The sequence below is a fragment of the Janthinobacterium sp. FW305-129 genome, from assembly GCF_020858115.1.
In the GTDB taxonomy this organism is placed as follows: domain Bacteria; phylum Pseudomonadota; class Gammaproteobacteria; order Burkholderiales; family Burkholderiaceae_D; genus Janthinobacterium.
This window is the reverse complement of sequence record NZ_JACYMM010000003.1, coordinates 282,110-393,703: the sequence shown is the minus strand read 5'-3', so window position 1 is coordinate 393,703 and position 111,594 is coordinate 282,110. Positions and strand designations below refer to the sequence as shown.

Here is a 111,594-nt window from a genome sequence, read left to right as displayed (position 1 = left end):
ACAATTGTTCTCGACGCAAAAAGACCTGTCGAAAGCCCGCTACGACACCATCATGAACGGCTTGCGCCTGAAGGCGGCCGCCGGCACGCTGAAGGAAACGGATTTGATGCCCGTCAACGCCTTGCTTGTCAAGTAAGCGCGCTCTTGCTCTACATGAAAACCAGCCCCGGCAACGGCGCTGGTTTTTTTTCGTCTGGCGTTGTTGTCACACGGCGCGGCTGTTGGCCACTTGTGTCAAGACCACGCCTGCCACCACCAGTCCCGCACCCGCCCAGTGCAGCGGAGAAATGTGCTTCACGGCAAAGCCCAGCAAGCCGTAGCGGTCGATGGCCAGCGCGGCCAGCATCTGCCCGCCGATGACGGCCGCCATGAAGGGGCCGGAGCCCATGCGCGGCGCCAGCATCAGCGCGGCCGTAATATAAAACACGCCGGCCGCGCCGCCGAGCCAGGACCAGCCCGGCCCGCGCACGGCGAGGTGGAGATCGGGCGCCGGGATTCTCCAGGCCAGCATCACCAGTGAAGCGAGCGCGGCGCTGACGGCCAGCGAGGCGAGGGTCGCCCACAGCGGGTGGCCCAGGTTGCGGCCCAGCGCGGCATTTGCGCCCGCCTGGAAGGGGACGACGGCGCCGGCCAGCATGGCCAGCGGGGCAAACAAGGTGATCCATCCGTTCATGTATGACTCCCTGCGTGTTGAGTTGATGGCGTCATCGTATTATGCTGTCATGATTAAATCCAATTCGTAGTTTGTCATCCAACTATGCACCAAACGAATAATCTGCGGGCCGTCGATTTGAACTTGCTGGTGATCCTCGATGCGCTGCTCAGCGAGCGCCATTTGTCGCGCGCGGCCGAGCGCTTGCACATGAGCCAGCCCGCCGTCAGCCATGCGCTGGCGCGCTTGCGCCATCTGCTCGACGATCCGTTGCTGCTGCGCGGCAAGGGCGGTTTCCAGCCCACGGCGCGCGCCCTGGAATTGGCGCGGCCGCTGGCCGAAGCCTTGCAAAGCGTGCGCTCCGTGCTGGGCGGCGCCGTCTTCGAGGCGGCCACGGCGCAGCGCGTGTTTCGCTTGGCCATGTCGGATTACGGCGCGGCGCTGATCTTGCCCCGTTTGCTGCGGCGTTTGCGCGTGGAAGCACCGGGCATCGACCTGGCCGTCAGCTATGCCAGCCGCCCGGCCGTGATCGCTGGCGTGCAGGATGGCGACATCGACCTGGCGCTGGGCGTGTTCCCGCAACTGCCTGAACAGTTACACAGAGAAACTTTATTCGAGGAAACCTTCGTGTGCGCGCTCGATCCGGCCAGCCTGGCGGCCGGTGAAATGTTGAGTTTGGACACCTATCTGGCGCGCCCGCACGTGCTGGTGGCATCCGGCGAAGACGGTATGGCGGCTGAAGTCGATGCGGCGCTGGCGCAGCTGGGACAGGCGCGCCGCATTGCCGTGCGCGTGCCGTACTGGACGGTCGCGCCGGAAGTATTGATGGGGACGGATCTGATATTGACGGTGGCGCGGCGCGGCGTGCAGGGGAGCGCGGCGCAGGGGCTGGCGCAGCATTCTGCGCCGTTCGCCATCGCGCCGTTTGCGTTTGAAATGATACGGCACCGCCGCACGGACGGCGATGCGGGCATCGCCTGGCTGCGCGCGGCCATTGCCAGGGCCGCCGAGCCAGGCTGAGGTATTACAGGCCGCCGCCCTGGCCGTCGAACTTGCGCTCGATCAATTCGATCTTGTAGCCATCCGGGTCGGTGATGAAGGCGATCACCGTGTTGCCGCCCTTGACTGGGCCCGGTTCGCGCGTGACGTTGCCGCCATTCGCGCGTGCCGCATCGCACGCGGAGACGATATCGTCGGCCGAGATGGCGATGTGGCCGTATGCCGTGCCCAGCTCGTAGCTGGTGGTGCCATAGTTATACGTCAGTTCCAGTTCCGCGTGGTCGGGGTTCGAACCGTAGCCGACGAAGGCCAGCGTGTACTGGTATTCCGGGTTGTCGCTGGTGCGCAGCAATTTCATGCCCAGGACGTTCGTGTAAAAATCGATGGAGCGCTGCAGGTCGCCGACCCGTAACATGGTGTGCAAAATACGCATCGTAAATCCTTGATCTGAATAGGGGAATGGCAGGATTTTATGCGTTTTACGGCTTTCTTGCCGAGACCGCCCTGGCTGCCCCGGTGCAGGACAGCAGCGGGCGGTGACGTCAATGCCTCCGGATTTACTCCAGATGGGCATCCAGCGTGATTTCCGTGGCCAGCAGCTTCGATACGGGGCAGCCGAGCTTGGCGCGCAGGGCCGCATCCTGGAACGCTGCGTCGGTGGCGCCGGGAATGGTGGCCACCAGGGTCAGGTGGACGGCCGTGATGGCATAGCTGCCATCGATCTTTTCCAGGCTGACCTCGGCCGTGGTTTTCAGGGCCGTGGCGCGCAAGCCCGCCTCGCCCAGCTGGCCCGACAGGGCCATGGTGAAGCAGGCCGCATGGGCCGCGCCGATCAGTTCTTCCGGGTTGCTGCCGGGACCGTCTTCGAAGCGCGTGTTGAAGCCGTACGCCACATTGTCGAGCGCGCCGCTTTCGGTGGAAATGAATCCTTTGCCATCTTTGAGGCCGCCACTCCAGACGGCTGATCCTGTTTTTTTCATGATGTACTCCTTGCGTGGTTCGAAGGTCCATCATGCGCGCCCCACCCTTGCGCTTCCGTTCGTTGCGCCACACAGGGGGCGCATGCGCGGCGTCAATACGCTCACGGCGCCGGCGTCACGCGCCAGATGACATTGCCCACGTCGTCCGCCACCAGCAGCGCGCCCGCCTTGTCGACGGCCACGCCCACGGGGCGCCCCTGCGCCTTGCCATTGCTGTCGAGGAAACCGGCGATGACGTCCTGCGGCGATCCGCTGGGCACGCCATTGGCGAAGGGCACATACAGGACTTTATAGCCGCTGAAAGGCTTGCGGTTCCACGAGCCGTGCTGGCCGATGAAGGCGCCGCCCTGGTAGCGTTCGGGCAGCAGGGTGGCGTCATAAAACGCCAGTCCCAGCGAGGCCGTGTGCGCGCCGAGCGCATAATCGGGCGCAACAGCCGTGGCGACCAGTTCGGGACGGGGTGGCTGGATCCGCGCATCAACGTGCTGGCCAAAATAACTGTAGGGCCAGCCATAGAAGGCACCTTCCTTGACGGAGGTCATGTAGTCGGGCACCAGGTCGTTGCCCAGCTCGTCGCGCTCATTGACGGTCGTCCACAGGGCGCCCGTCCTGGGCTGCCAGGCCAGGCCGACGGGATTGCGCAAGCCCGTCGCATACACGCGCGCCTTGCCCGTGGCGCGCGTGACTTGCCAGATGGCGGCGCGGCCATCTTCGGCTGCCATGCCGTTTTCGCCCACATTGCTGTTGGAACCGACGGCAACATAGAGAAATTTACCGTCGGGGCTGGCGATGACGTTCTTGGTCCAGTGATGATTGATGGGCCCGCCCGGTAAATCCATCACCTTGGTGCCCGGCGCCGTGATGGCCGCTTGCCCGGTGACGTAAGGAAAGCGCAGCAGGGCGTCGGCATTGGCGATGTACAGTTCGTTACCCACCAGGGCCATGCCGAATGGCGAATTCAGTCCCTGCAGGAACACGCTGCGCGTCTGCGCCACGCCATGCGCGTCTGCGCCACGCCATGCGCGTCGACGCCGCGCAGCAGGGTGATGCGGTTGGCGCTGGGCGTGGCGGCGCCCGCTTTTTTCATTTGCATCTGCATGATGGCGCCCTTGATGCCCTTGCTGTCGTCCGGTTTCGGCGGGGCATTCGTTTCCGCCACGAGCACGTCGCCATTCGGCAAGACGTATAGCCAGCGCGGATGGTCGAGATCGCGCGCATACGCATGGATGGCCAGGCCTGCCGCGACAGCGGGGCGCTGCCCGGCCGTCCAGCGCTGCACGGGGGCAACATTGACTGTGGGAATCAGTTGCTTGTCCGGCGCGGGCAGCACGGGCTGCGGGACGAAGCCCACGGGCATGGCGGGCGCCTGGGCGTGCGCGAGATGGGCGCCGCAGGCAGCGGCCAGCAGGAACGAACAGGCGTAACGATGCATGGCGTACTCCGGAACATGAGCAATGCGAGTCGCAGAGCGTGACAGTTGGAGTCAGCGCGCCTTCTTTGGTTCCAGTTGCGGGTCGGGACGGGCTTGCTGCGGCGCGGCCGGCTTGACCTTTTCCGCGCCGGGCTGGGCGTGGCGGTCCGTATCGACCAGGCCTTGTTCCAGGTCGCTGGCCGCCTGTTGCATGATCTTGCGCGGCCGCACGTTCTGCGCGTCGGGCGACTCGTCGCGCTCATGCGGCAGGCGGTCGACGCCGTCATTCTGGACCTTTGCATCGGTATTGATCTTGCGTTCGCTATGCTGGCTAACCATATGGCCTCCTGACAGTAAAGTGTAAGCAGTGTCCCGCCGCGGCAAGCCGCCTGCAAGCGGATTTGTCCATGTTCGGAGCGCTGGCGCACGCATGGACGATTCTTTTTCTGCGCTACACTGCGTGCAACACCAGGAACGCCCCTTGCGGGCACACGGCAGTCGCACTATACTGTGCATATATACAGTATCATGCGATGCCGGCGTGCGATGCGACAGCCAGGGGCGGTTTGCCACCGAATTCACTACCGAGATTTTTATGCCCGTCGATAACTACGCCGACCAGCGAGCCGAACAGCCAGCCGCGACCTTGCCAGCCCCGGGCGAGCGCTTCAACCTGGGCGCCAAGACCATCGCCCTGGTCGTGCGCCAGAATACGGATGGCATTGCCGAACCCGTGAAAAGCATCGTCGATTTCCTGCAAGTGCTGGGCCACACGGTGGTCTTCGAGGCGGAGACGGCTGCGCACCTGAACCTGGCGTTTCCCGGCGTGCGCGCCATGTCGGCGGCCGAGATCGGCGCCGCCGCCGATTGCGCCATCGTCATGGGCGGCGATGGCACCATGCTCGGCATTGCGCGCCAGCTGGCGCCATTCGACGTCCCTTTGATCGGTATCAATCAGGGGCGCCTGGGTTTCATGACGGATATTCCGCTTGAGCGTATGCTGCCTGTATTGGCGCAAATCCTCGGCGGGCGCTTCAAGGCCGAGCGCCGTACCTTGCTTGAAGGCAGCGTGCTGCGCGACGGCGTATCGATCCACGTGGGCATGGCCGTCAACGACGTCGTCGTTTCGCGCGGCGGCGGCGCCGGCATGGCCGAATTGCGTGTCGAGGTCGACGGCCACTTCATGTACAACCAGCGGTCGGATGGCTTGATCATTTCCACGCCCACGGGCTCGACCGCATATTCGCTGTCGGCCGGCGGCCCCTTGCTGCACCCGACCCTGGGCGGCATCGTGCTCGTGCCGATCGCCCCGCACGCGCTGTCGAACCGCCCCATCGTCTTGCCCGATTCCAGCCAGATCGTCGTGGAAATCGTCCGCGGACGCGATATCAGCGTCAATTTCGACATGCAGACCTTTGCCAGCCTGGTGCAGCAAGACCGCATCCTCATCCGCCGTTCGCCGCACACGATTACCTTCCTGCATCCGGAAGGGTGGAGCTACTACAACACCCTGCGTGAAAAACTGCACTGGAACGAGTACCCGTCGGGCGAGGGCAAGCTCAGCTAATAAGTTTCCCTACCTCAACCCGCGGTGCGCCGCCTAACCACAGAAGCCATGCTCCATACACTGTCCATTCGCGATTTTGTCATTGTCGATACCATTGAACTGGAATTTTCCGCCGGCTTCAGCGTGCTGACGGGCGAGACGGGCGCCGGCAAGTCCATCCTCATCGATGCGCTGACCCTGGCGCTGGGCGGGCGCGGCGACGCCAGCGTGGTGCGCGAAGGCGCGGCCAAGGCCGACATCACGGCCGATTTTTCCGTCAGCGAGGTGGCGCAGGCCTGGCTGGTGGCCAATGAATTCGCCAACGACGATGGCGGCGCCCTGCTGCGCCGCGTGATCGACAATGCGGGCCGCTCGAAAGCGTATATCAACGGCATCCCCGCCACGGCGGCGCAACTGCGCGAACTGGGCGACATGCTGGTCGACATCCACGGCCAGCACGCGCACCAGTCCTTGCTGAAAAGCGAAGCGCAGCGCGCCTTGCTCGACGGCCAGGCGACGGCGCGCGAAGCGGGCGCGGAGCAGGATGCGCGCCAAGTGGCGGCGCTGCACAAGCGCTGGCGCGCACTCGTGCGTCAGCGCGAGGAATTCGAAACGAATGCCGCCAACGTGCTGTATGAACGCGAACGGCTGGAATGGCAAGTGGGAGAACTGGAAAAACTGGCCGCCAAGCCCGGCGAATGGACGGAGATCACGAACGAGCACAGCCGCCTGTCGCACGCGGCCAGCCTGCTCGAAGGGGCGCAGGAAGCCCTGGCGATCATTTCCGAACAGGAAGATCATCCGATCGTGTCGCAACTGTCGGCCCTGAACCAGAAGCTGGGCAAGCTGGTGTCCGTCGATGCGGAATTGCAGCCGATCGTCGACCTGATCGAATCGTCGCGCATCCAGCTGCAGGAATCCGTGTATGCGTTGAACAATTACCTGGACCGGGTGGAACTGGACCCGGAGCGCCTGCACCAGCTCGACGCGCGCATGGAGGCCATGCACAGCACGGCCCGCAAATTCCGCGTCACGCCCGAAGAGTTGCCTGAGGAACATTCTAAACTGTCGGAAAAGCTGCAGCACCTGGCCGACGCTTCCGATATCGAAGGTTTGCTGCGCCAGGAAGCGAAGATCGAGGCCGAGTACCGCGGCGTCGCCGAGCGATTGTCCGCCACGCGCCGCGCCGCCGCCCTGGAACTGGGGCAAGCCGTCACGCGCGCCATGCAGGAACTGAGCATGACGGGCGGCAGCTTTGAAATTGCGCTGCACCCGTGCGAACCGGCCGCGCATGGCCTCGAGCAAGTGGAATTCCTCGTCGCCGGCCACGCGGGCACGGCGCCACGTTCGCTGGCCAAGGTGGCGTCTGGCGGCGAACTGGCGCGCATCGCGCTGGCCATTTCCGTCATCACCTCGCACGCCACCACCACGCCCACGCTGATCTTCGACGAGGTCGACAGCGGCATCGGCGGCGCCGTCGCCGAAGTCGTGGGGCGCTTGCTGAAACGCCTGGGACAAGGGCGGCAAGTGCTGTGCGTGACCCACTTGCCGCAAGTGGCGAGCCAGGCGAATCAGCATTTCCAGGTGGCAAAAAGTACCCTGGACAACGGCAAGACGGCCTCGCGCATCGACATGCTCGACGCCAAGGCCCGCGTGGAAGAAGTGGCGCGCATGCTGGGCGGCCTGGAAATCACGGCCACCACGCGCAAGCATGCACGTGAATTGCTCGCGATTTGACCTGGGATGTGGCAGGCGTGCTGCCATCGTCTGGCAGTACTCCCGATGTTGACGCAATGTAACTATAATGGGCGGCTAATCCATCCAACGCCTTTGAAGAGCCTTCATGTCATTTCAAACTGAACCGCCGTACACGCATGGCAGCATCGACCGCAGCGCCGTGGTGCTGGTCAACCTGGGCACGCCCGATGCGCCGACCTCGTCGGCCGTGCGGCGCTATCTGAAACAATTCCTGTCGGATCCGCGCGTGGTGGAAATTCCCCGCATCGTCTGGTGGTTCATCTTGAACCTGATCATCTTGCCCTTCCGTTCGGGCCAGTCGGCCAAGAAATACGCGTCGATCTGGACGCGCGACGGCTCGCCCCTGAAAGTACATACGCAAAAGCAGGCCAAATTGCTGGCTGGCGCCCTGGCCGAGCGGGGCCATGACGGGGTGACGGTGGCCATGGCCATGCGCTACGGTTCGCCTTCCTTGCCCGACGTGCTGGCCAGGCTGAAAAGCGAAGGCTGCGAGCGCATCGCCATTTTGCCGGCCTATCCGCAATATTCGGGGACGACGACGGGTTCCATCTACGACGCCGTATTCGCCCATTACGCCACCGTGCGCAATGTGCCGGAATTGCGTTTTATCAAGCAATATCACGAGCACGACACGTATATCGACGCCTTGCGCGATTCCGTGCTGAACCACTGGGAAGCGCATGGCCGTCCGGAAAAACTGGTGATGAGTTTTCATGGCGTGCCCAAGCGCACCTTGCTGCTGGGCGATCCGTATCACTGCCAATGCCTGAAAACGGCGCGATTGCTGGCGGAAAAACTGAAATTAACTAAAGAGCAATATGTGGTGACTTTCCAGTCGCGCTTTGGCAAGGCCGAATGGCTGCAGCCATACACGGCGCCGACCCTGGTGGCGCTGGCGCAACAGGGCGTCAAGCGTGTCGATTTGCTGTGCCCGGGCTTTACCAGCGATTGCCTGGAAACCCTGGAAGAGATCGCCATGGAAGCCAAGCATGATTTCGAAACGTCCGGCGGTCAGCAGTTTCATTACATTGCTTGCCTGAACGAAACGCCGGCCTGGATCGCCGGCATGGCGGAAATTGCCGAGCAACACATGATCGGCTGGCCGACGATGAAGACGGCGCCGCAGCGCGAGGCGGACAAGAAAGCGGGCGAGCAGGCGCGCGCGGCGGCTCTGGCCCTGGGCGCAGCGAATTAGAAGCAAGAGGCATGTTTTTCTACCATGTAAAGCCGCGCTTGCGCGGCTTTGTCATTTTTCGCATCCACCGAGGTTTTCCAAATAGCAACACCGTCAGTGGCAATGGCTTGGTCGGGACTGGTAGAATGCCGGCTTCGCTGGGGATGACGGCTGTATCAGACGGCGCGCACGGCTCGCGGCCCGAAATGGGAAACGAAATGTAATAAGCTGTAACATTAGCTGACGTAAACCTTGGCGCTCGCGCCGATACCCCTTGAAACAGTAGGATATAGCCCCATCTGCCGGTTAGTGTTGTAAAGATGTATAGCCTAACCCATTTAAGTCATTGATTGTAGGAGCTTTCTAGATGCAAGATCAGGAAAACCAAGCTGTACCTAATCCGCAAGCGGACGCCGCGACGACTGCGCCATCGACTCCCGCAGAGCCTACTTTGGAAGAGCAGCTGGCCAGTACCGAAGCGCGTCTGGCAGAGATGCACGATGCCTTCATGCGTGCCAAGGCCGATGGCGAAAATATCCGCCGCCGCGCGCAGGAAGATGTTGCTAAAGCGCATAAATTCGCAGTGGAAAGCTTTGCCGAAGCCATGGTGCCGGTCAAAGACAGCCTGGAAACGGCGCTGACGGTGGAAGCACCGACCATCGAATCGCTGAAAGAAGGCGTCGAGATGACACTGAAGCAACTGAACGCCGCGTTCGAGCGCAACCGCCTGGTGGAAGTGTTGCCAGTGCAAGGTGAAAAGCTCGATCCGATGAAACACCAGGCTGTTGCCGTGGTGCCAGCGGAGCAGGAAGCCAATACCATCGTATCAGTCTTGCAAAAGGGCTATATGATTGCGGACCGCCTGCTGCGTCCAGCCATTGTAACGACCGCGCAAGCAAAATAATCAGAGGGCGGCATCAAGCAAGCCTTGAAACCATGCCGCTTTGCCACATATAAGAACCATCTGAAATCTAGCAAATAAAAGGAAAAAAATCATGGGTAGAATTATCGGTATCGATCTGGGAACCACGAATTCCTGCGTTTCCATCATGGAAAACGGTCAACCAAAGGTAATCGAAAACGCTGAAGGCGCACGCACGACGCCGTCGATTATTGCTTATCAAGAAGATGGCGAAATTCTCGTCGGCGCGCCAGCGAAACGCCAGGCCGTGACCAATCCGAAAAACACGCTGTACGCAGTCAAGCGTTTGATCGGTCGCAAGTTCGACGAAAAAGAAGTTCAAAAAGACATCGCGCTGATGCCGTACCAAATCATGAAAGCCGACAACGGCGATGCATGGATCGGCGTACGCGACAAAAAACTGGCGCCGCCGCAAATTTCGGCTGAAGTCCTGCGCAAGATGAAAAAAACGGCAGAAGACTACCTCGGTGAAGAAGTCACCGAAGCCGTCATCACCGTGCCTGCGTACTTCAACGACTCGCAGCGTCAAGCCACCAAGGATGCCGGCCGTATCGCTGGTCTGGACGTCAAGCGCATCATCAACGAGCCAACCGCGGCAGCGCTGGCGTTCGGCCTGGACAAGACCGAAAAAGGCGACCGTAAAATCGCCGTGTATGACTTGGGTGGCGGTACGTTCGACGTGTCGATCATCGAAATCGCAGATGTTGATGGCGAGAAACAATTTGAAGTGCTGTCGACCAACGGCGACACCTTCCTGGGCGGCGAAGACTTCGACCAGCGCGTCATCGATTACATCATCGACGAGTTCAAAAAGATCAACGGCATCGACCTGAAAAAAGATCCGATCGCCCTGCAGCGCATCAAGGCTTCGGCCGAGCGCGCGAAGATCGAGTTGTCGTCGTCGCAACAAACCGAGATCAACGAGCCGTACATCGCCATGGCGAACGGCGCACCGGTCCACTTGAACCTGAAGATGACCCGCGCCAAGCTGGAATCGCTGGTGGAAGAGCTGATCACGGCGACGATGGAACCATGCCGTACCGCCATCAAAGATGCTGGCGTGAAAGTGTCGGACATCGATGACATCATCCTGGTCGGCGGTATGACCCGTATGCCGAAGGTGCAGGAAAAAGTGAAGGAATTCTTCGGCAAGGATCCACGCAAGGACGTGAACCCGGACGAAGCCGTTGCCGTGGGCGCAGCGATTCAAGGTTCGGTCCTGTCGGGCGAACGCAAAGACTTGCTGTTGCTGGACGTCACTCCTCTGTCCCTGGGTATCGAAACCCTGGGCGGCGTGATGACCAAGATGATCCACAAAAACACGACGATTCCGACCAAGTTCAGCCAGGTCTTCTCGACGGCCGACGACAACCAGCCTGCGGTGACCATCAAGGTCTTCCAGGGTGAGCGCGAAATCGCCGCCGGCAACAAGGGTCTGGGCGAATTCAATCTGGAAGGCATCCCGCCAGCATCGCGTGGTACGCCACAGATCGAAGTGACCTTCGACATCGACGCCAACGGCATCTTGCACGTCGGCGCGAAAGACAAGGCCACCGGCAAGGAAAACAAGATCACGATCAAGGCCAATTCCGGCTTGACCGAGGCTGAAATCCAGAAGATGGTCAAAGACGCCGAGTTGAACGCGGAAGAAGACAAAAAGGTCAAAGAATTGGCCGAGTCGCGCAACCAGGCCGATGCTCTGGTACACTCGACCCGGAAATCCTTGACCGAATACGGCGACAAGCTGGATGCGGGCGAGAAAGAGAAGATCGAAGCGGCGATCACCGACCTGGAAGCAAGCATCAAGGCGGGCGACAAGGCTGAGATCGACGCCAAGGTGGAAGCACTGTCGAGCGCATCGCAGAAACTGGGCGAAAAAATGTATGCCGACATGCAAGCGCAGCAAGCTGCCGGCGGCGCGGAAGGTGCACAGCAAGCTGCTGGCGCATCGGACGCAGGTGCCAAGCAAGACGACGTTGTTGACGCTGACTTCAAAGAAGTCAAAGACAGCAAGTAATTGTCTTGCGCCCCCTTCACCGGGGGCAGCCGGGCTGAACGCTACATCGCGGGATTAGCCGCGAAGACCGGCCGAGCCGAGTCGTTGCCCAGTGCAGCACTCGACTCGGCTTTTTCGTGTAATTTTTACATCAGTAGATAGACTGCAAGGTGCCGACAACATGGCAAAGCGTGATTTTTACGAGACACTCGGTGTCGCAAAAAATGCTTCGGAAGAAGAGATCAAAAAGTCTTACCGTAAACTGGCGATGAAATACCATCCGGACCGCAATCCGGATAGCAAGGAATCGGAAGAAAAGTTTAAGGAAGTCAAAGAAGCTTACGAGATGCTGACCAATCCGGAAAAGCGCGATGCGTATGACCGTTACGGTCACGCCGGCGTGGACCCGAACATGGGCGGCGGTGGCGGCTTCGGCGGCGGTGCTGGCGGCTTTGCCGACAGCTTCGGCGATATCTTCGGCGACATCTTTGGCGGTGGCGGTGGACGCAGCCGCAATGCGGGGCCGCAGGTGTACCGTGGCGCCGACTTGCGCTACAACCTGGAAATTACACTGGAGCAAGCTGCTCACGGCTTCGACACGACCATCCGCGTGCCGAGCTGGGACAAGTGCGACACTTGCCACGGCAGCGGCGCCAAGCCGGGTACGTCGCCGACCACTTGCGGTACCTGCGGCGGTCACGGCCAGGTGCGCATGCAGCAAGGTTTCTTCAGCATCCAGCAAACCTGCCCGAAATGCCATGGCAGCGGCAAGGTCATCACCGACCCCTGCACGCCGTGCGGCGGCGCCGGTCGCATCAAGCGCAACAAGACGCTGGAAGTCAAGATTCCAGTCGGTATCGACAACGGCATGCGTATCCGTTCGTCCGGCAACGGCGAACCGGGCACGAATGGCGGCCCGTCGGGCGACCTGTATGTGGAAATCCACATCAAGCCGCACGCCGTGTTCCAGCGCGAAGGTGACGACCTGCATTGCGAAATGCCGATCTCGTTCGCCAAGGCGGCCCTGGGTGGCGAAATCGAAGTGCCGACCCTGAACGGCAAAGTGTCGTTCACGATTCCGGAAGGCACCCAGTCGGGCAAGACCTTCCGCCTGAAAGGCAAGGGCATCAAGGGCGTGCGCTCCGGTTACGCGGGCGACCTGTTCTGCCACGTGGCCATCGAAACGCCTGTGAAACTGACGGAAAAACAGAAAGACCTGCTGCGCGACTTTGAAAAGTCGACCACCGAGGGCGGTGCCAAGCACAGTCCGCAAAGCAAGACCTGGAAGGACAAGGTCAAGGATTTTTTTGAGTAAGCACACGTAATACCATGCGCCGGGATGCTCACACATCCCGGCGTTTTTTTCACTGCGACTGATAAATGTGCGCACATCGCCGGCCTATGGGCGCGATCTGCCGTCAATTCAGTCGTATTACACAATGGGAGCGATATGACCGAACAGAAAAATGGCCTGGCCCTGGCGGAACTGCTGCAGCGTAACCGCCGCTGGGCCGACTCGATGGTGGCGAAAGACCCGAACTTCTTCAAGAACCTGGAAGCGCAGACCTCGCCCGAATACCTGTGGATCGGCTGCTCCGACAGCCGCGTGCCCGCCAACGAGCTGCTGGGCATGGCGCCTGGCGACGTGTTTGTGCACCGTAATATTGCCAATGTGGTCGTGCATTCCGACCTCAATTGCCTGTCCGTCCTGCAATTTGCCGTGGACGTGCTGAAAGTCAAACATGTCATCATCGTCGGCCATTACGGCTGCAAAGGCGTGCATGCGGCCATGACGGGCACGCGCATCGGCCTGGTCGACAACTGGCTGCGCCACGTCCAGGACGTGGGCCAGAAGCACGAACGCTACCTGGGCGACGTGCTGACGAGCCGCCAGCGCGGCGACCGCCTGTGCGAACTGAATGTGGTCGAGCAAGTCTTGAACGTGTGCCAGACCACCATCGTGCAAGATGCGTGGGAACGGGGCCAGGAACTCAGCGTCCACGGCTGGGTCTATGGCTTGAAGGATGGCTTGCTGAACGACCTGGAAGTGACCGTCACGGCGGGCCACGAGCTGGCGCCGCGCATGGCAACGCGCCTGGCCCGCTACGAAGCAACGGCGTAGGCAACGCCGGCGCAGCGCCTAGGGCGCGGCGCCTTCCAGGCGGCCCAGGTAATCGGCCGCCTCCCGCACGCCTTCCTGCGCCGCCTGGCGCAGCCAGGTTTTTGCCTGGGGAATATCCCGGGGCGTGCCCCGGCCTTCAGCCAGCGCTACTCCATAGTGATAGCGCGCCAGCCGCGCATAGGCGGCGTCATCGTTGGTATGGGCCCCGCGCCGCATCAGCGCCGTCGCCTGCGCCAGGTCCTTCGGCACGCCGATGCCCGTTTCATACAGCTGGGCCAGCCAAATCATCGAATACACATCGTTCCAGCGCCGGATGCAATCTTCAAAGATGGCCACGGCGGCCGCATGGTCGCCCGTCTTGTCGGCCGCATAGCCATATAAACACTTGATGCGCTTGTCGCTGTGCACATAGGCTTTGTAGCTGAGATCGCCTTCATCCTGGCTATCCTGGGCATGGGAGGGCGCAGCGAGCAACAGAGCAAGCAAGAGGGCGAGAGTGGGCATGGCATTCCTGTCTATGCGTTGAAAATTGTTATATAAGCAAGTTTCGTGCTAGGGCCATTCCCGGGCGAAGCCGTTACTGCTGTGCCATTGCGTGACAGTGCCTGTTGCAGCGTGGCGCAACGCGCCGCGCATATCCATAGCAGAAATGCTTCGTTTGCAGGATCGATGCGCAGGCATACAGTGGGCTTCCCCAGACTCTAGTCGAGTTCCCATGTCGGCCGTCCTGAAACCCGCGCAGTCCACCAGCCATTTCCGTATCGAAACGTTCGACGCGCCGCTGGGCGCGCAAGTGCTGGGGCTGGACCTGGCGCAGCCGCTGTCGCTGGGCGACTTCCAGCGCCTGCACCACGCCCACCTCGACCATCACGTGCTGGTGTTCCGCGACCAGCGCATCACGCCGCAGCAGCAAGTCGATTTCAGCCGCCGCTTCGGCCCCCTGCAAATCCACGTGCTGCGCCAGTTCCAGCTGCCCACGCAGCCGGAGGTGCTGATCATCTCGAACATCGTCGAAGATGGCCAGCCCATCGGTCTGGGTGACGCGGGCCATTTCTGGCACTCCGACCTGTCGTACAAGGAAGTGCCCAGCCTCGGTTCCATGCTGCACGCGCAGGAATTGCCGGACGAGGGCGGCGATACCGTGTTTGCCAATATGCACCTGGCCTGGGAAAGCTTGCCGGCCGCGCTGCGCCATGCCGTGCGCGGCGCCCGCGCCGAGCACAGCTATCTGAGCCAGTATGAGGAGTTGCGCCGCCGCAACCCGTGGCGGCCCGCGCTGACGCAGGCGCAGATCGATGAAGTCACGCCCGTGACGCACCCCGTGGTGCGCGTGCATCCGGAAACGGGACGGCGCGCCCTGTTCGTCAGCGAACATTTCACCACGCGCATCGTCGGCTTGCCCGAGGACGAAAGCCGCGCCCTGCTCGACGAACTGTTTGCGCACAGCGTACGCCCGGAACACCTGTACGTGCACCGCTGGCAGCCGCATGACCTGGTGTTCTGGGACAACCGTTCCCTGATGCATCTGGCGACGGGTTGTCCGCCCGAGCAGCGCCGCAAACTCTACCGTACAACCATCGAAGGCGATGCACCGTACTGATTTCTACTGTTGATCTGACCCAAGGAGTGTCCATGTTGCCGATCTTGACCTTTTCCCGCCGCCTGCTCGCCACCATTGTCGTGCTGTGCATGGCCATGCCCATGGCCCGGGCCGAAGGCCAGATCCGCATCGCGGGCCAGCATGGCATCACCTTCTTGCTGCTCAATATTGCGCAGGAACAAAAGCTGATCGAAAAGCATGGCAAGCAGCAGGGCGTCGATGTCAAAGTCGAGTGGATCACCCTGTCCGGCGGCCCCGCCATCAATGACGCTTTGTTGTCGGGCAATATCGATATCGCGGGGGCCGGCCTGGGGCCGCTGCTGACCATCTGGGACCGCACCAAAGGCCGGCAGAACGTGCGCGGCGTGGCCTCGCTCGGTAATTTTCCCTACTACTTGATCAGCAACAATCCCAAGGTGAAAACCCTGGCCGACTTGACGGACAAGGACCGCATCGCCTTGCCTGCCGTCTCTGTTTCCGTCCAGGCGAGGATATTGCAGATGGCCGTGGCGAAACAGTGGGGCGACAAGGAATTCGCGCGGCTCGACAAGATCACGCAAACCTTGCCGCACCCCGATGCGGCGGCGGCCATCATCGCCGGCGGCACGGAGTTGACGGGTCACTTCGGCAATTCACCGTTCCAGGAGCAGGAGCTGGCGCAAAACCCGAACGCTCACATCATCCTGAACTCGTACGACGTGCAGGGCGGGCCCAGCTCATCGACCCTGCTGTATGCGACGGAAAAGTACCGCAAGGACAATCCGAAGACGTACCGCGCCTTCATCGCCGCCCTGGCCGAAGCGGCGCAGTATGCGAGCAGCAATCCGCAGGGAGCGGCCGACATCTACATCAAGGTGAACAAGAGCAAGGTGGACCGCAATCTGCTGCTGAAAATCTTTGCCAATCCGCAAGTGCAATTCAAGATCGCGCCGCAAAATACCTATGGCCTGGCACAATTCCTGCACCGCGTGAACGCCATCCGCAATCTGCCCGACAACTGGCGCGACTACTTCTTTGACGACCCTGCCATCACGCAAGGAGGCTGACATGAACGCGCCCGCTTTTCACCTGGTACGTCCTCCGGTTGCGCTACAACCATTACTCAGCGTCAAGCATGTCAGCCTGGAATACCGCACGGAGCAGCGCACCGTGCGCGCCACGCACGACGTCAGTTTCGACGTGTTCCGCGGCGACCGTTTTGTGCTGCTGGGTCCATCCGGCTGCGGCAAGTCATCCTTATTGAAAGCCGTGGCCGGCTTCATCGCGCCGCGCGCGGGCAGCATCGCCATGCAGGGCCAGCCCATCCAGAAACCGGGGCCGGACCGTGTCGTCGTATTCCAGGAATTCGACCAGTTGCCGCCATGGAAAACGGTGCTGGAGAACGTCATGTTCCCCTTGCTTGCCAGCAAGCGGCTGGACAAGCAGGCGGCCCGCGAGCGTGCCCATCACTGGATCGCCAAGGTGGGCCTGGCGGGCTTTGAAGACGCTCATCCGCATACTTTGTCGGGCGGCATGAAGCAGCGGGTGGCCATCGCCCGCGCCCTGGCCATGCAGCCGGAAGTGCTGCTGATGGACGAGCCGTTTGCCGCCCTCGACGCCTTGACGCGGCGCAAGATGCAGGAAGAGCTGAGCCGCCTGTGGGAAGAGCTGCGTTTTACCCTCGTCTTCGTCACGCATTCGATCGAGGAAGCGCTGGTCGTGGGCAACCGCATCCTGCTGCTGTCGCCCCACCCTGGCAGGGTGCGCGCCGAACTCAACAGTCATCAGTTCGGCTTGCACAGCGCGGGCAGTGCGGAATTCCAGGCGGCCAGCAGCCGCATCCACGGCTTGCTGTTCGATGAGGAAGTGGTTCCCGTTCAGCAAGCAGAGCCTGTCCACCGGGAGGCCGTATGAACGCGCTGCTGGAGCCACCGATTCGCCAGGAATTCGTCTACGCGGCGCCGCCGCCGGCCGGTGTCGCCGTCGAGCTGCCGCTGTCGCGCTGGCAGCGCTGGAGCCAGCATGCGCTATGGCGCAAGGCCTTGATTTTGCTCAGCCTGGCCCTGCTGTGGGAAGGCGCGGCGCGCTGGACGCACAACGATTTATTGTTGCCCGGTTTTCTGCAGACGGCGCAGGCGTTTATCGGCGGCATCGCCAGCGGTGAATTGCTGACGCGCACGGCCGCGTCCCTCGTCGTCTTGCTGCAGGGCTATGCGGCGGGCGTGCTGGCCGCCTTCGTGCTGACCTTGCTGGCCGTGTCGAGCCGCATCGGGCGTGACGTGCTGGAAACCCTGACGGCCATGTTGAATCCCTTGCCGGCGATTGCCCTGCTGCCGCTGGCCCTGCTGTGGTTTGGCCTGGGACGTGCGAGTTTGATCTTTGTCATCGTCCATTCCGTGATGTGGCCGCTGGCCCTGAACACGTATGCGGGTTTCCAGGGCGTGCCCGAGACCCTGCGCATGGCGGGCCGCAATTATGGCTTGAGCGGCTTGCGCCTGGTGCTGCACATCCTCGTGCCGGGCGCCTTGCCGTCCATCGTCTCGGGTTTGAAGATAGGCTGGGCATTCGCCTGGCGCACCCTGATCGCGGCCGAGCTGGTATTTGGCACCACGTCGGGGCAGGGCGGCCTGGGCTGGTATATCTTCCAGAACCGTAACGAGCTGTACACGGACAAGGTGTTTGCCGGCCTGGCGGCCGTCATCGTCATCGGTTTAATCGTGGAAAACATCGGCTTTCGCACCCTGGAGCGCGTGACCCTGAAACGCTGGGGCATGCAGCGGTAGTTATCTCACCATACTTATTTCAGGATCTTGCGCGCCGCCGCGATGATTTGCCGCGACAGCTGCTCCATGCGCGGCGACTGCACCTTCCACGTGTGCCAGTACAGGGCCACGTCGGCCGGCGTCTTGGGGGTGAGCATTTCCACCAGCTCGCCATCCGTGTTCGCCTTCAGCAGCAATTCCGGCACCATGCCGTAGCCGAGGCCGTAGCGGATGGCGTTGAAGTGCGAGGTGGCGCCCGGCACGTAATGGCAGGGGTAGGCCCCTTCGGGCAGCCCCAGCGCCTCTTGCAGGAACGATGACTGCAGGGTGTCCTTGCGCGTGTAGGCGACGACGGGCGCCGTGCGCGCCGCCTTGCGCGTCAGGCCGTGCGGGAACCACTGCTGGCGGAACGCTTGTGTGGCCACCAGCCAGTAGCGCATCACGCCCAGCGGCTCGGCCGTGCAGCCGCGCATGGCTTTGGCTTCCGTGCTGATGCAGCCGATGGCCATGCCCGTCTCCAGCAAGGTGTAGGTGTGGTCCTGGTCTTCCACGGTCAGGTCCAGCAGCACGCGCTCGCGTATCAACACCTCGGACAGGGCGGGAAAGAACCAGGTGCCCATCGAGTCCGCGTTCAGCGCCAGCACCAGGGTCAGCGGGGCATCCTGCTGCACCGCCAGTTCCGCCTGCAAGTCCGCTTCCAGCAGCTTGGCCCGCTTCAGATACTGCATCAGGCGCTGGCCCATGCGCGTGGCGCGCGCGGGACGGCTGCGCACGATCAGCGCATTGCCCAGCTGGCTTTCCAGCGCCCGCACGCGCTGCGAAATGGCCGGTGACGTCAGATGCAGCCGCAACGCGGCCTGCTCGAAACTGCCCGTTTCGACGACGGCGCGGAACGCTTCCGTGTGCTTGGGATTGAGATCCATGACCACTGCCTAACATAAGAAAAATTTATCAATACTAAATAATACTTACTTTTTATAAGGATGGGTGTGTTGCAGTGCACAATGTCTCTTTGATGGAGCGCCGCGCGCGGCCTCCTGGCAGCAAGGGAATATCACCATGGAAGCACAAGCGAACGACCACACCCCCCGCAAGCCGCAGTCTAAACTGGCGCGCAAGCTGAAATTCGGCCTGGGATTGACCCTGGGCCTGGGCTTGTCCGCAGCCCTGGCGGGCGGCTGGTGGCTGCGCCAGGCGTGGCAGGACTTGCCGGCCGTCGAGCACCTGGCCCAGTACAAGCCCGCGCTGCCGCTGCGTATTTTCTCCAGCGAAGGCGAGCTGCTGGCCGAGTACGGCGAAGAGCGCCGCGAGTTCCTGCCGCTGAAGGAGATCCCGCTGCGCATGCGCCAGGCCTTGCTGGCCATCGAGGATGCCCGCTTCTACGAGCATGGCGCCGTGGACTTTTATGGCTTGACGCGCGCCACCCTGGCCAACGTCGTCACGGGCCACCACGCGCAGGGCGCCAGCACCATCACCATGCAGGTGGCGCGCGACTTTTTCCTGTCGCGCGAAAAGACCGTGCAGCGTAAACTGACGGAGATGCTGCTCGCCTACAAGCTGGAACAGCACTACGGCAAGGACAAGCTGCTGGAACTGTACATGAACCAGATTTACCTGGGCGAACGTTCCTACGGCTTTTCCGCTGCCTCGAACATTTATTTTGACAAGCCGCTGGCCGACGTCAGCATCGCGGAAGCGGCCATGCTGGCCGGCTTGCCGAAAGCACCGTCGGCCTACAACCCCGTCGCCAATCCGCAGCGCGCCACCGTGCGCCAGCATTACATCCTGCAGCGCATGCGCGAACTCGGCTACATCGCGCCGGCCGAATACGACGCCGCCGTGGCGGAAAAGCTGGCCCTGAACAAGGACCGCAACAGCTCCGTGCACGCGGCCGCGTATGCGGTCGAGGAAGCGCGCCAGCTGATATTGCAAAGCTATCCCGAAGGCGCCTACAGCATGGGCCTGGACGTGACCACCACCATCCGCATGGAGCCGCAGCGGGCGGCCGACAAGTCGCTGCGCGATGGGCTATTGAGCGCGCAGGCGCGGCGTGGCTATCGCGGCCCGGAAGCGCGCCTGGGCGCCTCCGCAGACAGCGTGGCGCGCCAGCTGGCCGCCTATCCGGACAGCGGAGAAGTGCGCGCCGCCCTGGTGCGTAAGGTCGAGACGAGCGGCAAGCGCCAGCTGACGGCGCAGCTGCGCAATGGCGACGAGATCGTGCTGACGGCATCGGACGCGCGCCTGGGCGGCAAGCTGCCGCTCGACGGCAAGCGCGCCATCGTCGAGGGCAGCGTGATCCGCGTGGTGCACGACGCGGCGAAAAAGCGCTGGCTCGTGAGCCAGTTGCCCGAGATGGAAGGCGCGCTCATTTCCGTCGAGGCGCACAGCGGCGAAATCGTCGCCATGGCGGGCGGCTTCGATTTTTACCGCAACCACTATAACCACGCCATGCAAGCCTACCGCCAGCCCGGTTCCAGCTTCAAACCCTTCGTGTATTCGGCGGCGCTGGAAAAGGGATATTTTCCCGGGACGGCCGTGGACGATACGCAGCGCCTGCTGCTGCCGCAGGAGACGGGCGCGCAGCCGTGGCGTCCGCGCAATTACGGCAACAACTATGAAGGCTTCATCAGCGTGCGGCGCGGCCTCGTGCGCTCGAAAAACCTGGTCGCCGTCAGCCTGATGCAGGCGGCCGGCCCCGGCTACGTGCAGCACTACGCCACGCGCTTCGGCTTCGAGGGCGCACGCAATCCCGTTTCCCTGCCGCTGGCGCTGGGCGCGGGCGCCGTCACGCCGCTGCAGCTGGCGCAATCGTATGCCGTGTTCGCCAACGGCGGCGTGCAGATGCCGCCCAAATTGATCAAGGAAGTGCGCAGCCGCAGCGGCGCGGTGTTGTTCAGCGACGCGGCGCCGCGCGCCAAAGGCGTGCCGGCAGAGGGCACGCAGGTCATCTCCACGCGCAATGCCTACGTCATGGACAGCATGCTGCGCGACGTCGTCAAGAGCGGCACGGGACGCGGCGCGCTGGCGCTGGGGCGCGGCGACGCGGCAGGCAAGACGGGCACGTCGAACAATGCGTACGACGCCTGGTTCGCCGGCTATTCCTCGGGCCTGGTGTCCGTCGTCTGGCTAGGCTACGACCAGCCGAAAAGCCTGGGCAATGCCACCGGCGGCACCCTGGCGCTGCCCGTCTGGCGCGACTACATGCAGGTGGCCGTGCAGGGCCGCCGCGAGCAGGTGCTGGCCGAACCGCCAGGCCTGGCCCTGCTCGACGGCGACTATGTGTATGCCGAATACCTGGCCGGCGACTGCCTGAAGGATAACTTCGCCTTTATCCATAGCAGCGTCGGCTGCGGCAGCGGCGGTGCCGATACGCGCATGGCGCGCGGTGAAGCGGGCGATGGCGGCTCCAGCACGGGCACGAGCGAGGCGCGCACCCTGAGCGAAGCGCGCGAACGCGAACAAATTCTCAAATCATTTTCGGAAGAGTAAGACCATGCTGCTATATACGATTTACCTGGTGGCGATTGTCGCCGAAGCGATGTCCGGCGCCATCATGGGCATGCGGCGCGGCATGGATTTGTTCGGCATTTGCATGATCGGCACCGTCACGGCGCTGGGCGGCGGCACCGTGCGCGACGTGCTGCTGGGGCACTATCCGCTGGGCTGGATCGCGCATCCCGAATACCTGCTGTTTACCATCGGCGCGGCCATTGTGACGGCCTTTGTCGCACGCTACCTGCACCATCTGCGCGCCATCTTTTTGCTGGTCGACGGCCTGGGCCTGGTGGCGTTTTGCGTGATTGGCTGCGACATCGCCATGTCGGCCAAGATGCATCCAGCCATCGTCGTGCTGGCGGGGATGATCACGGGCGTCTTCGGCGGCCTGCTGCGCGATATCCTGTGCAACCAGATTCCCCTCGTGCTGCAGCGCGAAGTGTATGCCACCGTGGCCCTGTTCACGGGTGCCCTGTATGTTGGCCTGCTGCACTTCAAGGTCGACAGCTCGGTGGCGCAGCTGGCATCCATCGGCGCGGGCTTTTTGTTCCGTTTCCTGGCCTTGCATTTCGAGTGGCGGCTGCCGAATTTCAACGGCGACCGCATACGGGGTTTTGAGTAAGACGGCAGCCACGTGCATATTTTTGCGCAAATTTAACCCCTTTTTCTGCGCCGCTGCGTTTCATGTTGCACACCCCAGTCAACCGGAGAAGAAGCGATGTCCAGTGCTCTCAAGATCACATTGATACTGTCCCTGCTGCTGTCGGCAGGCAGCCACGCCGCCGGCACGGCGCCGCGCAAGACCCTGGCGCCGTTCGCCAGCGAGCAAGCCTTGAGCGCCTACCTGCAGCAGCTGCAGGCGCGCCAGGCGGCGCTGCAAAGGGAGCAGCAGAAACTGCAGCGCGCCACGGCGCAGTACATGTCGGCGCCACCGGCCCCTCCCGCGCCGATGGCGGCGAAAGCGGCGCCGGCGGCATCGGCAGAAGCGGCGGAATCCGTCACCAATGTGCAGACGGCGGGCGTGGACGAAGGCGGCATCGTCAAGCTGCATGGCAGGCACCTGGTGATGCTCCGGCGCGGCAAGCTGTTTACCGTGCAGGTGGGCGGCAATGCCCTGCAGCCCGTCGCCTCGCTCGACGCGTACGCGCCGGGCAGCGACCCATCGGGCAGCTGGTATGACGAGATGCTGCTCGACGGCGATACGGTGGTGGTGATCGGCTACAGCTACAGCCGGGGCGGCACGGAAATCGGCCTGTTCGACATCGACGCGGACGGCAAGCTGGCCTACCGCTCGACTTACCATTTGCGCTCCAACGATTACTATTCGTCGCGCAATTACGCCAGCCGCCTGATCGGCAGCAAACTGGTGTTCTATTCGCCCCTGTCGCTGAACTTGCGCCGGGGCGACCCGTTCGGCGGCTTCCCCGCGCTGCGCCGCTGGCGCCCCGATGCCGTGCCGTCCGATTTCAAGCGCATCGCCCCTGCCACGCGCATCTACCGCACCGATGAAGAGCCCGAACCAGGCTTTGGTCTGACCCTGCATACGGTCACCGTGTGCGACCTGGCACAGCGCGACATGCGTTGCGAAGCGACCGCCGTGATGGGGCCGCAGGGGCGCGTGTTTTACGTGTCGGGCGAATCCGTCTTCGTGTGGACCACGCGCCGCGGCAGCGACTCGGGCGTGTTCCGCATTCCCCTCGATGGCACGGCGCCCAGCGCCCTGAAGGTGGCGGGCGCGCCCATCGACCAGTTCTCGTTCCTGGAAAGCGCTGATGGCCACCTGAACGTCCTGCTGCGCGCCGAGGGCCAGGGCGACGCCATGTGGGATGGCGCGCGGGGGCGGGGCGACATGGCCCTGCTGCGCGTGCCATTGGCGTCGTTTTCCGATGGCCGCGACAGCGCGCCCGCCGGCAGCTACAAGCCGCTGCCCGGTGGTGGCGGCTACGGCCTGCAGAACCGTTATGTCGGGTCATATCTGTTGTACGGCAATCCGGGCAATGCGGGACGCCGCAAGGCCGATCAGGCCTGGCCGCGCCAGCCCCTGTACGCCGTGCGCTGGGCCGACGCGGGCGGCGTGCAAGCCTTGTCCCTGCCGCACGGCGTGGAGCGCATCGAGGCGCTGGGCAATGATGCGGTGGTGATTGGCGCACAGGGCAGGGATTTGCACTTCAGCACCATCGGCCTGGGGGCGCAGGCGGCGGTCGCCACGCGCTACATCCGCGCCGACGCGGCGCAGGGCGAGTCGCGCAGCCACGGCTTTTTCTACAAGCCGCAAGCTCAAAATGAGGGCCTGATCGGCTTGCCCATCCTGGGCGCGGACGAGCGGCCTGGCCTCAACAAGTCAGCCGCCTCCGTCCTGTATCTGCGCAACAGCGGTTTGACATTGACGGAACTGGGCGCGCTTGCCGCGCGGCCGGGCCAGGCGCCGGACGACGGCTGCCGCGCATCGTGCGTGGACTGGTATGGCAATGCGCGGCCCCTGTTCCTGCAGGGCCGGGTCTTCGCCTTGCTCGGTTATGAACTGGTGGAAGGGGCGCTCAGGGATGGACAGATCCGCGAAGTGCGCCGCATCAGCTATGCGCCCATCGTACCCACTGTACGCTGACGGCGTCGGGAAATTGCCGCTGCCGCGCAGTTCGGCTACACTGATTCGCATGCCCGACACTTTATTGACCGCGACGGATGAAGACCTGATGCTGCGCTACAGCGCCGGCGACCTGCCGTCGTTTCGCGAGCTGTACCGGCGCCACAGCCAGGGGCTGTACCGCTTCGTGGCCTGGCGTTCGCCGCGCCGCGCGTGGGTGGACGAGATCGTGCAGGATGCGTGGGCCAGCCTGCATGCGGCGCGCGCCGGCTACCAGCCGCAGGCGGCGTTTCGCACCTATCTGTACCAGATCGCGCGCAACCGCCTGATCGACCTCCTGCGCCAGCGGGAAGGACAGGAACACGACGGCGTGGGCGAACTGGCGGACGAGGGCGCCTCGCCGCCGCAGTCGCTGGAGCAGAAACAGCAGCATGCACGGCTGCATGCGGCCATCGCCGCGCTGCCGGCGGAACAGAAGGAAGCGCTGGTGCTGCAGCAGTTCAGCGGCATGAGCATCCTCGAGATCGCCGTGGTGACGGGGGCGGAAGCGGAAACCGTCAAGAGCCGGCTGCGCTACGCCATGCAGAAATTGCGCGCGGGCTTGGACAGCGCCGCTGGCGCGGGAGGACAGGCATGAATACGCACAATCACGACGAACCGAATGACGAGGAATTGAACGCGTTGCTGGCCAGCCTGCCGCAGCCCGCGCCTTCCAGCGCGCTCGATGCGGCCATCCTGGCCGACGCTGAAAAAGCATTGGCAAAACCCGTTGCCGCGAACGACAGCGCCGATGGCGTGCGGCGCACCTTACCGGCCAAGAAATCGCCCGATTACCTGCAGCGCTGGCGCGTGCCGCTGGGACTGGCCGCCGCCGTGCTGTTGACGGTAAACCTGATCGGTGTGGACTGGTTCGGGTCGAAACCGGCGCAATTTCCCGTCGTAGGGGAACCGCTCACGCAGGAGGTGATGTCCGCACCGGCCGCTGCACCTGCCACTGAGTCTGCGCCACCGCGGCCAGCACCGCGCGCCATGACCAAGGCGGCACCGAGGCCGCCGGCGCAGGCCGAGCCGGTGCCAGCGCACGTGTCAGTACCCGTTGCTCCCCCTGCGCCGCCGCCACCGCCGCCACCGCCGGCGCCTGCTGCGGCAATGGAGCAGCAAGCCGCCATTCAGGCTGAAGCCGGCCTGCAACGCCCGGCGCTCGTGCAGCGCGCGCTGGCCATGCCCGCTCCCGTGGCGGCCCGCTCCGCGCCGCTGCCGCCGCCGGTAAAGCTCGACGCCTCCGTATGGCTGGTGAAGATCGACGCCCTGCTCAAGGCGGGCGAGGATACCCTGGCGCACGAGGAGTGGACGGCGTTCCGGCAGGCATATCCCGACTATCCCGTGGCCGAGGAGCTGCGGCAGCGGCTGGAAAAAAAGTAGCGCGTTACACGATCCCCTTCCTGCGTTCCCACACGGCGCTGCCGACGAAAATGGCGCAGCACACCCACATCACGGCAGGCAGGGCGTTCACGCCGACTGATTGCATCAGCACGCCCGTCAGCAAGGGGCCGCCGCCGCTGGTGACGCCCCAGGTGGCGTTGACGATGGCGCTGGCGCTGGTCAGCGACAGGCCCGTAAAGCGCTCGCCGCAGGCCACCAGCGCCAGCATGTAGATGCCGCCCGCCGCCGCGCCCAGCAACAGCAGCAAGGTCCACCACAGCCACGGCGTGCCGACGGCGAAGGGCAGCAGCGGCAGCAGCAGGCAGACGGCCACGCCGCAGCCCGCGTGTACCCTGGCGCGGCCAAAGCGGTCGGCCATCCATCCCAGCGCGAATTGCAGGCCCGTGTCGCCCACCAGCACCACGGTGGCCGATAGCAGGGCCAGGTCCGTGCCGATGCCGTGCTCCATCGCGTACAGGGGCAGGAGGCTCAATGCCAGGGTGTCGAACAGGGCGAAGAAGGCGGCGCCCAGCACGATCATCGGCATGCGCGGCAGGATCAAGATCCACTTCACGCCCTGTTCCTCCGGTTCGCGTTCCGGGCCGCCGTTCGAGATCAGCATCAGGCCCGGCACGGCCAGCAAAAACAGCAGGCCGCAGGCGGCGAAGCTCCAGCTGATCTTGTCGTTGAAGAGGGCCACGAGGGCAGGGCCGATCAGCTGGAAGAAGGTAAAACTGGTGGTGTACATGGCCACCACGCGTCCGCGCGAATTGTCGGGCGCCAGGCGGTTCACCCACGCTTCGCCGATGGTGAACAGCACGCCCATGGCGCCGCCGAACAGGAAACGCAGCACGCTCCACGCCAGCAGATGATCGGTGAACTGCATGGCGATCGTCGCCAGCGACGCCACCCAGACGGCGCCCAGCATGGTGGCGCGCGCGCCGAAGCGCCCCACCCAGCGCGAGACGAATGGCGAGGCGGCCAGGATGCCGAGCGCGCTGACGGCCGTGATCATGCCGATGATGTCCGTGCCCACGCCGCGCTGGTGCAGGGTCAGCGCCGTCAACGGCATGGTCGCGCCCAGGCCCAGGCCGACCACGCCGATGCTGACCACGAGGGCAAAGAAGTCGCGCCATGGCATGTGCTTCATGGCTGTCCCCGCAGGGTGAAAAAGGAGTTTCGGAAGGCTGGAAAGCGGTGTGGATGCATGGGAAAGTAAGGGACTTTGCCGGTGGCGCTGGTGTTTGGCGCCGGACGGGCATATGATGATTTTAATAAAGCAAGGCCGTAGTGTAGGCGATGTGTGCCGCCGTTGGCCACGTGTGGCCGTTTCTACCGGCTCTGCTGTACAGTGTAGCGAGCGGCAGCGCTGTCATGGCGCTGTCATTGGATCGTCACGCCAGCGAGGTAGCACCATGCGCCGTCCCATCGTTCTCGTTCCCGCCTGCCAGCGCCAGCTGGGCAGCCACGCCTGGCACATGGCGCAGGACAAATACCTGCACGCCGTGCTGCGCGGCGCCGGCTGCATGCCGCTGCTGCTGCCCGCCCTGGGCGCCGACGCCGACCTGGAAGCGGCGCTGCAGGTCGCCGACGGCGTGATGCTGACCGGCTCGGCCTCGAACGTCGACGCGCGCCTGTACGGCGAAGATATCCTCCATCCCGACCTGCCGCAAGACCCCGCGCGCGACGCCACCACCTTGCCCCTGATCCGCGCCGCGCTGGCGCGCCAGTTGCCGTTGCTCGCCATCTGCCGCGGCTTCCAGGAAGTCAACGTGGCCCTGGGCGGCAGCCTGCACCAGGCCGTGCATGCGATGCCGGGCATGATGGACCACCGCGAGAACGTGCTCGATACCCTGGCGCGCCAGTACGCATCCGCGCACCGCATCAAGCTGATGCCCGACGGCGTGCTGTCGCGGCTGCTGGGCGGCGAGAGCGAAATGATGGTCAATTCCCTGCATGGCCAGGGCATCGCGCGGCTGGCCGACGGCTTGCTGGTGGAAGCGCTGGCCGACGACGGCCTGGTGGAAGCGTATACGGTGGCCAGCGCCGCCGGCTTTGCGCTGGCCGTGCAATGGCACCCGGAATGGCAGGTGGAAGACAATCCGCAGTCCATGCGGCTGTTCGGCGCCTTCGGCCAGGCGTGCCGCGATTACCAGGAGCAGCACAGAAAGACAGAATGACAGGCGCGCCGCCCGCAGCACGCGGCGTTTGATCAAGACCAGCGAGAGGGAAACATGGCAATACGCGAAAATTTCACCTATACGGATATGGATTTGTGGCTCAATGAAAAGCGCGTCACGGAAATCGAATGCCTGGTGCCCGACTTGACGGGCGTGGCGCGCGGGAAGATCCTGCCGCGCGGGAAATTCACCCAGGAGCGCGGCATGCGCATCCCGGAAGCGGTGCTGGGCATGACCGTGACGGGCAATTATCCGGTCGATGATGGCGGCTACGACCGCGCCATTTCCAGCACCGACCGCGACATGATCTTGAAGGCCGATCCCACCACCATCACCATGGTGCCGTGGGCTACCGATCCTACCGCGCAGGTCATCCACGACTGCTATTTTTCCGATGGTGCGCTGGTCGATTTTGCGCCAAGATCCGTGTTGCGGCGCGTGCTGAAACTGTATGCGGACAAGGGCTGGAAACCCGTGGTGGCGCCGGAGCTGGAGTTCTACCTGACGGCGAAAAACACGGACCCCGACTTGCCCTTGAAGCCGCCCATCGGCCGCAGCGGCCGGGCGGAAACCAGCCGCCAGGTGTACAGCATCGACGCCGTCAATGAATTCGACCCGCTGTTCGAGGATATCTACGATTACTGCGAACTGATGAACCTTGACGTCGATACGCTGATCCACGAAATCGGCGCGGGTCAGATGGAAATCAACTTCTTGCACGGCGATCCATTAGGCCTGGCCGACAAGGTCTTCTTCTTCAAGCGCACCCTGCGCGAAGCAGCGTTAAAACACGATATGTACGCCACCTTCATGGCCAAGCCCATGGCGGGCGAGCCGGGTTCCGCCATGCATGTGCACCAGAGCGTCGTCGACGCGAAGACGGGCTTGAATATCTTCAGCAACGAGGACGGTTCGGCCGCGCCCATCTTCAAGCATTACATCGCGGGCCTGCAGCGCTACATGCCGTCGGCCATGGCCATCGTCGCGCCCTACGTGAACTCCTACCGCCGCATCGTGCGCCACACGGCCGCGCCGATCAACATCCAGTGGGGCCTGGACAACCGCACGGTGGGTTTCCGCGTGCCCGAGTCGGGCGTGCAGGACCGCCGCGTGGAAAACCGCATCATCGGCGCCGACGCGAATCCCTACCTGGCCCTGGCCGTCACCCTGGCCTGCGGCTATCTCGGCATGACGGAACAGCTGGAAGCGACGCCGATGATGGTGGGCAGCGCCTACGACATGAAATTCGAGCTGCCGCAAGGCTTGCCCGAGGCCCTGCAGCTGCTGCGCGCGGAAGACAAGCTGCGCACGGTGCTGGGCGAGCGCTTCATCGACGTGTATGCGGCCATCAAGGACCTGGAGCACCAGGAATTCATGACCGTCATCAGTCCGTGGGAGCGCGAGCATCTCTTACTGCACGTATAAAGGATCACCTATGAGCACAACAAACAATCCGCTGGCGCCGAGCGCCGCTTTTGTATCGTCCGTGGCGCAAAAGAACGCGGCGCCGCAGGTGTACGACACGGCCGCCATCCAGCAGATGGATTCGGCCCACTACCTGCATCCGTTCACCGACTTCCAGGACCTGGCAAGCAAGGGCGCGCGCGTGATCGTGCGCGGCGACGGCGTCTACCTGTGGGATAGCCAGGGCAAGAAGATCGTCGACGGCATGTCGGGCCTGTGGTGCGTCAACGTGGGCTACGGCCGCACGTCGATTTCGCAAGCCGTGTACAAACAGATGGAGACGCTGCCCTTCTATAACAGCTTCTTTGGCACGACGAACGTGCCGGCCGCGCAGCTGGCGGCCAAGCTGGCGCAGATATCGCCGCCGCAGTTCCAGCACGTGTTCTTCACCAGTTCCGGCTCGGAAGGCAACGACACGAATTTGCGCATGGTGCGCCGCTACTGGGATATCCTCGGCTACAAGGAGCGCCACACCATCATCAGCCGCCACAACGCGTATCACGGCAGCACGGTGGCGGGGGCATCGCTGGGCGGCATGGACGGCATGCATGCGCAGGGCGGCTTGCCGATACCGGGCATCGCGCATATCGGCCAGCCCAATTACCTGGAGTCGGGCCACGGTTTGTCTCCGGAAGCCTTCGGCTTGAAGGCGGCCGGCTGGCTGGAAGACAAGATCCTCGAGATCGGCGCCGACAAGGTGGCCGCTTTCATCGGCGAACCGGTACAGGGCGCGGGCGGCGTCATTATCCCGCCATCGACGTACTGGCCCGAAATCGGCCGCATCTGCGACAAGTACGGCATCTTGCTGATCGCCGATGAAGTCATCTGCGGCTTCGGCCGCCTGGGGCGCTGGTTCGGCTCCGAGCTGTTCGGCATCAAGCCCGACCTGATCACGTTTGCCAAGGGCGTCACCTCGGGCTACGTGCCCCTGGGCGGCGTGCTGGTGGGCGACAGGGTGGCCAAGGTATTGATCGAGCGGGGCGGCGAATTCACGCACGGTTTCACGTATTCGGGCCACCCCGTGGCCTGCGCGGCCGCGCTGGAAAACATCCGCATCATCGAGGAAGAGCAGCTGGTGGCCAAGGTGGCCGAGGACACGGGACCGTACCTGAAGCAGTGCTTCGCCAGCCTGGGTGAGCATCCGCTGGTCGGCTATGCGGACAGCTGCGGCCTCGTCGCGGGGCTGAACCTGGTGCGCCGCAAGGGCGCCACCGTGCACGACAACGAGCTGTTCGACGAGGGCCAGGGCGTGGGCATGATCTGCCGCGGCCACATGTTCGACAACGGCGTCATCATGCGCGCCGTGGGCGAACGCATGATCGTCGCCCCGCCGCTGGTGATGACGCGCGCGCAGATCGATGAGATGGTGGCGCTGATACGGCTGTGCCTGGACAAGACGTATGACGAGGTGAAGGCGAAGGGCTGGGTGTAGGTTTTTGCCCAATTTTGCCGCCATCTGCGTATTTTTTGGACCGCAATGGCGGCAGTTCCGCTAAACTTCCATCTTGGCCGCTACTACAGCGGCCAGTTTTTCATTTTGACACCCTCTTACCCAGAAGCTACCCACACATGACGATAGCAACACCTGCCGCGTCGGCCAGCGACGCCCAAGCGCCTTTCTTGCTGATTGATCAGCTGGTCAAGGAATTCGATGGCGTGCGCGCCGTCGATGGCATTTCCGTGACGATCAACAAGGGCGAGATTTTCGCCCTGCTGGGCAGCTCAGGTTGCGGCAAGTCGACCCTGCTGCGCATGCTGGCCGGTTTCGAGACGCCGACCTCGGGGCGTATCGCCCTGGCGGGCAACAGCATCGTCGACGTGCCGCCGCACCAGCGGCCCATCAACATGATGTTCCAGTCGTACGCGCTGTTCCCCCATTTGTCCGTGTGGGACAACATCGCCTTCGGCCTGCGTCGCGACGGCTTGCCGAAAGCGGAAGTGGCGGCGCGGGTCGAACAGATGCTGGCGCTGGTGCAGTTGGGGCAGTACGCGAAGCGCAAGCCGCACCAGCTGTCGGGCGGCCAGCAGCAGCGCGTGGCGCTGGCGCGCAGCCTGGCCAAGCGTCCGCAATTGCTGCTGCTCGATGAGCCGCTGGGCGCGCTGGATAAAAAACTGCGCGAGCGCACGCAGATGGAACTGGTCAACATCATCGAACAGGTGGGCGTCACCTGCGTGATGGTCACGCATGACCAGGACGAGGCCATGAGCATGGCCACGCGCATCGCCGTCATGAGCGAGGGGCGCATCCTGCAGGTGGGCGCGCCGGGTGAAATCTACGAGACGCCGAACTGCCGCTTCGTCGCCGACTTCATCGGCAGCGTCAACCTGTTCGATGGCCGCATCACGGAAGACGAACCCGATCACGTGGTCATCGACACGTCCGACGGCCGCCACTATGTCGCGCATGGCATCACGGGCAACCTGGGCATGGATGTCTCGGTGGCAGTGCGCCCCGAAAAGATCGGCATCCAGACAGAACCGCCCGCCTTGGAAGAACGCGCTTCGCCAGCGGAACACGGCTACAACTGCGCCCAGGGCGTGATCGTCGCCATGGCGTATTTTGGCAATGAAACCAGCTACCACGTACGCCTCGACAGCGGCACAGTGGTGAAAGTCTCGCGCACCAACGCGGCCCGCCACGACGCCGCACGCCTCGAGCGCGAACAGCGCGTGTGGGTGTGGTGGGATGGCGCCGACATCGTCGTGCTGACCAGCTGAGGCCATCATGACGTCCATTCTGCAATCGCTGCGCAAGCTCGTCACCCTGCGTTGGGTCACTGGGCGCAACGCCGTCATCGCCGTGCCCGCGCTGTTCCTGACGGCCGCCTTTTTGGTACCGTTCCTGATCGTGCTGCGTATCAGCCTGTCCGACATGGACACGGCGGGCAGCCCGTTCGGCGGCCTGCTATCGTATGTCGACGGCATCGTCGTGCTGAAGGTGAAAATCGCCAACTACCTGTTCATCGCCGCCGACGAACTGTATCTGCTCACCTACCTCAGTTCCATCAAATACGCGGCCATCACCACGGCCATCTGCCTCTTCATCGGCTACCCGTTCGCCTACTTCATGGCGCGCGCCAGGCCATCGATCCGGCCCGTGCTGATGATGCTGGTGATGCTGCCGTTCTGGACTTCCTTCCTGCTGCGCGTGTATGCGTGGAAGGGCATCCTGGCCAACCACGGCTTGCTCAACGACCTGTTGCTCGCGCTGGGCGTGGTGAGCGAACCGCTGCACATGATGAACACCTCGTTTTCGCTGGTGGTCGGCATGGTGTATGCCTATCTGCCGTTCATGATCCTGCCCCTGTACGCCAACCTGGTGAAAATGGACGTGCGTTATCTGGAAGCGGCGGCCGACCTGGGCGCCACGCCCCTGCAGGCGTTCTGGCGCATCACCGTGCCCCTGTCGAAGTCGGGCATCATCGCCGGCGCCATGCTGGTGTTCATTCCGTCCGTCGGCGAATACGTGATTCCCGAGTTGCTGGGCGGTCCGGAAACCCTGATGATCGGCAGAGTGCTGTGGGATGAATATTTCACCAATAACGACTGGGCCATGGCCTCGTCCGTGACGGTGCTGGTGATCCTGCTGATCCTCGTGCCGATGGCCATTTTTAACAAATACAAGACCGACCAGGACGCGGAGGAGCGCACATGAACGGACGTACCTTCCTGCAGCGCTGGTTCGGGCGCGGCTGGCTCTCGCTGGGCTACTTGTTCCTGTACCTGCCCATCATCGTGCTGATCGTCTTCTCGTTCAACAGCTCGCGCCAGGATATGGTGTGGAGCGGCTTTTCGCTGCGCTGGTACAGCGAGTTGATGAACGATGCGGAAATCATCTCGGGCTTCGGTTTATCCCTGAAGATCGCCTTTATGTCGGCGACGTCTTCCGTCATCCTCGGCACCTTTGCCGCCTTTGCCCTGACCAGCTACCAGCGCTTCCGTGGCCGCACGGTGTTTTCCGCAATGGTCAGCGCGCCTTTGGTGATGCCGGAAGTGATCATCGGCCTGTCCCTGCTGCTGATGCTGGTATCCATGCAAAAGGTCTTTGGTTTCCCCGAGCGGGGCGTGCTGACCATCTGGCTCGGTCACACCCTGCTGGGCATGGCGTATGCGGCCGTGGTGGTGCAGTCGCGCCTGCAGGAAATGAGCAAATCGCTGGCGGAAGCGGCCATGGATCTGGGCTGCCGCGCGCACCAGGTGTTTTTCCTCGTAACCCTGCCGAACATCACGCAGGCATTGGCCTCGGCCTGGCTGCTGACGTTCACCCTGTCGCTCGACGACGTGGTGCTGTCCGCTTTCCTGTCCGGTCCCGGTTCGACGACGATGCCGCTGGTGATCTTTTCGCGCGCGCGCCTGGGGCTCGATCCGCGCGTCAATGCCATCGCCGCGCTGACCATCCTCGTCGTGACCATCGCCGTCATCGCGTATGCCGTGATGCTGGCGCGCGCCGACCGCAGACGCCGCAAACAGATGTCCGCGGCGTATTCGCTGGACCAGGAGTAAGCTGCTTGTAAACTGACACAGGAGACGACCATGACGGAAAACACCAGCTGGCACGCACGGGCCGCAGCGATCAAGATCGATGGGCGCGCCGTCATCAACGGCGAACGGGTCGCGGCCAGGGCCGGCCAGACTTTCGACAATCTGTCGCCCATCGACGGGCGCTCGCTGGGGCAGGTGGCCCGCTGCGACGGCGCCGACGTGGAGGCGGCCGTGCAGGCCGCGCGCGCCGCCTTTGACGACCGCCGCTGGGCCGGTAAGTCGCCGGCGCAGCGCAAGCGGATATTGATCAAGTTCGCCGACCTGGTGCAGAAATACGGTCCCGAGCTGGCCCTGCTGGAAACCCTGGACATGGGTAAGCCGATCAAGTACAGCCAGAGCGTGGACGTGGGCGCCACGGCCAACTGCCTGCGCTGGTATGGCGAGGCGATCGACAAGGTCTACGATGAAATCGCGCCGACACCCGCCAACAGCCTGGCCCTGATCACGCGCGAACCGGTGGGCGTCGTCGCCGCCATCGTGCCGTGGAATTACCCGATGATCATGGCCGCCTGGAAGATCGCGCCGGCCCTCGCGGCCGGCAACAGCGTGATATTGAAACCGTCGGAAAAATCGCCATTGACGGCGCTGCGCCTGGCCGACATCGCGCTGGAAGCGGGCGTGCCGGCGGGCATATTCAACGTGCTGCCAGGCTACGGCAACGAGGCCGGCGCCGCGCTGGCGCTGCACATGGACGTCGATTGCATCGGCTTTACGGGTTCCACGCGCACAGGGAAATTGATCGTGCAGATGGCGGGCCAGTCGAATCTGAAACGGGCGTGGACGGAACTGGGCGGCAAGTCTGCCAACATCGTGTGCGCCGATTGCCCGGACCTGGACAAGGCCGTGGCGGCCGCCGTCGGCTCGATCTTCTTCAACCAGGGCGAAAGCTGCAACGCGCCCTCGCGCCTGTTCGTGGAAGAATCGATCAAGGATGCATTTATCGCCAAGGCGCTGGCCATGCTGCCCCGCTTCCAGCCAGGCGATCCGCTCGACGAAGCCACCGTCATGGGCGCCATCGTCGACGCCACGCAGATGCAAACGGTGATGGGCTATATCGCGGCCGGCAAGAGCGAAGGCGCGCAGCTGCTGGGCGGCGGCGAGGCCGTGCGCCTTGATACGGGCGGCCACTACGTGCAGCCGACCATCTTCGGCGTGGACGCCGGCATGACGATCGCGCGCGAAGAGATTTTCGGGCCGGTCTTGTCCGTGCTGGGCTTTACGAATATCGCGGAAGCCATCCAACAGGCCAATGCCACGCCCTACGGCTTGCAGGCGGCCGTGTGGACCTCGGACATCACCAAGGCCATCCAGACGGCGCGCGCCCTGCGCGCGGGCACCGTGCACGTCAACCAGTACGACGGCGACGATATCACCGTGCCGTTCGGCGGTTATAAACAGTCGGGCAACGGGCGCGACAAGTCGCTGCACGCGCTGGACAAGTACACGGAGCTGAAGACGACGTGGATACAGGTGGGGTAGGCGTATTGTTGGCCTAAAAGCCAGGGTCAGACCCGACGGGTCTGACCCTGGATTTCATCTGCGGACTAAAGCGCCAATCAGTGGCTCGCTAAGTGCAATCAGAAGCAGTGTTCCAGCGCCGGGAAGCTGCCGTCCTTGACGGCTTTGACGTAGCCGGTGACGGCTTCGTCGATGCTGGCCGCGCCTTCCATGAAGTTGCGCACGAAGCGCGCCTTGCGGCCTGGGAAGACACCCAGCATGTCGTGCATGACGAGGACCTGGCCCGAGCAGTCGGGACCGGCGCCGATGCCGATGGTGGGAATCGTCAGCATGTCGGTCACTTCCTTGCCCAGTTGCGACGGCATGGCTTCCATCAGCACGATGGCGGCGCCCGCGTTTTGCAGCACCAGTGCGTCGTTTTTCAGCTCGGCGGCGCTTTCCGTGCTCTTGCCCTGCACCTTATAGCCGCCCAGCTGATGCACGAATTGCGGCGTCAGGCCGATGTGGGCGCAGATGGGGATGCCGCGCTCGGTGAGGAAACGGACGGTCTCGGCCAGCCAGGCGCCGCCTTCGATCTTGATCATGTGCGCGCCCGCCTGCATCAGGATGACGGCGTTGGCGTAAGCCGTTTCAGGCGTGCCGTACGCGCCGAACGGCAGGTCGGACAGGATCATGGCCGACTTGCTGCCGCGCGCGACGGAAGCCGTGTGGTAGGCCAGTTCGGCCACGGTGACGGGCAGGGTGGAGTTCAGGCCGTTGCAGACCATGCCGAGCGAATCGCCGATCAACAGGATCTCCACGCCGCAACGGTCCATCAGGGACGCGAAGCTGGCGTCATAGCAGGTCAGCATGGAGATCTTTTCACCGGCGGCGCGCAACGTGGCCAGGGTATGGATGGTCACGGCCTTGTTGGCGACAGGCTTGGATGGCGCCGGCGCCGGTGTGGCGGCCTTGTCTTTTGCGGCCAGATCTGTTCCTTGCAAATAAGCGGACATAGGTATTCTCTAGAGTGAAAGGGGTGTGATGCTATTGCGACGCCGCTAGTGTAGTACTTTATAGGGCGGCGTGCAGGGGCGGCATTGTAGAGCAATGCCGCGTGGCGCTCAGAGTTGGCTGATGGCCTGGTCCGACACGCCCGCCAGATAGTCTTGCGCGGGGCCGCGTCCTGGCACGGCGATGTCGGGCGCCAGGGCCAGCAGCGGCACCAGCACGAAGGCGCGCTCCGTCAGGCGCGGATGGGGCACCGTCAGTGTGGCGCTGGCGATCTGTTCATCGCCGTACAGCAGCAAGTCCAGGTCCAGGGTGCGCGGGGCGTTGCGGTAAGGCCGTTCGCGCCCGTGCGCCGCCTCGATGGCGTGCAGGGCCAGCAGCAGTTCCTCCGCCGGCAGGGTGGTCGTGATGCGCGCCACGGCGTTGATGTAGTCGTCGCCGCTGGAATCGATGGGCGCCGTGCGGTAGCTGGCCGAGGCGTCCAGCAAGCTGGCGCCGGGCAGACGCGCCAGACGCGCGATCGCATCCTGCACATTCGCGCGCGCGTCGCCCAGGTTCGCCCCGATGCCGATGTAAGCAATCACTGACATTATTCGCCGCTGGTGCCGCCGGTGGTGGTGCCGCCACCCGTTTTGCTGCGCGTGCTGCGGCGTGGCGGACGCTTCTTCTTGACGGCGCCCGGTGCTGCATTCGCGCTGACGAGCAGCGCTTCGCGCGTTTCCTCGTCGCCTTCATAGAACGCGGTCCACCATTCGCCGATATCCATGTCGATCTCGCCCGAGGCGCAGCGCAGCAGCAGGAAGTCGTAGCCGGCGCGGAAGCGCAGGTGTTCGAGCAATTTGTACGGCGCTTTGCCGACGCGGCGCTCGAAGCGCGGCTGCATCGACCAGATGTCGCGCATGTCGGAGCCGATCTTGCGCTGCAGGGCCAGTTTTTCCGTTTGCGAGTCGAGCACGTCGTCGGCCGCCAGGTGCAGCGCGGGGATGGTCGACTCGCCGGCGGCGCGGTAGGCCGTCCATTTTTCCAGCACCTGGTGCCACAGCAGCGAGGCAAACAAAAAGCCCGGCGAGACGGTCTTGCCGGCGGCGATGCGCTGGTCGGTCGCGTCCAGCGCCAGGGTGACGAATTTCGCGCCCAGCGGCTGTTCCAGCACCACGTCGAGCAGCGGCAGCAGGCCGTGATGCAAGCCTTCCTTGCGCAGCTGCTGCAGGCAGGCCAGCGCATGGCCGCTCATCAGCAGTTTCAGCATCTCGTCGAACACGCGCGGCGCCGGCACGTTGTTGATCAGCGGCGCCATGATGGGAATCGGCGCGGCCGTGTGCGGCTCGATGGTGAATTTCAGCTTGGCGGCAAAGCGCACCACGCGCAGCATGCGCACGGGGTCTTCGCGGTAGCGCTCTTCCGGCTTGCCGATCATGCGCAAGGTCTTGGCGCGGATGTCTTCCACGCCGCCGTGGTAATCGAGCACCTCCTGCGTGGCCGGGTTGTAGTACATGGCGTTGATGGTGAAGTCGCGGCGCAGCGCGTCTTCGTGCTGCAAACCGAAGGTGTTGTCGCGCAGGACGCGGCCATGTTCATCCTTGGGCGCGGAATCGGCGCCGGCACCGCGGAAGGTCGTCACTTCCAGCAAATCCTGGCCGAACATCACGTGTACGATCTGGAAGCGCTTGCCGATGATGAAGGCGCGGCGGAACAAGCGCTTGACCTGTTCCGGCGTGGCGTCGGTGGCGATGTCGAAGTCCTTGGGTTTCACGCCCAGCAGCAGGTCGCGCACGGCGCCGCCGACGACAAAGGCCTCGAAGCCCGCTTCCTGCAGGCTGCTGGTGACGCGGATGGCATTCGACGACACCAGTTTCGGGTCGATTCCGTGTTGCGCAGGACCGAGCACGATGGGAGCCGTGGTGTCGCGCGCTGCCTCTTTTTTAACGCCGAGGATCTTGCGGATGAATTTTTTAATCATTGAATAAGTGGAGTGATGGCCAGCCGTGGAGGGATGCGTGTGCTGTCAACGCGGCATTGGGATTGGTTGCGACCGGGTGGGTCACGACCGACAGCAGGGGAATGTCGTTGTGCGAATCGCTGTAAAAATAGCTGCGCTCGAACTGTCCCAGTTCCTTGCCCATCTTTTCCAGCCAGGCGTGGGTGTGGGTCAGCTTGCCCGCGCCCAGAGTCGGCGTGCCCAGCAGCTTGCCCGTGACATTGCCTTGCTCGTCATATTCGGGCATGGCGGCCAGCAGGTGTTCGACGCCCAGTGCATCGGCGATGGGTTTGGTGATGAAATGGTTGGTGGCCGTGACGATGGCCAGCAGGTCGCCCGCGTCCTGGTGTTGTTTCAGCAGGGCAACGACTTCCGGGCGGATCGCCGGCAAGACCACTTCGGCCATGAATTGGCGGTGCAGCGCTTCCAGGCGTTCGCGCGGGAATTGCGCCAGGGTGCCGAGGGAAAATTCCAGGTATTCCACCGGATCGAGCGTGCCGGCCTGGTATTGCGCGAAAAATTCGTCGTTGCGGCGGGTGAATTCGGCGGCGTCCACGGCACCGATGCGTACCAGGAATTCGCCCCACTCGTGATCCGAGTCGATGGGCAGCAGGGTGTGGTCGAGGTCAAACAGGGCCAGATTCATCATTCTTTCGCTTCCGCCTGCAGCAACTCGCGCAACAATGGCAAGGTGATCGGGCGTTGGGTTTCAAGGGAGTAAAGGTCGAGAGAGTCCAGCATCGTCGACAGCGAACGCATGTCGCGCCGGAAATGGGACAGCAGATAGGGTAACACGCCCGGCGACAAGGTCAAGCCGCGGGTGGTGGCCGCCTGGGTCAGGGCGGCGATTTTTTCATCGTCGGTCAAGCCGTGGATCTGGTAGATCAGGCCCCAGCCCATGCGCGTGCGCAAGTCTTCGCGCACGGGCAGCACGGCGGGCGGGACGGCGCCGCTGCACACCATGAACGCCTGGTTGGCACGGATTTCATTGAACAGGGCAAAGGCGTCGATCTGCGCCAGCGGCGACAGCTTTTCGCAGTCGTCGAGCAGGTACAAATCCACGTCGGGCGAATACACGAATTCGGACTCGATCGAGAATGGCGAAATGTAGCGCGCGCGCTCAGTGCTGGCCAGGGCCTTGAGCAGGTGGCTCTTGCCGGCGGCCAGTTCGCCCCACAGGTAGGCAAAATGTTCGCGCGACGTGCGCGCGGCGAACTGGCGCATCAGCTGCGCCACTTCGGCATTCTGTCCCACCTCGAAGGTATCGAGGCTGTGCGCCTGGTCTGTGCCTAAATCGAGCACCAGTTGTTTCATGGCGTACGCCTTGTCCTGTTTTTCATTACTGCATGTGCATCGTGGTATTGCTAGGTTGATATGATATCCGCTTTTACTAGGTATTATAGAAGCTGCTGGAGAGGTAGTGGCGTCTTAGATGCTTAAAAGCGACCATCAGGACGGCAGAAGCGGGTAAGGCGAGCAAAACGCCGACGAAACCGAACAGTTGTCCGAAGGCCAATAAGGCGAAGATCACGGCCAGCGGGTTCAGGCCGATGCGCTCGCCGACCAGGCGCGGCGTGAGGAAAAAGCCTTCGATGACCTGGCCGCAACCATAGATGACGGCCACGGCGATGACGCCGCTCCAGTCGGCAAACTGCAGCAGGGCGGCGATCAGCGCCAGCATCAACCCCAGGCCGAAGCCCAGGTAGGGGATGAACACGAGCAAGCCCGTGATGATGCCCACAGGCAATGCGACTTCAAAACCGGCGATGGCCAGCGCCACCGAGTAATACGTGGCCAGCACCAGCATGACGAGCAACTGGCCGCGCAGGTATTGCGCCAGCAGCGTGTCGACTTCCTGCGCCATGCCCACGGTGCGGCCGACCCAGCGGCGCGGCACGGCGCCGGCGATGCGCGCCAGCATCGGATGCCAGTCCAGCAACAGGTAGAACAGCACCACGGGAATCAGCACCACGGTGGCCAGCCAGCCCAGCACGGCCGTGCCGCCGATGCGCGCCGAGGCCAGCACGGTGCTCCAGATTTCATCGCCGCTGGTGGCCATCTGCTGGCTCAGCATGCGTTTGATGCCCGTGCCGTCCAGGCGCACGCGGATGCCCAGGTCGCGCAGTTTCGGCGCGAGGAACTCGTTCGCCTTGCTCAGAAATTGCGGGATTTGCGCCTGCAGCAGGGGAATTTCCTTTTGCAGCACGGGCACGACGATGAGCACCAGCGCCGTAATGGCGAGGAAAAACAACGCTACGACGACCAGCACGGCAAGCGGGCGGGGCACGTAAAAACGCTTGTAATGGAGGCGCTGCAATCGGTCCACGCCGGGATTGAGCACATAAGCGAGGATGGCGGCGGCCAGGAAGGGCGTCAGGATAGGACCCAGGCTGACGAGCAGCAGCAAGAATGCCAGCCAGACCGCGATCCAAAATGCTGTTTGCTTCTGCTCGGCGGTGATGGCGAATGGCATGTAGTTTGTGCTGTTGCGTTAAAAAAAGGCAGTTAATTACGAAATGGCGGGGCAGTTTGATAAAATAGCGACTTGATCGACCGAATTCACCCGCTGGCGTCCTGCCGCACGATGTTGAAAAACATGCTTGCGCGCGCGTGCCGGCGGGTATCCGCCTTCTATTTTACCGCCTCCGCTGCCACCACACCATGAACCAGACTTCTAATGTTTCCCTTTCCTACCGTGACGCTGGCGTCGATATCGACGCAGGCGACGCTTTAGTCGAAGCAATCAAGCCGTTTGCCAAGCGCACCTTGCGCGAAGGCGTGATGGGCGGCCTGGGCGGTTTTGGCGCCATGTTTGAAATCAGCAAGAAGTACAAGGAACCGGTGCTGGTCTCGGGCACCGACGGCGTCGGCACCAAATTGCGCCTGGCGTTCGAACTGAACCGCCATGACACGGTCGGCATCGACCTGGTCGCCATGAGCGTTAACGACATCCTGGTGCAAGGCGCCGAACCGCTTTTCTTCCTCGACTATTTTGCCTGCGGCAAGCTGGACGTGGCCATCGCCACCGACGTCATCAAGGGCATCGCCCAGGGTTGCGAACAAGCCGGTTGCGCGCTGATCGGCGGCGAAACCGCGGAAATGCCGAGCATGTACCCGGCCGGCGAATACGACCTGGCAGGTTTTGCCGTCGGCGCCGTGGAAAAATCGAAAATCATCGACGGCACCAAGATCGCCCCAGGCGACGTGGTGCTGGGTCTGGCCTCGTCGGGCGTGCACTCGAATGGTTACTCGCTGGTGCGCAAGATTATCGAAGTGGCAAAACCGGACCTGGAAGGCGACTTCCATGGCCGTAAACTCGCTGACGTGCTGATGCAACCGACGCGCATCTACGTCAAGCCACTGCTGGCCCTGATGGATGCCATGGAAGTGAAGGGCATGGTGCACATCACCGGTGGCGGCCTGGTGGAAAATATCCCGCGCGTGCTGCAGCCTGGCCTGGTGGCCGAGCTGGACTCGAAGGCATGGACCATGCCGCCGCTGTTCACATGGCTGCAACAGCACGGCGGCGTGGCTGACGCCGAAATGCACCGCGTCTTCAACTGCGGCATCGGCATGACCGTCATCGTCTCGCAGGAAAACGCGGACGCCGCTATCGCGCAACTGCAAGCAGCCGGCGAAACCGTCTCGCGCATCGGCACCATCCGCGCCCGTAACGGCGACGAGCATCAGACCATCGTCATCTAAGCTGTCGCTTGAATAAACAAGGCAGGCACTCGCGAGAGGCCTGCCTTTTTTTACGCCGTGATATCTTACCGCTTACCTTGCGTGCGCCGGCTTCATGCGCCCATCTGGCTGCGAACCGCCCCTGCCGATCATGGCCACGCTGACGGCCGAGACGAGGGAGGCGAACAGGATGTAGCCGACGATGTGCCATGGCTCGCCATTGCCCGTTTTCAGCAGGTAGGTGGCGATGATGGGCGTCAGGCCGCTGGCGAAGATGCCGGAGAACTGGTACACGAAGGAGATGCCCGTGTAGCGCACCTTGGCGTCGAACAGGTCGCAGAACAGGGCCGCTTCCGGGCCGTACACGGCCGAATACAGCACGCCAAGCGGGATGATCACGGAACACCACAGCAGCAGCGGATTGTCGGCGTGGTGCAGCATGATCCAGAAGGCGGGAATCGACGACACGCCCGTGATCAAGGAGCCCCAGAAAAACACCTTGCTGCGGCCGATGCGGTCCGACAGGCGGCCAAAGAAGGGGATGCAAAAGCACATCACGACGGCCGACGCCATCACGCCCATCAGCGCTTCCGTGCGGTCTATCTTGATGGTGTTGGTCAGATAGGTGATGGAAAACACGCCGAAGATATTGAAGAACACGCCGTCGATGTAGCGCGCGCCCATGCCCTTCAATACATTGCCCGGATAGCGCTTCAGCAGGTCGAAAAATGGGATCTGCGTCTCCGCGTTCTTTTCCTTGACGGCCTGGAACTCGGGCGTTTCCATCACGTTCAGGCGTATCCACATGCCGATGAAGACGAGGGCCGCCGACAGGATGAAGGCCACGCGCCAGCCCCAGGACAGGAATTGCGCGTCCGTCAGGCTGTAGGACAGGATGGCCACCACGCCGGAAGCGAGGCACAGGCCGATGGCCAGGCCGATCTGCGGCAGGCTGGCGTAGAAGCCGCGCTCCTTGGGCGGTGCATATTCATACGCCATCAGCACGGCGCCGCCCCACTCGCCGCCAAGGCCGATGCCTTGCAGCACGCGCAGGAACAGCAGCAATCCCGGCGCCCAGTAGCCGATGTGGTCGTAGGTCGGCAGCACGCCGATCAGGAAAGTGGAGATACCCATGATCATCAGGGTCATCACCAGCATGCTCTTGCGGCCGATCTTGTCGCCGAAGTGGCCGAAGATTACGCCGCCGATGGGACGCGACAGAAAGCCCACGGCAAAGGTGCCGTAGGCCAGCATGGTCGAGACGAGCGGATCGCCGCCCGGGAAATACAGTTTGCTGAACACGATGCCGGCGACGACGCCGTATAAAAAGAAGTCATACCACTCGATGGTGGCGCCGATCACGCTGGCCATCACGACTTTCCGCAGCTCTTTGGCCTTTTTGGGATTGTTCGGATTGTTATCCATAATATCTAGTCTCCAATCGATATCGATTATGTATTTTTTGATGCTCGGCTTGTCGCCGGGTCATTATGTGCGGGGCCGCCTGCCCGCCGCTGGCATCCTCCTTGCCGGAAATGGAATGGGTGGGTCAGGCCGCCTGCGGCAGCCGCACGGCGTCCGCCAGGATCATGTCGGCCGCTTTTTCGGCGATCATGATGGTGGGCGCGTTCGTATTGCCCGAGACAATTTCCGGCATGATCGACGCATCGACCACGCGCAGGTTCTGCATGCCGTGCACGCGCAGGCGGTCGTCGACGACGGCCATGGCGTCGTGGCCCATCTTGCAGGTGCCGCTCGGGTGGTAGATCGACTGGCTGAAGCGCCGCGCCGCCTCCAGCAGCTGCGCATCCGTCTCGAACTGCGGACCGGGCACGAACTCTGAAATGATGTGCGGCGCCAGCGACGGCGCTGCGGCGATCCTGCGCGCCACGCGCAGGGCGGCAACGGCCGTCTGCTGGTCGCGCGGGTCGGACAGGTAGTTCGGGTAGATGCCCGGATAGGCGAGGGGGTCGGCGGACTTGATCGATACGTGGCCGCGGCTGTGCGGGCGCAGCTGGCACACAGACGACGTGAAGGCGGAAAACGGATGCGCGCCTTCGCCCGGCTTGTCGGCGCTCAGCGGCTGCATGTGGAACTGGATGTCGGGCCGCTCCACCTCGGGCGACGACCTGGTAAACACCGTCACCTGGCTGGCCGCCAGGGTCAAGGGCCCCGAGCGGGAAAACACATATTGCATGCCCACCCACAGCTTGCCCCACAGGCTGTTGACTTCATCGTTCAGGGTTTTCAGCCGCGTCTTGAAGACGAGGCGGATTTGCAGATGGTCTTGCAGGTTCTGACCCACGCCGGGCAAGTCGTGCACCAGCGGCACGCCCACTTGCTCGAGCAAGGCGCGCGGACCCACGCCCGAGCATTGCAGGATTTGCGGCGAGCCGATGGCGCCCGCGCATAAAATCACTTCGCCGCTGGCGCGCGCCTGGCGCAACTGGCCATCCTGCCGGAACTCGATGCCGACGGCGCGCTTGCCCTCGAACAGCACGCGCGTGATTTGCGCGCGCACTTCCACGCGCAGGTTGGCGCGCTTGCGGGCCGGCCGCAAGAAGGCTTTCGCCGTACTCCAGCGCAGGCCCTTGCTGGCCGTCTGCTGGAAGTAGCCGACGCCCTCCTGCGTGGCGCCGTTGTAGTCGGCATTGAAGGGAATGCCGCTTTCCGTGGCGCCGGCAATGAAGTGTTCGGCGATGGGGCGGCGCAGCCGCAGGTCCGACACTTTTAACGGGCCGCCCACGCCGTGGTAGTCGCTGGCACCGCGTTCCTGGTCTTCCGATTTCTTGAAGTAGGGCAACACCTCGGCATAGCTCCAGCCTGCATTGCCCAGTTCGGCCCAGCGGTCGTAATCTTCCTTCTGTCCCCGCACGTACAGCAAGCCGTTGAGCGAGCTGGAGCCGCCCAGCACCTTGCCGCGCGGCCATTGCAGCTGGCGTCCGGCGATGCCGGCGTCCGCTTCCGTGCGGTAGCACCAGTCCAGTCTGGGGTCGTGCATGGTCTTGAAATAGCCGACCGGCACGTGTATCCACGGATTGTTGTCCTTGCCGCCTGCTTCCAGCAGCAATACCTGATTGTTGCTGTCGTGCGACAGGCGGTTGGCCAGCACGCAGCCGGCGGAACCGGCGCCGACCACGATGTAATCGTAGTGTGTTTGCAACATTACTCTTGTCTCCTGCGTTGCGGTATCGCGTCGCCTCGGCGGGCGTTTTTTGCGATACACTGGTCTTTATTGGTTATTTTTGGAACGTCTGGTTCCATTTATAAAAGACGTGCAGCACCGGGACAAGCGGAAACCACCGCATACGCGAGAGGTGAAACAGAACATGCATGATGCGTTTCAAAAACGGCAGGCCGAGGCCGAAGAAGACAGCCCGGCGGGGGGCGCGGTGGCGACGAATACGGCGGCCAGCCATGGCGACGAGGCGCGGGGCTTGCGCGTGCTGCGCCTGATCGAACACCTGGCCAGCGCCAGCCAGCCCTTGACCCTGTCGCAGCTGGCGGCGCGCATGCAGGTGCCCAAGGCCAGCATGATGCGCTTGCTCGATACCCTGGAGCAACACGGTTACGTGCTGCGCACGCCCGTCGGACGCGGCTATGTGCCTGGGGCGGCGTCCACCAACCTGGCGCTGGCGACCCTGCGCAACAATGCCCTGATCCGCGTGAGCCGCAGCATCCTGGGCAGCCTGGTGGCGGCCACGGGCGAGACCTGCAATCTGGCCATTCCCGAGGGCAATGCGATCGTGTATGTGGACCGGGTGGAAACGCAGGAACCGCTGCGCCTGCACCTGGTGCTGGGCACGCGCGCGCCCATGCATTGCACGGCGAGCGGAAAATTATTCCTGGCGCACATGACCTTGCTGGAGCGGCGCGAATTGCTGGCCATGCTGACCCTGCAGGCACGCACGCCGAAGAGCATCACCGACCCGGCGCTGCTGGAACGCGAGATCGTGCGCATCGCCCGGTTGGGCATCGGCATCGACGACGAGGAATTCGTGCACGGCATGGTGGCCGTGGCCGTGCCCATCTGCGCGGCCGACGGGCGCATCGTGGCGGCCGTCGCCTGCCACGCGCCCGTGGCGCGAAAGTCCGTGGAGCAGCTGCTGCAGCACGTGCCGCAGTTAAAAGAAGCGGCCGTGAAACTGCGGCCGCTGCTGCTGGCGGAGTCCAGCTAGGGTTTCAAGACCTTCGCCACTTTCGCCGCCCTGAGGCGGAACGCATCGGGCATGCTTGAACCCAGCAGCGGGCGCAGATACAGCCTGAAAGCATCGGTCACATCCGTGCCGCTGGCGCTGATGAATTCGTCTTCCATGGTGCGCGTCTTGCCCGCCACGTCCGTCAACGGCAGCAGTTCGTAATCGACGGAATAAAAGCCCGTGCGCTTGATGGCGACGGAGCCGTCGCGGTCGCCCCACATGGCGAACTGCACGGCTTTTTCGCCCACTTCGCGGGCTTCGCGTTGATCTACATCAGAGACGCAGCCGATGAAGGAGCGCTGCAGATAGCCGAAGGTATCGCCGCGCACGCGCTTGATGCCGAGCTTGGCCTTGATTTCGTCGCACAGGAGGTCGGCCAGCGCGCCCGTGCCCGACAATTGCACATTGCCGTGCGCATCGCGCTCCACTTCCTTGGCCAGCAGGCTGGCGATCGGTTCGCCCGAGGCGTCGTGGATGCCTTCCGACACGGCGATCACGCAGCGGCCATACTTTTCATAGGTGGCCTTCACGTCGGCAAGGAATTGTTCCAGGACAAAGACGCGCTCGGGCAGATAGATCAGGTGCGGGCCGTCGTCGGGGAACTTCTTGCCCAGTGCCGAGGCGGCCGTCAAAAAGCCCGCGTGGCGTCCCATCACCACGCCCACGTAGACGCCGGGCAAGGCCGCGTTGTCGAGGTTGGCGCCGGCGAACGCTTGCGCGACGAAGCGCGCGGCCGAGGGAAAGCCGGGCGTGTGGTCGCTGCCCACCAGGTCGTTGTCGATGGTTTTCGGGATGTGGATGCAGCGCAGCGGATAGCCGGCCTTGTGCGCTTCTTCGCTGACAATGCGCACCGTGTCGGACGAGTCGTTGCCGCCGATGTAAAAGAAGTGTTCGATCTCGTGCGCGCGCAGCACCTCGAAGATTTGCTGGCAGTAGGCAATATCGGGCTTGTCGCGCGTGGAGCCGAGCGCCGACGAGGGCGTGGCGGCCACCAGTTCCAGGTTATGGCTGGTTTCCTGCGTCAGATCAACAAACTCTTCATTGACGATGCCGCGCACGCCATGCAGGGCGCCGTACACGCGCGTGACGTGCTGGAAACGCCGCGATTCAAGCACCACGCCCACCAGCGACTGGTTGATGACGGCGGTGGGGCCGCCTCCCTGGGCAACAAGAATTTTTCCAGACGGCATGGGATCTCCTCGCAAGTAAAACGGCCCTCCAGACTACTCCTTTTTTAGCGGGGCGCTGTCTTTTTCCTAGGCCGCAAGGGGAATTGATCTGGCGGGCCTGCCTATTCATTCCGGCGCCCGGATATGTTCGACCAGTCCCCTGCTGCGCCGTCCCGGCGCCGGCGTCAGCCAGCTGACCAGCACGGCGGCGGCCAGGCCGGCCGGCACGCCGAAGATGCCGGCGGAAATAGGCGCAATGTGAAACCATTGGCCGCTGGCATTGCCTCCCAGCATGGTGCTCGTATGCAGCATGTAGTACAGGCAGACGCCAAAGCCCGTCAGCATGCCGGCCAGTGCCCCCTGGTAATTGGCGCGTTGCCAGAAGACACCGAGCACCAGCGGCGGGAACAGGGTCGAGGCGGCCAGTGAAAAGGCCACGCCCACCAGCGACAGGATGTCGGCCGGCTTTTGCGAGGCGGCATAGGCGGCGATGAAGGCCACGGCCAGCAGCAGCAACTTGGAAATCGTCACGCGCTTTTGCGTCGACGCGCTGGGATCGACCACCTTGTAATAGACGTCGTGCGACAGGGCGTTGGAAATGGCCAGCAGCAAGCCATCGGCCGTCGACAGGGCGGCGGCCAAGCCACCGGCCGCCACCAGGCCGGAAATCACGTAGGGCAGGCCGGCGATCTCGGGCGTGGCCAGCACCAGCACGTCGGCATCGATGGAAATTTCCGCCAGTTGCACGATGCCGTCGCGGTTGACGTCGACGATGCTGATCAGGGGGCTGAGCTTGTCCACGTTGGCCCAGTACGACACCCAGGTGGGCAGGTTCGCGTATTGCGTGCCGACCAGGGCCGAGTAAATATCGTACTTGACCAGCACGGCCAGCGCGGGAATCGTGAGGTAGATCAACAAGATGAAGAACAGGGTCCAGAACACGGACACGCGCGTTTCGTGCACGGACGGCGTGGTGTACGATCGCATCAGGATATGCGGCAGGGCGGCCGTGCCCAGCATCATGCAAAACACGAGGGCCAGGAAATTGTTGCGTTTGATGTCCGATTGCTCGCGGTCGGCGGCGGGAAACGGCTGCGCGTGCGGAATGATCGGCTCGGCGCGTTTCTGGTTTTGCGCCTGCATCGCCTGCCACAGCACGCGTGCCTCGTCTGGGCTCTTGGGATAGGCGATCAGGTAGCGCTCCGCGTTGCGGATGTCGAACAGCGAGGTATTGCGCTGGCGCAAACTATCGAGCTGGCGCTGGGCCGTCAGGCGGCCTTGCTCCCAGGAACCAGGCAAGCCGTCGATGCGCGCCTGATAGCTTTGCGCGCGCTGGCGGAAGATGGCGCGCACTTCGTTTTCTTTCGGGTCCGTTTCCAGCACGTGTTCGCGCGCGCTCAGTTGCGGCAACACCTTGCCGTAGGCGATCTGCGGCACGGGATTGTCGGCGTGCTTGACCGACAGCCACATGGCGGGAATCAGAAAGGCGACGAGGATGATGATGTACTGCGCCACCTGCGTCCAGGTGATGGCGCGCATGCCGCCCAGAAAGGAGCAGACGAGGATGCTGGCCAGGCCCAGGAAGATGCCGACGGAAAAATCCACGCCCGTGAAGCGCGAGGCGATCAGGCCGACGGCGTAGATCTGCGCCACCACATAGGTGAACGACACGATGATGGTGGCGGCCACGGCCACCACGCGCACGCTGGCGCCCCGCTTGTCGGTGCCGCTGCCGTAGCGGGCGGCGAGGAAATCGGGAATCGTGTACTGGCTGAACTTGCGCAGGTAGGGCGCGATCAGGAGTGCCACCAGGCAATAGCCGCCCGTCCAGCCCATGATGAAGGCCAGGCCGTCGAAGCCGTTCAGGTACAGGCCACCGGCCAGGCTGATGAAGCTGGCCGCCGAAATCCAGTCGGCGGCCGTGGCCATGCCGTTGAACATGGCCGGCACCCGGCGCCCCGCCACATAGTATTCGGTGACGTTCGAGGTGCGGCTGATGACGCCGATGGTGGCGTACAGGGTGATGGTGACGAGCATGAACAGGTAGCCGATCCACGCGCGCGGCATGCCTTCCTGTTCCAGCACTGACAGGGCCAGCAGGAAGGCGGCGAAACCGGCGGTAAACAGCAGGTAGTAGCGGCTCAGCCGGGCGAAGAAACTGCGCTGGCCGCTCATGCTTGCTCCTCGGCATGGAATTCCCGGTCCAGGCGCCGCATGCGCCAGGCATACAAGGCGATGATGGCCAGGTAGACGAGCGAGGCGCCCTGGGCCGCCATATAGAAGGGCAGGGGCCAGCCGAACAGGTTCAGGTGCAACAGCTCGCGCGCATAGAACACGGTCAGGAAGCCCGTCAGCAGCCAGACCAGCAGCAGGATGGCCGTCAGCCGCCGCGTCTTGCGCCAGTGGGCGTCGCGGCGCGCCTGCAGCTCGGGGCCGGGCGAGCGCGCCGGCTGCAGCGGCGCCGCGGGAAGGCTGGGCTTATCCATACGTGATGTCGTCCTCTTCTGGCGCTTCCGGCAACAGCAGGGCGATGCTCAGGCGCAGCAGGGTGCCTGGCAGCTTGGGCGAAGTGGCGCGCGGATTGTTAAAAATATCGACTTCGGCGCCATGCTGCTGGGCAATCTCGCGCACGATGGCCAGGCCCAGGCCGCTACCGTCGACATTGCTGCCAAGAATGCGGTAAAAGCGTTCGAACACGTGGGCCCGCTCGGCCGGCGCAATGCCGGGGCCCGTGTCTTCCACTTCCAGGATGGCCAGTTCCAGGGTGCTGCGCACGCGCACCGTGACGCTGCCGCCGGCCGGCGTGTAGCGCAGGGCATTGTCGATCAGATTGCTCAGCAGCTCGCGCAGCATCATGGCATTGCCGGAAATCATGATTGAATACGCGGGCTGTTCGAAGCCCAGGTCGATATGCTGGGCAAACGAGGCTTGCACCCAGTCCTGCACCACGCCGCGCGCCAGTTCGCTCAGCTCGATCGGCTCGAAGGCCGTGCCCGCCTGCGGCTGGTTTTCCGCGCGCGCCAGGGCCAGCAGCTGGTTGACCAGGCGCGTGGCCGCTTCCGAGCTTTTCGCCAGCTGCAGCAGCGAGCGGTGGATCTCATCGTGGTCGGTCTGGCGCAGGGCCAGCTCCGATTGCATGCGCATGCCGGCCAGCGGCGTCTTCATCTGGTGCGCCGCATCGGCGATGAAGCGTTTCTGCATGTCGATCGACAGCGACAGGCGCGCCAGCATCTCGTTGAGCGAACCGACCAGCGGCGTGATTTCCTCGGGCACTTGCCCCGATTCGATGGGAGATAAATCGTCGGGCGGCCGGGCGCGTATGCGTTCCTGCAATTGCGCCAGCGGCGACAGACCGCGCGCCAGGGCAAACCAGACCAGGGCCAGGATCACGGGCAGGATGATGAACTGCGGCAAAATCACGCCCTTGATGATTTCATTGGCCAGCTGGGCGCGCTTTTCCAGCGTCTCGGCCACTTGCACCAGCGCGCGGTGCGCGTCGTCGTCGCTACCGCCAGGAATGTCGAGATAGCTGAACGCCACGCGCACTGGCGCGCCGTGGATGGTGTCGTTGCGAAACAGCACCATGCCGCTGCGGTATTTGTCGGGGTCTTGCGGCGGCGGCAAGTCGCGGTCGCCGTCGAGGTGTTCGCCGCGCGGGCCCACCACCAGGTAATACAGGGTGTCGATATCGTCGCCGCGCAGGAAGTCGCGGCCCTTGTTATTGCTGTTCTTGTCCGGCACGCGGCGCAGCAGCGCGCCATCGGCCTGCTTGACCTGTTGCGTCAGCACCGTGACGCTGTCTTCCAGCGCATGGTCGAACGGCTGATTGGCGATGCCCTTGGCCACCAGATAGGTGATGGCGATGCTCATCGGCCACAGCAGCAGCAGGGGCGCCAGCATCCAGTCGAGGATTTCGCCAAACAGCGAGTGCTCGATGGTGTCATCCTGCTCCGTGGTGGGCGGTTCGAACCAGTCGTCGTCGTCCGCCTCGTCCGCTGGCGCCTCGCGCGCCTTCACTTGCTGGCGGGGCCGTTGGCCGGGCTTGCCGCCTCGCCCGCTTCGGCTTGCAGGCGCGCCGCTTCCGAGTATTTTTCCAGGCAATAGCCGAGGCCGCGCACGGTGGCGATGCGCACGCCGCCCACTTCGATCTTCTTGCGCAGGCGGTGCACATATACTTCGATGGCATTGTTCGACACTTCCTCGCCCCATTCGCACAGGTGGTCGACTAGTTGCTCTTTTGAAACGAGGCGGCCCGTGCGGCCCAGCAGGATTTCCAGCAAACCCAGTTCGCGCGCGGACAAGTCGAGCATCTGGTCGTTGATGTAGGCGCTGCGCCCCACCTGGTCATAGCTGAGGGGGCCGTGCTTGATGATGGTGGCGCCGCCGCCGGCGCCGCGGCGCGTCAGGGCGCGCACTCTTGCCTCCAGTTCCGACAGGGCGAACGGCTTGGCCATATAATCATCGGCACCGAGGTCGAGGCCATTCACGCGTTGTTCGATGGAATCGGCGGCCGTCAGGATCAGCACGGGCAACAGCGAGGCGCGCGCGCGCAGGCGGCGCAGCACTTCCAGGCCGGACATCTTCGGCAGGCCCAGGTCGAGGATCAGCAGGTCGAATTCCTGGGTGGACAGGGCCGTATCGGCTTCCTGGCCGGTCTTGACGTAGTCGATCGCATAACCGGACTGGCGCAGCGAGCGGGTCAGGCCATCGGCCAGCACGCTGTCATCTTCGGCAAGTAAAATACGCATGGTGCACTTCCTATGCTTGCGGCGGTAGAAGTTTGTATTGTGTTTCATTTCCCGCAAGGTGGCGAGTTTTTGTGAGAAACCAGGCTTGTATTGATCTGTTTCAAAACAAATCCACGTTCCGCTTGCATTGATCACTGTTTTTTTATACAGTACTGTCTGTGTAAAGAATTTAACCCACTGGCGCTATCGCAGGCTGCCGGATTCCACTGAATCCGCACCTGTAGAACGGCTGAAAGAACATATGGACGATAAAAAAGCTGTAGTACCCGCATCGGAAAAAGCCAAGGCGCTCGCCGCCGCACTGGCGCAGATCGAGAAGCAGTTTGGCAAAGGTTCGGTCATGCGCATGGATGCCAGCGCACCGATCGAAGAAGTGCAAGTCGTGTCGACCGGTTCGCTCGGCCTCGATATCGCGCTGGGCGTGGGCGGCTTGCCGCGCGGCCGCGTGGTGGAGATCTACGGTCCGGAATCGTCGGGTAAAACCACGCTGACCCTGCAAACCATCGCCGAAATGCAAAAACTGGGCGGCACCTGCGCCTTTATCGATGCCGAGCACGCGCTCGATGTCGGTTACGCGCAAAAGCTGGGCGTGAACCTGCATGAATTGCTGATCTCGCAACCGGACACGGGCGAGCAGGCACTGGAAATCTGCGACGCCCTCGTGCGTTCGGGCAGCGTCGACCTGGTCGTCATCGACTCCGTGGCCGCACTGACGCCACGCGCCGAGATCGAAGGCGACATGGGCGATTCCCTGCCAGGTTTGCAAGCGCGTCTGATGTCGCAAGCGCTGCGCAAGCTGACCGGCTCCATCAACCGCACGAATACCCTGGTCATCTTCATCAACCAGATCCGCATGAAGATCGGCGTGATGTTCGGCAGCCCGGAAACGACCACGGGCGGCAATGCGCTGAAATTCTACGCTTCCGTGCGCCTGGATATCCGCCGCACGGGCTCGATCAAGTCCGGCGATGAAGTGATCGGCAACGAAACCAAGGTCAAGGTCGTCAAGAACAAGATCGCGCCACCGTTCAAGGAAGCGCACTTCGACATCCTGTACGGCGCCGGCACCTCGCGCGAAGGCGAAATCCTGGATCTGGGTTCGGATGCCAAGATCGTGGAAAAATCCGGTTCGTGGTACAGCTACAACGGCGAACGCATCGGCCAGGGCAAGGACAACGCCCGCGCCTTCCTGCAAGAGCGTCCGGCGCTGGCCCGCGAGATCGAAAACAAGGTCCGCGCTTCGCTGGGCGTGCGCGAACTGCCGCCGCTGGCTGCTGAAAAGCCGGAAAAAGCGGATAAAGCCGCTGACAAGGCTGCCAAGGCGGAAGCCAAAGCCGCCGAGTAAGCTGCCGTCAGCCACCATTCGCGCTTGCGGATGGCGGCTGGCAAGGTGTGACCATGATCGCCGTCCCGCGCTGTTGCGCCGGGCGGCGATTGTGTTTGGGTGATGTGATCGTGGAATGAAAGACAAGGTGGGGGTATGGCCGCAGTACAACTAAGCCTGAAAGGCAGGGCGCTACGCTTTTTGTCGATGCGCGAACACAGCCGCATGGAATTGCGGCGCAAGCTGCAGCGCCATGCGCAGGAGGGCGATGACGTGGAAGCCTTGCTCGACAGCCTGGAGCAAGCCAACTGGCTGTCGCAGGAGCGCTTTTCCGAGTCGCTGATCCACCGCCGCTCGGCCCGCTTTGGCAATAGCCGCATCATGGCGGAACTGCAAAGCCATGGCATAGGCGGTGAGGCATTGCAGGAACTCAAGGCGGGTCTGGCCGAAGGGGAAGTGGCGCGCGCCTGCGAGGTGTGGCGCCGCAAGTTTGGCCAGGTGGCGCAGGATGCCGAGCAGCGCAACAAGCAGATGCGGTTTTTGATGCAGCGCGGCTTTTCGCAGCGCGCCGTGCAGGTAGCCTTGAAGGGGCTGGATCCCGACGAGGAATAGGTCATCCAGGGCTGGCCGGCCGCCACGCCGCGCCGCCAGGAACTGCGCTTTCAAACGTCGTCTGATTCCAGTATGGTGACGCCGCGCGATCGGGTATGCTGGCGCTCGAACGCTGTGCGATGCGCGCAGCACCACTGATCGTGACAGGATGTAAGATGAGCAACTGGAATGCCGGCTATGTGGCCGAAATCGCCTATACCTATGGCTATTACGAAGAATTGAATCCTCTGCGCCTGCGGCTACCCCTGCTGGCCGCCGGCCTTGCCTTGCCGGCCAGCGGCACGGCTTGCGAACTGGGCTTTGGCCAGGGCATCAGCGCCAATATCCATGCGGCGGCGTCCGCCACGCGCTGGCATGGCAATGATTTCAATGCATCCCAGGCCGCCTTCGCGCAGGAGCTGGCCGGCGCGGCTGGCGCTGGCGCGCAGTTGACGGACGAATCGTTCGCGCAGTTTTGTCGCCGCGACGACTTGCCCGATTTCGACTTTATCTGCTTGCATGGGATCTGGAGCTGGATCTCGGCGGAAAATCGCGCCCTGATCGTCGATTTTCTGCGGCGCAAACTGAAAGTGGGCGGTGTCGTCTACATCAGTTACAACACGCAGCCAGGCTGGGCTGCAATGATGCCGATGCGCGACCTGATGGCGGAGCATAGCCGCGTCATGAGTGCCCCGGGCCAGGGCGTGCTGGCCAGAGTCGATGGCGCCATCGATTTTGTCGGCAGGATGATCGCCGCGCAACCGCGTTACCTGGAGGCCAACCCGCATTTGGCGGAACGCTTCGAAAAGCTCAAGACGATGGATGGGCATTATCTTGCCCACGAATATTTCAATGCCGACTGGCAGCCGATGGCCTTTTCCAGCGTTGCGGCCATGCTGGGCGAGGCCAAGCTCGAGTTTGCCGCATCCGCTACCTATACCGCCCTGGTCGACATGCTGAACCTTACGGCCGAGCACCAGCAGTTCCTGGCCGAGATACCAGATCCCATCTTTCGTGAGACGACGCGGGCCTTTCTCGTCAACGAGCAGTTCCGCAAGGATTACTGGGTCAAGGGTGCACGCACGCTCACGCCGTTCGCCCAGGCCAGCGCCTTGCGGGCCGTGCGCGTGATGCTGGCCGTGCCGCGCGACGAGGTGGTGTTGAGCGTGCATGGCGTGCTGGGCGACGCCGATATGGACGAGCGCGTGTATGCACCCGTGCTCGATGCCATGGCTGACCATCGCGTGTACACGATAGGTGAGCTGGAGCAGCAATTGGCTGGCACAGAAGCCAGCCTGGCCGCCTTGTTGCAGATCATGTTGATCTTGATCAGCAAGGGCAGCGTGCTGGCCGTCCAGGACGAGGCCGACATCGCCGTGGCGCGCCCGCAGACGGCGCGCCTGAATGCGCACCTGCTGGAACAGGCACTGGCAAGAACTGATTTGACCATCCTTGCCAGTCCCATGACGGGCAGCGGCGTGGCTGTATCGCATTTACAACAGCTATTCCTGTGGGCGAAACTGCAAGGTTGGCAAGCCCCGCAAGAATGGGTGCGTGCGACGTGGCCTGTGCTGCTGCGCCTGAACCAGCTATTGACGCGGGACGAGCAGCCCTTGTTGACGGAAGAGGAAAACCTGGCCGAACTGCTGGCGCACGTGCAGCATTTTTATGCGCGCACCTTGCCCGTATTGCGCGCGCTGGGTGTGACTGACTGAGGCGTGGCGGCGGCCAGGTTGACGCCGCCGGCATGCCTGTCTCCCAAGTTATTTGAATTGTGAATGTTTGTCATTCATTTTGCGGTTTTCATTGATGGTTTGTTGCAGGCGGCAAGACCAATAAAAAATTATGTTGCGGCGCAACTAGCGCCCTGTGTGCTACACTTTTAGGGTTTTTGCGGCGCCGCAGGTGCGGTTGCTGTTCGTAGAAGCTGCGAACAGAGTGCTTTAGGCACATGGCTGCTTACTAATTATGGCCGCGCAAGCGGCATCGGTCTTATGCCCCTGTCAACTCCCGTATCCCGGCGCGCCCTACGGCACTCCCGCGTTATCGACGTCCAAGCGTATATGCGCGACGACGGCCTGTGGGATATTGACGCCCATATCACCGATATCAAAAGCTATGACGCGACCCTGGCCTCTGGCCCGCGTCCCGCCGGCGCCCCTCTGCATGACCTCCACTTGCGTATTACCGTCGATCGCGAACTGACCATCGTCGAGGCCGAAGCTGCCTCCGATGCCGTGCCCTATCCCGGTTTTTGCGATACCATCGGGCCCGCTTACAGGGCGCTGATCGGTCTGAATTTATTGAAGAATTTCCGCCGCGACTTGAAACAGCGCCTGGCGGGAATCGCCGGCTGTACCCATTTGACCGAACTGGCGCAAGTCTTGCCGACTGCGACGGTTCAGGCATTTGCCGGCGATGTCTGGTCGACCCGTGACGGTGCGAATGCTGACTTATCGCATGAAAAGCCGTTTCAACTCGACAAATGCCACGCCCTGCGCACCGATGGCGGGGCGGTTGCACAGTATTACCCGCGCTGGGTAGCCAAAGCGTGACCCCGGCGCTGTATTTCCTGTTTTTTTGCACCACTAACCGTATTTTTACACATCAGTATCAGAAGGGAAGCCAGCATGAAAATCCATGAGTATCAAGCCAAAGAAATCCTCCGGCAGCACGGAGTGACGGTACCACGCGGTATTCCGTGCATGTCCGTCGAAGAAGCCGTCAAGGCTGCGGAAACCCTGGGCGGCCCGGTATGGGTTGTCAAGGCGCAGATCCACGCAGGTGGCCGCGGCAAGGGCGGCGGCGTGAAAGTGGCAAAATCGATGGAACAGGTCAAGGAATACGCTGACCAGATCATGGGCATGCAGCTGATCACGCATCAGACCAGCGCCGAAGGCCAGAAAGTCAACCGCCTGCTGGTGGAAGAAGGCGCCGACATCAAGCAAGAACTGTACGTTTCGCTGGTCACCGACCGCGTTACCCAGAAAATCGTCCTGATGGCGTCGTCCGAAGGCGGCATGGACATCGAAGAAGTGGCCGAGAGCCACCCTGAGAAAATCCACCACGTGACCATCGATCCGGGCACGGGCCTGACCGATGCCCAGGCAGACGACATCGCCGCCAAGATCGGCGTGCCTGCCGGCTCCATCGCCGACGCCCGCGTCAACCTGCAAGGCCTGTACAAAGCCTACTGGGAAACCGACTGCTCGCTGGCCGAAATCAACCCGCTGATCGTTACCGGCAGCGGCAAGGTCATCGCCCTGGACGCCAAGTTCAACTTTGACCCGAACGCCCTGTTCCGTCATCCGGAAATCGTCGCCCTGCGCGACCTGGACGAAGAAGATCCAGCTGAAATCGAAGCGTCGAAATTCGACCTGGCCTACATTTCGCTCGACGGCAACATCGGTTGCCTGGTGAACGGCGCCGGCCTGGCCATGGCCACCATGGACACGATTAAACTGTTCGGCGGCGAGCCAGCCAACTTCCTGGACGTCGGCGGCGGCGCCACGGCAGAAAAAGTGACCGAAGCGTTCAAGATCATGCTGAAAAACCCAGGCCTGAAAGCCATCCTGGTGAACATTTTCGGCGGCATCATGCGTTGCGACGTGATCGCCGAAGGCGTTATCGCCGCGGTGAAAGCCGTCTCGCTGAACGTACCGCTGGTGGTGCGCATGAAGGGCACCAACGAAGACCTGGGCAAAAAGATGCTGGCCGATTCCGGTCTGCCTATCATCGCAGCCGACACCATGGAAGATGCAGCCAAGAGCGTCGTTGCCGCTGCTGCCGGTCAAGCTTAATTAAGGAATCAACATGTCCATTCTGATCAATAAAGATACCAAAGTCGTTACCCAAGGGATCACCGGCAAGACCGGCCAGTTCCACACCCGCGGTTGCCGCGACTACGCGAACGGCAAAGCTGCCTTCGTGGCAGGCGTGAACCCGAAGAAAGCCGGCGAAGATTTCGAAGGCATTCCAATTTTCGCTAACGTTACCGAAGCGAAAAAAGAAACCGGCGCCAACGTTTCCGTGATCTACGTGCCGCCAGCAGGCGCGGCAGCGGCGATCTGGGAAGCTGTCGAAGCTGAAATGGATCTGGCCATTTGCATCACCGAAGGCATTCCTGTCCGTGACATGATGGCCCTGAAAGACCGCATGGCTAAAGCCAACAGCAAAACCTTGCTGCTGGGCCCTAACTGCCCAGGCTTGATCACGCCAGACGAAATCAAGATCGGCATCATGCCAGGCCACATCCACAAGAAGGGCCGTATCGGCGTGGTTTCGCGTTCGGGCACCCTGACCTATGAAGCAGTGGGTCAGCTGACCGCACTGGGCCTGGGCCAATCGTCGGCAGTCGGCATCGGCGGCGACCCGATCAACGGTCTGAAGCACATCGACATCATGAAGATGTTCAATGACGATCCGGATACCGACGCGGTCATCATGATCGGCGAAATCGGCGGTCCGGACGAAGCCAACGCGGCTTATTGGATCAAAGACAACATGAAAAAACCGGTCGTCGGCTTCATCGCTGGCGTGACGGCTCCTCCAGGCAAGCGCATGGGCCACGCCGGCGCGCTGATCTCGGGCGGTGCCGATACGGCGCAAGCCAAGCTGGAAATCATGGAAGCTTGCGGCATCACCGTGACCAAAAACCCGTCGGAAATGGCGCGTCTGCTGAAAGCCATGCTGTAATTTCAGCCCGGTATTGATGCAGGACAAAAAAGGAGCTTCGGCTCCTTTTTTTTGTCCGCACGACACGCCGCTTTCCGGCCTGGGGCGACGGCGTCGGTCCTAACCTGCCAAAAAGTGTCGCTTTTCTTTCCATGTGTATCGCCGCTGCCCGGGCGTGCCGCTGGCATGGCGCTTGCACCATGCACGGCGTGACCAACTGCACTCCGGGAGGATGCGATGCGCGCGCAGAGCGGATTTACCCTGATAGAACTGATGATCGTGGTGGCCATCGCCGGCATCCTGGCGGCCGTGGCCATTCCCCAGTACGGCGACTACACGATGCGGGCCAAGGTCAGCAACGTGCTGGCCGCCGCCGCACCGTTGAAAACGGCCGTGGCCCTGTGCGTGCAGGAAAACGGCGGGCTGGCTGCCGCCTGCAGCACGCCCACCCAGGCCGTGCCCAGCGCCATCCCCTTGTTCAGTCCGACGCGCGAAGTGGCCAGCGGCAAGGTCGACAAGGGCAATATCGAACTGACCCTGGCGGGCGACTTGGGCAGCGGCATGGGCGGCCAGACGGTGAGCATGGAGCTGCAGGTCGGCTCCAGCAGCCTGAGCTGGTTTAACAGCACCAGCGTGACGAATGCGGCGGCGAAGGAAGCCATTACCAGGAACAATATTCCCAAGGTGGTGGCGACGCAGTGAGCGGCGCCTGCCGCGCCAGCGTCAGACGATTTTTTGCCGGTCCGCGATCAGTGCTTCATAGGTGAGGTTTTGCAGCAGCGTGTAGTGGGTCGGTTCCAGGTCGATGAATTGCACGCCATACGTATAGATTTCCGCCACTTCGGCGGCGTGGCCGTTCGACGGCTTGCTCACGCTGACGTTCTGGATGCGGGCGCGCGTATTGACGCGCATCTGATGCTTGTTCGGCTGCACTAGCAGGGTAAAGCTGAGCGCTACGCCGTCGTCGTCGGGCGTGAGCATCCCGGGCGCCTCGATCAGCGCGCCCGAGACGCTGAGGTTGACGATGAAGACGGGCACGGCCGCCACGTCGCGGTAGCTCAGCTGCGCGGGAATCTCCACTTTCACGCGCATGGCCGTGCGCAGGCTGGTGCCCTGGATGGCATCGGGAAAGCTCAGGTGCACGTAGTTGAGCGGGCGGCCGAAGATGCGCAGCACGCTGCAGGAAAACGAACACACGGTGACGCCGGAAAACACGCGGATGGTCAGCTTGTCGCCCTCGTTGAGCACGATGGACGCGCCGTTTTCCATGGGAATCTTGACGATCAGGTACTCGTCCTTCACATAGCCGATCAGGGTCGAGAAATGCTGGATGGGTTTGATGGTGCGATGCGTGATGAACTGGATGCGTCCACCCACCTGCAGATTCATGGCCTCGAATTCGAAGTCCTGGAGCTTGCTTTCCGCGGTGGGTTTGTTGCTAGTCATGCGATGCTCATCTGGATATTGTCGATACGCAGTATGCATGATTTCTTGATGAAAAAGCATTTAGATCAATGAAATTGATATTGCTATCCAAGAATACCGTGCGTGACGGTCCGCGACATAAGATTTACAATTGCGTCAATATTAACGAATGTAAACCTTATGTCGCGCAGCTACTTCTGGACGATGTTGTCATTGATCCTGCACCAGATCGATGCGGCTTACTGGCGGGAATGGGAAATGTTTCATGTGCCGGGCGGCGTGCAGGGTTTTCTGGTGTTTAACCTGGCGGCGATCGCCGTGGTGCTGACCGGTTACCGGCATGTGCTGCTGGACACCCGGCTGGCGCCCCGCTATGCGGCAGTGTGCGCCGCGCTGGGCGCGGGCACCTTTCTCATTCACGCCGGCTTTGCGCTGGCGGGACAGGAACAGTTCCACCTGCCCCTGTCCGTGGCCATCATCGGGCTGTGCCTGGCGTGCGCCCTATGGTTGCTGCGCGACTTGCGCCGCGTCCGAGGCCAGCAGGCGCGCCAAGTAGCATAATTACGCCTCGGCGTGCCAATCGCCCGACTTGCCGCCATGCTTTTCCAGCACGCGCATGTTGGTCATGACCATGCCCCGGTCGACGGCCTTGCACATGTCGTAGATGGTCAGCAAGCCGATCTGCACGGACGTGAGCGCTTCCATTTCCACGCCCGTCTTGCCCGTCGTGTCGACCTGGGCGCGGCAGTGCACGCTGTTGGCCGCTTCATCCACTTCGAAGTCGACGGTGACGCGCGTGAGGGCCAGCGGGTGGCACAGGGGGATCAGGTCGCTGGTGCGCTTGGCGCCCATGATGGCGGCGATGCGGGCGATGCCCAGCACGTCGCCCTTTTTGGCATTGCCGGAAATGATCAAGGCCAGGGTGGCGGGCTGCATGCGGATGGTGCCGGCGGCCACGGCGCTGCGGCGCGTGTCTTCCTTGCTGCCCACGTCGACCATATGGGCCTGGCCCGTGGCGTCGAAATGAGTCAGTTCCCCGGCGGGGGCTTGCTTGTCTGCTGTTGTCATGGCGTCAAAATAGGGTCGGGAAATGAGGGTGCGGCATGCCGGAATGCAAAGCCGTGCCACAAGCATATCGCATGCCTGTCGCGCGGAAACGGCGCCGCGAACAAGGTATGATAGCACCCGTGAATTCAAAAACTCCCCTTCCGATCGTACTTGAAAACGCCGGTGCGGCATGGCGGCGCGGCTCCCGGCGCGCATCCATGCTGGCCGCATTGTGGCTGGCGGCGCCGTTTGCGCTGGCGCAAACCTATACGTCCGCCCCTGCGGCGCAGGTTGCCGGCGCTGCCGCCAAGCCGGCCTCCAGCTGGACGCCGCTGGCCGTGCCGCCGGCGCCGAACCTGCCGAACCTGGGCGATACGTCACGCGAAGACCTGTCGCCGGCGATGGAGCGCAAGATCGGCGAGGAAATCATGCGTGGCATCCGCGGCGACCGCGACTATCTCGACGATGCGCCCTTGCTCGAATACCTGAATACCTTCGGCAACGCCCTCGTGGCGGCGCGCCCCAGCGTGCGCGGCGAAACGAATTACGATTATTTCTTCTTTGCCGTGCGCGATCCCCAGTTGAACGCGTTTGCCTTGCCGGGCGGCTTCATCGGCGTGCACTCGGCGCTGGTGCTGGCGGCGCAAACGGAGGCGGAACTGGCGTCCGTGCTGTCGCACGAGATCGGCCACGTGGCGCAGCGCCATATCGCGCGCATGCTGGGCCAGCAGCGCCAGGATGCCCTGATGCCGCTGGCGGCCATGCTGCTGGCGGCGCTCGCTTCGCGGGCGGGCGGCGACGTGGCCATGGGCGTGTTTGCCGCCGGCCAGGGCCTGGCCATCCAGCGCCAGCTCAATTTCGGCCGCGACGCCGAACGCGAGGCGGACCGCATCGGTTTCCAGATCATGGGCGAAGCCGGTTTCGATACCACCGGCATGGTGGCCTTCTTCGGCCGCATGCAGGCGGCCAGCCGTTCGTACAGCGACCTGATGCCCGCCTATCTGCAGACCCACCCGCTGACGACGGAACGCATCGCCGACATCCAGGCGCGCATCCGCGAGCAGCCCTACAAGCAGCGTCCGGACAGCCTGAGTTTCCACCTGGCCCGGGCGCGCGCCCGCGTGCTGCAGGATGAAAGCGTGCAAGGCCTGTTGAATGCCGGCGCCGTCTTCAAGACGCAGCTGGAACAGCAAAGCCGCTTCCAGGTGGTGGCCGCCCATTACGGCTTGTCCTTTGTCGCCGTCAAGCAGGGCAAGCCGGCGGAGGCGCAGAAGGAACTCGATGCGGCCAATGCCGCCCTGCAGCAGCCGGCCGGGCCCAACGTGTTTACCTCGGGCGGCACGCAGGGCCCCAATTCGCTGCTGGCGGCGATGGGGCTGGAAGTGCTGTTGATGCCGGCGCAAAAGAAGGAAGTGGCGCAGCAAGCCCTGAAGGCGGCGGACTCTGCGCGCCAGCAGTTTCCCCTCTCGCGCGGCATTGCCCACCAGTATGCGGAAGCGCTGATGGCTGCCGGCAAGCTGGAGCAGGCAACCTTGTATTTGCGCGATCAGGTGCAGCTCTATAAGGAAGAGCCGGAATTGTACGATTTACTGGCGAAAGCCTATGCGGACCAGGGCAAGATGACCTTGCAGCACATGGCCCTGGCCGAATCCTATGTGCTGCAGGGCGCCACCATGGCCGCGCTGGACCAGTTGACGATCGCCCGCAAGTCGACGGACGCGACCTTTTATGACCAGGCCGTGATCGATGCGCGCGAGCGCGAGTTGCAGGAAAAACGCCGCGAACAGATCAAGGACCAGAAGGGCTAGTTTTTACTCGGCCAGCGGCGCGCGCTGGAAGCCGAAGGTTGTCGGCACTGCATCGTAGCGCAGCGGCTGCACGGCGACCTCCTTGCCGTCATGTAATAAAGTCAAGTTTCCTTGCCCTTCTTCCAGCCAGGCCAGCAAGGCCTCGTCGCTGGCCGCCTGTCCATCGAGGCGCAGCGATGCCAGCACCTGCGCCATGTCGCGGTCATCGACCTGCGCCACGATATGATCGTTGCGCAAGATCAAGGCGCCGTTGTCGCACAGATACGCTGCCTCGATGGCCGCCAGCGGCGCGCCCGTCTGCAAGACAAAACCGTGTCGCGGATCGCTGCGGGCGATATACGGCGTCGCTTCCAGGTTCAGGTAGACGCGCTGCGGGCCGTTCTGGAAAAACCAGCAACCGCGTTCGTCATGGCCATAATTGCGGTTGATAAAGCTCAACAGGGCCACGTGGGCGATCTTGTCGCCAGGCAGTTGCTGCTGTTGCGCCTGCTGGTCGCGCATGCGCCAGTGGCCGCGCGCATCCAGGCCCAGCCAGCCGTAGCAGTGGGGCACGTTCGGCCATTTGGCCAGGGCCTGCTTGACGAGTTCATCCATGTGTAGTGTTTTCCGTGTGAGTGCGCGCAGCGCCAGCGTGACAGGTTTGCGGCGCTGATGGCGCCGTGTTGCCGCCTTCAAAAAAATGCATCAGGCGCTGCGGCAGCCAGCGTGTGCTTCCCGGCAACTTGCCTGCCGCAAAGCCGACGTGGCCGCCGTGGCGCGGATACTCGAGCGTGACCGTCGGCGCGGCGCTGCGCGGCAAGAAGCGCCCGGGCAGGAAGGGGTCGTTCTGCGCATTCAGCACCAGGGTCGGCACGGTGATGTCGTGCAAGACGTGCTTGGCGCTGGCGCGGTGCCAGTAATCGTCGGCGTCGCGGTAGCCGTGCAGGGGCGCCGTGACGACATTGTCGAAGGCGTGCAAGTCGCGCGCGGCCAGCATGGCCTCGCGCGCGAACAGGCCGGGAAACTGTTCCAGCTTGGCCAGGCATTTGGGTTTCAAGGTGTTCAGGAACATGCGCGTGTACAGCCGGTTCGCGCCGGACGACAAGGCCTTGCCGCCTTGCGCCAGATCAAGGGGCGCCGACACGGCAGCCGCCGCATCGACGATCTCGGCCTGGTGCTGCGACTGGCCCAGCCAGCACAGCAGGGCGTTGCCGCCCAGCGACACGCCGGCCGCATAAAACTTGCCCGTGGCGCGCGGGCGCAGTGTGCGCACGACCCAGTCCACTTCCTGCGCATCGCCCGAATGGTAAAAGCGCGGCGCCAGGTTGGCTTCGCCTGAGCAGCCGCGAAAATGCGGCACGGCGCCCGACCAGCCGCGTGCGGCCACCTCGGCCATCAGGGCGCGCGCGTAATGGCTGTTCGATGAACCTTCCAGGCCGTGGAACAGCACCACGAAGGGCTGGCCCGGCTGGCCGTCGACCAGGTCGACGTCGACGAAGTCGCCATCGGGCGCTTGCCAGCGTTCGCGGCGGAAGGCCACGGCCGGCTTGGCGAGGCACACGGCCGGATAAATCGTCTGTGCATGGCCGCCGGGCAGCCACAGCGGGGCGGTGTAGGAATGAGATAAAGACATCAGTGCAGGATCTGCGCTCCCGCAGCGTCTGCCGGCGCGCCGCCGGGCGCGATGGAGGCGTGGTGCAGCACGATGCGCCAGCCGCGCGGCGTTTTCACATACACATTCGTCGCCAGCAAGTGCGCCGGGCCGCCTTCTTCCTGGGTCACGCCTTCGATCACCGTGTGCACTGAACTCATCAGGTTGTGCGTTTCATGCAGTTGCGCCGGCACGATGTGCAGGCCGCCGCCCGCCAGGATGGTTTCCCACGAGGCGCGGATGGCGGCATGGCCGATCAGGCGCGCGCCGCCCGGGTGGATGCAGACGATTTCTTCATCGTCGGCCCATAGCGCCATCAGCGCTTCGAGGTCGGCGCGGTGCAAGGCATCGTAGAACGCCGCTTCGACTTCCGCGGCGCTGCCATTGAGTTCTTTCAGACGTTTCATGACGACTCCGGGCTGGTGCACATAAAAACGGCGCGCTGGGGGCGCGCCGCTGGGCAGTTTAATGATGGCCGGCGCTGGCGCCTTCCTTCAGGGTGTAGGCCGTGCCGCAGTACGGGCACTTGGCGATACCGTCTTTGTTGAATTCCAGAAACACGCGCGGATGCGACGACCACAGCGGCATGGCCGGGTTAGGGCAGTGGGCTGGCAAGTCTTTACTGTCGAGTTCGACCGCTGGCTGGGTGGTTTTTGTCATCTTGTCATGCTCCGTGAGGCTGTATGGAAGGAAGTCGGCTGCTGCCAAAAGTACGATTTTAACGGATTCAGGCAGACAGCAAAAATCATGGCTAAAATGTCGGCTCGATCATCTACGGCTGCGGCGCGGTTTTTTGCGGAAATATGGCGGCTGCAGCGCCACACTGACTGGATTTGCCTTGCCGGTATCACCGTTGCCGCCCTTGTCGCCATGCACCATTGTTGTGCAGTTACCACACCCAGCCTGCCGGGGGCTCGCATGAACACCCGCGTGAACGCCGTGCTGGCCGACAAGGACGATGCCCTGCTGAAAGACGCCTGGCGCGCCGGCCTGAACCTGGGGGCGCCCACCTTGCTGGGCATCGCCGCCTGGGGCATGGTGGTAGGCGTGGCCATGGTGAAAAGCGGCCTGACGGTGGCGCAGGCGGGCGCCATGACCCTGTTTGTCTTTGCCGGCTCGGCCCAGCTCGCTTCCTTGCCCCTGCTGGCCGCGCAAGCGCCCGTGTGGGTGATCTTCGCCACGGCGCTCGTCGTCAATTTGCGTTTTGTTATATTTTCCGTGCTGCTGGCCCCCCATTTCGCGCATTTGCCGTGGCGCCAGCGCTTTGCGCTCGGCTATGTGGCGGGCGACATCACGGTGGGCCTGTTTCTGCAGCGTTACCCGCACGAAACGCCGGACCCGGCCAAGCTGCCTTTCCTGAAAGGCTTGATCTACCCCAACTGGCTGGCCTGGCAAACCGGTTCCTTCATCGGCATCGTGCTGGGCGCCGTCGTGCCGGCCGAATGGGGGCTGGGTTTCGCTGGCACGCTGGCGATCCTGTGCGTGACGGTGCCGCTGATCCTCAGCCGCGCCGCCCTGTGCGGCGTGCTGGTGGCGGGCGCGGTGGCCGTGCTGGCCTTCAGCCTGCCGTATAAGCTGGGCTTGCTGGTGGCTGTGGTGGCGGGCATGGTCAGCGCCATGGCCGTGGAAGAATTGACAGAAAAATGGACAAAACGCCATGTTTGACGGCATAGACTGGGGCAGGGCCGACGTGTGGATCGCCATCGCCGTGCTGGTGGTGGCCACGGCCGCCACGCGCAGCACCTTCTGGCTGATCGGCCACCACATCACCATTCCGCGCCGCGTGGGCGAGATGCTGCGCTATGCGCCGGCCTGCGCGCTGGCGGCCATCATCGCGCCCGACATGCTGATGGACGGGCAGCAAGTGCACTTCGACTTGTCCAATTTGAAACTCTTGTCCGGTATTGCCGCCACGCTCTTTTTTGTGATTCGCCGCAATATGCTGCAAACCATCGTCTTCGGCATGCTGGTTTTCACGGGCTTGCGACTGTTGCACGTTTTTCAGTAAAGCAGGACAAATCGGCGATTTGCTCTGGTCATTGCGGTAAAATAGCGCACTTCCTTCCACTCGTCATCTGGATCGCCATGTCAGCTGTTCTCAACTTCATCCGTCTGCAAGATTTGATCGCCCAAAATGCACTGCAAGGCAAGCGCGTGTTTATCCGCGCCGACCTGAACGTCCCGCAAGATGACAGTGGCAAGATCACCGAAGACACGCGCATCCGCGCCTCGGTGCCGGCCATCCGCGCCGCCCTCGACGCTGGCGCTGCCGTCATGGTGACGTCGCACCTGGGCCGTCCGACGGAAGGCGAGTTCAAGCCGGCCGACAGCCTGGCGCCCGTGGCGGCCCGCCTGTCCGAACTGCTGGGCCAGGAAGTTGCACTGAAACAAGACTGGGTCGATGGCGCCGGCCTGGAAAACCTGGCCGCCGGCCAGGTCGTCCTGCTGGAAAACGTGCGCGTCAACAAGGGCGAAAAGAAAAACAGCGATGAGCTGGCGCAAAAAATGGCCAAATTGTGCGATATCTACGTCAATGACGCGTTCGGCACGGCCCACCGCGCCGAAGCGTCCACGCACGGCATCGCCAAGTTCGCGCCCGTCGCTTGCGCCGGTCCGCTGCTGGCCGCCGAACTCGATGCGCTGGGGAAAGCCTTGCACGCGCCCGCCCGCCCGCTGCTGGCCATCGTTGCCGGTTCGAAAGTGTCGAGCAAGCTGACCATCCTGAAAGCCCTGTCCGACAAGGTCGATAACCTGATCGTCGGCGGCGGCATCGCCAACACCTTCATGAAAGCCGTCGGCTTGAACGTCGGCAAGTCGCTGGTGGAAGCGGAACTCGTCGAGGAAGCGAAAGCCATCATCGAGATCATGGCCAAGCGCGGCGCGCAAGTGCCGATTCCCGTCGATGTCGTGTGCGCCAAGGAGTTTTCGCCGACCGCTGCCGCCACTGTCAAGGACGTGGCCGACGTGGCGGACGACGACATGATCCTCGATATCGGCCCGAAAACGGCCGCCCTGCTGGCGCAGCAGATCGCTGCCGCCGGCACCATCGTGTGGAACGGCCCCGTCGGCGTGTTCGAGTTCGACCAGTTCGGCAACGGCACCAAGACCCTGGCCCTGGCCATTGCCGAATCGAAAGCGTTCTCGATCGCCGGCGGTGGCGACACCCTGGCGGCGATTGCCAAATACGACATTACCGATCAAATCAGCTATATCTCGACGGGCGGCGGCGCTTTCCTGGAGTTCCTGGAAGGCAAGACTTTGCCTGCAGTGGAAATTCTCATGCAACGTGCTGGCTGAGATAGCCTGACTGTCGTGCAATACCAAGCGCAGCCTGACCGCTGCGCTTTTACCTTGCCGGATGCCTGATCAACCGGCCTTGCTCACCTTCGCTCGCGCACAAGGAATCCTATGCCACGCGGTACAAAAATCGTAGCAACAATCGGCCCCGCCTCCACCGACTTCGATATCCTGGTCAAAATGATACGTGCGGGCGTCGACGTGGTGCGCTTGAATTTTTCCCATGGCAAGGCGCAAGACCATATCGACCGCGCGGCGCTGGTGCGCCTGGCGGCGGCCGAGTGCGGGCGCGAAGTGGCCATCATGGCCGACATGCAAGGGCCGAAGATTCGCGTCGGCAAGTTTGAAAACACGCGCATTGAGCTGGAAGCGGGCGAGCGCTTCATCCTCGACGCCAAGTGGGGCGAAAACGGCGAACTGGGCAACCAGGAGCGGGTCGGCCTCGACTACAAGGCCCTGCCGCGCGACTTGCACAAGGGCGACGTGCTGCTGCTGAATGACGGCCTCATCGTGCTGATCGTCGAGCGCATCCAAGGCAGCGAAATCCACACCACCGTCAAGATTGGCGGCGAGTTGTCGAACAACAAGGGCATCAACCGCCAGGGCGGCGGCCTGTCCGCGCCCGCGCTGACGGCCAAGGATATGGAAGATATCAAGACGGCCATGAGTTTCCAGGCCGACTATCTGGCCATTTCCTTCCCGAAATGCGCGACGGACATGGAAATGGCGCGCCAGCTGGCCAATATCGCGGGCGAACCGTACCACCACAAGCCGATGATGATCGCCAAGATCGAGCGCGCGGAAGCCATTCCTGCCCTGCAAGAGATTCTCGACGCCTCGGACGGCATCATGGTGGCCCGCGGCGACCTGGCTGTCGAGGTGGGCAATGCGGCCGTGCCGGCCTTGCAGAAGCGCATGATCAAGATGGCGCGCGCGTCGAATAAGCTTGCCATTACGGCAACTCAGATGATGGAATCGATGATCGTCAACGCCGTGCCGACGCGCGCGGAAGTGTCCGACGTGGCGAATGCCGTGCTCGACGGCACGGACGCCGTCATGACGTCGGCCGAAACGGCCTCGGGCAAGTACCCGATCGAGACGGTGGAAATGATGGCCGCCATCTGCGTGGAAGCGGAACAGTCCGAATATAACAAGCTCGACGCCGACTTCCTCAACGTTACGTTTACCCGCATCGACCAGTCGATCGCCTATGGCGCGCTGTTTACGGCCCACCACCTGCGCGTAAAAGCCATCGTGGCGCTGACGGAATCCGGTTCCACCGCTTTGTGGATGAGCCGCCACAGTATCGATACGCCGATCTACGCGCTCACGCCAAGCGTAACGACTTTGCGCAAAGCCGCGCTGTACCGCAATGTTCGGGCGTATCATCTGATGCAGAACGCCCCCAGCGCGCAAGTGCTGAAGCAGGCGGAAGAGCTGCTGGTGGCGCAGGGCATCGTCAAGAAGGGCGACATGATCGTCGTCACCTGGGGCGAGCCGATGGGCCAGGTGGGCGGTACGAATGCCTTGAAAATTGTCAAAGTAGGCGAATTCGACTAAATGTAAGAATTCAGGCGCCGCCGCGGTCATCGACCGCGAAGCGCCGCAACGGTTTCTATTGTTCTCTGGAGTATTACCATGTCTCTCGTATCCATGCGTCAACTGCTGGACCATGCCGCCGAAAACGGTTATGGCATTCCTGCTTTCAACGTCAACAACCTGGAGCAAGTGCAAGCCATCATGGCTGCCGCCGATGCGCTCAACAGCCCGGTGATCATGCAGGCGTCCGCTGGCGCGCGCAAGTACGCCGGTGAAGCGTTCCTGCGCCACCTGATCGACGCCGCCGTCGAAGCGTATCCGCACATTCCCGTCGTCATGCACCAGGATCACGGCCAGTCGCCGGCCGTCTGCATGGCCGCCATCCGCTCGGGTTTTACTTCCGTGATGATGGACGGTTCGCTGGAAGCGGACGGCAAGTCGGTCGCTTCCTACGAATACAACGTGGAAGTGTCGCGTGAAGTGGTGAAATTCTCGCACGCCATCGGCGTGACGGTGGAAGCGGAACTGGGCGTGCTCGGTTCGCTGGAAACCATGAAGGGCGACAAGGAAGACGGCCATGGCGCCGACGGCACCATGACCCGCGAGCAACTGCTGACGGACGTGGCGCAAGCGGCCGACTTCGTGCAGCGCACCCAGTGCGACGCCCTGGCGATCGCCATCGGCACCTCGCACGGCGCCTACAAGTTCACGCGCAAGCCGACGGGCGACATTCTGGCCATCGACCGCATCAAGGAAATCCACGCGCGCATCCCGAACACCCACCTGGTGATGCACGGTTCCTCGTCGGTGCCGCAGGAATTGCTGGCCATCATCCGCGAATTCGGCGGCGACATGAAGGAAACCTACGGCGTGCCAGTCGAAGAAATCCAGGAAGGCATCCGTCACGGTGTGCGCAAGATCAACATCGATACCGATATCCGCCTGGCGATGACGGCCGCGATCCGCAAGTATCTGTTTGAGAACCCGTCGAAATTCGACCCGCGCGACTTCCTGAAGCCAGCCCGCACCGCCGCCGAGCAAATCGTGCGCGCGCGCATGCAGGCTTTCGGCTGCGAAGGCCAGGCGTCGAAGATCAAGGTCATCACGATGGAAAAAATGGCCGAGCGCTACAAGGCCGGCGAGCTGTCGCAAATTGTGAAGTAAAATTCTGTCTGGAACGGGCCGGAAGCAATGCTCCGTGCCCGATTTTCTCGACCGGCGGGCGCCTTCCCTGCCTGCCGGTTTCGTTTCATCCAACTATTCCCCCGCTATGAACAGCCTCTATCAGACTTCCATCCACTCCCTGCCATTGCTGGGCCACGGCAAGGTCCGCGACAACTACGCCGTCGGCGACGACAAGATCCTGATCGTCACCACGGACCGCCTGTCGGCCTTCGATGTCGTCATGAACGAGCCTATCCCCGGCAAGGGCAAGGTCCTCAACCAGATGAGCGACTTCTGGTTCGAGAAACTGGGCCACATCGTGCCGAACCACCTGACCGGCGTGGCGCCGGAATCCGTGGTGGCGCCCGAGGAAGTGGAGCAAGTGCAAGGCCGCGCCGTGGTGGCCAAGCGCTTGAAGCCTATCATGGTCGAGGCAGTCGTACGCGGCTACATCATCGGTTCGGGCTGGAAAGATTACCAGGACACGGGCAGCATCTGCGGCATCAAGCTGCCAGCGGGCCTGCAACAGGCGGAAAAGCTGCCGGAACCGATCTTCACCCCGGCGGCCAAGGCCGAGCTGGGCGAACATGACGAAAACATCAGCTTTGCTGAAATGGAAGAGCGTATCGGTGCCGACCTGGCCGCCAAGATGCGCGACGTCGCCATCGCGCTGTACAAGACGGCCGCCGAGTACGCTGCCACGCGCGGCATCATCATCGCCGACACCAAGTTCGAATTCGGCCTGGACGACAATGGCGTCATGCATCTGATGGATGAAGTGCTGACGGCCGATTCGTCGCGCTTCTGGCCCGCCGATTCGTATCAGCCTGGCATTTCGCCGCCATCGTTCGACAAGCAATTCGTGCGCGACTACCTGGAAACATTGACCTGGGGCAAGACCGCGCCGGCGCCCGCGCTGCCGGCCGACGTCATCGAAAAAACCCAGGCCAAGTATTTTGAAGCCATCGAACGCCTGACGGGCGAGAAGCTGAAGGCCTGAGATGAGCGAGCAGAATAAGCCGCTGGTCGGCGTCATCATGGGTTCGTCTTCGGACTGGGACGTGATGCAGAACGCTGTTGCCATGCTGAAACAGTTTGGCGTGCCATACGAAGCGCAAGTCATTTCCGCGCACCGCATGCCCGACGAGATGTATGCGTACGCGAAAAGCGCGCGCGCGCGCGGCTTGCGCGCCATCATCGCCGGCGCCGGCGGCGCCGCCCACCTGCCCGGCATGGTGGCGGCGATGACCATCGTGCCCGTGCTGGGCGTGCCCGTGCCATCGAAATACCTGCGCGGCGAAGATTCCATGTTGTCGATCCTGCAAATGCCCAAGGGCGTGCCGGTGGCCACCTTCGCCATCGGCGAAGCGGGCGCGGCGAATGCGGCGCTGACGGCGGTGGCGATGCTTGCCGCCAATGACGACGCCCTGGCCGAGCGGCTGGAAGCGTTCCGCGTGACGCAAACGGCCGCCGCCAAGGCCATGGTCTTGCCTGAATAATGTGTTTGAAAAATAATGAATAGTAAATCGACTTCCCCATTGCTGCCCGCCGCCAACCCACCGGCGTGGCTGGGCGTGATGGGCGGCGGCCAGCTCGGCCGCATGTTTGCCCAGGCCGCCCAGAGCATGGGCTACCAGGTTGCCGTGCTGGAACCATCGGACGCCTGCCCTGCGGGGCAGGTGGCGCAGCGCCTGGTGAATGCCGGCTACAGCGACGCGGCAGGGCTCGACGCGCTGGCGGCGCAATGCCTGGCCGTCACCACCGAATTCGAGAACGTGCCGGCCGGCAGCCTGTCGCGCCTGGCCGAACGCGTGTTCGTGGCGCCCAACGCCCATGGCGTGTCGGTGGCGCAGGACCGCATCGCGGAAAAGCGTTTCTTTGTCGACTGCGCTCCGAAATCGGGCGTGCTGCCGGCGCCGCACATGGTCATCGCCACGCAGGCCGATATTGACGCCATTGGTGACGACTTGCTGCCAGGCATTTTGAAAACCGTGCGCATGGGCTATGACGGCAAGGGCCAGTTCCGCGTGCGCACGCGCGACGACGTGCGCGCCGCGTTCGCGGAAATGGGCGAGGTAACTTGCCTGCTGGAAAAGATGCTGCCGCTGGCGTATGAAGTGTCGGTGCTGACGGCGCGCGGCGTGGACGGCGAATCGGTCGTGTATCCGATCGCCGAAAACGTGCACCGCGACGGCGTGTTGTTTACCACCACGGTGCCGGGCCCGAACGTGTCCGACGATTGCGCCGCCAGGGCGCAGCGGGCGGCGCAGGCGATGGTTGCCGAACTCGGCTATGTCGGCGTGCTGTGCATCGAATTTTTCGTGCTGGAAGATGGCAGCCTGGTGGTCAATGAAATGGCGCCGCGTCCGCACAACAGCGGCCACTACACGATGGATGCCTGCGTCACCAGCCAGTTTGCGCAGCAAGTGCGGGCCATGGCGCGCCTGCCGCTGGGCGACGTGCGCCAGCATTCGCCGGCCGTGATGCTCAACATCCTTGGCGACGCCTGGTTTGCCGACGGCAGCGATGTCGCCTGCGAACCTGCCTGGGACCGCATCCTGGCCCTGCCGGGCGCCTGTTTGCACCTGTACGGCAAGGACGATCCGCGCCGTGGCCGCAAGATGGGCCACCTGACCTTCATCGCGGCCAGCTTGCAAGAGGCGCAGCAGCGCCTGCGCGACGCTTGCCTGATCCTGGGAATCGCGCCGTGAGCGTGCCCGCACACGACCTGGCGGCGGCCGCCGCCGTGCTGGAAGGGGGCGGCCTCGTCGCTTTCCCGACGGAAACGGTGTATGGCCTGGGCGCCGATGCGGAAAACCCGGCCGCCGTGGCGCGCATCTACGAAGCCAAGGGGCGGCCTTCGGACCACCCCGTGATCGTGCACGTGGCGCCCGGCGCCGACCTGGGGCACTGGTCCGATGACATCCCAGTCGAGGCCGAGCAGCTGGTGGCCGCTTTCTGGCCCGGTCCGCTGACCCTGATCGTCAAGCGCGCCGCGCATATTCCCGATGCCGTTTCCGGCGGCCAGGATACGGTGGGCTTGCGCTGCCCGTCGCATCCGGTGGCTATCGCATTGCTACGCACCTTCAAGGGCGGCAAGGGCGGCCTGGCGGCGCCGTCGGCGAACAAGTTCGGCAACGTCAGCCCCACCACGGCGCAGCACGTGCGCGATGAATTTGCGGCGGAACTCGTCAGCGGCTTGCTGGGCCTGGTCCTCGATGGCGGACAGAGCGACGTGGGCATCGAGTCGACCATCGTCGACCTGTCGCGCCTGGCCACGCATGGCCCCGTGCTGTTGCGTCCCGGCCATATCAGCAGCGAACAGATCGCCGCCGTCATCGGCCGCGCGCCGGCTGTTGCCGACGCGGCCGCGCCGCGCGCCTCGGGCACGCTGGAATCGCACTACGCGCCACATACGCCTGTTGCGATGCAGCACAGCGACGAGGTGCGCGCCACCTTGAACCGTCTGCTCAACGACGGACGCCGCGTGGCCCTGATCCACTACTCGGATCTGCCGCCGGCCAGCGCCAGCGTGCGCCTGGCGGCCAACCCGGAAAATTACGCACATGCGCTGTATGCCTCGCTGCGCACGATGGACCAGGTCGGCGCCGAGCTGATACTCGTCGAAGCACCGCCCACCGGCCCCGCGTGGCTGGGCATCAACGACCGTTTGCGGCGCGCCGCCTTCGGCTCGAGTGGCATCTTGCAGCAATTTCTATCCGCATCCTAAAAAGCCCCGCAAGGGGCTTTTTCTTGATGCAGCGCAATAGAGATGCTTGCCACGAACCATATTAAATCCTCCATAATTCAGCGGATCGTCCGGTCGTGACAGGGCGCTGTCGGTGTTGTTATTTCGTTGATTTTTAAAACATATTTTCTATGCAAGCCCGAGGAACGATGGCATATTAGTTGGGTAGCGAATAGCACGTCCGTTCGTTTAGAAACCAGAAAAAAGACCGAGGAGACAAAATGCATCAAACAAAATTCGCGTTGGCCGTGCTGGCTGCGGCTGTCCTGGCAGGTTGCGGCGGCGCCAGTGGCGGTGATCAAGCCTTGAAAGTCAAATACACGGCGCAGGTGTCGTTCGGCGACAGCCTGTCCGACGTCGGTTCGTATGCCGTGGGCACCGTGGCCAAGCTCGGTGGCGGCAAGTTCACCATCAATGGCGACAATACCAAGATCAATCCTGAACTGACGGGCAAGAACTGGACCGAGCACCTGGCCGCGCAATTCGGCCTGGCCGCGCCATGCGCCGCCGAGACCGGTCTGGAGGGCGATGCGGCGAAGGGCTTGTCCGTGCCGCGCGTCAAGCATGCCGGCTGCTTCGGCTACGCCATGGGCGGTTCGCGCGTGACCAACCCCGTCGGCCCGAACAATAAATTGGCAGGCGGTACGCTGGGCGCCCTGACCGTGCCCGTGGTGACGCAGATCGCGAACCACCTGGCAGTCTCCGGCGGCAAGTTCAGCGGCACGGAAGCCGTCTTCGTGATGGCCGGCGGTAATGACGTGCTATTCCTGCTGGGTGACTTGCAAGCGAAGGCGACCGCTGCTGGCCTGGCTGCCGGTGCGACCGCCGGTGCGCAGGCTTTTGTTACCAATCTGGCGACGGCTCTGGCCGCCGGCGCTACCGTTCCCTCGACGGCGGTGCAGGCCATCGCAGCGGCGATTGTGACGGAAAATGCACGTCCCGGCCACACGGACGCGTCCGTGGTGACAGCTGCTGCCACTGCCGCTTACATGGCGGGCAATCTGAATGCACCAGCGTTGGCGGCCGCCGCCGCAACCAAGGCCAAGGCCGACGCCACTGTCACCGGCAACGCCGCCGGTGCCAAGGCCGGCGCCGATTACGCTGCGGCGAATGGCCCTGCACTGGTTGGCGCCATGAAACAGGCGGGAATCGAACTGGTGGCACTGGTCAAGGACCAGATCATCGCCAAGGGCGCCAATTATGTGATCGTCAACAATCTGCCGGACGTGGCCGGCACGCCATCGGGCTTGGGCAAGGATGCCAATACCAAGGCGCTCATCAATGCCATGGTCAGCGCCTTCAACGGCGAACTGAGCGGCGGCCTGAATGGCAATGCGAAAGTCTTGCTGGTCGACGTGTTTGCCGTCAGCCATGACCAGGGCGTCAATCCTGGCCCGTACGGCTTGACCAACGTCACGGAAACGGCGTGCGACCTGAACGCGCCAGGCAATCTCCTGGGCAGCTCGCTCGTGTGCAATGGCACGAACCTGAAGGCAGGCGACGTCAGCCACTACTCGTATGCCGACGACGTGCATCCTACGCCGTTCAACAACCTGTTGCTGGCCCGTTATGTGGCCAAGGACATGGTCGTGCGGGGCTGGCTGTAAGGGATGGCCGCACCGGCTGTGCCTGCGAGGCGAGGCCGGTGCCGGCAGCGACAAGACTCGAAAGCGGAACACTCCGCACATACTGAATCAGGAGACAAGATGAAGAATCGTTTGAATACCGCCGTACGCGTGCTGGCCGCGGCTGCCGCGATGGCCATGGCGACGGGCGCTTCGGCGCAAAGCGCAGGCACCTGGATGGCCAAGGCTGGCCTCAACAAGATCACGCCGCACGTGGACAGTGGCGACATTTCCGCGCCTGCACTGCCGGGCACGAAGGCCGATGTCAAGGCGGATACCAAGCCCATCCTGACCTTTGCCTACATGATCACGGACAATATTTCCGCTGAAATGATCCTGGGCGTGCCGTACAAGCATGACTTGATCGGCGATGGTTCCATCAAGGGCACGGGCAAGCTGGGCACGGCGGAAGCCTTGCCGCCGACGGCCTTCATCCAGTACCGTTTCTTCCAGCCCAATGCGATGATCCGTCCGTACGTGGGCGCAGGCTTGACGTATGCCTATTTCCAGAAGGAAAAAGGCTCGGGCCAGATGACGGCCTTGCTGGATCCGGGTGGATCGCCCGTCACCTACCGCATGGACAACAAGCTGGCAGGCAGCCTGGTGGTCGGCAGCACCCTGGCCCTCAACGAGCGCTGGTTTGCCGATGTGGCCGTGGTCAAGACCTTCCTGAAAACCAAGGCGAAATTCTCGACGGGGCAGACGCAGGACATCAAGCTCGATCCGCTCGCCGTGAGCATCAGCATCGGGTATAACTTCACCCTGTAATGCAAAAAAATCCGCCTCGGCGGATTTTTTTTTGTGCCGCGGCTCAGGCTTGCGGTGTATTGAACTTTCCATTGTGGAAGATCAAGGGCGCTTGCGCGGCAAACGCGCATTGTTCCACTTCGCCCACGAAAATGACGTGGTCGCCTTCCGGATAGCGGCTGCGGTTGTGGCATTCGAACCAGGCCGACGCGCCTTTCAGGATGGGCTGGCCCGTGCGCGACAGTTCATACTCGACGTCGTCGAAGGGATTTGGCGTGCGGCGCGAAAAGCGCGTCGCCAGTTCCGCCTGGTCGGCGCCCAGCACGTTGATGACGTAATGCGAGTTGCCGCTGAAGATGGGCATGCTGTTCGCCACGGAACCAAGGCTCCACAGCACCAGAGGCGGCGACAGCGAAACGGAATTGAAGGAACTGGCCGTCAAGCCGCGGAAACTGCCGTCGGCCAGGCGCGTCGTGATGACCGTCACGCCCGTGGCAAACTGCGACAGTGCCTGCCGGAAATGTGTCGTATCGAATTCTTGCGCGGGCGCGCGGGGAGAGCGTGTGTTCATGGGTGACCTGTCTATTTGCTGACATTATGCCAAAAATCGGCGGCGCCAGCGCAATCGTGGCCGGCCTGGCCCTATGTGCGGTGCGCTACGCACCGTTTCAAGCGGCGCTGCAGGCCATGGGGCTTTGCGTTACAGTGGTGAAATGATAAGTCGCAGTAGCGTTGCGGGAGGACATCATGAATCAACAGACGGAAGTGGCGGTACTGGGCGGTGGCTGTTTCTGGTGCCTGGCCGCCGTGTACGGGGAAGTGCGCGGCGTGACGCGCGTCGAGTCCGGCTACACGGGGGGCAGTGTGCCCGATCCCACGTACGAACAGATTTGCACGGGCGACACGGGTCACGCGGAAGTGGTGCGCCTGGAATTCGATCCGGCCGTCATCAGCTATCACGACTTGCTGGAAATCTTTTTTACGCTGCACGATCCCACCACCCTGAATCGCCAGGGGAACGATGTCGGCACGCAATACCGTTCCGTCATCTATTACCAGTCGGCCGAACAGGAAACAGTGGCGCGCAAGGTGCTGGCCGAGATGGCCGGCGTATGGGATGCACCGATCGTCACGCAACTTGCGTCGGCGCAAGTCTTTTACCGGGCCGAGGATTACCACCAGAATTATGTGGAACAGCATCCCTTGCAGGGCTATTGCGCCCTGGTCGTCGCGCCCAAGGTGGAGAAATTCCGCGCCATGTATGCGGGGCGCCTGAAGTAAACGCTCCGCGCGCCTGTCAGGGCGTGAGCACGGGCGCCGGCCTTGTTTCCTGCGTATTCTCCTGCGCATACATGTAGTTGCGCGACCAGGGCAGAGTGGAAGAGCGCCGGCCCGCCTTGACGCAGACGATCTGGTACAGGCTGATCAAATCTTGCTCGAAGGCATAGGCGCAGCCGGCCAGGTAGACATGCCAGATGCGGAAGCGCCGCTCGCCCGCCAGCGGACGGATCTGTTCGGCATGGGCTTCGAAATTCTCCGTCCACAGGGCGCAGGTGCGCGCATAGTGGCGCCGCAGGTTTTCCACGTCCAGCACTTCCAGCCCCCCTTGCTGCATGGTTTTCAGGACATTGCCGATGTGCGCCAGTTCGCCGTGCGGAAACACATATTTTTCGATGAATTCGCCGCCCCCGTACGGCGTTTCGCCATTCTCCGGGTCGGTGGAGGTGATGCCGTGGTTCATCGCCATGCCGTCCGGCGCCAGCAGCTTGTTGACGATGGAAAAGTACTCGGGTAAATGCTTGAGGCCCACGTGCTCGAACATGCCCACGCTGGTGATGCGGTCGAATTGGCCCGTCACGTCGCGGTAGTCCTGCAGGCGGATATCGATCAGGTGGGCCAGGCCGGCCGCCGCCACGCGCTCACGCGCCAGCGCGTACTGGTTTTCCGACAGGGTCACGCCCACGCAGCGGGCGCCATATTGCTGCGCGGCACGAATAACGAGCGCGCCCCAGCCGCAGCCGATGTCGAGCAGGGTCTGGCCCGGCTGCAGCTGGATTTTCTTCAGGATATGGTCGATCTTCTTGACTTGCGCCTGCGCCAGGGTTTCGTCGCCGTGTTCGAAATAGGCGCAGGAATACACGAGGGCGGGGTCGAGGAATTGCTCGTAGAAGGCATTCGACACGTCGTAATGGTAGCGGATGGCTTCGGCATCCTTGCTCTTGTCGTGCGTAAAGCTGCGCACGATGCGGGCCAGCTTGCCTTCCGGTTTCAAGGTGTTGCGCGCCAGGGCATTGCAGATGGAAATCATGTCCATCGCCGTCCCCTTGACCTCGATATTGCCTTCCACATAGGCCGAACCCAGATTGGCCAGCGAGGGGTTCAGCAGATAGCGGGCCGAGGCGACGGTCGGCAGGCGGATGGTGACGCGGGGCGCTTCGCTGGACAGGTCAACGTGCTGGCCGTTCCACAATTCTATGCGCAGCGGCAAGGCGGTCTTGCTGCGGATGCCGGCAATCCAGGACTTGAGTTGGTTTTGTACAAACAAAATGGCCTCCAATCAAGCGGCCGCTGTTGAGGCCGCAAATTGAGAAACAATGTCATTTAGTAACTTCTACCCTCATAGCCTACACTGATATTGCACAGCTTGCTTTGCGCCGCCTTGACTGTCCTGCTTATGGTTGCAAGCGTTGCATGCTCCATTGCCCGTCAGCACCGCGTGTAAACACGATGCGGTCGTGGAAGCGCGAACGGCGTCCCTGCCAGAATTCGATGCGTTCCGGTTGCAAACGGTAGCCGCCCCAGTGGGCAGGGCGCGGCGGCTGCGCGTCGCCGACGGCGGCGGCCACGGCCTCGTAATGGCTTTCCAGCGCGGCACGGTCGGCGATGGGCGCGCTTTGCTGCGAGGCAATGGCGGACAGCCGGCTTTGCAGGGGGCGCACATTGAAATACTCGTCGCTCTCGGCCGCCGTGGTTTTCACCACCGTGCCCTCGATGCGCACCTGCCGCTCCAGCTCGCGCCAGAAGAACAGCAGCGCGGCGTGCGGGTTGTGTTCCAGCTGCCGGCCCTTATCGCTGTGGTAATTCGTGTACCAGGTAAAGCCCCGTTCGTCGAATTGCTTGATCAGCACGATGCGCGAGCTGGGTTTGCCGTCCGCACTGACGGTGGCCAGGTCCATGGCGTTCGGCTCCATCACTTGCGCGTTGACGGCCTCGGCAAACCATTTCTGGAACTGGGCGATGGGATCGGCCAGCACATCCGTCTCGCTCAGGCTGGACTGGACGTAATCGGTGCGCATGGCTGCCAGCACGGCGGCCGGGTCTGCCTGCACGGGGGCTTCCGCTGCATCGGGCGCGATGCCGCGGCGGCGCTGCATGGCCGTGCCCAGCTGCTCCATCTGCTGCGCGCTGAACAGGCGCTTGGCCATCGGTGCCAGCTGGCCCTCTTCCTTGCTCATGTGGGCCTGGTAGGCGGCCACATAGTCGCGCACGCCATGGGCCGACAGCTGCACGCCCGTGCCGGCCGCGATGGCATCGAGTTCCGGGCGCAGGGTCAGCCAGGCCTGGTCCATGCGCTGGTGGTCGGCGAGGATTTCCGGCACCAGGGTCACCAGCAGGGCCGCATCGTCGCCCGTAGCGGTCGCTTGCAGCATGGGCATCAGATCCTGCTCTTCATCGTCATGGTGCAGATGGGCGGCTTTATTGAAATATTGCAACACTGCCTTGGCCGCCTGCTGCGCGTCCGCCGTGTTGCCGTGCTGCACCAGGTGGGCCAGCAGGTTTTGCAATGTGCTCAGCTGCTTGCGGATCTTGTCGTGGCAATGCTTGAGCACGGCGATGGGCTGGTCAAAGCCGGGAACGGAGTCGAACAGGGGAGTGGTCATGGCGAGTTCTCGTGGTGGGCGGTGTGGGGGCGCGGCGACAGTCTGGCCTTGTCGCTGTGTCAATCCGGCTATTTTAGAATATCCGCCAGCGCAGTGTCCGTTAAAATGGCGCCATGCATACCTCCACCAATGAACTAATTTCCATGGACTTGACCGAGATCGATTTTGAGCGGCGTTTCGGCGGCATTGCCCGCCTGTACGGCGCGCCCGCTTTGGCCCGCTTCCGCGCCGCCCACGTGTGTGTGATCGGCGTGGGCGGCGTCGGTTCCTGGATCGTCGAGGCACTGGCGCGCAGCGCCATCGGCCGCCTGACCCTGATCGACCTCGACAATGTTGCCGAATCGAACATCAATCGCCAGATCCAGGCCATGAGCGACACCATCGGCAAGGCCAAGATCACGGCCCTGGCCGAACGCATCGAATTGATCAACCCCTTGTGCCAGGTCACGCAGATCGAGGATTTTATTACTCCCGATAACCTGGAGCAGTTGCTGGGCGGGCGCGATTTCGACTACCTGGTCGACGCCATCGACAATGCCAAGGCGAAAGCGGCCGTGATTGCGTATTGCCGCGCGCGCAATGTACCGATGCTGACCATCGGCAGCGCGGGCGGGCAGACGGACCCGACTCTGATCGCCGTGCGCGACCTGTCGAAGACGGAGCAGGAACCGCTGCTCAAGCGCGTGCGCAAACTGTTGCGCACCGAATATGGCTTTCCTCGCGGCATCAAAAACAAATTCAATGTCGACGCCGTGTTTTCCATGGAACCGCTGAGCACGCCCGAGAGCGCGGAAGCGTGCGCCATCGATGGCAGCACGCCCGCCGGCGTGACGGGCCTCAATTGCGCCGGCTTTGGCTCCAGCGTGGTGGTGACGGCCAGCTTCGGCATGGTGGCGGCCGCCCATGCACTGAAAAGCTTGCGCCAGGACAAAGTTGCCGCCGAGCCAGTGGCGGTGCCGGACGCCGCCTAAGCCACGCCGCTTAAGTCACGCCGCTTAAGTCAGTTTGCGGCTGGCCAGGATGCGGTAGTCGCCGCTGCTTTTCAGCGATTCCACCAGCACCAGTTCGTCCGCCTGCCAGGCGATGGGCGCGAAGTCCTGGCTTGCCGGCGGCGGCGCCTGGCGCGTCAGGGTCACGTGGGGCGTAAAACGGTCGTGCTCGAAGCGCGGCGCCAGCCCCTGTTGCGCCAGCGCATGCATGCAGGCCGCGCGCAAGTCCAGCAGGGCGGGCGACGGTTGCGCCAGGGCGGCCCAGGCCAGCGCCAGCTGCGTAAAATGACTGGCGTGGTCGAACAGCAAGGGCATGGGACGCGCCGGCAATTGTTCCAGGATATCTTGCAGGGCCGGCAGCTCGCTGGCCGGGCGCTGGCCCAGGAAGGCCAGGGTCAGGTGCAGCTTTTCCGGGCGCACGGGCTTGCCGTCCAGCAACGCCTGCCAGGCGGCCAGGGCCGCGCGCGTGGCCGCATCGGGCCACAGCGCGTAAAACAGGCGGGGGCTATGGATATCGGGCGACAAGTTTTTCCTATCGTTGCGGCGGTTTGCTATGATTGGCGTTCCCTGCCTCTTGCATTGGCAGAGATCTCACCGAAACTCACTGAAAGAATACATCATGACGCGTAGCTCCGTTTTGTTTGCCCTGATCTGCTCCGTCGCCGCGTCGCTGGCGCAGGCACAGGCGCCAGCGCCTGTTCCCGCCTCGGCCGTATCGCTGAGCCCCGGCCCTGTCGCCGATAAATTGATCTTGATCGACAACAAGGTCGGCACGGGCAAGGAAGCGTCCGCCGGCAATACCGTGGTCGTGCACTACACGGGCTGGCTGTACCGTCCGCTGGCGAAAGATTCGCGCGGCAAGAAGTTCGACAGCTCCGTGGGCCGTGGCCCGTTCGACTTCCCGCTGGGCAAGGGCATGGTCATCAAGGGCTGGGACCAGGGCGTGGCCGGCATGAAAGTGGGCGGCAAGCGCACCCTGATCATTCCTGGCGAACTGGCTTACGGCCCGCGCGGCGCCGGCAATGGCGACATTCCGCCGAACTCGGCACTGATCTTCGACGTGGAACTGCTGGACGTGAAGTAATTGTTCAGTTTCGGCAGCGCACCACGTGCGCTGCCGTGAAAAAGCGGTAGACTGGTTTCTTCTGTAATTGCTGTGGAGACTCCCATGAACATCGCCAACGACGTCACTGAACTGATCGGCAACACCCCCCTGGTGCGCATCAACCGCATCGCCGCCGGCAGTGTGGCCACCATCCTGGCCAAACTCGAATTCTACAATCCCGCCCACAGCGTCAAGGACCGCATCGGCCTGTCCATGATCGTCGCCGCGGAAGCGGCAGGCAAGATCCATCCCGATACCGTCATCGTCGAGCCCACCAGCGGCAACACGGGCATTGCGCTGGCCATGGTCTGCGCCGCGCGCGGCTACCGCTGCACCCTCGTCATGCCCGACACCATGAGCCGCGAACGGCGCATCCTGCTGCGCGCCTACGGCGCCGAGCTGGTGCTGACGCCCGGCAGCGAAGGCATGCTGGGCGCCATCCGCAAGGCCGAAGAGCTGGTGGCGGCCGACCCGCGCTATTTGATGCTGCAGCAATTCAATAATCCCGCCAATCCCGCCATCCACCGCGCCACGACGGCCGAGGAAATCTGGCGTGACACGGATGGGCAAGTGGACATCGTCGTCGCCGGCGTGGGCACGGGCGGCACGATCACCGGCATCGGCGAAGTGCTGAAGGAGCGCAAGCCCGGCCTGCAAGTGATCGCCGTGGAACCGGAAGCGTCGCCGATGCTGTCGAAAGGCACCAAGGGGCCGCATCCGATCCAGGGCATCGGCGCCGGTTTCGTGCCGCAGATTTTGAACACGGCCATCTACGACGAAATCATCTGCGTCAAGAACGACGATGCGTTCGCCACGGCGCGCCTGGCCGCCAGCGATGAAGGCTTGCTGGTCGGCATTTCGTCGGGCGCCGCCCTGTGGGCCGCCCTGCAAGTGGCGCGCCGTCCGGAAAACGCGGGCAAGACCATCGTCACCATCATCCCGTCGTTCGGCGAGCGCTACTTGAGCACGGCTTTGTACGCGGGCCTCGGCGACTGATCTTTACTGTTAAACAGTAGCGTCAGGTCTATCCCTTCCGCCAGCGCCCGGTTGCCCGCGTCGCCCGGGTGCAAATGGTCGCCCGAGTCGTAGGCGGGCAGCAGGCGCAGCGGATATGCCGGGTCGCGCGCCCAGGCGTCGAAGTCGAGCACGGCGTCAAACAGGCCGCTGGCGCGTATCCACGCGTTCAGTTGCTGGCGCAGCGCATCTTTATCAAGCTGATAATAGTCGCTCAATGGCGTGCCGGGCAGGGCGCCTGCGAACGACGTCACAGTGGCGCCGACCACGCGCACGCCGCGGCTGCGCGCCTGGGCGACTAGCTGGGCGTAGCCGGCCGTTAATTCCTCCAGGGTGGGACGCTGTTCCCGTGGCGCAAACGCCGTGCCGGGCCAGCTGATGTCATTGATGCCGATCAAGACGACCACCGTGCGCACGCCCGGCTGCGCCAGCACGTCGCGCCCGAAACGGGCCAGGGCGTTCTCTCCCATGCCGTCGGACAGCAATCGTCCACCGGAAATCCCCGCATTGAGCACGGCCACGCCGTGCGGCGCCAGGCGTTCGGCCAGGAAATCGGGCCAGCGTGCATCCATCCCCAGGCTGGCGCTGGCGCCATCGGTAATCGAATCGCCGAGGATGGCCACCGCTTGCGCCCCCGGCGCCGCTGCCACTTCGATGGCGCTGAGCAAGAGGCGCGCCGTGGTGGTCTGCACGCCCGTTTGCGCCTCGTCAATGCGCGCGGCCCGCGTCTGGTCATGCGGCGCGATCCACGCCGTTTCGCGGCCATCCCAATGGAACGTGGCGACGGGACTGGCTTGCGGCAGGTGCACGCTCACCGTCAGCCGGGCCAGGTCCGGCACGGACAGGTCGACAGGGTCGCTGACGAGCGGCGCGCCCGGTGCCATGGTGGCCGCCGGCTGGCCGGCAAAGGTCAGCGTGCGCAGGCTGCCCGCTTCGATGGCCGAGCCGTTCGCCGCCAGGGCTACGCTGGCCGCACCGATGCGCAGCGGCACTTTGCCATACGCATTCGACAGCACGATGCGCACGCGCGGGCCGCCCACGCTGAGGCGCGCCACCTGGCGCACGGTTTGTTCGTGCAGCACGGCGGGCACGTTGGCGGGAAGCACAAAGTCGCTGCCCCACACGGCTTGCGGGCTGGCCGTCCAGCTGGCCAGCCAGCTGAAGGCGGGGGCTGGTGCGAGTTCGGCATTGGCGGCCTGTGCAGGGCTGGTGCTGAATGCCAGGCTCAGCAGGGCGGTGGGGAGAAGGGAAGATCGTTGCATGGCGGCTCGCTTCATCAAGGGGAATGTGCGCATGATGCAAGCAAAGCCATTTATGCACTAGACTATCCTATCGAAGAACATTTATGAGTTGAATTCACAATGGCCAGACTGGAAGTGAACCGCTCCGGCGAGCTGGAAGTGTTTGTGCGCGTCGTCGAGCTGGGCGGTTTTTCCGCCGCCGCGCGCGCCTGCGGCATGACGCCGTCGGCCGTCAGCAAGCTTGTGTCTCGGCTGGAAGAGCGCCTGGGCGCGCGCCTGCTGAACCGCTCCACGCGCCAGCTGCAGCTGACGGCCGAAGGCTGCGGCCTGTATGAACGGGGCATGCAGGTGCTGGCGGCGCTGGACGAGGCCGAGCGCTGCGCGGGCGTGCAGGATGTGCCGCGCGGCAAGATCAGGGTGAATGCCAACGTGCCGTTCTGCCAGCATTTCTTGCTGCCGCTGGCGCCGCTGTTCCTGGAGCGCTATCCCGAGGTGACGCTCGACATCGTGCTCACCGATGCCGTCGTCGATATCCTCGAACAGCGCACGGACGTGGCCGTGCGGGCCGGTCCCCTGAAAAGTTCCAACTTGCTGGCGCGCAAGCTGGGCCAGACGCGCATGGCGATCGTGGCGGCGCCCGCCTACCTGGCGCGGCGCGGCACGCCGCGGGCAGCGGCCGAGCTGGCATCCCATAACCTTCTCGACGCCAATTACGCGCGCGCCCGTTCGGGCTGGCCGCTGCGTCTGCCCGGGGGCGACATCGTCGTGCCGGTCGTGGGCAATGCGCAGGCCAGCGATGGCGAAGCCTTGCGGCAACTGGCGCTGGCAGGACTGGGACTGGCGCGGCTGGCCGCCTTCCAGGTGCGCGCCGATATCGCGGCGGGCCGTTTGCAGGCCGTGCTGGAAGAATTCAATCCGGGCGACACCGAAGAAGTGCACGCCGTCTTCGTGGGCCAGGGCGGGCATGTGCCGCTGCGCGTGCGCGTCTTTCTCGACTTCCTGGCGCAGCACGTGGAGCTGGCTTGATGCGATAGGCTGCAGGCGGACACGGCCGCGCAGTACAATATCGGACGGGCCGCAATGGTTCGGCCCGTATCGTGCCTTTGAATGGAAATATGTTCCTGGTAAAACCTGAACGCCGCCGCCTGCTGCAGGTGGGCGCAACCGTGGCTGTCATCGCGCTGGGCCTGGCCTCGCGCGCCTATCCCCAATTCCTCCCCGCCGCGCTGGGCAAGTATCCGGGCGACGCCCTGTGGGCCATGATGATCGTCTTTGCGCTGGGCATCTTCGCCACGCGCATGCGCACGTGGCAGCTGGCGCTGACTGCGCTGCTGATCTGCTTTGCCGTCGAATTCGGCCAGCTGGTCCAGACGCCCTGGCTCGTCGCGCTGCGCGCGCATCCGCTGGGGCACCTGGCGCTCGGTTCCACCTTCGGCTGGGGTGATTTGATCGCCTACACGGCCGGGGTGGCCGTGGCGGCGTTCATCGACAAGCTGGCGCTGTTCAAGCGCCGCTAGTCTTTACTTCACGTTACCCTCAGCATCGCGCAGTTCCACGGGCGCCAGTTTGAGCTTGCTCAACTGCGGCGCGATCTTGGCCTTGTCGCCCACGCCGATGACGATCAGCTTTTCCGGCTGCAGGTATTTTTTTGCCACCTGCTGCACCTGCTTGTCCGTCACGCCCGCAAAGCGCTGCGGCAAGGTCGCGTAGTAGTCGAGGCCCAGGCCGTAGATATAGGTGTTGGCCATGCTGGCGCTGATGCTGGCATTCGTCTCGAACTGGCCCGGCAGCGACAGCACCTGCGAATTGCGCGCATTCGACAATTCCTTGGCGCTTAACGGCTTGGCGATCATGGCGCGGATTTCCTTGAAGGTTTCCGATACGGCCGGGCCCGTCACGTCCGTGCGCACGCCGGCCGCGATCGAGAACGGTCCCGGCTGGCTGCGGTACTGGAATTGCGAGCGCACGCCATAGGTGTAGCCCTTCTCTTCGCGCAGGTTATTGCTCAGCCGGCTGGTAAACAAGCCGCCCAGCGCCGCGTTCATCACTTGCAGCGGCGCATAGTCGGGCGTCGCGCGGGCCACGGCGATGGTCGACAGGCGCACGGCCGTCTGCGGCGCGCCGGGCTTGTCGACCAGGATCAGCCTGGCTTTCGTCGTGGCCGGCGCCGCCGTCACGGATGGCGCCACGGCGCCCGCCTTCCAGCTGCCGAATTTCGCTTCCGCCAGCGCCTTCAATTGCGCCGCATCGATGTCGCCCGAGACGATCAGCGCCGCATTGTTGGGCACATAATGCTGTTGCCAGAACGCCTGCAGGTCGGCGCGGCTGGTGGCTTTCAGGGCCGCTTCCGTGCCCAGCTGGATGGTGCCGTACGGATGTTGCGGACCGTACAGGGCGGCCGCTTCCACGCGGGCCGCCACGGCCCCCGCGTTTTCGCGCTGCTGCGCCAGTTCGCCGATGCGGCTGGCGCGCTGGCGTTCCACTTCCTCTTGCGGGAATTGCGGGTGCTGCACCACGTCGGCCAGCACGTCGAGCGCTTGCGGGAAGGTGTTTTTCAGCGACGTCAGCTGGGCGAACGAGGCATCCGCGCCGGAACCCGTGCCGAGGAAGGCGCCGAGTTGCGCCACGTCATCGGCGATCTGCGGCGCGCTGCGCGTACTGGTGCCTTCCTGCAGCAATTGCGCCGTAAAGCTTGACAAGCCCGGCTGCGCCAGCGGATTGGCGCCCGAACCGCTTTTTACTACCAGCTGGCTGGAAATCAGCGGCACGGCCGGGTTGTAGTTGTGGATCACGGTCAAGCCATTGCTCAAGGTGAAGGACGTCGCTTGCGGTAGAACAATCTTCGGCGCGGGACCGGCCTTCGGCACTGCGTTGCGCCATGGCTCGTCCGCATTGATGGCCGTGCCCGGCGCCGGTTTGACCTTGCCCGGCGCCGGCGTCGCCACTTCCGGCCCCAGGTCCGGCGTGCCCGGCACGCCATACACGACCACGCGCGCCTGGTTTTTCAGGTAGGTGTCGACGGCGCGCTGCACGCCGGCCGCCGTCACCTGGCGGTAGCGCTCGATATCCTTGCCCAGGTAGCCGGGGTCGCCCAGGTACTGGTTATACTGGTTCATCATGTTGGCGTTGCCGCCCACTTTTTCCACCTGGCTCAGCATGGCTGTCTCGATGCTGTTGCGGGCCCGCTCGATTTCCTTCTCGCTGGGGCCTTTGGCGCGCAATTGCTCCAGCTCCGCCTGCATGGCTTGCTCGATTTCCTCGGGCTGATGGCCGGGGCGGGCCGTCACGTCGATGGTGAACACGGAAGTGAGGGCGTTCGAGCTCTGGCTGGCGCCCACGTCCTGCGCGATCTGCTTGTCGTACACGAGGGATTTATACAGGCGGCTGGACTTGCCGCCGGCCAGGATCTGCGCGGCCATCGACAGTTCCGCATCGTCCGGCGCGTAGGCCGATGGCGTCAGCCAGGCCATGAAGACGCGCGGCAGCTCGACCCGGTCCTGCACCACGATGCGGCGTTCCTGCGTGATGGGCGGCGTCACGACGTCTGGCTTGGCCACGGCGGGGCCGCTCTTGAAGCTGCCAAAATACTTGTTGACCAGTTCCTTGGTCTTCGCCTTGTCGATGTCGCCCGCGATCACCAGGCTGGCATTGTTGGGGCCATAGTATTGGGTAAAGAATTCCTTGATGTCGGCCAGCTTCGCGTTCTGGATGTCCGCGTGCGAACCGATGACGCTGGCGTAATACGGGTGGGTCTTCGGAAACAGCTGGTGGTACAGGGCTTCCTGCACGATGCCGTAGGGTGCGTTTTCCACGCTCTGGCGCCGCTCGTTGCGCACCACGTCTTGCTGGTTCGTCAGCGCCGTCTGGTCGAGCACGTCCAGCAGGTAGCCCATGCGGTCGGAATGGGCCCACAGGGCCAGTTCCAGCTGGTTCGACGGCACCGTGTCGAAATAATTGGTGCGGTCGAAATCCGTGCTGCCGTTCGAATCCGTGGCGCCCGCGCCTTCCAGCAACTGGTCGGCCATGCCGCGCGGCACGTGCTTGGTGGCGGCAAACATCATGTGCTCGAACAAATGCGCAAAGCCCGTCAGGCCCGGCGCTTCATTCGCCGGTCCCACGTGGTACCAGATGTTGACGGCCGTGACGGGCAATTTATGGTCTTCCACGAGAATCACGTCGAGGCCGTTCGGCAGCGTATATTTTTCGTAGGCAACATTTGGCACGGCCGTGGCTGCCGTCGCGGCAGCGGCGCCGGCGGCGTGGGCGAGCGTGAGCGGGGCGCCGTACAGCGACAGCATCAGGGCGGGTATGGCCAGCAGTTTGATCGGTTTCATGCATGCTTCCAGGCTAGGGTGGGGAAGACGCTGCGGCCCGCTCGTGGCGGGCCCAGCGCGACGGTGCTACAGTTTATACAGCAGGGCCGCGCCGCCCAGCACCAGCAGGGCGCAAGCGACGGAGACGAGGGCCGCCGCGCCCAGCAAACGCCATTCGCGCGGCGTAAAGAGGGGGGCAGGCCCGGGCGCTTGCGGCGCGGGCCGGGGCATGGCTGGTGCCGGTTCGGGCGGCAAGCCGCCCGTGGCGCGCGCCTGCGCGGCCAGCGCCTGGGTGGCGGCGTCCAGCAAGGCCAGCTGGCGCTCGACGGTTTCCGCCAGCACGGCTTCGTTCAGCGCCACCAGGGCGAATATCGGGTCATCGACGTCGATCTTGATGCCCGTCTTGTCGAACACGTGGCTGCGCAGTTTGTGCTGGTCCATCTACCATTGCACCTTGTCGAGCTGTTCGAAGATGTCGCGGTAGACGACCTTGATGCGCTGCTTTTCCATGATGTTGAACTTGTCGTTCTGCAACACTTCCTGCATCGTCAGGCGCGCCGTATTCATTTTCTTGACGTCCGCACCAAACGTGTCGGGATTGCGCTGGCTCAAGGTGATGCTGCCTTTCACGCGCGCGCGGTTGTCGGCATACGATTGCGATTCGACAAACTGCTTGCCCGACGCCGATTGCAGCAGGCCGAAGTGTTCGTTCTGCCACAGCACCAGCGGCACTTTCGTCGCCTGTGCCGTGGCGACGAAGCCCGTGGCCGTGTCGTGCAGGGTGTCGCCGCCGCCGACGATGGTGTGGATGTACACCTTGCGGCCCGATTCTTCCAGCAGCGCGAAACAGTCGTTTTCCAGCAGGTAGCCCATCAGCGGCGAAAACGTGTTCGCGCCATTGTCGACCACGCAGTTGCCGTCCGTATCGAGGATGTCGATCATCAGCGCGTCGAAGCGTTTCGGATCGATGTTGCGCGCATCCGTCATCACGGGCACGTGTTTGACATTCATCGCCTTGTAGCGCGAGAACGTGGCGTTTTCCTGGTCGGTGTCATAACAGCGCAAAGGCGTGTCGTCCTTGCCGCCTATCCACTGGGCCAGCAGGGTCGAGACGAGGGTCTTGCCGATGCCGCCCTTGCCCTGCAGGATGAAATGTACCGTGTTTTGCATTGCGACTACTCCAAGTTGTTGCGTCAGTGACAATCAAAGATCCGTGACAGCGGCGCAGGCGCCCGGCCAGGCCACGACTGGCATTTTTACCACAATCCTTTGCAAATATGCCATGCGGAACAGCGAATCTGGTTATGATGTTAATCAGGATACCATTGATACAGAGCAAGTTTTGTGTGAAAAATCCACCCCAGCGTGTGTATGAGGACGCAGTGCCGATCTCCAGTCTCGATAAAGCCGACATTGACCGTCTGAATCAGCAAGCCCTGTCTTGCCTGGTGGGCAACCGCCGCCAGGCGCGGCGGCTGGCGCAGATGGCGCTGGCGGCGGCGCAACGGCAACAGTATGCGCGCGGCGGCGCGTATGCGGAACTGAATCATTGCTGGCTCGCGTATTACGCGGGCGAAGCCGAACCGTCGTGCGAGCAGCTGCGCGCGTATTTCCAGCACAGCGGCGACCTGGAAGGGGGCATGGAAGTGGCGGCCCTGCAGGGCGCGTACGCGAGCCGGCGCGGCGATTTTGCCGATGCCGAGCAGCATTTCCTGCAGGCGCGCAGCCAGGCCGCGCAGATCCCCGATTCCCTGCATAAATTCATGCTGTACGCGCGCCTGGGCGTCGATGCCCTGAACCGTGGCGACACGCAGGACGGCCCGCGCAATTTTTTGCTGGCGCTGGACATCGCCGAGCGCTTCGGCAGCCCCGCGCACCGCGTCAACAGCCTGTCGAACCTGGCGTCGTCGCAGCACGACCTGGGCAACGACGAAGACGCCATCCCCCTGCTGGTCGAGGCGCTCGAGATCATCGGCACGCAAAAGCTCAAATACCAGCAAACCATCGTCTCGGCCAACCTGGCCATGTGTTTATTAGCCACGGGCAAGCCGGCCGAAGCGCTGGCGCTGGTCGAACCGTTTTACGAATGGCCGGAAGAAGACCTGGCCGTGCGCGCCTTTTTGTTCTGCATCGCCGCCCACGCCGCCATCCTGCTGCAGCGGCCCGACAGCGCGCTGCAACTGCTGCTGCGCGCCGAAGAGTATGCGCGCCGCGGCCAGGACCTGGAAGAGCAGATGCACGCGTGGCTGGTGCGCGGCAAGCTCGACCTGCACGCGGGCCAGACGGCGCAGGCGCTGGCCTCGCTGACGCAGGCGCACAGCCTGCTGAGCTGGACGCGCAATCCGTTCCACCAGCAGCAGATCCTGCGCGGTTTGTCCGATATCAATGCCCAGCTGGGCGAATGGCAGGCTGCGTATGGCTTTTTGCAGCAATACCAGGCCGCGTACGAGGCCAGCAGCAAGTCGGCGCGCGCCTCGCGCAGCCTGATGCGTAACCTGGAAAAGGAAATGCACAGCCTGAAAGCCGAGCGCGACAAGGCGCTGGAGTTGCAGGCGGCGCGCGAAACGGAAAACGCCAAGCTCGAGCACCTGAACCGCGAACTGGCGCACCAGATCCTGCACGTCAATTCCCTGCAGGACAGCCTGAAGGAACAGGCCATGCGCGACCACCTGACGGGCCTGTACAACCGCCGCCATTTCGAAACCTGCCTCAATGCCATCCTGCACGCGGCCGACGCGAACGCGCCCGTGGCCATCGCCATCATTGACCTGGATTTCTTCAAGCGCGTCAACGACACGTACGGGCACAACTTTGGCGACGAGGTGCTGATCCAGTTCGCGCGCCTGGTGGAGAGCCAGCTGCGCGGCAGCGACATGGTGTGCCGCTATGGCGGCGAGGAATTCTGCCTGCTGTTGCGCGAAGCCGACAGCAGCATCGCCGCGCACAAGATCGACGACATCGCCGCGCGCTACCGCCAGCTGCTGATCCAGCAGGCGCCGCACAGCCTGTCCGGCTGCACTTTTTCCGCCGGCATCGCCGAGTATCCGCGCCACGGCGCCGGCCGCCACGAATTGCTGATGCGCGCCGACAGTGCCCTGTACGCGGCCAAGCAGGCCGGGCGCGACCGCGCCTGCATCGCCGAGGCTACCGGATAAAACGCAGCAGTTCGCGCAGGGCGTGCGCCACCGCCTGCTCGCGCACGGCCTGGCGGTCGCCCGCAAACACCAGCCGCTGCGTCTGCACGCGCCCGTCCATGGCCCAGCCGAAGCAGACGGTGCCGACGGGCTTGCCGGGCACGCCGCCCGTGGGGCCGGCGATGCCCGTGGTCGAGACGGCCACCTGGGCTTCGCTGTGGGCCAGCGCGCCTTGCGCCATGGCGGCGGCCACTTCCTCGCTGACGGCGCCGTGGGCGGCGATCAGCTCGGCGGGCACGCCCAGCATGCCGCTCTTGGCCCCGTTCGAATAGGTGACGAAGCCCCGCTCGAACCAGGCGCTCGAACCGCTGACGTCGGTGACGGCTTGCGCCACGCCGCCGCCCGTGCACGATTCGGCCGTGGCCAGCAGCAAGCCCTTCGCCTGCAGGGCCTGGCCGACGGCGGTGGAGAGGGGGACGCGTTCGTTGCTCATGGATGACTCCTGCAGGCGGTGGAAAAGGGTGGCAAGACTGTAGCATGGCCCACGGTAAAAGAAACTTTCCCCGGTACCAGCGAAAATGCGTACACTCTTTTATACATTTGCTACCACTTCGGTCCGGCAGGCGCTCTGTCGCTGCGCTACCCTGGTGCGCATCGCCCGAACAGGCACGCGGCATGGTGCCGCGCCTTCGTATGCATTATCTTTACTCGGTTGTCATGGCAATTCTGAACTGGACCTGGTGGCGTCATCCTGGCCCCCTGCGCCGCACCGTGCGCGGCGGCCATCGCTCCCTGCACTGGGGCTGGCTATTGCTGCTCCTGGGCGCGCTGTGCGCCGAGGCGCAGGCGCAAGTGCCGGGCGACCTGGAGCGCCAGGTCAAGGCCGCGTACCTGTACAAGTTTGCCGGCTATGTCGAATGGCCCGAGGGCAGCTTTGCCCGGCCCGACTCGCCGCTGGTGATCGGCGTGGCGGGCGCCGATGCGCTGGCCGAGCAGCTCGAACAGAGCGTGGCCGGGCACAGCGTCAACGGCCGCGCCGTGCAGGTGAAAAAAGTGCGCCGCGGCGAAGCGCTGGCCGGGCTGCACGTGCTGTACCTGGGCGCGCTGGAGAAAACGGCGCTGCAGGAGATGCTGGCCGCCAGCCGTGGCCTGGCGTTGTTGACGGTATCCGATTCGGATGAGGTCTACGCGATGGGCAGCATGATCAATTTTGTCATGGCCGAAGACAAGGTGCGCTTCGACGTGGCCTTAAAACCCGTGGCGCTGGCGCATATCCGCATCAGCGCGCGCATGCTGCTGGCCGCCTACCGCGTGCAGACGGGAGGCGCCTGATGATACGACTGCGTTCCATCCGCCACAAGCTGATGTCGGTGGTCTTGCTGACTACCCTGGTGGCGCTCGTCATTTCGCTGGGCACCATCGTCGTCTACGACTTGCGCGCCTACCACCGCAACCTGGTGGCCGACATCAGTACCCAGGCCGAGCTGCTGGGGCACATGAGTTCGGCCGCGCTGGCCTTCGACGACGAACGCCTGGCGCTGGAAAACCTCAACCTGATGCGCATCCGCCCGCGCGTGACGGCCGGCGCCCTGTACAAGGCCGACGGCAGCCTGTTTGCCAGCTACCGCGCAAACGAGCAGGTGGGCGAGCTGCCGGCGAAGGTGGGCAAGGAAGGCGAAACCATCCAGGGCAGTTCGGTGGAATTGTTCAAGCCCATCGTCGACAATGGCGAACTGCTGGGCACCGTCTACCTGCGCGCCGATTACGAGCTGGCCGGCCGCACGGCCGATTACCTGGCCATCGCGCTGGGCGTGACGGTGCTGGCGCTGCTGGTGGCCTTGCTGCTGCTGCGCCGTCTCGATTTCGTCATCACCCAGCCCATCCTCGATATCGCCGACGTGGCGCGTGAAGTGATCGAGACGGGCGACTACTCGCGCCGCGCGCGCAAGCTCAGCGTCGACGAAGTGGCGCAGCTGGTCGATTCCTTCAACAAGATGCTGGCCGAGATCGAGCTGCGCACGCAGGCGCTGGAGCGCTCGAACGGCGAGCTGGCGCGCGAGGGCGAGCAGCGCACCCAGGCGCAGCAGGAAGTCATGCGCCTGAACCAGGAGCTGGAAGTGCGCGTGCACGAGCGCACGATGCAGCTGGAAATGACGAATGGCGAACTGGCCATGGCGATGGAAGAGGCGCGCAGCGCCAACTATGCCAAGTCGGCCTTCCTGTCGTCGATGAGCCATGAATTGCGCACGCCGCTGAATGCCATCCTGGGCTTCGCGCAAATCCTCAGTTCCGACCGCCTGCCGTCGACCCTGGAACAAAAGAAGGAATTCGCCGGCCATATCCTGAAATCGGGGCGTCACTTGTTGACATTGATCAATGAAATTCTCGATCTGGCGAAGGTGGAATCGGGCACGGTCAGCCTGTCGCTGGAACCGGTGGCGCTGGACGCCATCTTGCAGGAATGCCGCGACATGATCGCGCCGCTGGCCAGCCAGCGCGGCATCGGCATGGACTTTCCCGACGCCTGCCCCCTGAACGTGCTGGCCGACCGCACGCGCCTCAAGCAGATTTTATTGAACCTGCTGTCGAATGCGCTCAAGTACAACCGCGAGCAGGGGCAGGTGGCCATCGCTTGCGCGCCGCAGGCGGGCGGGCGGGTGCGCATCAGCGTGCGCGACACGGGCGTGGGCCTCGATGCCGAACAGGTGGCGCTGCTGTTCCAGCCCTTCAACCGGCTGGGGCAGGAAGGCGGCACGGAAGAGGGCAGCGGCATCGGCCTGGTGGTCACCAAGCGCCTGGTGGAGCTGATGGATGGCAGCATCGGCGTGACCAGCGCGCCAGGCGAAGGCAGCACGTTCTGGATCGAGCTGCGCGTGGTCGATGCCTTGCCCGCGCCCGCACCGCTGGCCTTGCCGCGCCCGGACCTGGCCGGCGCGCTGCTCGAGCACAGCGCCCCCGTGACCTTGCTGTACGTGGAAGACAATCCCGCCAACCTGACCCTGGTCGAGGAAATCGTGCGCTACTGCCCGCAATTGCAGCTGCTGACGGCCACGGATGGCCGCCTGGGCGTGGAGATGGCGCGCACGCACCTGCCGCAGCTGATCTTGATGGACATCAACCTGCCGCATGTGAATGGCACGGACGCGCTGAAACTGCTGCGCGCCGATCCGCGCACGGCGCACATTCCCGTCATCGCCCTGACGGCCAACGCCATGCCGGGCGACGTCGAGCGCAGCATGGCGCTGGGCTTTTACCGCTATCTGACCAAGCCGATCAACCTCGATGAATTTACCGAGGCGATCAACAGCACCCTGGCCTACGTGGCACAGCAGCGCCGGCAGAAAGGCAAGGGGGCGCCGTGATCAGCCAGGCCGATATCTATGCGGCGAAAATCCTCATCGTCGACGACCAGGAAGTCAATTTGCGCCTGCTCGCGCATTTGCTGGAAGGCGGCGGCTACACGGCCATCAGCAGCACCCTCGACGCGCGCGCCGTGGCCGGCCTGCACCAGCGCCAGCAGTTCGACCTGATCATCCTCGACCTGGTGATGCCCGGCATGAGCGGCTATGAGGTGATGGATACCTTGCGCCCGCTGGAACTGGAAGGCTATCTGCCCGTGCTGGTGATCGCCGCCGACCCGGACGCCAAGCTGGCGGCGCTGGAAGCGGGCGCGCGCGACTTCATCAGCAAGCCCTTCGATGCGCTCGAAGTGCTCACGCGCATCCGCAACATGCTCGAAGTGCGGCTGCTGCACCGCGCCGCGCGCCACTACAACACCTTGCTCGAACGCACGGTGGGCCAGCGCACGGCCGAATTGCAGCGCTTTCGCGGCGCCATGGACGCCACCAGCGACGCCATCTTCCTCGTCGACGTGCTGGGCATGGCCCTGGTCGACGCCAACGACGGCGCCTGCCGCCTGCTCGGCTATGCGCGCGCCGAACTGCTGGCGCTGGCGCCCGGCACCCTGCTGCCGTCGCCGCCGGCCCCGCCGCTGGCCGCGCTGCCGGGCGGCCCGGCCCACCTGGCCACGGAAGTGACGGAATGCGAACTGGTGCGGCGCGACCTGAGCCTGGTGCCCGTGGAACTGGGCTGGCACTGGTATGCGCAGGCGCCCGTGGCGGGCGGCCATCCTGGTACCCCTGGCACGGGCGGCCTGCTGCTGATCGCCGTGGCGCGCGACATCAGCGAACGGCGCCAGGCGCAGGAGCGCCTGAAGCACCTGGCCCATTACGATGGCTTGACGGGGCTGCCGAACCGCAGCCTGTTTTACCAGACGCTGGCCCAGGCCGTCGAACTGGCGCAGGAAAAAAGCTGGCGCATCGTGGTGCTGTTCATCGCGCTGGACCGCTTCAAAAGCATCAACGACACCCTGGGCGCGGCGCTGGGCGACGAACTGCTGCGCCAGTTCAGCAACCGCCTGGTCGAATGCGTGCGCCTGCGCGACACGGTGGGGAGGCTGGGCAACGACGAATTCGCGCTGATATTGACCATGAGCCGCAACCAGCAGGAAGCCGTGGCCGTGGCCAACCAGGTGCGCGAAGCCTTGCGCGCGCCGTTCGACCTGCGCGGCCATGCTGCCACCCTGACGGCCAGCATCGGCATCGCCATGTATCCGGACGACGCCACCGACCCGGAAACGCTGATCAAATACGCGAATACGGCCATGGGCGGCGCCAAGCAGGCGGGGCGCGACGGCTACCGCTTTTTCACGGCCGGCATGAACGTGCAGGTGCTGGCGCGCCTGGACCTGGAACTGGCGCTGCGCCATGCGCTCGAGCACGACCAGTTCATCCTGTACTACCAGCCCAAGGTGGATTTGCGCACGGGCCGCATCAGCGGCGTGGAAGCGCTGCTGCGCTGGCGCCGCCCCGGCTATGGCCTGGTGGCGCCGGCTGAATTCGTGCCCGTGCTGGAAGACACGGGATTGGTCGTGCGCGTGGGCGCGTGGGTGATCCAGGCTGCCTGCCGCCAGATCGCCGAATGGCGCGACAGCGAAGTGGGACCCGTGCGCGTGGCCGTGAATGTGTCGAGCCGCCAGTTTGCCGAGGGCGACCTGGAGGGCGAAGTAACGCGCGCGCTGGCGCAGTACGGCGTGGCGCCGGAATTGCTGGAACTGGAATTGACGGAAACGGCGCTGATGTCGAACGCCGAGCGCACCATCGTCGTGCTGGGAAAATTAAAGAAAATCGGCGTGAAGGTGGCCATCGACGATTTCGGCACCGGCTATTCGAGCCTGGCGTATCTGCAGCGCTTCCCCATCGACAAGCTGAAGATCGACATCGCCTTCGTGCGCAACATCACCAGCAACCCGAACGACGCGGCCATCGCGCTGGCCATCGTCAGCATGGCGCACAGCCTGAAACTGAGCGTGGTGGCCGAGGGCGTGGAATCGCGCCCGCAGCTCGAATACCTGCGGCGCAACCGCTGCGACGAGATCCAGGGCTTTTATTTCAGCCGCGCCCTGCCGGCGCTGGAACTGGGGCAGATGATCGCCGCCGGCGCCGGCCTGCCGCCCGGCCACGACCCGGCCGCCCAGCCCGCGCAAACCCTGCTCATCGTCGACGACGACGTCAACGTGCTGTCCTCGCTGCACCGCCTGTTCCGCCCCGAGGGCTACCAGATCCTCACGGCCAGCACGCCGGCCGAAGGCTTTGAAATGCTGGCCCTGCACCGGGTCCACGTCATCGTCTGCGACCAGCGCATGCCCAGCATGAGCGGCACGGAGTTCTTGAGCAAGGTCAAGGAGCTGTATCCGGAAACCATCCGCATCATCCTGTCCGGCTACACGGGCCTGGAAGCCGTGCTCGACTCGATCAACCGGGGCGCCATCTATCGTTTTTATACGAAGCCGTGGGATGACACCCAGCTGCGCGACAATATTCGCCTGGCCTTCCAGCACTACTGGATGGTGAACCAGCCGGGGCTGGCGCGCACGGCGGTGCGCTAGCTCAGTCGCTGAAGTGGTCGAACGAGCTCAGTTGTAAATCCAGCGGCTGTCCCTGCGCATCGACCAGCCGCAAGCCTGATTGGGCTTCGATGCGGCCCACGCGCGTGACGGGCGTGCCGCAGCTGAGCGCCAGCGCGGCGATGGCCTCGCGCGAGGACGCTGGCGCCGTGAAGCACAGCTCATAGTCGTCGCCGCCGGCGGCCGTGTAGCGGCGGCGCAGGGCGGTGGCTTGCCGCGCCAGCACGGGGCCGGCCGGCAAGGCGTCGACGTCGAGCGTGGCACCCACCTGCGACGCTTTCAAGATGTGCCCCAGGTCGCCCGCCAGGCCATCCGAAATGTCGATGGCCGCATGCGCCAGGCCCGCTTCGGCCAGCGCGCAGCCGAGCGCCACGCGCGGCGTCGGCGTGTGCATGCGCGCGGCGGCAGTGGCCAGGTCGGCTGGCGCCAATTCGTGCTCCATGCGGTAGCCGGCCAGCGCCAGGCGCGCGTCGCCGACAGTCCCGCTGACCCAGATGTCGTCGCCCGCCACGGCCGCGCTGCGGCGCAGGGCCTGGCCCGGCGCCAGTTCGCCGAATACGGTGATGCAGATGTTCAGCGGGCCCTTGGTGGTGTCGCCGCCGATGAGTTCGCAATCAAAGGCGTCGGCCAGCGCAAACAGGCCTTCGGCAAAGCCGGCCAGCCAGGCGCGCTCCGCCTGCGGCAGGGCCAGGGCCAAAGTGAATGCCACGGGGCGCGCGCCCATGGCGGCCAGGTCGGACAGGTTCACGGCCAGGCTTTTGTGGCCGAGCATGCGGGCGTCGGCGCCGGCAAAGAAGTGCCGGTCCTCGACCAGCATGTCCGAGGAGATGGCGATCTGCTTGCCGGCCGCTGGCGTCATCAGCGCGCAATCGTCGCCGATGCCCAGGGTGGCGCGGCCGGGGCGCTGGCGCACGAAATAGTGTTTGATCAGGTCGAATTCGGAAAGCGCGTCGTGTGGGGCCATGGCGTAGTCTGGTCGTTGAATGATGGTGTGGCCCGGCTATTATAGGCTGGCCTACAATACGGGTCTTTGCCACTGCCGAACAACTTGCCATGCCCATTCTCGATATTCACGTCTTACTGCAATCCTGGCTCGATCACGGCTGGCTGCGCGACCCGCAAGCCGTCGGCTTGAACACCTTCGAGGCGCAGGAACTGGTGGCGTGGGGCTTCGACGCCATCAGCGACGGCGGCCAGCTGTGCCTGTACGAGGACGAACGCCTGTTCCGCAGGGGTCAGCGTCCCGTGCTGGCGTCGTTCAAGGCGTATCTGCAGCGCGGCCAGCTGGGCGCGAATGGACTCGATCTCGGTTACCAGGTGCACCTGGCCGGTTTCCTGCGCGCGGCGCGGCAACCGTTGCCGGCGTTTCGCGTGCTGCTGGAACAGGGCGGCCGCAGCGGCGCCCTGCTGTTCGACAGCGGCCTGGTGCTGCAGTTTGCCGCCAATTTGCGCGGCAAGCCCCGCCATTACTACCTGACCCTGGTCGAGGGGCACGTGGCCGATGCCCAGCTTGCGGACCGCGACAGCGATATCGACTTGCGCGCGGCCAGCGTGGGCCACGTCCAGGCCCTGTACGACAGCCGCGATCCCGCCGACCTGCGGCGCCTGGCCCGGCGCGGCAGTGCAGCGCTGCGCGAGCTGGCGCAGTTGCTTTCCTAGCCTTTCTTCGCCTGCGCCATGCCGTGCAGCAGCTTGGCCAGCAACTGGTCGAGCAGGCGCTGCTCGTCCGCGCTGAGTGCCGACAGCATCGCGCGCTCGTTGTCCACGTGCAGCAGCACCAGTTTTTCAATCAATGCCAGGCCCCTGGGTGTCAGGGCCACCAGCACGCCGCGCCGGTCCGTCGGGTGTTTCTGCCGTTCGATCAGGCCGGCCGCTTCCAGCCGGTCGATGCGGTTGGTCATGCCGCCCGACGACAGCATGGCCGCCTCGTACAGGGCCGTCGGCGTCAGGCTGCAGGGCGCGCCCGAGCGGCGCAGGGTCGCCAGCACGTCGAATTCGCCCGGCTGCAAGCCGTGTTCGGCGAACAGCGGGTTGAGCCAGTCGCGCGCCATCAGCTGCGCCACCGTGCCCAGCTGGCCCACCAGCTGCATGGCGGCGGTATCCATCTGCGGCAGTTCGCGCTGCCATTGTGCTGCGGCAAATTGCGCGCGCGTGTGTTCTTGCGGGGTATCCGTCATGGTGTATGCATGTATCTCGACATAAAGATAGATTTCTATCTTTATGTTAAGATACTTTTCATCAAGTGATTATGTCACGCATTAAACCATGTGCCTCCCTGCGAGGCAAGGACAACTCTGCCATGCCTGTTGAACGCCCCGTATCTTTCCCGCTGCCCTCGTCCGCCCTGCTGGTGGCCGCCATCATCCTGCTGGGCTTGAATTTGCGGCCCATCCTGGCCGCCATCGGTCCCTTGCTCGACAGCATCCAGGCCAGCACGGGCATCAGCAATGCCGACGCGGGCTTGCTGACCACCGTGCCCGTGTTCGCCATGGGCGTGTGCGCGCTGGCGGGCGCGCAGCTGCAGCGCCGCCTGGGCGTGGCGCGCGGCATTTCGCTGGGCATCGCCATCATCGCTGCCGCTTGCGCCTTGCGCTGGCCCTTGCATGGCAGCGGCGGGCTGATCGCCACGGCGGCCCTGGGCGGCCTGGGCATCGCGCTGGTGCAGGCGCTGTTGCCGGCCTTCATCAAGCGCCATTTCCCCGAGCGGGCGGGCCAGTTGATGGGCTTTTATACGACAGGCATCATGGGTGGCGCGGCCATCGCCGCCGCGTCCGCTTCACCGCTGGCGCAGTCGCTGGGCTGGCAGGCGCTGCTGGCCCTGTGGGCGCTGCCCGCCGTGGCCGCCGCGCTGCTGTGGCGCCGCGCCGCCGCCGCGCGCGTGGACGTGGCCGGCGGCGCGGGCGCCAGCCTGCCCGTGGGCAGCACACGGGCCTGGCTGCTGATGGTGTTCTTTGGTATCGGCACGGGCGCCTACACGCTGGTGCTGGCCTGGCTGCCGCCGTTTTACACGGAACTGGGCTGGAGCGCGGCCGACAGCGGCTTGCTGCTGGGCGCCCTGACCCTGGTGGAAGTGCTGGCGGGACTGGTCATTTCCAGTGTCATCCACCGCTTTCCCGACCGCCGCATCCTGCTGTTATCGGTACTGCTGGCCGTGCTGGCCGGCCTCGCTTGCCTGATCGTGGCGCCCGCGCAACTGGCCATTCCCGCCGTGATATTGCTCGGCTGCGGCATCGGCTCCTTGTTTCCCCTGTCGCTGATCGTCAGCATGGATCACGTGGCTGAGCCTGCCGGCGCCGGCGCCTTGCTCGGTTTCGTGCAGGGCGGCGGCTACATCATCGCCAGCAGCATGCCGTTCATCGCCGGGTTGATCCGCCAGCATTCGTCCAGCCTGGCCCAGGCGTGGATGGTGATGGCGGGCGGCGTGGTGCTGTTGCTGCTGATTGCCACGCGCTTTGCGCCGGGGGCGCGGCTGGCCGCTATGCGCTAGCGTGCGCATGGCGTATCGGCCAACTGATATATTTCGGCTATGAACATTGTCGACCACTATTTAGCCGGCTTGCGCCAGGCCATGCCGCCGGAGCCGCTGGCGGAACTGGCGCTGGCCAGCGGCGCCAGCGCGGCGCAACTGGACAGCTTGCGCCAGGCGTATCCGCTGTGCCCGGACAGCCTGCTGCGCCTGCTGGGCCACTACAACGGCACCTATTACCAGGAATATGCGGGCGGCATGGTGCTGGTGTACATGCTGGGCTCGGACGTGTTCGAGTATCCGTATTACCTGAGTTCCGTCGAACAGATCCTGGACGACCGGCAAGCGAACCAGCGCAGCATCGCCGATATTTACGGCCATTACCTGGAAGACGACCCCGGCATCGTCGACGCCCGCATCGACGCGGGCATCAAACAGGGCCAGCGCCTGTGTTTTTCGCATTGCATGAACAACGGCGGCTCCTCGCGGCTGTATGTCGATTTCACGCCCACGGCATCGGGCAAGGTGGGACAGGTCGTGCGCTTCCTGCACGATCCCGACAATTACCAGGTCATCGCGGACAGTTTCGATGCCTATCTGCAAATGCTGATCGATGAGGACTACGGCTTCCTGATCGAGGACAATTTTGAATAGTCCGGCCGCGCCGCCCTCCCTGCTGCCCGCCAACCGCCGCATCGTGCTGTCCGGCGAGGATGCGCTGCGCATCCTGCGCGAGATCGAATTTTTGTTGATATCGCTCAATAACATCGGCCGCCATTATTATCCCGACGGCGATGATGACGGCGCCGATGCCCAGCGCCGCGCACGGTATTGCGCCGAAACGACGCGCTTCATCGACGAGGAGCAAGCCACGACGCGTTTGGCGCTGATGCGCCGCATCCTGTCCGCGCCATTCGACACCAGCCTGGGCGACGACGACATGGACGATCTCGAGCGCGCCGTCGCCGCGCTGCCGCTGTGGCGCGCGCCCGGCCAGTCATCATAAAAACTAATTGAAATATAAAATTTGATAGTTTTTCCTGTTGAGGACGTTTGTGCCGCCGGACGGCCTTACAATGCTAGGTTATGCGTTTTCGTGATATCAGACTGTGGCTAGCGGAAAATACCTAGCTAATTGAAAGATTCGGTCTGATAAAATCGGAAGCACCCCGATCGACCAAACAGGAAGGCAGCACAGCATGGATTCGTCATCTGATAAAAAAGAAGAATTGCGTCAACAATTGCGCTTGGCCGCACTCGAGTACCACGAGTGCCCGCGCCCCGGCAAAATCAGCGTGACGCCCACCAAACAACTGACCAACCAGCGCGACCTGGCGCTGGCCTACTCGCCAGGCGTGGCGGCACCGTGCGAAGAAATCGTCATCGATCCGGCGAACGCCTATAAATACACGGCGCGCGGCAACCTGGTGGCCGTCATCACCAACGGCACGGCCGTGCTGGGACTGGGCAATATCGGCCCGCTGGCCGCCAAGCCGGTGATGGAAGGCAAGGGCGTGCTGTTCAAGAAATTCGCCGGCATCGACGTCTTCGACATCGAAATCAACGAATCGGACCCCGATAAACTGGTCGACATCATCGCTTCGCTGGAACCGACCTTCGGCGGCGTGAACCTGGAAGACATCAAGGCGCCCGAGTGCTTCTATATCGAGCGCCAGCTGCGCGACCGCATGAAGATTCCCGTCTTCCACGACGACCAGCACGGCACCGCCATCATCGTCGGCGCGGCCATCCTGAACGGCTTGAAAGCCGTCGGCAAGAAAATCGAGGACTGCAAGCTGGTCGTCTCGGGCGCGGGTGCGGCGGCGTTGGCCTGCCTGGACCTGATCGTCGACCTGGGCTTCCCGCTGAAAAACATCTACGTCACCGACTTGGCCGGCGTGGTCTACAAGGGCCGCGCGGAACTGATGGACCCGGACAAGGAACGCTTCGCGCAAGACACGCCGCTGCGCACCCTGGGCGAAGTCATCCCGGACGCCGACATCTTCCTCGGCGTTTCCGCCGCCGGCGTGCTGAAACAGGACATGGTGCGCAAGATGGCGCCCAACCCATTGATTTTGGCGCTGGCCAACCCGAATCCGGAAATCCTGCCGGAAGAAGTCAAGGCCGTGCGCAGCGACGCCATCATCGCCACGGGCCGTTCGGACTATCCGAACCAGGTCAACAACGTGCTGTGCTTCCCGTACATCTTCCGCGGCGCCCTCGATTGCGGCGCCACCACCATCACGCGCGAGATGGAAATCGCCGTGGTGCACGCGATCGCCGACCTGGCGCACGCCGAGCAGTCGGACATCGTGGCCACCACCTACGGCATCAGCAACCTGTCGTTCGGCCCTGAATACCTGATCCCGATGCCGTTCGACCCGCGCCTCTTGATCAAGATCGCGCCAGCGGTGGCCAAGGCGGCCGAGGATTCGGGCGTCGCCACGCGTCCGATCAAGGACTTGCAGGCGTACGCGGACAGTCTGCAGCAATTCGTCTACCGCAGCGGCACCTTCATGAAGCCGCTGTTCCTGATGGCCAAATCCACGCCGGCCGAACTGAAACGCATCGTCTACGCCGAAGGCGAAGAAGAGCGCGTGCTGCGCGCCGTGCAAGTAGTGGTCGATGAAAAACTGGCGCGTCCCATCCTGGTGGGCCGCCCGCCCGTGCTCGAAGCGCGCATCCAGAAGTTCGGCCTGCGCCTCAAGCAAGGCGTCGACTTCGACGTCATCAATCCGGACTTCGACGAGCGCTATCGCGATTACTGGAATACGTACTACGCCATGACCAGCCGCAAAGGCGTCACCGAGGAATACGCTAAACTGGAAATGCGCCGCCGCCACACCCTGATCGGTTCGATGATGATCCACAAGGGCGACGCCGACGGCATGATCTGCGGCACCTTCGGCACCACCCAGCTGCACCTGAAGTATATCGACCAGGTGCTGGGCAAGCGCGCGGGCAGCAATGTCTACGCCGCCATGAATGTGCTGATCATGCCGGAACGCCAGTTGGTGATGGTCGACACGCACGTCAACGAAAACCCGGATGCTGACCAATTGGCCGAGATCACCATCATGGCCGCCGAAGAAATGACCCGTTTCGGCCTGTCGCCGCGCGCGGCCCTGCTGTCGCACTCGAACTTCGGTTCCAGCGACAGCGCCTCGGCGCAAAAGATGCGCGCCGCGCTGGCCATTATCAAGGAACGCGCGCCGGATCTGGAAATCGACGGCGAAATGCACGGCGATACGGCCCTCGACAGCAAGCTGCGTCAAAAACTCATGCCGAATTCGGCACTGAAGAACGACGCCAACCTGCTCGTCATGCCGAACATCGAGTCGGCCAACATCGCCTACAACCTGGTGAAAACGGCGGCCGGCAACGGCATCGCCGTCGGCCCGATCCTGCTCGGCTGCGCCAAGCCCGTGCACATTCTGACGCCGTCGGCCACCGTGCGCCGCATCGTCAACATGACGGCCCTGTGTGTCGTCGACGCCGTGGCGCAGCGCAAAGCCTAAGGTTTTAGCTATTGCTTGAAAGCCGCGCCATCCGCAAGGGGGGCGCGGCTTTTTTACATCGGTGGCACGGGCAGGGCCGTGGCGGCCGGCTGGCGGCGCAGGTAATAGTAGCGGTACAGCAATATCTCGCCCCACACCAGCAGCAGCGTTAGCAGGGCGAACAGGCCCAGCGTGATCTTGAGCGAATTGAAATACGCGCCGGCCTGGCGCTTGATGGCGTCGATGAAGATCATCGGCACGGATTGATCGAGTTTGCTGAAGTCGGCCTGGCGCGCCACATCGGTGGTCAGGCGCACGGCCAGGTCGGTGCCCAGCGCGGCCAGCTCGCCCGTCGCCTGGCCACGGAAGTTGGCGCCCTTGAGCGCTTCGCCGAGCAGGCCGACCCTGGCGATCAGCTGTTCCTGCAGCACTTGCGTCAGCAGCACGCTGCCGCGGCGCAGGATGAATTCATTGATCCAGCGCGCCTTGCTGCGTTCCCAGTAGCTGCTGGACGTGGGCTGGTAATACATGCCTTGCACGAAGGGTTCGAGCAGGCTGCGCACGCTGATGGGCTGGCCCGGGGCGATCAGCTTGACCTGCTGCTCCAGGTAGACGCGCAGCGCCGGCATCTGTGCCTCGACCACGGGCTGCAAGTCGCGCTCGAGGGCCTGGTTGACCACGCGGTGCACGCTGTGCACGGCGCCAAACCCGCTGCCGAGGAGCGGCAGCGCGAGCAGGATCAACACATAGCTGAGCTTGGCGGCCACATGCCAGGCGGGCGGACGGCGCACCAGCAGGCATTTTTTGGCCAGCTGGTGGCAGATGCCGAGCGCCAGCACAAAGCCGAGCACGCCATACAGCAGCATCCACGGCAGGACGGTCCACAGCAGGTCGCTGCCGAACGGCGCCAGGGCGCTGCCCCAATTGATCAGTTGTTGCTTCATCTACATTGCCTTGATATGGAAAATCAGGCAAGTATAGCCATTGTGCAACAGAACGTGGCGCGCGGGACCTCAGTGCGCCATCAGCACGGGCAAGGTCATCTGGCGCAGCACGGTTTCCGTCACGCCGCCCAGCAGGATTTCGCGGAAGCGCGCGTGGCCGTAGCCGCCCATCACCAGCAAGTCCGCATGCACCTCGGCGGCCATTGCCAGCAGCGCCGCACCGATGTCGCCGATGGCGACGGTCTGGCGCACCTCGACGGGCACGCCATGGCGGCTCAGGTAGGCGGCGATGTCGGCGCCCGGATGGCGGGCCGGCTGCGCGTGGCCCGCGGGCGGGTGCAGCAGGGCCAGCACCACCAGGCGCGCCGCGCGCAGCAGCGGCAGGGCGTGGCCGATGGCGCGCGTCGCTTCCATGCTGCCGTCCCAGGCCACCACGACCGTGTTGTCCACCTGCGCGAATTGACCGCTGTGCGGCACGATCAGCACGGGACGGGCCGCGTTCAGCATCACGTAGGGCACCAGGTCGCTCATGGCGCCCGGCAGCGCCTCGCTGGCGTCGTGCTGGCTGAGCACCGTCAGGTCGCTGTAGCGGGCGCTGACGGCCATGCCGCCATCTTCATCGTCTTCGATCAGGCGCCGTTCCAGCGAGACGGCGCCGGCCTGGCGCGCCAGCGTTTCGAACTGGTCCAGCGCCTGCTCCGCCTGGCCGTGCAGGGCATTGATCTGCGCTGCCACGGCGCTGCCGCGCATGCCGCGGTTGTTTTGCAGGGTAAAGCGCGACATGCCCGTCATGGCGGCGCCGATCAGGTGCGCCTGGTGCGCGTGCGCCAGCCGCGCCGCGATGGCGATGCGCTGCGGCGCATGGCGCGACAGGTCGGCGTGGACGAGGATGGATTTGTAGGCCATGGTGTCATTCGCTAGTCAGGATGGCAACAAGGCTAGAACGGCAACACGGGCAAGTCCAGCATTGCCGTGCTGGACGGCGGTTTTCTTATGCGGCGCTTGACGTGGATCAAAAAAACACGGGCCATGACCTTTCGCAAGGCCGCCGCCAGGAAATTGCGAGGTGTTTGATGTGCATCAAAATGCCGGGTTCACCAGCAGCCATAATGGCCTTGAACTCCTTGCCCTTCCAGTGGTCTGCAACGGCGCCGGCGCCATCTGTCCGGCACTTCCTTGTGTGACGCAACAACGCTGGCCGTGGCGGGAGTTCACTTCTCGGCACCTTGCCTGGAGTCATGCTACATTCGCATCCTGTTTTTCTGAAAGGATGACGATGCCTTTAGGTAATCACGGTAACAACTTCTTGCAGCACAATCAGCAAGCCTGGGATGCGCAGGCTGCACGCGACAGTCCCTGGTCGCAGCCCGTCGACAGCGCCACCATCGCCGCGGCCCGTGCCGGGCAGTGGCAAATCCATCTGACGCCCGGCCCCTTGCCGGCCGGCTGGCTGGGCGAGGTGCGCGGCAAGCGCATCCTGTGCCTGGCCGGTGCCGGCGGGCAGCAGGCGCCCGTGCTGGCCGCCGCCGGCGCGCACGTCACCGTCTTCGACCTGTCTGAACAGCAACTCGCGCAAGACCGCATGGTGGCTGAACGCGACGGCTTGCAACTGGACACCGTCCAGGGCGACATGCGCGACCTGGCCCGCTTTGCCGACGCCAGCTTCGATGTCATCATCCACCCCGTGTCGAACCAGTACGTGCCCGATATCGCCCCCGTGTGGCGCGAATGCGCGCGCGTGCTGGCCGATGGCGGCGTGCTGCTGAGCAGTTTCTTCAATCCGGCCGTCTTCATCGGCGACCGCGATCCGCAATGGGCACAGCAGGGCTTGATACGTCCCCGTTTCGTGCTGCCGTATTCGGATGTGGAGGATATGGATGCCGATGCGCTGGCGGCGCGCATGGAGAAGGGGGAGGCGCTGGTCTTCGGCCATGGCCTGGACAGCCAGATCGGCGGCCAGCTGGCGGCGGGTTTCGTGCTGGCGGGTTACCACGAGGAAATGCATCCCCACCCGCGCTTTGAAATTGAAAAATTCCTGCCCAGCTTTATTGCCACGCGGGCCGTCAGGCTGGCGCGCGCGGCATAGCGGTCATTAGTTGTACGGCTGCAAGTCCAGCCAGACGGCGTACGACAGGCGCTTGCCATTCCACAGGCCGCCGCCGCGGATGACGGCGTCGCACGAGGTCAGCTGGCCCACCAGATCCATGCGGCCCAGGTTGCGGCGCAGGCGCAGCGCGTCGTTGTGCGACAGGTAGCCGACCAGCTGGCCATCGATGAAGACGGCGATGGCCTTGTCCTGGAACGGGTTGGCATCGTCGCAGACGAGCAGGGCCAGGCATTTTTCTTCCGCGTTGCCGGGACCGTGCTCGCCGGCCAGCCTGGCGATGGCGGGCTGGTACATCGCTTCGTTTTCCACTTCCGACGCAAAGCGCCCCTCATCGCTCCAGTGGTGCGCCGGTGCGCCGGCAGGGATCGCCGGCACGTACTGGCGCACGGAGACGAGCGGCTTGTGCAGCGGTTTGACGGGTGTGCGGCCGCTGAAGACGTAGTACAGCAGGGCGATGACGATCACGATGGCAAGCAGGTAAAGCATGGTATCTCTCTGATTTCTAAGGGGGGAGCCAGGGGCGCGGGCATGCCGCGCGGCGTTGCCGCTACTATAGCAAGTTCGCCGCCCGGTCCCGGGTAATTCTGGCCATGATCCGGCGCCGCCGGCGCAGTGCCAGCGGGTCGTTCAGCACGATGGGCGAGGCGCCCGTCAAGCCCGAATAGTACTGGCCGTGCCGGAGCAGGACGGTGGCGTAGTCGCGCAGCGCGTGGCCGTGCGCCAGCATGCGCGCGTCGCAATCGACCTCGATGGCAAAGCGCAGCCGGTGCAGCTGCCACCACAGGGGCAGGTTCCACGGCATGATCAGGATCAAGGCGTAGGCCAGGGCCAGCAGCTGCGGGTCGCGCGCGGCCAGCCGGCATTGCTCGTGCGCCAACAGCAGCGCCTGTTGCTGGGGCGGAATCAGTTGCAGCCAGACGGGCATCACGATACGGGGGCGCAGCAAGCCTGCCACGCAGGGGCCGATGCCGCCGCTCAAGTACACGAGTGTGCCCAGCAGCGATGTTTTCTGCCAGCGCCGCTGGTGCGACAGCAGCCAGACGCTGCGCAGCGCCAGCAGCGTCAGCATGCCTGCAGACGCCATAAACCAGCCCAGTTTCAGCTGCGCCTGCTCCGCCGGCATGGCCTTCAGCACGCCGGGCAGCCACGCCAGGGGCACGATGGCGGACGCGGCGATGGCCGCCAGCCACAGCCAGCGTGTCGCGCGCCCGCGCCGCTGCAGCACAGGCTCGGCGCGCCAGGCGCCGGCCGCCAGCAGCAGCGCCAGCGCCATGCTGCACAGCAGCCAGGCAGGCATCGGGCGCCTAGCGCTTCAGCGCCATGCCGACGGAGGCGGGCGCCGTATGCTTGAAACCGAACTGCGCATACAGGTCTTGCGCCTGGCCATCGGCGATCAGGCTGACGTAGGCGCTGTCCGGCACGTCGCTGTCGATGAACTGGCGGATTTCGCGCATGATCAGCTTGCCCAGGCCCTTGCCCTGGTGGGCCGGCAGCACGGCGATATCGACCACCTGGTAAAAACAGCCGCCATCGCCGATGACCCTGCCCATGCCGACCACCGTGTCGCCGAGCAGCACTTGTACGGCGAACAGGGAATTCGGCAAGCCCTTGGCCGCCGCCTCCGTGCTTTTCGCGCTCAGCCCGGCGGCGACGCGCAGCTGCTGGTAGGTGGCGATGGCGGGGATGGCCAGGCGGGTGGTGTAGGACGATGCTGCGGACAAGGCGTTCTCCTGTGCAATATGGATGGAATGGCCATTATAGGCGGCCAGCGCGGTTGGGGGCGGCACGCTTTATTCGCCGCGCCCTATGTCGTGCGCGGCGCTTTTGCGCTATGGTGGCGCCATCCCTTGAATTGTTGAAAGCATGCCATGTCCGCAGGATTTACCGCCACCGAATTGTCCGTCATCCATGAAGACGACGCCCTGATCACCACCCTGGCCGCGCCAGCCGGCAAAGGCGAGCCCGTCTACCTGATGCTGCAGCGCGCCGACGAATACGACGAGCAGGACGTGGCCACGGGCATGGACGAGCCGTATATCGAATACGGCGGCCAGGAATTTGCCTGGTATGGCCACATGCACGCCGTGATTCTGCATCCGAACCGCCTGTCCGTGCAGATGGATGCCGAGGCCGCCATGCAGATGGACGACGACGGCCAGATCGACGTGCGTTTCAACCTGACGCCCGAGCGCTACGCCCAGCTGCAGCAGGCGCTGCGCACCACGTTCGAGGGCTGCGATTACTACCGCGAGGAGCGTTGATCTGCGCGCACGACGCCGGCCATGGCGTCGGCTATGCCCGGTAGCGGGCATTGACTGGAGGAGTGGACGATGATGGTGCTGATACCCGGTTTGCTGCTGTTCCTCGGCGTGCACTCGGTGCGCATCGTCGCCGGCGGCTGGCGTGGCTTTCTCGCCGTGTTTCCTGGTCAGTTACACCACGGCGGCGCTGAACGACTCGGGCCGCCGCGCAAGCAGATGGGACAGCCGTTGCAGACCTGCTTGCAGGCGGCCACGGTCCTTGATGCTGCCCAGGGAAATCCGAATGGCATTCACCGATGCGCCGCCGGTGGCGAATGCCTCCGCCGGCGTGACGGCGATGCCGGAGCTGGCGGCGGCATGCGCCAGCTGCGAGGAGTTCCAGTACGCCGGCAACTCGATCCATACATGCAGGCCGTCTTCCGCGCCGCTGTAGCGCCCCGCCAGGATATCGCGCGCCATCCGGTGGCGCAGGCGCGCCTCCTTGCGTACGCCTTCCATCAAGCCGTCAGCCGAACCGTCGAGTATCCACTGCGTGGCCAGTGCGGCCGTCAGCGGCGCGACCATCAGCGCAAAGGATCGTAGCGCGACCAGGAAGCGTTCGCGCTCGAACGGGTCGCGTAGCAGCACGAAGGCGACACGCAAGCCGGGCGTCAGGCATTTCGACAGGGTGGAGATGTAGACCACCTGTTCCGGGGCAAACGTGGCAATCGGCGGCGGCGGGGCCTCGGCAAGGAGCCAGTAGGGATCGTCCTCGACGATGCGTACATTGCAGCGCTGCGCGACGCTGGCGAGCTCCTTGCGCCGGTGTTCCGGCATGGTGATGGCGGTCGGGTTGTGCAAGGTCGGATTGAGGTAGACCAGCCCGGGCTTGTGCCGGCGGCACGCTTCCTCCAGCATCTGGGGCAGCATCCCGTGCTTGTCCGCTTCGACGGCAATGAGGTGCCGGCCGAATTGGGTCGCTGCGGTACGCAAGCCGGGATAACTGATTGGCTCGGTCAGGATGACCTCGCCAGGCTCCGTCAGCGCAAGGATCAATGCGGCGATCGCCGCTTGCGCACCCGGACACACGACAACCTGCCGAGCATCCAGATCTCCGAACATCGGTGCCAGCCACGTGGCGCCAGCCTTGCGGTCGGAGTCGCTTCCCCCGCCCAGGTGATAAGTCATCAGCAATTCATTGTCTGACCTCATCAATACTTGCGACAAACCTTGTTTCAACATGTCGTCGAAGTCCACGCCATCCG

At 63.8% G+C, this 111,594-nt stretch carries 107 protein-coding genes and 1 pseudogene (2 of these 108 only partly in view); 64 read left to right on the top strand and 44 right to left on the bottom strand.

Features of this window, described 5'->3' with window-relative positions:
- A protein-coding gene (locus IGS61_RS08140; protein WP_230539119.1) for a TolC family outer membrane protein crosses the window boundary here: on the top strand, positions 1-136 show its 3' end. The gene continues 1,205 nt to the left of window position 1, outside the view; 136 of the gene's 1,341 nt are visible here — the last part of the coding sequence; its start codon lies beyond the left edge, outside the window; its stop codon occupies positions 134-136.
- Between the two features lie 69 nt (positions 137-205).
- Here the strand turns inward: IGS61_RS08140 and IGS61_RS08135 are convergent, their stop codons facing one another.
- Positions 206-673, bottom strand: a complete 468-nt coding sequence (locus IGS61_RS08135; protein ID WP_230539118.1) for a DMT family transporter — start codon at positions 671-673, stop codon at positions 206-208.
- Positions 674-757: 84 nt separating this feature from the next.
- Here IGS61_RS08135 and IGS61_RS08130 point away from each other — a divergent pair, with 84 nt between their 5' ends.
- Complete coding sequence (locus tag IGS61_RS08130) at positions 758-1,672, top strand: LysR substrate-binding domain-containing protein (protein ID WP_230539117.1); 915 nt, start codon at positions 758-760, stop codon at positions 1,670-1,672.
- Positions 1,673-1,676: 4 nt separating this feature from the next.
- Here the strand turns inward: IGS61_RS08130 and gloA are convergent, their stop codons facing one another.
- From gloA to IGS61_RS08110, 4 genes and pseudogenes are all read right to left on the bottom strand, one after another.
- Positions 1,677-2,084: a lactoylglutathione lyase gene (gene gloA, locus IGS61_RS08125; RefSeq protein ID WP_230539116.1), complete on the bottom strand. Its 408-nt coding sequence runs from the start codon at positions 2,082-2,084 to the stop codon at positions 1,677-1,679.
- A gap of 124 nt (positions 2,085-2,208) precedes the next feature.
- The gene (locus IGS61_RS08120; protein ID WP_230539115.1) at positions 2,209-2,631 is read right to left on the bottom strand and encodes an OsmC family protein; all 423 of its coding nucleotides are present in this window, start codon (positions 2,629-2,631) and stop codon (positions 2,209-2,211) included.
- A 101-nt stretch (positions 2,632-2,732) separates the two neighbouring features.
- A pseudogene (locus tag IGS61_RS08115) lies at positions 2,733-4,063 on the bottom strand (PQQ-dependent sugar dehydrogenase).
- Between the two features lie 51 nt (positions 4,064-4,114).
- Positions 4,115-4,381 carry a hypothetical protein gene (locus tag IGS61_RS08110; RefSeq protein WP_230539114.1) on the bottom strand — a complete coding sequence of 89 codons (267 nt, stop codon included), beginning with the start codon at positions 4,379-4,381 and terminating at the stop codon, positions 4,115-4,117.
- Between the two features lie 256 nt (positions 4,382-4,637).
- On the opposite strand from IGS61_RS08110, the gene IGS61_RS08105 reads away from it, so the two are divergent.
- The 7 genes from IGS61_RS08105 to can all read left to right on the top strand — a co-directional run bounded on the left by IGS61_RS08105 (position 4,638) and on the right by can (position 13,560).
- Positions 4,638-5,609 (top strand): NAD kinase, encoded by a 972-nt coding sequence (locus IGS61_RS08105; RefSeq protein WP_230539113.1) that lies wholly within the window; start codon positions 4,638-4,640, stop codon positions 5,607-5,609.
- Positions 5,610-5,657: 48 nt separating this feature from the next.
- A complete protein-coding gene (gene recN / locus IGS61_RS08100) occupies positions 5,658-7,325 on the top strand; it encodes a DNA repair protein RecN (protein ID WP_230539112.1) in 1,668 nt (555 codons plus the stop codon).
- Between the two features lie 106 nt (positions 7,326-7,431).
- Positions 7,432-8,541, top strand: coding sequence for a ferrochelatase (hemH, locus tag IGS61_RS08095; RefSeq protein WP_230539111.1), 1,110 nt, complete (start codon positions 7,432-7,434; stop codon positions 8,539-8,541).
- Positions 8,542-8,887: 346 nt separating this feature from the next.
- Positions 8,888-9,424 (top strand): nucleotide exchange factor GrpE, encoded by a 537-nt coding sequence (gene grpE, locus IGS61_RS08090; RefSeq protein ID WP_230539110.1) that lies wholly within the window; start codon positions 8,888-8,890, stop codon positions 9,422-9,424.
- A gap of 91 nt (positions 9,425-9,515) precedes the next feature.
- Entirely contained in the window at positions 9,516-11,459 is a 1,944-nt protein-coding gene (gene dnaK, locus IGS61_RS08085) for a molecular chaperone DnaK (protein ID WP_070290878.1), read from the top strand.
- A 160-nt stretch (positions 11,460-11,619) separates the two neighbouring features.
- The gene (gene dnaJ, locus IGS61_RS08080) at positions 11,620-12,753 is read left to right on the top strand and encodes a molecular chaperone DnaJ (RefSeq protein ID WP_086147258.1); all 1,134 of its coding nucleotides are present in this window, start codon (positions 11,620-11,622) and stop codon (positions 12,751-12,753) included.
- 135 nt (positions 12,754-12,888) lie between these two features.
- The gene (can, locus tag IGS61_RS08075) at positions 12,889-13,560 is read left to right on the top strand and encodes a carbonate dehydratase (protein WP_131685712.1); all 672 of its coding nucleotides are present in this window, start codon (positions 12,889-12,891) and stop codon (positions 13,558-13,560) included.
- Between the two features lie 18 nt (positions 13,561-13,578).
- Here can and IGS61_RS27835 read toward each other — a convergent pair whose 3' ends face one another.
- A complete protein-coding gene (locus IGS61_RS27835) occupies positions 13,579-14,064 on the bottom strand; it encodes a tetratricopeptide repeat protein (protein WP_268993788.1) in 486 nt (161 codons plus the stop codon).
- A 211-nt stretch (positions 14,065-14,275) separates the two neighbouring features.
- Here IGS61_RS27835 and IGS61_RS08065 point away from each other — a divergent pair, with 211 nt between their 5' ends.
- The 4 genes from IGS61_RS08065 to IGS61_RS08050 are packed head-to-tail and all read left to right on the top strand — an operon-like array spanning position 14,276 to position 17,922.
- Positions 14,276-15,160, top strand: a complete 885-nt coding sequence (locus tag IGS61_RS08065) for a TauD/TfdA dioxygenase family protein (RefSeq protein ID WP_230539109.1) — start codon at positions 14,276-14,278, stop codon at positions 15,158-15,160.
- A gap of 32 nt (positions 15,161-15,192) precedes the next feature.
- A complete protein-coding gene (locus IGS61_RS08060) occupies positions 15,193-16,206 on the top strand; it encodes an ABC transporter substrate-binding protein (protein ID WP_442908039.1) in 1,014 nt (337 codons plus the stop codon).
- 1 nt (position 16,207) lies between these two features.
- Positions 16,208-17,053: an ABC transporter ATP-binding protein gene (locus IGS61_RS08055; RefSeq protein ID WP_230539108.1), complete on the top strand. Its 846-nt coding sequence runs from the start codon at positions 16,208-16,210 to the stop codon at positions 17,051-17,053.
- Positions 17,050-17,922 carry an ABC transporter permease gene (locus IGS61_RS08050; RefSeq protein WP_230539107.1) on the top strand — a complete coding sequence of 291 codons (873 nt, stop codon included), beginning with the start codon at positions 17,050-17,052 and terminating at the stop codon, positions 17,920-17,922. The genes IGS61_RS08055 and IGS61_RS08050 overlap by 4 nt, the downstream gene beginning before the upstream one ends.
- A 14-nt stretch (positions 17,923-17,936) precedes the next feature.
- Here IGS61_RS08050 and IGS61_RS08045 read toward each other — a convergent pair whose 3' ends face one another.
- A complete protein-coding gene (locus tag IGS61_RS08045; RefSeq protein ID WP_230539106.1) occupies positions 17,937-18,830 on the bottom strand; it encodes an HTH-type transcriptional regulator ArgP in 894 nt (297 codons plus the stop codon).
- 130 nt (positions 18,831-18,960) lie between these two features.
- Between IGS61_RS08045 and IGS61_RS08040 the strand changes: the two genes are divergently transcribed.
- The 5 genes from IGS61_RS08040 (at position 18,961) to IGS61_RS08020 (ending at position 25,402) form a co-directional block, all read left to right on the top strand.
- On the top strand, positions 18,961-21,390 hold the full coding sequence (locus IGS61_RS08040; RefSeq protein WP_230539105.1) for a penicillin-binding protein 1A: 2,430 nt from the start codon (positions 18,961-18,963) through the stop codon (positions 21,388-21,390).
- A gap of 4 nt (positions 21,391-21,394) precedes the next feature.
- Positions 21,395-22,018, top strand: coding sequence for a trimeric intracellular cation channel family protein (locus IGS61_RS08035; RefSeq protein ID WP_035822575.1), 624 nt, complete (start codon positions 21,395-21,397; stop codon positions 22,016-22,018).
- Positions 22,019-22,114: 96 nt separating this feature from the next.
- Entirely contained in the window at positions 22,115-24,001 is a 1,887-nt protein-coding gene (locus tag IGS61_RS08030) for a beta-propeller domain-containing protein (protein WP_230539104.1), read from the top strand.
- A gap of 49 nt (positions 24,002-24,050) precedes the next feature.
- Positions 24,051-24,617, top strand: coding sequence for a sigma-70 family RNA polymerase sigma factor (locus IGS61_RS08025; RefSeq protein ID WP_230539103.1), 567 nt, complete (start codon positions 24,051-24,053; stop codon positions 24,615-24,617).
- Complete coding sequence (locus IGS61_RS08020) at positions 24,614-25,402, top strand: hypothetical protein (protein ID WP_230539102.1); 789 nt, start codon at positions 24,614-24,616, stop codon at positions 25,400-25,402. Before IGS61_RS08025 ends, IGS61_RS08020 begins: the two co-directional genes overlap by 4 nt.
- 4 nt (positions 25,403-25,406) lie before the next feature.
- Here IGS61_RS08020 and IGS61_RS08015 read toward each other — a convergent pair whose 3' ends face one another.
- A complete protein-coding gene (locus IGS61_RS08015; protein ID WP_230539101.1) occupies positions 25,407-26,552 on the bottom strand; it encodes an MFS transporter in 1,146 nt (381 codons plus the stop codon).
- Positions 26,553-26,817: 265 nt separating this feature from the next.
- Here IGS61_RS08015 and IGS61_RS08010 point away from each other — a divergent pair, with 265 nt between their 5' ends.
- From IGS61_RS08010 to IGS61_RS07980, 7 genes are all read left to right on the top strand, one after another.
- Positions 26,818-27,582: a gamma-glutamyl-gamma-aminobutyrate hydrolase family protein gene (locus tag IGS61_RS08010; protein ID WP_230539100.1), complete on the top strand. Its 765-nt coding sequence runs from the start codon at positions 26,818-26,820 to the stop codon at positions 27,580-27,582.
- A gap of 54 nt (positions 27,583-27,636) precedes the next feature.
- A complete protein-coding gene (locus IGS61_RS08005; RefSeq protein ID WP_099376355.1) occupies positions 27,637-29,007 on the top strand; it encodes a glutamine synthetase family protein in 1,371 nt (456 codons plus the stop codon).
- 10 nt (positions 29,008-29,017) lie between these two features.
- Entirely contained in the window at positions 29,018-30,478 is a 1,461-nt protein-coding gene (locus tag IGS61_RS08000) for an aspartate aminotransferase family protein (protein WP_268993786.1), read from the top strand.
- 137 nt (positions 30,479-30,615) lie between these two features.
- The gene (locus tag IGS61_RS07995) at positions 30,616-31,764 is read left to right on the top strand and encodes an ABC transporter ATP-binding protein (protein WP_230539099.1); all 1,149 of its coding nucleotides are present in this window, start codon (positions 30,616-30,618) and stop codon (positions 31,762-31,764) included.
- Positions 31,765-31,771: 7 nt separating this feature from the next.
- Positions 31,772-32,701, top strand: a complete 930-nt coding sequence (locus tag IGS61_RS07990) for an ABC transporter permease subunit (RefSeq protein ID WP_230539098.1) — start codon at positions 31,772-31,774, stop codon at positions 32,699-32,701.
- Entirely contained in the window at positions 32,698-33,549 is an 852-nt protein-coding gene (locus IGS61_RS07985) for an ABC transporter permease (RefSeq protein ID WP_230539097.1), read from the top strand. The genes IGS61_RS07990 and IGS61_RS07985 overlap by 4 nt, the downstream gene beginning before the upstream one ends.
- 30 nt (positions 33,550-33,579) lie before the next feature.
- The gene (locus tag IGS61_RS07980; protein WP_230539096.1) at positions 33,580-35,067 is read left to right on the top strand and encodes an aldehyde dehydrogenase; all 1,488 of its coding nucleotides are present in this window, start codon (positions 33,580-33,582) and stop codon (positions 35,065-35,067) included.
- A 98-nt stretch (positions 35,068-35,165) separates the two neighbouring features.
- On the opposite strand, the gene panB is transcribed toward IGS61_RS07980, so the two are convergent.
- From panB to IGS61_RS07950, 6 genes are all read right to left on the bottom strand, one after another.
- Positions 35,166-36,041, bottom strand: coding sequence for a 3-methyl-2-oxobutanoate hydroxymethyltransferase (gene panB, locus IGS61_RS07975; RefSeq protein WP_230539095.1), 876 nt, complete (start codon positions 36,039-36,041; stop codon positions 35,166-35,168).
- Between the two features lie 108 nt (positions 36,042-36,149).
- Positions 36,150-36,626 carry a 2-amino-4-hydroxy-6-hydroxymethyldihydropteridine diphosphokinase gene (folK, locus tag IGS61_RS07970; RefSeq protein ID WP_230539094.1) on the bottom strand — a complete coding sequence of 159 codons (477 nt, stop codon included), beginning with the start codon at positions 36,624-36,626 and terminating at the stop codon, positions 36,150-36,152.
- Positions 36,626-37,996: a polynucleotide adenylyltransferase PcnB gene (pcnB, locus tag IGS61_RS07965; RefSeq protein WP_230539093.1), complete on the bottom strand. Its 1,371-nt coding sequence runs from the start codon at positions 37,994-37,996 to the stop codon at positions 36,626-36,628. Before pcnB ends, folK begins: the two co-directional genes overlap by 1 nt.
- On the bottom strand, positions 37,989-38,660 hold the full coding sequence (locus tag IGS61_RS07960; RefSeq protein WP_076566473.1) for an HAD family hydrolase: 672 nt from the start codon (positions 38,658-38,660) through the stop codon (positions 37,989-37,991). The genes pcnB and IGS61_RS07960 overlap by 8 nt, the downstream gene beginning before the upstream one ends.
- Positions 38,660-39,328 carry a DnaA regulatory inactivator Hda gene (hda, locus tag IGS61_RS07955; protein ID WP_230539092.1) on the bottom strand — a complete coding sequence of 223 codons (669 nt, stop codon included), beginning with the start codon at positions 39,326-39,328 and terminating at the stop codon, positions 38,660-38,662. Before hda ends, IGS61_RS07960 begins: the two co-directional genes overlap by 1 nt.
- 76 nt (positions 39,329-39,404) lie before the next feature.
- On the bottom strand, positions 39,405-40,487 hold the full coding sequence (locus tag IGS61_RS07950) for an AI-2E family transporter (protein WP_230539091.1): 1,083 nt from the start codon (positions 40,485-40,487) through the stop codon (positions 39,405-39,407).
- Positions 40,488-40,675: 188 nt separating this feature from the next.
- Here IGS61_RS07950 and purM point away from each other — a divergent pair, with 188 nt between their 5' ends.
- Entirely contained in the window at positions 40,676-41,719 is a 1,044-nt protein-coding gene (gene purM, locus IGS61_RS07945) for a phosphoribosylformylglycinamidine cyclo-ligase (RefSeq protein WP_034746051.1), read from the top strand.
- Between the two features lie 72 nt (positions 41,720-41,791).
- Here purM and IGS61_RS07940 read toward each other — a convergent pair whose 3' ends face one another.
- Together IGS61_RS07940 and IGS61_RS07935 are read right to left on the bottom strand one after the other, a co-directional pair.
- A complete protein-coding gene (locus tag IGS61_RS07940) occupies positions 41,792-43,123 on the bottom strand; it encodes an MFS transporter (RefSeq protein WP_230539090.1) in 1,332 nt (443 codons plus the stop codon).
- Between the two features lie 124 nt (positions 43,124-43,247).
- Positions 43,248-44,864 carry a GMC family oxidoreductase gene (locus IGS61_RS07935; RefSeq protein ID WP_230539089.1) on the bottom strand — a complete coding sequence of 539 codons (1,617 nt, stop codon included), beginning with the start codon at positions 44,862-44,864 and terminating at the stop codon, positions 43,248-43,250.
- Between the two features lie 163 nt (positions 44,865-45,027).
- Between IGS61_RS07935 and IGS61_RS07930 the strand changes: the two genes are divergently transcribed.
- Positions 45,028-45,876 (top strand): IclR family transcriptional regulator, encoded by an 849-nt coding sequence (locus IGS61_RS07930; RefSeq protein ID WP_230539088.1) that lies wholly within the window; start codon positions 45,028-45,030, stop codon positions 45,874-45,876.
- Here the strand turns inward: IGS61_RS07930 and IGS61_RS07925 are convergent.
- From IGS61_RS07925 to IGS61_RS07905, 5 genes are all read right to left on the bottom strand, one after another.
- Complete coding sequence (locus IGS61_RS07925; RefSeq protein WP_230539087.1) at positions 45,873-47,087, bottom strand: 6-phosphofructokinase; 1,215 nt, start codon at positions 47,085-47,087, stop codon at positions 45,873-45,875. The genes IGS61_RS07930 and IGS61_RS07925 overlap by 4 nt on opposite strands.
- Before the next feature lie 105 nt (positions 47,088-47,192).
- Positions 47,193-49,241 (bottom strand): sodium:solute symporter family protein, encoded by a 2,049-nt coding sequence (locus IGS61_RS07920; protein ID WP_230539086.1) that lies wholly within the window; start codon positions 49,239-49,241, stop codon positions 47,193-47,195.
- Positions 49,238-49,552 (bottom strand): DUF4212 domain-containing protein, encoded by a 315-nt coding sequence (locus tag IGS61_RS07915; RefSeq protein WP_230539085.1) that lies wholly within the window; start codon positions 49,550-49,552, stop codon positions 49,238-49,240. Before IGS61_RS07915 ends, IGS61_RS07920 begins: the two co-directional genes overlap by 4 nt.
- Entirely contained in the window at positions 49,545-51,083 is a 1,539-nt protein-coding gene (locus tag IGS61_RS07910) for a sensor histidine kinase (RefSeq protein WP_230539084.1), read from the bottom strand. The genes IGS61_RS07915 and IGS61_RS07910 overlap by 8 nt, the downstream gene beginning before the upstream one ends.
- Entirely contained in the window at positions 51,080-51,814 is a 735-nt protein-coding gene (locus IGS61_RS07905) for a response regulator (protein ID WP_230539083.1), read from the bottom strand. The genes IGS61_RS07910 and IGS61_RS07905 overlap by 4 nt, the downstream gene beginning before the upstream one ends.
- Positions 51,815-52,055: 241 nt before the next feature.
- Here IGS61_RS07905 and recA point away from each other — a divergent pair, with 241 nt between their 5' ends.
- From recA to IGS61_RS07870, 7 genes are all read left to right on the top strand, one after another.
- Positions 52,056-53,159, top strand: a complete 1,104-nt coding sequence (recA, locus tag IGS61_RS07900; protein WP_230539082.1) for a recombinase RecA — start codon at positions 52,056-52,058, stop codon at positions 53,157-53,159.
- A 135-nt stretch (positions 53,160-53,294) separates the two neighbouring features.
- Positions 53,295-53,750 carry a recombination regulator RecX gene (recX, locus tag IGS61_RS07895; RefSeq protein ID WP_034788658.1) on the top strand — a complete coding sequence of 152 codons (456 nt, stop codon included), beginning with the start codon at positions 53,295-53,297 and terminating at the stop codon, positions 53,748-53,750.
- Between the two features lie 155 nt (positions 53,751-53,905).
- On the top strand, positions 53,906-55,444 hold the full coding sequence (locus tag IGS61_RS07890; protein WP_230539081.1) for a methyltransferase regulatory domain-containing protein: 1,539 nt from the start codon (positions 53,906-53,908) through the stop codon (positions 55,442-55,444).
- Between the two features lie 279 nt (positions 55,445-55,723).
- Positions 55,724-56,284: a DUF2889 domain-containing protein gene (locus tag IGS61_RS07885; RefSeq protein ID WP_230539080.1), complete on the top strand. Its 561-nt coding sequence runs from the start codon at positions 55,724-55,726 to the stop codon at positions 56,282-56,284.
- A 75-nt stretch (positions 56,285-56,359) separates the two neighbouring features.
- A complete protein-coding gene (gene sucC / locus IGS61_RS07880; protein ID WP_230539079.1) occupies positions 56,360-57,529 on the top strand; it encodes an ADP-forming succinate--CoA ligase subunit beta in 1,170 nt (389 codons plus the stop codon).
- A 13-nt stretch (positions 57,530-57,542) separates the two neighbouring features.
- The gene (sucD, locus tag IGS61_RS07875) at positions 57,543-58,424 is read left to right on the top strand and encodes a succinate--CoA ligase subunit alpha (protein WP_034746085.1); all 882 of its coding nucleotides are present in this window, start codon (positions 57,543-57,545) and stop codon (positions 58,422-58,424) included.
- A gap of 216 nt (positions 58,425-58,640) precedes the next feature.
- Entirely contained in the window at positions 58,641-59,105 is a 465-nt protein-coding gene (locus IGS61_RS07870; RefSeq protein ID WP_230539078.1) for a pilin, read from the top strand.
- Positions 59,106-59,126: 21 nt separating this feature from the next.
- On the opposite strand, the gene IGS61_RS07865 is transcribed toward IGS61_RS07870, so the two are convergent.
- The gene (locus IGS61_RS07865) at positions 59,127-59,849 is read right to left on the bottom strand and encodes a flagellar brake protein (protein WP_230539077.1); all 723 of its coding nucleotides are present in this window, start codon (positions 59,847-59,849) and stop codon (positions 59,127-59,129) included.
- A gap of 159 nt (positions 59,850-60,008) precedes the next feature.
- Between IGS61_RS07865 and IGS61_RS07860 the strand changes: the two genes are divergently transcribed.
- Positions 60,009-60,389: a DUF6713 family protein gene (locus IGS61_RS07860; RefSeq protein WP_230539076.1), complete on the top strand. Its 381-nt coding sequence runs from the start codon at positions 60,009-60,011 to the stop codon at positions 60,387-60,389.
- Here IGS61_RS07860 and moaC read toward each other — a convergent pair whose 3' ends face one another.
- Positions 60,390-60,896 carry a cyclic pyranopterin monophosphate synthase MoaC gene (gene moaC / locus IGS61_RS07855; protein WP_230539075.1) on the bottom strand — a complete coding sequence of 169 codons (507 nt, stop codon included), beginning with the start codon at positions 60,894-60,896 and terminating at the stop codon, positions 60,390-60,392. It lies immediately after the preceding gene.
- A gap of 197 nt (positions 60,897-61,093) precedes the next feature.
- Between moaC and IGS61_RS07850 the strand changes: the two genes are divergently transcribed.
- Positions 61,094-62,683, top strand: coding sequence for a M48 family metalloprotease (locus IGS61_RS07850; RefSeq protein WP_230539074.1), 1,590 nt, complete (start codon positions 61,094-61,096; stop codon positions 62,681-62,683).
- Between the two features lie 3 nt (positions 62,684-62,686).
- On the opposite strand, the gene IGS61_RS07845 is transcribed toward IGS61_RS07850, so the two are convergent.
- The 4 genes from IGS61_RS07845 to IGS61_RS07830 are packed head-to-tail and all read right to left on the bottom strand — an operon-like array spanning position 62,687 to position 64,973.
- Positions 62,687-63,277 (bottom strand): DUF2946 family protein, encoded by a 591-nt coding sequence (locus tag IGS61_RS07845; protein WP_230539073.1) that lies wholly within the window; start codon positions 63,275-63,277, stop codon positions 62,687-62,689.
- Entirely contained in the window at positions 63,270-64,295 is a 1,026-nt protein-coding gene (locus IGS61_RS07840; RefSeq protein WP_230539072.1) for a YheT family hydrolase, read from the bottom strand. Before IGS61_RS07840 ends, IGS61_RS07845 begins: the two co-directional genes overlap by 8 nt.
- Positions 64,295-64,720 (bottom strand): YybH family protein, encoded by a 426-nt coding sequence (locus IGS61_RS07835; RefSeq protein ID WP_230539071.1) that lies wholly within the window; start codon positions 64,718-64,720, stop codon positions 64,295-64,297. The genes IGS61_RS07840 and IGS61_RS07835 overlap by 1 nt, the downstream gene beginning before the upstream one ends.
- A 58-nt stretch (positions 64,721-64,778) precedes the next feature.
- The gene (locus IGS61_RS07830; RefSeq protein WP_034780619.1) at positions 64,779-64,973 is read right to left on the bottom strand and encodes a zinc-finger domain-containing protein; all 195 of its coding nucleotides are present in this window, start codon (positions 64,971-64,973) and stop codon (positions 64,779-64,781) included.
- Positions 64,974-65,231: 258 nt separating this feature from the next.
- On the opposite strand from IGS61_RS07830, the gene IGS61_RS07825 reads away from it, so the two are divergent.
- From IGS61_RS07825 to IGS61_RS07775, 11 genes are all read left to right on the top strand, one after another.
- On the top strand, positions 65,232-65,978 hold the full coding sequence (locus IGS61_RS07825; protein WP_230539070.1) for an AzlC family ABC transporter permease: 747 nt from the start codon (positions 65,232-65,234) through the stop codon (positions 65,976-65,978).
- Positions 65,971-66,321: an AzlD domain-containing protein gene (locus IGS61_RS07820; protein ID WP_230539069.1), complete on the top strand. Its 351-nt coding sequence runs from the start codon at positions 65,971-65,973 to the stop codon at positions 66,319-66,321. The genes IGS61_RS07825 and IGS61_RS07820 overlap by 8 nt, the downstream gene beginning before the upstream one ends.
- Positions 66,322-66,398: 77 nt before the next feature.
- A complete protein-coding gene (locus tag IGS61_RS07815; RefSeq protein ID WP_230539068.1) occupies positions 66,399-67,610 on the top strand; it encodes a phosphoglycerate kinase in 1,212 nt (403 codons plus the stop codon).
- Between the two features lie 111 nt (positions 67,611-67,721).
- Positions 67,722-69,170 carry a pyruvate kinase gene (pyk, locus tag IGS61_RS07810; RefSeq protein ID WP_230539067.1) on the top strand — a complete coding sequence of 483 codons (1,449 nt, stop codon included), beginning with the start codon at positions 67,722-67,724 and terminating at the stop codon, positions 69,168-69,170.
- Between the two features lie 78 nt (positions 69,171-69,248).
- Positions 69,249-70,313: a class II fructose-bisphosphate aldolase gene (gene fba, locus IGS61_RS07805; RefSeq protein WP_010401625.1), complete on the top strand. Its 1,065-nt coding sequence runs from the start codon at positions 69,249-69,251 to the stop codon at positions 70,311-70,313.
- Positions 70,314-70,419: 106 nt separating this feature from the next.
- A complete protein-coding gene (locus tag IGS61_RS07800; RefSeq protein ID WP_230539066.1) occupies positions 70,420-71,313 on the top strand; it encodes a phosphoribosylaminoimidazolesuccinocarboxamide synthase in 894 nt (297 codons plus the stop codon).
- A gap of 1 nt (position 71,314) precedes the next feature.
- Positions 71,315-71,812, top strand: a complete 498-nt coding sequence (gene purE / locus IGS61_RS07795; RefSeq protein ID WP_230539065.1) for a 5-(carboxyamino)imidazole ribonucleotide mutase — start codon at positions 71,315-71,317, stop codon at positions 71,810-71,812.
- Between the two features lie 15 nt (positions 71,813-71,827).
- On the top strand, positions 71,828-73,024 hold the full coding sequence (locus tag IGS61_RS07790) for a 5-(carboxyamino)imidazole ribonucleotide synthase (RefSeq protein WP_230539064.1): 1,197 nt from the start codon (positions 71,828-71,830) through the stop codon (positions 73,022-73,024).
- On the top strand, positions 73,021-74,043 hold the full coding sequence (locus tag IGS61_RS07785) for an L-threonylcarbamoyladenylate synthase (protein WP_230539063.1): 1,023 nt from the start codon (positions 73,021-73,023) through the stop codon (positions 74,041-74,043). Before IGS61_RS07790 ends, IGS61_RS07785 begins: the two co-directional genes overlap by 4 nt.
- 239 nt (positions 74,044-74,282) lie before the next feature.
- Positions 74,283-75,668 carry an esterase gene (locus IGS61_RS07780; protein WP_230539062.1) on the top strand — a complete coding sequence of 462 codons (1,386 nt, stop codon included), beginning with the start codon at positions 74,283-74,285 and terminating at the stop codon, positions 75,666-75,668.
- Between the two features lie 99 nt (positions 75,669-75,767).
- The gene (locus IGS61_RS07775; protein ID WP_230539061.1) at positions 75,768-76,454 is read left to right on the top strand and encodes an OmpW/AlkL family protein; all 687 of its coding nucleotides are present in this window, start codon (positions 75,768-75,770) and stop codon (positions 76,452-76,454) included.
- 43 nt (positions 76,455-76,497) lie between these two features.
- Here the strand turns inward: IGS61_RS07775 and IGS61_RS07770 are convergent, their stop codons facing one another.
- Entirely contained in the window at positions 76,498-77,004 is a 507-nt protein-coding gene (locus tag IGS61_RS07770; RefSeq protein ID WP_230539060.1) for a flavin reductase family protein, read from the bottom strand.
- A 176-nt stretch (positions 77,005-77,180) separates the two neighbouring features.
- Here IGS61_RS07770 and msrA point away from each other — a divergent pair, with 176 nt between their 5' ends.
- Positions 77,181-77,714: a peptide-methionine (S)-S-oxide reductase MsrA gene (gene msrA, locus IGS61_RS07765; RefSeq protein ID WP_230539059.1), complete on the top strand. Its 534-nt coding sequence runs from the start codon at positions 77,181-77,183 to the stop codon at positions 77,712-77,714.
- A 16-nt stretch (positions 77,715-77,730) separates the two neighbouring features.
- Here the strand turns inward: msrA and IGS61_RS07760 are convergent, their stop codons facing one another.
- Positions 77,731-78,978 (bottom strand): SAM-dependent methyltransferase, encoded by a 1,248-nt coding sequence (locus IGS61_RS07760; RefSeq protein WP_230539058.1) that lies wholly within the window; start codon positions 78,976-78,978, stop codon positions 77,731-77,733.
- A 127-nt stretch (positions 78,979-79,105) separates the two neighbouring features.
- A complete protein-coding gene (gene pdxH, locus IGS61_RS07755; RefSeq protein ID WP_230539057.1) occupies positions 79,106-80,314 on the bottom strand; it encodes a pyridoxamine 5'-phosphate oxidase in 1,209 nt (402 codons plus the stop codon).
- A 113-nt stretch (positions 80,315-80,427) separates the two neighbouring features.
- On the opposite strand from pdxH, the gene tcdA reads away from it, so the two are divergent.
- A complete protein-coding gene (gene tcdA / locus IGS61_RS07750) occupies positions 80,428-81,285 on the top strand; it encodes a tRNA cyclic N6-threonylcarbamoyladenosine(37) synthase TcdA (RefSeq protein ID WP_230539056.1) in 858 nt (285 codons plus the stop codon).
- A 24-nt stretch (positions 81,286-81,309) separates the two neighbouring features.
- Here tcdA and thpR read toward each other — a convergent pair whose 3' ends face one another.
- Positions 81,310-81,828: an RNA 2',3'-cyclic phosphodiesterase gene (gene thpR, locus IGS61_RS07745; protein WP_230539055.1), complete on the bottom strand. Its 519-nt coding sequence runs from the start codon at positions 81,826-81,828 to the stop codon at positions 81,310-81,312.
- Positions 81,829-81,922: 94 nt separating this feature from the next.
- Here thpR and IGS61_RS07740 point away from each other — a divergent pair, with 94 nt between their 5' ends.
- Positions 81,923-82,387, top strand: a complete 465-nt coding sequence (locus tag IGS61_RS07740; RefSeq protein ID WP_230539054.1) for an FKBP-type peptidyl-prolyl cis-trans isomerase — start codon at positions 81,923-81,925, stop codon at positions 82,385-82,387.
- An 84-nt stretch (positions 82,388-82,471) separates the two neighbouring features.
- Positions 82,472-83,404, top strand: coding sequence for a cysteine synthase A (gene cysK / locus IGS61_RS07735; protein ID WP_230539053.1), 933 nt, complete (start codon positions 82,472-82,474; stop codon positions 83,402-83,404).
- Here the strand turns inward: cysK and IGS61_RS07730 are convergent.
- Entirely contained in the window at positions 83,365-84,684 is a 1,320-nt protein-coding gene (locus IGS61_RS07730) for an SGNH/GDSL hydrolase family protein (RefSeq protein WP_230539052.1), read from the bottom strand. The two genes, cysK and IGS61_RS07730, sit on opposite strands and share 40 nt — an antisense overlap.
- A gap of 99 nt (positions 84,685-84,783) precedes the next feature.
- On the opposite strand from IGS61_RS07730, the gene IGS61_RS07725 reads away from it, so the two are divergent.
- Both IGS61_RS07725 and IGS61_RS07720 read left to right on the top strand, forming a co-directional pair.
- Complete coding sequence (locus IGS61_RS07725) at positions 84,784-85,689, top strand: LysR family transcriptional regulator (protein WP_230539051.1); 906 nt, start codon at positions 84,784-84,786, stop codon at positions 85,687-85,689.
- Positions 85,690-85,778: 89 nt separating this feature from the next.
- Positions 85,779-86,180 carry a ribosomal maturation YjgA family protein gene (locus IGS61_RS07720; protein ID WP_230539050.1) on the top strand — a complete coding sequence of 134 codons (402 nt, stop codon included), beginning with the start codon at positions 85,779-85,781 and terminating at the stop codon, positions 86,178-86,180.
- A gap of 3 nt (positions 86,181-86,183) precedes the next feature.
- Here IGS61_RS07720 and IGS61_RS07715 read toward each other — a convergent pair whose 3' ends face one another.
- From IGS61_RS07715 to IGS61_RS07705, 3 genes are all read right to left on the bottom strand, one after another.
- On the bottom strand, positions 86,184-88,997 hold the full coding sequence (locus tag IGS61_RS07715; protein ID WP_230539049.1) for a M16 family metallopeptidase: 2,814 nt from the start codon (positions 88,995-88,997) through the stop codon (positions 86,184-86,186).
- A 66-nt stretch (positions 88,998-89,063) separates the two neighbouring features.
- Positions 89,064-89,417: a hypothetical protein gene (locus IGS61_RS07710; RefSeq protein ID WP_230539048.1), complete on the bottom strand. Its 354-nt coding sequence runs from the start codon at positions 89,415-89,417 to the stop codon at positions 89,064-89,066.
- Positions 89,418-90,146 (bottom strand): hypothetical protein, encoded by a 729-nt coding sequence (locus tag IGS61_RS07705; RefSeq protein ID WP_230539047.1) that lies wholly within the window; start codon positions 90,144-90,146, stop codon positions 89,418-89,420.
- 212 nt (positions 90,147-90,358) lie between these two features.
- Here IGS61_RS07705 and IGS61_RS07700 point away from each other — a divergent pair, with 212 nt between their 5' ends.
- Positions 90,359-92,131 (top strand): GGDEF domain-containing protein, encoded by a 1,773-nt coding sequence (locus IGS61_RS07700; RefSeq protein WP_230539046.1) that lies wholly within the window; start codon positions 90,359-90,361, stop codon positions 92,129-92,131.
- On the opposite strand, the gene IGS61_RS07695 is transcribed toward IGS61_RS07700, so the two are convergent.
- Complete coding sequence (locus IGS61_RS07695) at positions 92,121-92,603, bottom strand: CinA family protein (protein WP_230539045.1); 483 nt, start codon at positions 92,601-92,603, stop codon at positions 92,121-92,123. The genes IGS61_RS07700 and IGS61_RS07695 overlap by 11 nt on opposite strands.
- A gap of 224 nt (positions 92,604-92,827) precedes the next feature.
- Between IGS61_RS07695 and IGS61_RS07690 the strand changes: the two genes are divergently transcribed.
- The 3 genes from IGS61_RS07690 to IGS61_RS07680 are packed head-to-tail and all read left to right on the top strand — an operon-like array spanning position 92,828 to position 98,057.
- Positions 92,828-93,442 carry a YfiR family protein gene (locus IGS61_RS07690; protein WP_230539044.1) on the top strand — a complete coding sequence of 205 codons (615 nt, stop codon included), beginning with the start codon at positions 92,828-92,830 and terminating at the stop codon, positions 93,440-93,442.
- A complete protein-coding gene (locus IGS61_RS07685) occupies positions 93,442-95,472 on the top strand; it encodes an ATP-binding protein (RefSeq protein ID WP_230539043.1) in 2,031 nt (676 codons plus the stop codon). The genes IGS61_RS07690 and IGS61_RS07685 overlap by 1 nt, the downstream gene beginning before the upstream one ends.
- Positions 95,469-98,057, top strand: coding sequence for an EAL domain-containing protein (locus tag IGS61_RS07680; RefSeq protein WP_230539042.1), 2,589 nt, complete (start codon positions 95,469-95,471; stop codon positions 98,055-98,057). The genes IGS61_RS07685 and IGS61_RS07680 overlap by 4 nt, the downstream gene beginning before the upstream one ends.
- 1 nt (position 98,058) lies before the next feature.
- Here the strand turns inward: IGS61_RS07680 and thiL are convergent, their stop codons facing one another.
- On the bottom strand, positions 98,059-99,039 hold the full coding sequence (gene thiL, locus IGS61_RS07675) for a thiamine-phosphate kinase (protein ID WP_230539041.1): 981 nt from the start codon (positions 99,037-99,039) through the stop codon (positions 98,059-98,061).
- 89 nt (positions 99,040-99,128) lie between these two features.
- Between thiL and IGS61_RS07670 the strand changes: the two genes are divergently transcribed.
- On the top strand, positions 99,129-99,734 hold the full coding sequence (locus IGS61_RS07670; RefSeq protein WP_230539040.1) for a hypothetical protein: 606 nt from the start codon (positions 99,129-99,131) through the stop codon (positions 99,732-99,734).
- Here the strand turns inward: IGS61_RS07670 and IGS61_RS07665 are convergent.
- Positions 99,731-100,252, bottom strand: a complete 522-nt coding sequence (locus IGS61_RS07665) for a MarR family winged helix-turn-helix transcriptional regulator (protein WP_230539039.1) — start codon at positions 100,250-100,252, stop codon at positions 99,731-99,733. The genes IGS61_RS07670 and IGS61_RS07665 overlap by 4 nt on opposite strands.
- A gap of 122 nt (positions 100,253-100,374) precedes the next feature.
- Here IGS61_RS07665 and IGS61_RS07660 point away from each other — a divergent pair, with 122 nt between their 5' ends.
- From IGS61_RS07660 to IGS61_RS07645, 4 genes are all read left to right on the top strand, one after another.
- A complete protein-coding gene (locus IGS61_RS07660) occupies positions 100,375-101,562 on the top strand; it encodes an MFS transporter (RefSeq protein WP_230539038.1) in 1,188 nt (395 codons plus the stop codon).
- A 39-nt stretch (positions 101,563-101,601) separates the two neighbouring features.
- Positions 101,602-102,195 carry an SMI1/KNR4 family protein gene (locus IGS61_RS07655; protein WP_230539037.1) on the top strand — a complete coding sequence of 198 codons (594 nt, stop codon included), beginning with the start codon at positions 101,602-101,604 and terminating at the stop codon, positions 102,193-102,195.
- Positions 102,188-102,547 carry a hypothetical protein gene (locus IGS61_RS07650; protein WP_230539036.1) on the top strand — a complete coding sequence of 120 codons (360 nt, stop codon included), beginning with the start codon at positions 102,188-102,190 and terminating at the stop codon, positions 102,545-102,547. The genes IGS61_RS07655 and IGS61_RS07650 overlap by 8 nt, the downstream gene beginning before the upstream one ends.
- A 193-nt stretch (positions 102,548-102,740) precedes the next feature.
- Positions 102,741-105,059, top strand: a complete 2,319-nt coding sequence (locus IGS61_RS07645) for an NADP-dependent malic enzyme (protein WP_230539035.1) — start codon at positions 102,741-102,743, stop codon at positions 105,057-105,059.
- Positions 105,060-105,112: 53 nt separating this feature from the next.
- Here the strand turns inward: IGS61_RS07645 and IGS61_RS07640 are convergent, their stop codons facing one another.
- Together IGS61_RS07640 and IGS61_RS07635 are read right to left on the bottom strand one after the other, a co-directional pair.
- A complete protein-coding gene (locus IGS61_RS07640; protein ID WP_230539034.1) occupies positions 105,113-105,982 on the bottom strand; it encodes a hypothetical protein in 870 nt (289 codons plus the stop codon).
- A gap of 69 nt (positions 105,983-106,051) precedes the next feature.
- Positions 106,052-106,888, bottom strand: coding sequence for a universal stress protein (locus tag IGS61_RS07635; protein ID WP_230539033.1), 837 nt, complete (start codon positions 106,886-106,888; stop codon positions 106,052-106,054).
- 370 nt (positions 106,889-107,258) lie between these two features.
- Between IGS61_RS07635 and IGS61_RS07630 the strand changes: the two genes are divergently transcribed.
- Entirely contained in the window at positions 107,259-108,068 is an 810-nt protein-coding gene (locus IGS61_RS07630) for a class I SAM-dependent methyltransferase (protein ID WP_442908037.1), read from the top strand.
- 6 nt (positions 108,069-108,074) lie between these two features.
- Here the strand turns inward: IGS61_RS07630 and IGS61_RS07625 are convergent, their stop codons facing one another.
- The 3 genes from IGS61_RS07625 to IGS61_RS07615 form a co-directional block, all read right to left on the bottom strand.
- Complete coding sequence (locus IGS61_RS07625) at positions 108,075-108,575, bottom strand: hypothetical protein (protein WP_230539031.1); 501 nt, start codon at positions 108,573-108,575, stop codon at positions 108,075-108,077.
- 64 nt (positions 108,576-108,639) lie between these two features.
- Positions 108,640-109,386: a M56 family metallopeptidase gene (locus IGS61_RS07620; RefSeq protein ID WP_230539030.1), complete on the bottom strand. Its 747-nt coding sequence runs from the start codon at positions 109,384-109,386 to the stop codon at positions 108,640-108,642.
- Between the two features lie 7 nt (positions 109,387-109,393).
- Positions 109,394-109,810 carry a GNAT family N-acetyltransferase gene (locus IGS61_RS07615; protein ID WP_268993777.1) on the bottom strand — a complete coding sequence of 139 codons (417 nt, stop codon included), beginning with the start codon at positions 109,808-109,810 and terminating at the stop codon, positions 109,394-109,396.
- Positions 109,811-109,957: 147 nt separating this feature from the next.
- On the opposite strand from IGS61_RS07615, the gene IGS61_RS07610 reads away from it, so the two are divergent.
- Positions 109,958-110,350, top strand: a complete 393-nt coding sequence (locus tag IGS61_RS07610) for an Imm10 family immunity protein (protein WP_070290944.1) — start codon at positions 109,958-109,960, stop codon at positions 110,348-110,350.
- A gap of 171 nt (positions 110,351-110,521) precedes the next feature.
- Here IGS61_RS07610 and IGS61_RS07605 read toward each other — a convergent pair whose 3' ends face one another.
- Positions 110,522-111,594 carry the 3' portion of an aminotransferase-like domain-containing protein gene (locus IGS61_RS07605; RefSeq protein WP_230539029.1) on the bottom strand. Its footprint extends 328 nt past the window's final position, so only the last 1,073 of its 1,401 coding nucleotides appear in the window; its start codon lies off the right edge, out of view; it ends in the stop codon at positions 110,522-110,524.

What these genes read in the sequence shown, in the direction of transcription:
- IGS61_RS08135 (WP_230539118.1), bottom strand. Translation starts at nt 673, where the DNA reads ATGAACGGATGGATCACCTTGTTTGCCCCGCTGGCCATGCTGGCCGGC.
- IGS61_RS08130 (WP_230539117.1), top strand. Translation starts at nt 758, where the DNA reads ATGCACCAAACGAATAATCTGCGGGCCGTCGATTTGAACTTGCTGGTG.
- gloA (WP_230539116.1), bottom strand. Translation starts at nt 2,084, where the DNA reads ATGCGTATTTTGCACACCATGTTACGGGTCGGCGACCTGCAGCGCTCC.
- IGS61_RS08120 (WP_230539115.1), bottom strand. Translation starts at nt 2,631, where the DNA reads ATGAAAAAAACAGGATCAGCCGTCTGGAGTGGCGGCCTCAAAGATGGC.
- IGS61_RS08110 (WP_230539114.1), bottom strand. Translation starts at nt 4,381, where the DNA reads ATGGTTAGCCAGCATAGCGAACGCAAGATCAATACCGATGCAAAGGTC.
- IGS61_RS08105 (WP_230539113.1), top strand. Translation starts at nt 4,638, where the DNA reads ATGCCCGTCGATAACTACGCCGACCAGCGAGCCGAACAGCCAGCCGCG.
- recN (WP_230539112.1), top strand. Translation starts at nt 5,658, where the DNA reads ATGCTCCATACACTGTCCATTCGCGATTTTGTCATTGTCGATACCATT.
- hemH (WP_230539111.1), top strand. Translation starts at nt 7,432, where the DNA reads ATGTCATTTCAAACTGAACCGCCGTACACGCATGGCAGCATCGACCGC.
- grpE (WP_230539110.1), top strand. Translation starts at nt 8,888, where the DNA reads ATGCAAGATCAGGAAAACCAAGCTGTACCTAATCCGCAAGCGGACGCC.
- dnaK (WP_070290878.1), top strand. Translation starts at nt 9,516, where the DNA reads ATGGGTAGAATTATCGGTATCGATCTGGGAACCACGAATTCCTGCGTT.
- dnaJ (WP_086147258.1), top strand. Translation starts at nt 11,620, where the DNA reads ATGGCAAAGCGTGATTTTTACGAGACACTCGGTGTCGCAAAAAATGCT.
- can (WP_131685712.1), top strand. Translation starts at nt 12,889, where the DNA reads ATGACCGAACAGAAAAATGGCCTGGCCCTGGCGGAACTGCTGCAGCGT.
- IGS61_RS27835 (WP_268993788.1), bottom strand. Translation starts at nt 14,064, where the DNA reads ATGCCCACTCTCGCCCTCTTGCTTGCTCTGTTGCTCGCTGCGCCCTCC.
- IGS61_RS08065 (WP_230539109.1), top strand. Translation starts at nt 14,276, where the DNA reads ATGTCGGCCGTCCTGAAACCCGCGCAGTCCACCAGCCATTTCCGTATC.
- IGS61_RS08060 (WP_442908039.1), top strand. Translation starts at nt 15,193, where the DNA reads ATGTTGCCGATCTTGACCTTTTCCCGCCGCCTGCTCGCCACCATTGTC.
- IGS61_RS08055 (WP_230539108.1), top strand. Translation starts at nt 16,208, where the DNA reads ATGAACGCGCCCGCTTTTCACCTGGTACGTCCTCCGGTTGCGCTACAA.
- IGS61_RS08050 (WP_230539107.1), top strand. Translation starts at nt 17,050, where the DNA reads ATGAACGCGCTGCTGGAGCCACCGATTCGCCAGGAATTCGTCTACGCG.
- IGS61_RS08040 (WP_230539105.1), top strand. Translation starts at nt 18,961, where the DNA reads ATGGAAGCACAAGCGAACGACCACACCCCCCGCAAGCCGCAGTCTAAA.
- IGS61_RS08035 (WP_035822575.1), top strand. Translation starts at nt 21,395, where the DNA reads ATGCTGCTATATACGATTTACCTGGTGGCGATTGTCGCCGAAGCGATG.
- IGS61_RS08030 (WP_230539104.1), top strand. Translation starts at nt 22,115, where the DNA reads ATGTCCAGTGCTCTCAAGATCACATTGATACTGTCCCTGCTGCTGTCG.
- IGS61_RS08025 (WP_230539103.1), top strand. Translation starts at nt 24,051, where the DNA reads ATGCCCGACACTTTATTGACCGCGACGGATGAAGACCTGATGCTGCGC.
- IGS61_RS08020 (WP_230539102.1), top strand. Translation starts at nt 24,614, where the DNA reads ATGAATACGCACAATCACGACGAACCGAATGACGAGGAATTGAACGCG.
- IGS61_RS08015 (WP_230539101.1), bottom strand. Translation starts at nt 26,552, where the DNA reads ATGAAGCACATGCCATGGCGCGACTTCTTTGCCCTCGTGGTCAGCATC.
- IGS61_RS08010 (WP_230539100.1), top strand. Translation starts at nt 26,818, where the DNA reads ATGCGCCGTCCCATCGTTCTCGTTCCCGCCTGCCAGCGCCAGCTGGGC.
- IGS61_RS08005 (WP_099376355.1), top strand. Translation starts at nt 27,637, where the DNA reads ATGGCAATACGCGAAAATTTCACCTATACGGATATGGATTTGTGGCTC.
- IGS61_RS08000 (WP_268993786.1), top strand. Translation starts at nt 29,018, where the DNA reads ATGAGCACAACAAACAATCCGCTGGCGCCGAGCGCCGCTTTTGTATCG.
- IGS61_RS07995 (WP_230539099.1), top strand. Translation starts at nt 30,616, where the DNA reads ATGACGATAGCAACACCTGCCGCGTCGGCCAGCGACGCCCAAGCGCCT.
- IGS61_RS07990 (WP_230539098.1), top strand. Translation starts at nt 31,772, where the DNA reads ATGACGTCCATTCTGCAATCGCTGCGCAAGCTCGTCACCCTGCGTTGG.
- IGS61_RS07985 (WP_230539097.1), top strand. Translation starts at nt 32,698, where the DNA reads ATGAACGGACGTACCTTCCTGCAGCGCTGGTTCGGGCGCGGCTGGCTC.
- IGS61_RS07980 (WP_230539096.1), top strand. Translation starts at nt 33,580, where the DNA reads ATGACGGAAAACACCAGCTGGCACGCACGGGCCGCAGCGATCAAGATC.
- panB (WP_230539095.1), bottom strand. Translation starts at nt 36,041, where the DNA reads ATGTCCGCTTATTTGCAAGGAACAGATCTGGCCGCAAAAGACAAGGCC.
- folK (WP_230539094.1), bottom strand. Translation starts at nt 36,626, where the DNA reads ATGTCAGTGATTGCTTACATCGGCATCGGGGCGAACCTGGGCGACGCG.
- pcnB (WP_230539093.1), bottom strand. Translation starts at nt 37,996, where the DNA reads ATGATTAAAAAATTCATCCGCAAGATCCTCGGCGTTAAAAAAGAGGCA.
- IGS61_RS07960 (WP_076566473.1), bottom strand. Translation starts at nt 38,660, where the DNA reads ATGAATCTGGCCCTGTTTGACCTCGACCACACCCTGCTGCCCATCGAC.
- hda (WP_230539092.1), bottom strand. Translation starts at nt 39,328, where the DNA reads ATGAAACAACTGGTGCTCGATTTAGGCACAGACCAGGCGCACAGCCTC.
- IGS61_RS07950 (WP_230539091.1), bottom strand. Translation starts at nt 40,487, where the DNA reads ATGCCATTCGCCATCACCGCCGAGCAGAAGCAAACAGCATTTTGGATC.
- purM (WP_034746051.1), top strand. Translation starts at nt 40,676, where the DNA reads ATGAACCAGACTTCTAATGTTTCCCTTTCCTACCGTGACGCTGGCGTC.
- IGS61_RS07940 (WP_230539090.1), bottom strand. Translation starts at nt 43,123, where the DNA reads ATGGATAACAATCCGAACAATCCCAAAAAGGCCAAAGAGCTGCGGAAA.
- IGS61_RS07935 (WP_230539089.1), bottom strand. Translation starts at nt 44,864, where the DNA reads ATGTTGCAAACACACTACGATTACATCGTGGTCGGCGCCGGTTCCGCC.
- IGS61_RS07930 (WP_230539088.1), top strand. Translation starts at nt 45,028, where the DNA reads ATGCATGATGCGTTTCAAAAACGGCAGGCCGAGGCCGAAGAAGACAGC.
- IGS61_RS07925 (WP_230539087.1), bottom strand. Translation starts at nt 47,087, where the DNA reads ATGCCGTCTGGAAAAATTCTTGTTGCCCAGGGAGGCGGCCCCACCGCC.
- IGS61_RS07920 (WP_230539086.1), bottom strand. Translation starts at nt 49,241, where the DNA reads ATGAGCGGCCAGCGCAGTTTCTTCGCCCGGCTGAGCCGCTACTACCTG.
- IGS61_RS07915 (WP_230539085.1), bottom strand. Translation starts at nt 49,552, where the DNA reads ATGGATAAGCCCAGCCTTCCCGCGGCGCCGCTGCAGCCGGCGCGCTCG.
- IGS61_RS07905 (WP_230539083.1), bottom strand. Translation starts at nt 51,814, where the DNA reads ATGCGTATTTTACTTGCCGAAGATGACAGCGTGCTGGCCGATGGCCTG.
- recA (WP_230539082.1), top strand. Translation starts at nt 52,056, where the DNA reads ATGGACGATAAAAAAGCTGTAGTACCCGCATCGGAAAAAGCCAAGGCG.
- recX (WP_034788658.1), top strand. Translation starts at nt 53,295, where the DNA reads ATGGCCGCAGTACAACTAAGCCTGAAAGGCAGGGCGCTACGCTTTTTG.
- IGS61_RS07890 (WP_230539081.1), top strand. Translation starts at nt 53,906, where the DNA reads ATGAGCAACTGGAATGCCGGCTATGTGGCCGAAATCGCCTATACCTAT.
- IGS61_RS07885 (WP_230539080.1), top strand. Translation starts at nt 55,724, where the DNA reads ATGCCCCTGTCAACTCCCGTATCCCGGCGCGCCCTACGGCACTCCCGC.
- sucC (WP_230539079.1), top strand. Translation starts at nt 56,360, where the DNA reads ATGAAAATCCATGAGTATCAAGCCAAAGAAATCCTCCGGCAGCACGGA.
- sucD (WP_034746085.1), top strand. Translation starts at nt 57,543, where the DNA reads ATGTCCATTCTGATCAATAAAGATACCAAAGTCGTTACCCAAGGGATC.
- IGS61_RS07870 (WP_230539078.1), top strand. Translation starts at nt 58,641, where the DNA reads ATGCGCGCGCAGAGCGGATTTACCCTGATAGAACTGATGATCGTGGTG.
- IGS61_RS07865 (WP_230539077.1), bottom strand. Translation starts at nt 59,849, where the DNA reads ATGACTAGCAACAAACCCACCGCGGAAAGCAAGCTCCAGGACTTCGAA.
- IGS61_RS07860 (WP_230539076.1), top strand. Translation starts at nt 60,009, where the DNA reads ATGTCGCGCAGCTACTTCTGGACGATGTTGTCATTGATCCTGCACCAG.
- moaC (WP_230539075.1), bottom strand. Translation starts at nt 60,896, where the DNA reads ATGACAACAGCAGACAAGCAAGCCCCCGCCGGGGAACTGACTCATTTC.
- IGS61_RS07850 (WP_230539074.1), top strand. Translation starts at nt 61,094, where the DNA reads ATGCTGGCCGCATTGTGGCTGGCGGCGCCGTTTGCGCTGGCGCAAACC.
- IGS61_RS07845 (WP_230539073.1), bottom strand. Translation starts at nt 63,277, where the DNA reads ATGGATGAACTCGTCAAGCAGGCCCTGGCCAAATGGCCGAACGTGCCC.
- IGS61_RS07840 (WP_230539072.1), bottom strand. Translation starts at nt 64,295, where the DNA reads ATGTCTTTATCTCATTCCTACACCGCCCCGCTGTGGCTGCCCGGCGGC.
- IGS61_RS07835 (WP_230539071.1), bottom strand. Translation starts at nt 64,720, where the DNA reads ATGAAACGTCTGAAAGAACTCAATGGCAGCGCCGCGGAAGTCGAAGCG.
- IGS61_RS07830 (WP_034780619.1), bottom strand. Translation starts at nt 64,973, where the DNA reads ATGACAAAAACCACCCAGCCAGCGGTCGAACTCGACAGTAAAGACTTG.
- IGS61_RS07825 (WP_230539070.1), top strand. Translation starts at nt 65,232, where the DNA reads ATGAACACCCGCGTGAACGCCGTGCTGGCCGACAAGGACGATGCCCTG.
- IGS61_RS07820 (WP_230539069.1), top strand. Translation starts at nt 65,971, where the DNA reads ATGTTTGACGGCATAGACTGGGGCAGGGCCGACGTGTGGATCGCCATC.
- IGS61_RS07815 (WP_230539068.1), top strand. Translation starts at nt 66,399, where the DNA reads ATGTCAGCTGTTCTCAACTTCATCCGTCTGCAAGATTTGATCGCCCAA.
- pyk (WP_230539067.1), top strand. Translation starts at nt 67,722, where the DNA reads ATGCCACGCGGTACAAAAATCGTAGCAACAATCGGCCCCGCCTCCACC.
- fba (WP_010401625.1), top strand. Translation starts at nt 69,249, where the DNA reads ATGTCTCTCGTATCCATGCGTCAACTGCTGGACCATGCCGCCGAAAAC.
- IGS61_RS07800 (WP_230539066.1), top strand. Translation starts at nt 70,420, where the DNA reads ATGAACAGCCTCTATCAGACTTCCATCCACTCCCTGCCATTGCTGGGC.
- purE (WP_230539065.1), top strand. Translation starts at nt 71,315, where the DNA reads ATGAGCGAGCAGAATAAGCCGCTGGTCGGCGTCATCATGGGTTCGTCT.
- IGS61_RS07790 (WP_230539064.1), top strand. Translation starts at nt 71,828, where the DNA reads ATGAATAGTAAATCGACTTCCCCATTGCTGCCCGCCGCCAACCCACCG.
- IGS61_RS07780 (WP_230539062.1), top strand. Translation starts at nt 74,283, where the DNA reads ATGCATCAAACAAAATTCGCGTTGGCCGTGCTGGCTGCGGCTGTCCTG.
- IGS61_RS07775 (WP_230539061.1), top strand. Translation starts at nt 75,768, where the DNA reads ATGAAGAATCGTTTGAATACCGCCGTACGCGTGCTGGCCGCGGCTGCC.
- IGS61_RS07770 (WP_230539060.1), bottom strand. Translation starts at nt 77,004, where the DNA reads ATGAACACACGCTCTCCCCGCGCGCCCGCGCAAGAATTCGATACGACA.
- msrA (WP_230539059.1), top strand. Translation starts at nt 77,181, where the DNA reads ATGAATCAACAGACGGAAGTGGCGGTACTGGGCGGTGGCTGTTTCTGG.
- pdxH (WP_230539057.1), bottom strand. Translation starts at nt 80,314, where the DNA reads ATGACCACTCCCCTGTTCGACTCCGTTCCCGGCTTTGACCAGCCCATC.
- tcdA (WP_230539056.1), top strand. Translation starts at nt 80,428, where the DNA reads ATGCATACCTCCACCAATGAACTAATTTCCATGGACTTGACCGAGATC.
- IGS61_RS07740 (WP_230539054.1), top strand. Translation starts at nt 81,923, where the DNA reads ATGACGCGTAGCTCCGTTTTGTTTGCCCTGATCTGCTCCGTCGCCGCG.
- cysK (WP_230539053.1), top strand. Translation starts at nt 82,472, where the DNA reads ATGAACATCGCCAACGACGTCACTGAACTGATCGGCAACACCCCCCTG.
- IGS61_RS07730 (WP_230539052.1), bottom strand. Translation starts at nt 84,684, where the DNA reads ATGCAACGATCTTCCCTTCTCCCCACCGCCCTGCTGAGCCTGGCATTC.
- IGS61_RS07725 (WP_230539051.1), top strand. Translation starts at nt 84,784, where the DNA reads ATGGCCAGACTGGAAGTGAACCGCTCCGGCGAGCTGGAAGTGTTTGTG.
- IGS61_RS07720 (WP_230539050.1), top strand. Translation starts at nt 85,779, where the DNA reads ATGTTCCTGGTAAAACCTGAACGCCGCCGCCTGCTGCAGGTGGGCGCA.
- IGS61_RS07715 (WP_230539049.1), bottom strand. Translation starts at nt 88,997, where the DNA reads ATGAAACCGATCAAACTGCTGGCCATACCCGCCCTGATGCTGTCGCTG.
- IGS61_RS07710 (WP_230539048.1), bottom strand. Translation starts at nt 89,417, where the DNA reads ATGGACCAGCACAAACTGCGCAGCCACGTGTTCGACAAGACGGGCATC.
- IGS61_RS07705 (WP_230539047.1), bottom strand. Translation starts at nt 90,146, where the DNA reads ATGCAAAACACGGTACATTTCATCCTGCAGGGCAAGGGCGGCATCGGC.
- IGS61_RS07695 (WP_230539045.1), bottom strand. Translation starts at nt 92,603, where the DNA reads ATGAGCAACGAACGCGTCCCCCTCTCCACCGCCGTCGGCCAGGCCCTG.
- IGS61_RS07690 (WP_230539044.1), top strand. Translation starts at nt 92,828, where the DNA reads ATGGCAATTCTGAACTGGACCTGGTGGCGTCATCCTGGCCCCCTGCGC.
- IGS61_RS07685 (WP_230539043.1), top strand. Translation starts at nt 93,442, where the DNA reads ATGATACGACTGCGTTCCATCCGCCACAAGCTGATGTCGGTGGTCTTG.
- thiL (WP_230539041.1), bottom strand. Translation starts at nt 99,039, where the DNA reads ATGGCCCCACACGACGCGCTTTCCGAATTCGACCTGATCAAACACTAT.
- IGS61_RS07670 (WP_230539040.1), top strand. Translation starts at nt 99,129, where the DNA reads ATGCCCATTCTCGATATTCACGTCTTACTGCAATCCTGGCTCGATCAC.
- IGS61_RS07665 (WP_230539039.1), bottom strand. Translation starts at nt 100,252, where the DNA reads ATGACGGATACCCCGCAAGAACACACGCGCGCGCAATTTGCCGCAGCA.
- IGS61_RS07660 (WP_230539038.1), top strand. Translation starts at nt 100,375, where the DNA reads ATGCCTGTTGAACGCCCCGTATCTTTCCCGCTGCCCTCGTCCGCCCTG.
- IGS61_RS07655 (WP_230539037.1), top strand. Translation starts at nt 101,602, where the DNA reads ATGAACATTGTCGACCACTATTTAGCCGGCTTGCGCCAGGCCATGCCG.
- IGS61_RS07645 (WP_230539035.1), top strand. Translation starts at nt 102,741, where the DNA reads ATGGATTCGTCATCTGATAAAAAAGAAGAATTGCGTCAACAATTGCGC.
- IGS61_RS07640 (WP_230539034.1), bottom strand. Translation starts at nt 105,982, where the DNA reads ATGAAGCAACAACTGATCAATTGGGGCAGCGCCCTGGCGCCGTTCGGC.
- IGS61_RS07635 (WP_230539033.1), bottom strand. Translation starts at nt 106,888, where the DNA reads ATGGCCTACAAATCCATCCTCGTCCACGCCGACCTGTCGCGCCATGCG.
- IGS61_RS07630 (WP_442908037.1), top strand. Translation starts at nt 107,259, where the DNA reads ATGCCTTTAGGTAATCACGGTAACAACTTCTTGCAGCACAATCAGCAA.
- IGS61_RS07625 (WP_230539031.1), bottom strand. Translation starts at nt 108,575, where the DNA reads ATGCTTTACCTGCTTGCCATCGTGATCGTCATCGCCCTGCTGTACTAC.
- IGS61_RS07620 (WP_230539030.1), bottom strand. Translation starts at nt 109,386, where the DNA reads ATGCCTGCCTGGCTGCTGTGCAGCATGGCGCTGGCGCTGCTGCTGGCG.
- IGS61_RS07610 (WP_070290944.1), top strand. Translation starts at nt 109,958, where the DNA reads ATGTCCGCAGGATTTACCGCCACCGAATTGTCCGTCATCCATGAAGAC.